A 115343-nucleotide genomic window follows, 5' to 3' on the forward strand; every position below is an offset into this window, starting at 1 on the left:
GAACGGCATACGCCTCGCTGAGGTTGAATTCGGAATTTTTCGGGTAGTCGTACTTGATGTAGCCCAGGTCCAGGCTGATGGCGTCCGTGGCCTGCCAGTAGTAACCGGCGTAGTACTCACGCTCCTGGCGGGTGTCGAAGCCGCCGCCGAAATCGACGTTGGAGGTCCAGGCGCCGATGTACAGGCCGCTGCTGTGCAGCAGCGTTGCTCCGCCCTGCACCGCCGGATCGCCCAGGGTCTGCGAGATCCCCCGGGTGCGGTAGTCGCTGACGACGCCCAGGGTCATCTCCAGGCTGAAATCATCGTTGAGGGCCAGGGCCTGGCTGGTCAGGGGGGCCAGTGCGAGTGCTGCGAGGGTCAATGCTGAAAGTGCGTTCATACAGTTCTCTTGTTGTTATGGCGTACGGGGAATTTCAGGCATGGCGATGCCAGGCCCCTCGCTCTACGAGGGGCTGGCAGTTTTTGCGGTGTTGGGTGTACGCAGGTCAGGATGCGGGGGCGTAGACCTGCTTGCCGGCGAAGAACGTGTTCAGGACTTTGGTTTCGAACAGGTCGTCATCGCTGACCTTGAACACGTCGCGGTCGAGGATGATCAGGTCGGCCTGCTTGCCCGGTGCCAGCGAACCGATCTGCTGCTCCAGGCGCAGGGTTTTCGCCGCGTTGATGGTGTAGGCATAGAACATGGTCTGGCGGTCGATGCTTTCCTTGGCATTGAGTACGCCCAACGGACCTTTGCGTGTACTGGCCTGGGCAATGGCGTTGAACGGATTGGCGCTCGACACCGGCCAGTCGCTACCACCGGCAATCGTCGCGCCGGCGTTATGCAGGGACCGCGCGGGATACTGGTAACCGTAGGCAAAGGCGCTGATGTAAGGCTTGACCAGTTCGACGGTGTAGGACTCACCGGTGGCCCACAGCAGTTGCATCGAAGCGATCACGCCCAGTTCCTTGAAGCGTGGAAACTCCTTGGGATTGACCAGTTGCAGGTGCGCGACGCTGTGGGGTACAGGCGTCGGGCTGAGCTTGCGCGCATACGCCACGCCATTGAGCGCTTCACGCACCGCCCGGTCGCCGACGGCGTGCATGTGCACGATCCAGCCGCGTTTTTCCGCCGCCACCACCAGCTCGCCAAAGTGCGCCGGGTCGGTCAGCAACTGACCATTTTTATGGCTGTTCTTGAACGGCACGATAACCGCTGCGGTTTGCCCCGGGAATTCAAGAATGCCGTCGACAAACACCTTGATGCCGGGGAACGTCAGGTTAGGCACGCCCTCGAACTGCTTCATCACCGTGGCGATCACTTCCAGGTCGGCAGGTTTGCTCTTCGGATTGGTGACCATCAACGCGGCGACGTGGGCGCTGAGTTCGCCGTTCTGCGCCAGCTCCTTGTACAGCGGCAGCACGCCGACACTTTCGGCGGTGGCATGGAAATCGAACAGCGAATCTTCGCCGCCGCCGTTCGCCGCAGCGTCCATCCAGGCAGTGACGCCGAATTGGTTGTTGATCTTCACCGCCTCGCGAGCGGCCTTGAGCATCGCCTCCGGAGTAGGCGCCGGAATCCCGTTGCGCACCACATCCCAACGGGATTCGGCGAAGTAGCCGTTCGGCGTGAAGTCCGCTTCATGGCCGACGAAGCTGCGTTCTTTCTCCGGCAGGCTCTTGACCAGCGCCGCGTCGATGTTCAGGCGCTTGAGCATCGCATTGTTAGCCCAACCGGTGTGGCCGTCGATGCCGCTGAAGACGATGGGCTGATCAGCCCAACGCCCCTGGTTGAACACCTTGCCCAGTTCACGGCTCTTCTCCCAGTAGGCCGAACTGACCCCGGCCACGCTGATCACATCACCGGAACGGGCACGTCCGGCCTTGTCCTCTTCGATCAACCACTGCTCCAGTTCCGGCAAGGGTTTGACCTCGTCCAGCAGGTTGGCCTTCATGCTGTCGAAAGCGCCCGAGACCGGGTGGCTGTGGGTGTCGATCATGCCCGGCATCAACACTTTGCCCGCCAGGTCGATGCGCTGGGTCTTGGCATCGGCCAGGGCATTGATTTCGGCATCGCTGCCCACTTTCAGAATCTTGCCGTCTTGCACCGCAACAGCCTGCACCAGTGCCTGGCCGGGTTCGGCGGTAAAGACCTTGCCGTTGAACAACACCAGGTCAGCGGCGGCCATGGCCTGCACCGACGACAAGGCCAGCGCGGCGGCCAACAGGTTTGGAATCAATCGCATTGGAACGCTCTCTAGTTTTTATGGGGCGGATCGGGAAGTGACCGCTTGGGAAACCACGTGTGGCGCAAGCCCCAGGAACGGCGCCTTGGCCCACACGACCTTGCCGCCGACCAGCGTCAGCAGCACGTCATTGCGGCCCAGTTCCTCCTCGGGCACCTGCATGAAGTTCTTGTCGAGCACGATCAGGTCAGCGAACTTGCCGACTTCAACCGAACCCAGCACCGCGTCCAGCTTCAGCTGTTCGGCGGAGTTGAGGGTGATGCTGCGCAGCGCCTCGGCTCGCGACAGCGCCGGATCGGTGTTGAGTCGCCCCGCATATTTGGGGCCATAGCTGTGCGGATTGGTCGGGTCGCCGGAACGGGTGACACCGACTTTCAGCGCCAGGAACTCATCGAGGGGATCGACCGGCCAATCGCTGCCAAACGCCACGCGACCACCGGCATGGGCGATGCTGCCCGAGGGCTCCATGCGCGCAAATCGCTCGGCGCCAAGGTGGTCACTGGTGCCGTCGACCGTGGACGGTGCCTGCTGTGTCCACTGGAACGACATGGTGGCCGTGACGTCCAGTGCCTTGAAGCGTGAATAGTCGGCAGGGTCGACCGACTCGGCGTGTGCGATGGCCGGGCGGAAATCAGTAACTGGCAGTTCCTTGCGCACGTAGGCCACGCTGTCCAGTGCATCGCGCACCGCGCGCTCGCCGGTGGCATGCAGGTGCGGATCGAAACCGGCCTTGACCGCTTGCAGCAACAACGGATTGAGCACTTGCGGCGGGAAGTACAGTTCGCCCAGGTTCTTGCCCGGCGTCCACTTCGGCGCCTTGTCGGTGCCGCTATTGTGCAGGTACGGGGTCAACATGGCGCCGGTGTCCGCCGGGGCATTGATGATGCCGTCCATGAACAGTTTGACGTGGCGCATGTTCACGCCCGGCGCGACATGCACTTCGCCCTGATCGTAGGTGCTGGCCAGGGCCTTGGCCTCGGCGATGGTTTTCACCGGGTCGGCGGCAGCGGCGGCCGGGTCCAGCTTGATCGCCAGCAAGGCCCGGGCGGTCAGCTCGCCGGACTTTTGCAGGCTGGTGAAGGCTTTGCCGTTTTCCGGGCCGGACAGCGCATCCATGAAACTGGTGATGCCTTGCTGGCGCATGGCGTCGAGGGCTGCGCGAACCTGATTGAGTTTTTCCGCGTCGGTTGCAGGCGGCACCACGGCGGCCAACGATTCGGCGGCGCCGTCTTCACAGATGCCGTTCGGGTTGCCGGCGCTGTCGCGTCGGTATTTGCCGTCTTCGGGGTCGGCGGTGTTCTTGTTGATGCCGGCCAGCTCCAGGCCGCGAGAGTTGGTCAGCACGGTGTGGAAGTCGGTGGAGCGCACCTGGATCGGACGCTTGGTCTTGAGCGCGTCCAGGGTCGATTTGTCGGCATCGCCGTCGAGCCCGGTCATGCCCATGCGGTCCCAGCTGCCGACTTCCAGCCAGACATCCGGGCCCTTGTCCTTGTCGGCATCGAGGCAGGCCTGGATGCTCGCCTGAAACTGCGCGCGGGTCATGGTCTGGTATTTCAGGTCGCACAAGGTCATGGCGCGACCGCCATCTCCCGGGTGCATGTGCGCATCGACGAAGCCCGGCATCAGCATGCGCCCGGCCAGGTCGATCAGTTGTGTCTGCTTGCCGATGTAAGCGTCGACCCCGGCATCGCTGCCGACATAGACGATCTTGCCGCCCGAAATGGCAATGGCCTGCTGCACCGAATTCTGGCCATCGACGGTGTAGACGTAGCCATTGCGCATGACCGTGTCGGCGGGTGTCGCCGCCAACGCCATGCCGGAAAATGCCGTCGTCGCCGCAACGGCGACAAAAAGCCTGGAAAGTCTCAAATGCCTCACCCCTGTTCTTATTGTTTTGAAGCGGCCCGAAGCGACTGCGCCGGCCCCTGATAGACAGGGCCTACCCTATAGGGCGCAGCGTTCGAATGGACCTCTGCAAATGAGGAGGGGTAAGGCAAATAATTGAAACGACTGGGATTAATCCCGGCGCACGGACTCCGCCAGCGCACCCGGTGAACGCAGCGCCGAGCCCAGTTCCACCTTGCTTTTCACACCCAGCTGCAAGTAGCAATTGCGCAAATAAGTGCGCACGGTCGCGGGGCTCAGGGCGAGCATTTTGGCGATTTCCTTGTAGGAGTGCCCGGCGGCGAACAGCATCGCTGCCGTGCGCTCCCGTGGCGCCAAACCGTCCCCACCCGACGGTGCTTCAAGGGACAGGATGACGTGTCCGGCGTTGGGGCTCAGGGTCAGGGCGCAGCGGCCCAGGCGGATCACGCAGGGCGCCTTCGCCAGTTGCGCGATCACCTCGCCCGGCAGCATTGAACCGCTCCAGCCGGGTAATTCCCGTTGAATGGCGGCGCACAACCTGGCGCCCACATACAACAGGCTGCCGTCCATGCGCGCGACGCCAAAATCACTCGCGCCGTTTTCGCTATCGAAGCGAATCATGTCCTGCACCTGGAACCGCCACAGCTGGAACAGGTGATCGCAGAACGCCGAAAACAGCTCGGCTTCATGCTCCTCGAATGCCTGTTCATGCTGGCCACGGTAGAGGCAGACGAAAAACATCAAGCCGCTTTCGGGCAGCTCATAGGTGATGCTCATCAAGTGGTAGAGATCGTAGCGCCGGGCGAAATCGTTGACGGCTTCGCACGGGTCGTTGAAACCGTTGTCGCGCACCACCTCACCGGGACGATTGAGCGTGGCGTGGGAGAACTGGTCGTTTGCCGCCACCGGATGCCATTCGGCGGCAAAGGATTCGGGGAGATTGATGCTGCCGTGCATCCAGCTCTGAGGGGGGACATCAGGGCCTGGCGTCGACATCTCCCCCCACCAGGCAGACGCGAAGGGCACCAGTTGAGCGAATGCCTGCAGGCCATCGGCGATGAATCGCGACGCCCCGCTCTCCCGCGCCAGCCGGCCAAGGTGCAATACGCAATGATTGAACGCCTTGAGCGTGACCATCGTCGCGTCACCGTCGACTTTATTTCCCTCCCCCATCATTGCGATCCCGTTCACTGCATGGCTTTTCGTTTCGACGATGCCATGGCCCGTGATGGGCGTCCAGCACGCAATGACATCAATGCTTACAAGGTGCTGTGCAGCCCGTACAGCTGCGGCCGGCGGTCCTTGTGCAGATCATTGCGCGCGCTGATGCGCTTGTTGCGCGCTTCGGTAAGGTTCAGCGTGGCCAGCAACATCTGCTCGCCGCCCTGCTCCGCGGGCCCGGCCAACGGGTAGCCGTCGGCGTCGACGATGACCGAACCCTGGACCCAGCCGACCCCGCGCTCATGGCCATAGCGATCACAGGCGGCGATGAACATGCGGTTGACCGAGGCATTGGCCTGCACCCGCAGCACTTCGGCCGGGCGCTCGGTCTGCGGCCGCGGACCGTCGGGCCAGTTGACCGGCGCACACAGCAGATCGGCCCCGGCCAGCGCCGGTAGACGCACCCACTCGGGGAATTCCAGGTCGTAGCAAATCAGCATGCCCAACCGTCCATGCAGCGTTTCGACCACCGGCGGTGGCGCATCGCCAGCCGTGAAGATGTCCTTCTCGGCATCCCACAGATGGGCCTTGCGATACACCGCGCGCAGGCCATTGGCGTCGATCATCGCCGCGCTGTTGGCCAGTTCGTCGCCGGGCAGGCGCTCGCAAAAACCGCCGACGATCACCAGGTTCAGCTCACGGGCCAGGGCCTGCCACAGTTGCAAGGTCGGGCCATCTGTTGTTTCCGCCAGCGACAGCGCCTCAAAGCGGTCGGCAAACAGATAGCCGCTCTGCACCAGCTCGGGCAGCACCACGACCTGGGCGCCCTGTAAGGCTGCCTGGCGAATCGCGCGTTCGGTGAGCGTGCGGTTATAGGCCAGGTCGCCGATTTTCGGTGCCAGTTGGCAGCAGGCGACCACGGTATTTTTTGCGCTGTTCAACGCCCTGCCTCCGCAGATGAATGGGTCATGGCGACAATGTCGCTCTCGCTGAGCGCATCGATCACCCGGCGTTCGGCGGCCAGATCAATCGAGCGGCTGAGCAGGTAGTAGGTCAGCCCCGAAACCACCAGGCCTACCAGCCAGGCGATGTCCACGCCTTCCAGCACTCGCGCTAGCGGGCCGACGAACACCTCTTTGCCGGCGGCGGCATCGTAGATGTAGAAGAACGGCACCATCGCGGCGAAGCCGATCAGGTACGAGACGATGCCGCGAAATTGCCAGGCGCCGTAGATGCCGTTTGGCGTGAAGAAATGCGGTATCGCATAACGGCCCTTGCGCACGAAGAAGTAGTCCACCAGGTTGACGGCGGTCCACGGCACGAGGAAGTACAGCAACAACACCAGGAAGGTGTTCAACAGCGCGATGCCGTCACCTTTGATCGACAGCACGCAGGTCAACAGAATCACGCTGATCACACTGATCGACAGCACGCGGGCGCGGGGTGTCGGGGTGATTTTCCTGATCGAGTCGACACCGGTCAGCAGCGTCAGCATGGCGCTGTAGGTGTTGAGGGCGATGATCGGCAGGAAGCCCGCCACCGAGACGATCACCAGCAGATTGCCCAGCCCCGGCACCATCGAGGAGCCGACCTGGTTCAACGCCACCAGTGCATCCGCTGCTTTGAGCTCCTGGGCCAGCCAGGCGCCGAGGCCGATCATCCAGCTGCCGGACAACGAGGCACCGATGAACACCGCCGCGATCAGTTTTGCCCGGCTGGTGTTTTTCGGCAGGTAGCGGGAATAGTCAGACACGTAGGGGGCATAGGAAATGTTGTAGCTGGCACCGATGGCGAACAGCGTGGCGAAGGCCACCCAGTTGAAGCCCAGGTCGGTCGCCGGCGTGACGCCTTCCTGGCCCGCGCCGAACATCAGGGCGATGGTCACCAGTGCATACAGCGGCAAGGTCGCCAGCAAGGCCCACTTGAAGGCCTTGTGCATCAGGTCGTGGCCGTAGATCGACAACAATGCGCCGATCAGCACCACAGCAACGGCGACGAGGGTCGGGTCAATGCCGAACACATGCTCCAGGCCATTCATGATCAGCGAGATGTTCACCACGTTGAAACCGACGAACACAAACATCGTCGCCATCAACGCCAGGATCACCCCGCGATAGCCGAACTGGGCGCGGGACTGGATCATCTGCGGCAGGCCCATTTCCGGGCCCTGGGAGCCGTGGAACGCCATGAAAATGGTGCCGAACATAATGCCCAGGGCACCGGCCAGCATGGTCCACAGTGCCGACAAGCCGAGGCTCGGGCCGACAAAACCTATGGAGATGGTGAAGAAGTGGAAATTGCCCAGGAACCAGAAAGGCCCCTGACTGCTGAGTTTGGCGTGACGTTCGTTTTCCGGGATGTAGTCGATGGAGTGGCCTTCGATGGCCAACCCGCCGCTCGCCTCGGTGGCGTGCGCAGACACTGGGGAACCTGACATACGATTGTTCCTATGCTGTTGTTTGTTGTTTTTGTGGGTACAGCGCTCGCTACGACGTCCAGTTCAGGTGAAACTCCAGAAAAAGCTGACGATGACGCTGGTTTCACGGCAATGTAGGGCGTGAGTCCGGGCAATAAAATATCGCAGGCACACTGTTCACATAGATCAGCATCTATGTAAGCGAGAATCGGGAGCCCCCCATGCTGGGAACTGTAACGGAGCTGGATCTGCGCCTGATCCGGGTATTTCTGACCGTCGTCGAAGCGGGCGGCATCTCGGCGGCGCAAACCGCCCTCAACACCACGCAACCCACGATCAGCGCGCAGCTGGCAACGCTCGAAGCCCGGGTTGGTTTCCGCTTGTGCGAACGCGGGCGCGGCGGGTTTTCGGTAACGCCCAAAGGCACTCAGTTCATCGACGCGGCCCGGCGCTTGCTGGCGGCGGCCGAAGGCTTTCGGGTCGAGGTGCAGCACATCAACCGCAAAGTCTCGGGCAGCATCAACATCGGCCTGCTGGGGCAAATCGATCCGGTGGCGAACAGGAAAATCGGCCAGGCCATTGCCCGTTTGCGGGCACGGCACGAGGGCTTGTACTTCCATTTCACCGAGCTGTCATCGTCGCTGCTGGAAGAAAAAATCATCAACGGCCATATCGACCTGGCCATCGGTTACTTCTGGCATCGCTTGCCCAGCATCGATTATTTCCCGCTGTTCCCGGAAACCCAGATTGCCTACTGCGCGCCCTCGCACCCGCTGTTCGGGCAAGTCGGCGCGCTGACCCGCGACGATGTCAGCGGGTTCGACTGGGTCTGGCCGAGCCATCCCCTGCCGGAAATGCCGGCCCCCACGTCCATCGAACGCCTGACCGTGCTCACCGACAGCATGGACGGCGCAGCCCTGCTGATCCTGTCCGGCCAGCACCTGGGGTTTCTGCCGCAGCACTACGCGACCCGCCATGAACAGCTGGGGCAGCTACACCCGCTGAACCCGGACCTGTTGCGCTATGAAGTCAGCTTTCACGCGGCGGTGCGGCATTCGGCGCGGCAGCGGGATCTGGTGAGCGCGTTTCTGAATGAGCTGATCGAGATTTTCGGAGCGGTGTAAGTCCTTTGGGAGCGAGTTTGCTCGCGATGGCGGTGGGTCAATCAATATCAATGCTGGCTGTAATGACGTCATCGCGAGCAAGCTCGCTCCCACAGGGGTTAGTGGGTGTACGCGAAATTCTGCCAGCGACCGAAATTACTGTGGGAGCGAGCTTGCTCGCGATAGCGGTGGGTCAATCAATATCAATGCTGGCTGTAATGACGTCATCGCGAGCAAGCTCGCTCCCACAGGGGTTAGTGGGTGTACACGAAATCTGCCAGCGACCGAAATTACTGTGGGAGCGAGCTTGCTCGCGATGGCGGTGGGTCAATCAATATCAATGCTGGCTGTAATGACGTCATCGCGAGCAAGCTCGCTCCCACAGGGGTTAGTGGGTGTACGCGAAATCTGCCAGCGACCGAAATTACTGTGGGAGCGAGCTTGCTCGCGATGGCGGTGGGTCAATCAATATCAATGCTGGCTGTAATGACGTCATCGCGAGCAAGCTCGCTCCCACAGGGGTTAGTGGGTGTACACGAAATCTGCCAGCGACCGAAATTACTGTGGGAGCGAGCTTGCTCGCGATAGCGGTGGGTCAATCAATATCAATGCTGGCTGTAATGACGTCATCGCGAGCAAGCTCGCTCCCACAGGGGTTAGTGGGTGTACGCGAAATTCTGCCAGCGACCGGAATTACTGTGGGAGCGAGCTTGCTCGCGATGGCGGTGGGTCAATCAATATCAATGCTGGCTGTAATGACGTCATCGCGAGCAAGCTCGCTCCCACAGGGGTTAGTGGGTGTACACGAAATCTGCCAGCGACCGAAATTACTGTGGGAGCGAGCTTGCTCGCGATGGCGGTGGGTCAATCAATATCAATGCTGGCTGTAATGACGTCATCGCGAGCAAGCTCGCTCCCACAGGGGTTAGTGGGTGTACGCGAAATCTGCCAGCGACCGAAATTACTGTGGGAGCGAGCTTGCTCGCGATGGCGGTGGGTCAATCAATATCAATGCTGGCTGTAATGACGTCATCGCGAGCAAGCTCGCTCCCACAGGGGTTAGTGGGTGTACACGAAATCTGCCAGCGACCGGAATTACTGTGGGAGCGAGCTTGCTCGCGATGGCGGTGGGTCAATCAATATCAATGCTGGCTGTAATGACGTCATCGCGAGCAAGCTCGCTCCCACAGGGGTTAGTGGGTGTACACGAAATCTGCCAGCGACCGAAATTACTGTGGGAGCGAGCTTGCTCGCGATGGCGGTGGGTCAATCAATATCAATGCTGGCTGTAATGACGTCATCGCGAGCAAGCTCGCTCCCACAGGGGTTAGTGGGTGTACACGAAATCTGCCAGCGACCGAAATTACTGTGGGAGCGAGCTTGCTCGCGATGGCGGTGGGTCAATCAATATCAATGCTGGCTGTAATGACGTCATCGCGAGCAAGCTCGCTCCCACAGGGGTTAGTGGGTGTACGCGAAATCTGCCAGCGACCGAAATTACTGTGGGAGCGAGCTTGCTCGCGATGGCGGTGGGTCAATCAATATCAATGCTGGCTGTAATGACGTCATCGCGAGCAAGCTCGCTCCCACAGGGGTTAGTGGGTGTACACGAAATCTGCCAGCGACCGAAATTACTGTGGGAGCGAGCTTGCTCGCGATGGCGGTGGGTCAATCAATATCAATGCTGGCTGTAATGACGTCATCGCGAGCAAGCTCGCTCCCACAGGGGTTAGTGGGTGTACGCGAAATCTGCCAGCGACCGAAATTACTGTGGGAGCGAGCTTGCTCGCGATGGCGGTGGGTCAATCAATATCAATGCTGGCTGTAATGACGTCATCGCGAGCAAGCTCGCTCCCACAGGGGTTAGTGGGTGTACGCAACATCTGCGAACAACCGGGATTACTGTGGGAGCGAGCTTGCTCGCGATAGCGGTAAGTCAGCCAGCATCAATGTTGAATGTGCTGGCATCATCGCGAGCAGGCTCGCTCCCACAGGGAAACAGGGTGGGTTCAGAAGTGGATGTCCTTGGCCGGGACCACATCGATCCGCGCCACGGAACCGGTGAGGTGCGCCAGGTCCTTGTTGTGCTCGGCGATGATGTCTTCGGCGGTCAGGTTGCCGTTGTCGACGGTGGAATGCGCGTCGCCCGCCAGCACCACGTCGTAACCCAGTTTCAGGGCCTGGCGCACGGTGGCGTTGACGCAATAGTCGGTCTGCAGGCCACAGATGACCAGGCGCTCGAAGTCCTCCTTCGGCAACAGTTTTTGCAGGTTGGTCTGGTAGAACGAATCCCCGGTGGTCTTGCGTACGCGGTGGTCCTTGGGCGTGGTTTCCAGCCCGTCGGCCAGTTGCCAGCCGGCAGCCTCATGCGCCAGCGGGCTGCCCGCTTCTTCGTGCTGGATCAGCACCACGGGCACGCCCGCCTTGCGCGCCCGGGCAGAAAGGTCGTTGATGGTGTTGATGACCCGTCCAATCTCGAAGCACTCGTATTCACCGGAACACAAAGCCTGTTGGACGTCGATGATTAACAACGCAGTGGTCATGATTTCCTTCCTTGAATTGTCGATGGATCAGGGGACGAACATAAGCCCGTCCCCCTCCGGACACAACCCTCAATAACCCAGCGACAACCCGGTGTTACGCCGTGGGTCGTTCGCCCCGTAGAAACGGTTCTTGCCTACCGGCTTGCCACCCAGGGACGGCGCGCCGACCAGGATCGCCGCCAAGTGGTTGGCATCCTGTGGACCGGCGAACTTGTGGCCCCAGCTCTCGAGGATTTTCACCGTGTCCGGGCTGGTGGTGAAGGCTTCCAGGTTGGTTTCCTCCGGTAGCCACTGCTGGTGGAAACGCGGCGCATCCACCGCTTCCTGGATGTTCATGCCGTAGTCGATCACGTTGAGCATGGTCAACAAGGTCGCGGTAATGATGCGGCTGCCACCCGGAGTGCCGACCACCATCACCACTTTGCCGTCCTTGGTGACGATGGTCGGGCTCATGGACGACAGCGGCGCCTTGCCGGGCGCGATGGCGTTGGCCTCGCCCTGCACCAGGCCGTACATGTTCGGTACGCCGATCTTCGAGGTGAAGTCGTCCATTTCATCGTTGAGGATGACTCCGGTCTTGCTCGCCATCACGCCGGCACCGAACCAGTCGTTGAGGGTGTAGGTCACCGACACCGCGTTGCCCCACTTGTCGACGATGGAGTAATGGGTGGTGTTGTTGCCTTCATGGGGCGCTACACCGGGCTTGAGTTCGCTGGATATCGCGGCTTTTTGTGGCTTGATCGCGTCGCGCAGCTTGGTCGCGTAGTTTTTATCCAGCAGGTGGGCAATCGGGTTCTTCACGAAGTCCGGGTCGCCCAGGTAGCTGTTGCGGTCCACATAGGCGTGGCGCATCGCCTCGATCTGATAGTGCATGCCCTGGGCCGAGTGGTAGCCCAGGTCCTTCATCGGATAGCCTTCGAGGATGTTCATGATCTCGCAGATCACCACGCCGCCGGAGCTCGGTGGCGGTGCGGAAACCACGTGGTAGCCACGGTAGTCACACTCGATGGGCGCCAGTTCACGGGTCTTGTATTTGTCGAGGTCGGCCTGGGTGATGATGCCCTTGTTGGCCTGGCTAGAGGTGACGATGGCGTCCGCCACCCAACCTTTATAGAAACCGTCGGCGCCTTTCTCGGAGATCTCCCGCAAGGTCTTGCTCAGGTCCTTTTGCACCAGTTTCTGGCCGACCTGCATCGGCTCGCCTTTGCTCAGGAAGATCGCGCCGGAATCCTTGATGTCCTTCTTGAACATGTCGGTGGCGTAGTCCAGCAGATCGACATCCCCCTGCTCCAGCACGAAACCGTCTTCGGCCAGCTTGATGGCCGGGGCGATGATTTCCTTGCGCGGCTTGGTGCCGTACTTGGACAGCGCCAGTTCCATGCCCGACACGGTGCCTGGCACGCCCACGGCCAGGTGGCCACGGGTACTCAGGTCGGGAACGACGTTGCCCTCCTTGTCCAGGTACATGTTGGCGGTAGCGGCCAGCGGCGCTTTTTCACGGAAGTCGAGGAAGGTCTTGCGCCCGTCCGCCAGTTGAATGGTCATGAAACCACCGCCGCCGAGGTTGCCTGCCGCGGGGTAAACCACCGCCAGCGCATAGCCGACCGCGACCGCCGCATCCACGGCGTTGCCGCCGTTCTTGAGCACATCCACGCCCACATGGCTGGCCAGGTGCTGGGCCGTGACCACCATGCCGTTTTCCCCGGTAGCCGGGGCCACCGAGGCGGCATGGGCGGTCAGGCAGCTGAGCGCCAACGAGGTCGCAATCAGCGATTTGGCAAAAGGTTCGTACTTCATGAGTCGGTCTCTTCTTGTCATTAAACAGGGGAACGTTTCAAAAGCCGTAGCCAAGTATGGTCGGGATTACGTATTGCGCCTCCCCGTCGAGGCAGTATCCTTAACACCTGTTCAGCAATTTTGCGCGAGCCCTGGCATGACCTATACCTGCACCACCGTGGATTCACCCGTGGGCCAGTTGAAGCTGGTCGCGAACGGTTCACGACTGGCGGCCATCCTCTGGGAAAACGACAAACCCGGGCGGGTGCGCCTGGGGCCGATGAGCGAAGCGCCGGACAACCCGATCCTGGTGCGCACGGCTGCGCAGTTGCGCGAGTATTTTTCCGGCAGTCGCGATCGCTTCGAACTGGAGCTGGATTTTGCCGGTACGCAATTCCAGAAGAAGGTCTGGGCGGCGCTGCTGACCATCCCGTTCGGCGAGACCCGCAGCTACAGCCAGATCGCCGAACAGATCGGCAACCCGGCGGCGGTCAGGGCAGTGGGTGCGGCGAATGGCAGGAACCCGATTTCGATCGTGGCGCCCTGTCATCGGGTGATAGGCGCGTCGGGCAAGCTCACCGGGTTTGCCGGCGGGCTTGAGGCGAAGGCGTTGTTGCTCACACTTGAAGGTGGGCAAAGGCCTGGCACCGCACGGTTCCCAGGCTTTTGATCTTGTAGGAGCTGCCGCAGGCTGCGATCTTTTGACTGTGCTTTTCAAAAGCAAGATCAAAAGATCGCAGCCTACGGCAGCTCCTACGGGAGATTGCGTTTAATTGAAGAGGTTTTTCATCGCCGCATACTGCAACAACATGATGGTCTTTGCATCGCAGATTTCGCCGCGGTAAAACGCTTCGAGCGCGTCGTCGAACGCCCACTCCAGCACTTCCAGTTCTTCGGTTTCCGACTCCAGGCCGCCACCGTCGCTGACTTTCGACTTCGCATCGTATTCGGCAATGAAGAAGTGCAGTTTTTCCGTCACCGACCCGGGGCTCATGTATGCCTCGAAGACCTTCTGCACATGGTGCACGAGGTAACCCGTCTCTTCCTCGGCCTCATCGCGGATGCGGTCTTCAGGCGCCGCGCCTTCCAGCAGGCCCGCCGCGACTTCGATCAACAGCCCATCGTGACCGTTGACGAACACCGGCAAGCGAAATTGCCGGGTCAGTACCACGGTTTTATTTTCGCGGTTGTACAGGAGAATCGCCGCGCCATTGCCTCGGTCGTAGACCTCGCGGACCTGGCGTTGCCATTCGCCGTTGTTGCGTTGGTAATCGAAGGTGATTTTCTTGAGCAGGTACCAGTCGTGGGACAACACCTGAGACTCCAGGATATTGACCCGCTCGGCCGTGTTCGACATGACAACGCGTCCTGTTATTTGTCTGAGGGTCCACATGTTAAGTGAAAACGCACAGCCTTTCCCCCTCAGTCAAGTTGCGCCTTGTACTCCTTCTCGTATTGTCCGGCCAACGACTCTTTCTGTTTGTCGTCGAGCAGTTTGCCAGCCATCTGGAAGAACTTCTGCTCTTCTTCCTCAAGGTGGTGATGCACCTTCTCCGAGAGTTTCTTCGCGGTCACGAGCCAAGCCGGACTGGACATCTCGGTGTCATCCAGCGCCTCCATCATTTCGTCCATTTCGTGATGTTCGGCGATGCCATGACGACTGAGGTCGACACCGTTGTCGAACTCCATCAACGGGATGTAGAAATACCGCTCTTCGGCCGTGGCGTGAGCTTGCAATTCAGACTTGAGTTGCTTGTAGGCCTCGACGCGTTCGGGGCTGTCGCCGCTGGTGTGGATCAGGGCTTTGGCGTAAGTACGTTGACGTTCATGGCTTTCGCGCAGGGCTTCGAAGATATTCACGGCGTGTCCTCATCGGTCGCACTCTGGAATGACGCGTACTAATGAGTGACATCTGCGCGCAGGCGACGGTTCAACCTGCTTTGTGCTGATGGAACATTGGCGGCGACCACGCTAGGCTGCGGTTTCACTGCCATAAGGATATAGCCATGAACCTGCGTATCGAATTGTCGCAAAACCCCACGGATGAACAACGCCAGGCCATCCTCAAACCCTTGCGCGCCTACAATGGCTCGAAGGCCGAAGGTAACGTGCCCGAGCACATCGCCTTGCTGGTGCGCGACGACAACGACGAGATCCTCGGTGGCCTGCATGGCCGATTGTTTTACCAGTGGCTGTACATCGACTTGCTGGTGGTGCCGGAACAGGCGCGGGGACAGGGCCTGGGTTCGAAACTGATGCAGATGGCCGAAGACCTGGCGCGGGAACGGCGTTGCGTCGGGCTGTGGCTCGACACCTTTGAATTCCAGGCGCCTGGGTTCTACAAGAAATGCGGCTACAGCGAGATCGGGCACATTGCCGATTACCCGCCAGGCCACAAGCACTTCTTCTTCCAGAAGCGCCTGAGCTACTGATCAAAACAAAAACCAATGTGGGAGCGGCGGCGCGGCGATCCGGCTTGCTCGCGAAAGCGGTGGGTCAGTCGACATCAATACTGACTGACCAGCCGCCTTCGCGAGCAAGCCCGCTCCCACAAGGGACTTGCGTTAGCCTTCAAATCACAGGCAAGTCGCCAACGCCGCCAACCGGCGCTTGGCCACGAAATCGTCTTTCTGTGCGTAGTAGTTCAACACCGTGCCCGAGGCATCGGTGGTCACATCGACAAAGGACTCCGCCGAACGGGTGTAAACGGTCGTGCCGCCCTTCTCCCCCGGTTGCAGATAGGCAGCGGCATCGACGCCGAACACGGCTTCGTCCTGCCAGGAAAACTGCACGCACTGGGCGACGTCTTTTCCCGGTTTTTCCGAGTTCAGGGTCTTGTACGGGGCCTTGGTGCGGGCCTCGTTCATTGCCGAGCCGGCGCATCCGGCCAGCAACGTCACGGCCAGCGCCACCATCAGAATTCGCATTGCATTCACTCATCGGGAAAAAGCGGACTTTATCACCCCGGCAGCCCGTATCGTTCTGCTTTACTGCATTTATACCGCGACAGCGCGCAACGATTCGCGCACCCTGTCGCGCCAATAACGCTCCATCGCACCCCTGACTGGAAACCTGATGACACCTAATGCCGAGTTCTACAAACCGAGCACTGAATATGCTGACAAGCTGATCAGCCAGATCGGTCAGACGCCTTCCTGGATTGCCAAGCGAATCGGCGTCACCGACAAGCGGATTCGCTACATCCTCGATGGCGAAAGAACCGTCAAAGGCGAAACCACGCCGATCCAGATGACCTACACCGAACAGTTTGCCCTCGAATGCCTGGCGGCAGCGGCCAAGGCTGGCAAGAAGCAATCCTCGTAATCCGTTCTCAAGGAGCGACCATGGCGGCAACCGAACTGCAGCATGAGCAAGCACTCAAGAGGTTTCTCGATGAGCGCCCCGAGTTGCGCGAAGAACTCGACCACCTCAACCCGCTGTTGGCTCAGGCCAAGGGTGAAACGGCGGCTCAGTATCGCGAGGAACGGCTGCACGAAGCGTTTGAAGCCGAAGCAGAACGCCAGCAGTTGTTCGCCTGGGAACTGACGTTGCAGTTAACCACCACCACACCCCAGGAGTACGAAGCGCAGCGCCTGGAAGTGCACCGGGAAGTAGCGGAAATGGCCGGCATGGACTGGCTGGAATATTGCGAGTTGAATGGGATAAAACCCTAAGCACTGTTCAAGGATACCGTCCCCGATGCTACCCAACACCGCCAGGACCCACGCCAGCCCCGGTCACTTGCACACGCAGAAATGGCGCGGACGCATAGGCCTGAGCCTGGTGGCCATGCTCTCGGTGCTCGCCGGCATGACCGACGCCATCGGCTTCATGGCCAGCGGCGACTTCGTCTCGTTCATGAGTGGCAATACCACCCGGATGGCGGTCGCCATCAGTGCTGGCGACCTTGGGTTGACCCTGCGCCTGATGATCCTCGTCGCCACCTTCATCGTCGGTAACGCGCTGGGCATTATCGTCAGCCGCCTAGGCAGACGCCGGGCCCTGCCCTTGTTGCTGTGCATTACCGCCCTGCTGTGCGCCGCCGCAGCCTGGCCTTATGACGAGCAACTGCCGGCCCTGCTGGCGGCGATCATCGCAATGGGCATGCTCAACGCCGCGGTGGAAGAAGTGAACGGCCTGCCGGTTGGCCTGACTTACGTCACCGGCGCCCTGTCGCGTTTCGGCCGCGGGCTGGGCCGCTGGATGCTCGGCGAGCGCCGTAACGGCTGGCGCGTGCAACTGATCCCCTGGACCGGCATGTTCGCCGGCGCGGTACTCGGTGCCGTGCTGGAACATCACCTGGGGCTCAAGGCGTTGTATGCCAGCGGCCTGCTGGCTGCCGGGCTCGCGGTGTTGTCGTTGAAGATCCCGCGGCGCTGGCAGTTGGGGTATATGCCGCGCTGAGCTTGGCGGTGCCTATGCGGCCCTCATCGCGAGCAAGCTCGCTCCCACAGGGGATCGGTGTCGAATACAAAATTGAAATCCACCACGAAACAATTGTGGGAGCGAGCTTGCTCGCGATGGGGCCAGAATAGACAACATCGATTTAGCTGCCCCGCCGATAAAGCTTTATCATGGCCGCAGTTTCGCTGATCGAGTGCACCATGAAGTTCGCCATCGCCGTATTTTCCGCCGCCCATGCGCCCTCCTCGCGCCGCGCCCTGTTGTTCGCCCAAGCCGCGCTGGCCGGCGGGCACGAGATTGTCCGGCTGTTTTTCTATCAGGACGGCGTCTACAACGCGTCCGCCAGCGTGGTCACGCCCCAGGATGAATTGGACTTGCCCAGGCAATGGCACGCCTTTGTCAGCGACCATCAACTCGATGGCGTGGTATGCATCGCCGCTGCCCTGCGTCGTGGCGTGTTGAACGAGGAAGAAGCCCGGCGCTATCAGCGCGAGGCGGTTGCCGTCGGCGCGCCGTGGGAATTGTCCGGCCTCGGCCAGTTGCATGACGCCGCGCAGGATGCCGACCGTCTGATCTGTTTCGGAGGCGCATGACATGGCCAAATCCATATTGATCATCAGCCGCCAGTCGCCCTGGTCCGGCCCGGGCGCGCGGGAAGCGCTGGATATCGTGCTGGCCGGGGGCGCCTTCGACCTGCCGATCGGCCTGCTGTTTCTCGATGACGGCGTGTTCCAGCTGGCCGTCAGCCAGGACGCCAAGGCCCTGCAACAGAAAGACCTGAGCGCCAACCTGCAAGCCCTGCCGATGTTCGGTGTCGAGGAATTGTTTGCCTGCGGCGACAGCATTACCCAGCGCGGCCTGGACCCGAGCGGCCTGTCACTGCAAGAAGCCCAGGTGTTGGCCGCCCACGAAATCACCGCCCTCATTGACCGTTACGACCAGGTGATCACCCTCTGATGTCGACTTTGCATGTGTTGTCTCATTCCCCGTTCGGCGACGAACGCCTGACCAGTTGCCTGCGCGTGATCGGCGCCAACGACGGGTTGCTGTTGTCCGGTGATGCCGCCTACGCGTTGCAGCCAGGCACCGCGCCGTTCACGGCGCTCAGCGCACGCGGCCTGAAGCTGTTCGTGCTGGCTGAAGATGCCCAGGCCCGTGCGCTTGCGGTTCCAGACTGGGCCAAAGCTATCGATTACCCGGCCTTCGTCGAACTGTCGATCCACTACGACAAGGTCAACAGTTGGCTATGAATGCATTGACGGTCGGCGCCCGCGCCATCGAACTGGACAAGGACGGTTTCCTGGTCGAACTGAGTGACTGGTCCGCCGACGTGGCCAGTGCCCTGGCGGCGGCCGAAGACATCGAGTTGACGCCCGAACACTGGGAAGTCCTCGAACTGCTGCGCAGTTTCTACGCCGAATTCCAGCTGTCACCGGCCACCCGCCCGTTGATCAAGTACACCGCCCTGAAACTCGGCCCGGAAAAAGGCAACAGCCTGCACCTGAACCGACTGTTCAAAGGCACTCCCGCCAAACTCGCCGCGAAACTGGCGGGCCTGCCCAAACCGACGAATTGCTTATGACCGACTACCCAGCACTGACACTCGAAACGCCCGCCGAGCACCCGTTCGCCCAGTTCGTGCGGATCCTTGGCAAAGGCAAGCGCGGCGCCCGTGACCTGACCCGGGTCGAGGCCCGCGAGGCCATGGGCCTGGTGCTCGATGAAAAAGTCGAGGAGACCCAGCTCGGCGCATTCCTGATGTTGTTGCGACACAAGGAAGAAAGCGCGCAAGAGATGGCGGGCTTCAGCGAAGCCTTGCGCGAACGCCTGAATCCTCCGGCGCTGGCGGTGGATCTGGACTGGCCGACCTATGCCGGCAAGAAGCGGCACCTGCCGTGGTATCTGCTGGCAGCCAAGTGCCTGGCGCAAAACGGCGTGCGGATTTTCATGCACGGCGGCGGCGCCCACACGGCCGGTCGCTTGTACAGCGAGCAACTGCTGGGCGAATTGAACATCCCGCTGTGCCGCAACTGGCAACAGGTGGGTTCGGCACTGGATAACGGCGGCCTGGCCTTCATGCCTTTGATGGACTGGGCGCCACAGCTGCAACGGATGATCGACCTGCGCAACACCCTGGGCCTACGCTCGCCGATCCACTCCCTGGCGCGGATTCTCAATCCGCTGGGCGCCCGCTGCGGCCTGCAGAGCATTTTCCACCCGGGTTACCAGGCCGTGCATCGCGATGCCAGTGGCCTGCTGGGTGACACTGCCATCGTCGTCAAAGGCGATGGCGGCGAGATCGAGATCAACCCGGACGCCGACAGTCACCTGTATGGCACCACCGGGGGCGAGAGCTGGGACGAGGAATGGCCGCAGTTGTCGGCGCAGCGTCACGTCAAGCCTGCCTCGCTTGATCCTGAACATTTGAAAGCGGTCTGGCGTGGCGATGTGGTCGACAGCTACCCGCAAATGGCCCTGATCTCGACCATGGCCTTGGCCCTGCGCGGCCTGGGACAGAGCCGCGAACAGGCCTTCGAAACCGCTGAAAAATACTGGGCGGCGCGGGACAAATCGATTTAATCGATCATTCGCGCCCGATCTTTGCGCTTTTTGTTCGAACTCATCGGAATAGACTCGACTCCATCGATTATGGGTTTCAGGAGTCTTGAACATGGGTTTATTAGTGGATGGCCGCTGGCAGGACAAGTGGTACGAAAGCAGCAAGGACGGTGCGTTCCAGCGTGAACAGGCGCAGCGTCGCAACTGGTTGACCGCAGACGGCAAGCCGGGACCGACCGGCGTCGGCGGTTTTGCGGCCGAGCCCGGGCGCTATCACCTGTACGTGTCCCTGGCCTGCCCGTGGGCTCATCGCACTTTAATCCTGCGCAAACTCAAAGGCCTGGAAAACCTGATCGACGTTTCGGTGGTCAGTTGGTTGATGCTGGAAAACGGCTGGACTTTCGACCAGACCCTCGGTTCGACCGGCGACAGGCTCGATCACTTCGACTTCATGCACCAGCGCTATACCGCCGACACCGCCGACTACACCGGCCGCGTCACCGTACCGGTACTGTGGGACAAACAGCACAAGCGCATCGTCAACAATGAATCATCGGAAATCATCCGCATGTTCAATGGCGCCTTCGACGATCTGACCGGTAACGACCTGGACTTCTACCCGGCGCCGCTGCGCGGCGAGATCGATGCGTTGAACGAGCGGATCTACCCGGCCGTCAATAATGGCGTGTACCGCGCCGGGTTTGCCACCTCGCAGCAGGCTTATGAACAAGCCTTCGATGAAGTGTTTGCCGAGCTCAATCATCTGGAACAGTTACTGAGTGCCAACCGCTACCTGGCTGGCGAGTACCTGACCGAAGCGGACATCCGCCTGTTCACCACGCTGATTCGCTTCGATGCGGTGTACTACGGGCACTTCAAGTGCAACCTGCGGCGGATCGCGGATTATCCGAACCTGTCGAACTGGCTGCGGGAGATTTATCAGTGGCCGGGAATCGCCGAGACGGTGGACTTCACCCACATCAAGAACCACTACTACGCCAGCCACCGCACCATCAACCCGACGGGTGTGGTGCCCAAAGGTCCGGCGCAGGACTTCACCGCGCCCCATGATCGGGAGCGGTTGAGCGGGAAAGGGGTTTGGAAAAAGCGTTAAAAAGCAAAAGATCGTCCGAACGCGGCCCGAACCTTCGGCAGCTCCTACAGGGTGTACACCTTACCTCTGTAGGAGCTGCCGAAGGCTGCGATCTTTTTGCAACAGCCAACGCAGTAATCAGACCTGCCCCTGAGCCCCTTCAAACCACGCCAGTTTCTCGCGCAGTTGCACCACTTCACCGACGATCACCAAGGTCGGCGCATGCACTTCATGCTCCGCCACCAGTCGTGGCAGGTCCGCCAGGGTGCCGGTAAACACTCGCTGGTTGACTGTGGTGCCCTGCTGGATCAGTGCCGCCGGGGTATCGGCGGCGCGACCATGCTTGATCAACTGCTCGCAGATGATCGGCAAGCCCACCAGGCCCATGTAGAACACCAGGGTCTGTGCCGGGGCCACCAGATCGGCCCATGGCAAATCGCTGGAGCCGTCCTTGAGGTGGCCGGTGATGAAGCGCACCGACTGCGCATAATCGCGGTGGGTCAGCGGAATCCCGGCATAGGCCGCGCAACCACTGGCCGCCGTGATACCCGGCACGACCTGGAACGGGATGCCATGGGCCGCCAGTTCTTCGATCTCCTCACCACCACGACCGAAGATGAACGGATCGCCGCCCTTCAACCGCACCACGCGCTTGCCTTGCTTGGCCAGGTCCACCAATTGCTGGTTGATCTGGTCCTGCGGCACCGCGTGATCGGCTCGGCGCTTGCCGACGTAGACCCGCTCGGCGTCGCGACGGCACAGTTCGAGAATCGCCGGTGCGACCAAACGGTCGTACAGCACTACGTCGGCTTGCTGCATCAGACGCAATGCCTTGAACGTCAGCAGATCGGGATCACCCGGACCGGCGCCCACCAGATAGACCTCACCGGTCGCCACTGGCGCTTCGCCATCGATTTTCGCCTGGAGCAAGCGCTCGGCTTCGCCGCCCTGCCCGGCCAATTGCCGGTCGGCAATAGGTCCCTGGAAAACATCTTCCCAGAACGCCCGACGCTGCTGCACATCCGGAAACAGGCCTTTGACCTGATGACGGAATCGCGCCGCAAGCCCGGCCAGGTGACCGTAGGTGGAAGGAATCCAGGTTTCGATCTTGGCGCGGATCAAACGCGCCAGCACCGGTGCATCGCCGCCGCTGGACACGGCAATGATCAACGGAGAACGGTCGACAATGGCCGGGAAGATCACGCTGCACAGGGCTGGCGCGTCTACCACGTTGACCGGCACGCAACGCCGATGGGCGTCGGCGGAGACTTGTGCGTTCAGCGTTTCGTCGTCGGTGGCGGCAATGATCAGCCCGCAACCGTCCAGATCCGCCTCGGCGTAGCCACGTAGCAGGCACTCGCCACCGCTGCCGGTAACCAGCTCGCGCAATTGCGCTTCGATTTCAGGTGCAACCACCCGCAGCAGCGCACCGGCATCGGCCAGCAGGCGGGACTTGCGCAAGGCAATCTCCCCGCCGCCGACGACCAACACACGACTGCCGCGCAGGTTATGGAACAGCGGCAGATAGTTCATTTAGCCGATGACCTCGAGGCCACCCATGTACGGCTTGAGGACTTCAGGCACGCGGATCGAACCGTCGGCCTGCTGATAGTTCTCGAGCACCGCCACCAGGGTACGGCCGACTGCCAGGCCGGAGCCGTTCAGGGTGTGTACCAGTTCAGGCTTGCCGGTTTCCGGGTTGCGGAAACGCGCCTGCATGCGGCGGGCCTGGAAGTCGCCACAGTTGGAGCACGACGAAATTTCGCGGTATTTGTCCTGGCTCGGGATCCACACTTCCAGGTCGTAAGTCTTGACCGCGCTGAAGCCCATGTCGCCGGTGCACAAGGCCAGGGTGCGGTAAGGCAGTTCCAGCAGTTGCAGGACCTTCTCGGCGTTGGCAGTCAGCCCTTCCAGCGCTGCCATCGACTGCGACGGCTCGACGATCTGCACCATCTCGACTTTATCGAACTGGTGCTGGCGGATCATGCCGCGGGTGTCGCGACCCGACGCGCCGGCTTCGCTACGGAAGCACGGGGTGTGGGCGACAAACTTGATCGGCAGCAGTTTCGAGTCGACGATTTCGCCGGCGACGATGTTGGTCAGCGACACTTCGGCGGTCGGGATCAGGTACAGGTCGGCTTCGCCTTCGCGCGCGATCTTGAACAGGTCTTCTTCGAACTTCGGCAACTGGCCGGTGCCTTGCAACGCCGGGGCCTGGACCAGATAAGGCGTGTAGGCCTCTTCGTAGCCGTGCTCGGTGACGTGCAGGTTGATCATGAATTGCGCCAGGGCGCGATGCAGACGGGCGATCGGGCCGCGCAGCAGGGCGAAACGGGCGCCGGACAGCTTGGCGGCGGTTTCGAAGTCCAGCCAGCCGAACTTCTCGCCCAGGGCGACGTGGTCCTGAACCGGGAAATCGAAGGCCGTCGGGGTACCCCAGCGACGCACTTCGACGTTGCCGTCTTCGTCTTCGCCGACCGGTACCGATTCGTGCGGCAGGTTGGGGATACCTAGCAGGATCGAGTCCAGATCGGTCTGGATCGCGTCCAGTTCGACTTTACCGGCGCTCAATTCGCCCGCCATGCGCTCGACGTCCGCCATCAGCGGCGCGATGTCTTCACCGCGCTGCTTGGCCTGACCGATGGATTTGGAGCGCGCATTACGTTCAGCCTGCAGTGCTTCGGTGCGGGTCTGGACGGTCTTGCGCTGTTCTTCCAGCGCTTCGATGCGCGCAACATCCAGGGTATAGCCACGGGATGCCAGGCGGTCCGCTACGTCCTGAAGGTTGCTACGTAACAGTTTGGAATCGAGCATGTCGGTTTCTCGTTTATCAAAGTTTGGTCAAGGACAGGCCGGCCCAGGTGGCAAGCAGCCCGCCGAATACGCTGAGCGCCGCATAGCCCAGGGCCAGCGGCACTTGCCCGCTTTCCAGCAGGCGCACCGTATCCAGTGAAAAGGATGAAAAAGTTGTCAGCCCCCCGAGGAAGCCAACGATCAACCCGGCACGCACCTCGATGGGCACCTCCGGGCGGATCAAAAACAGACCGTATAGAACGCCGATCAGCAAACAGCCCACGATATTAACGGCCAGCGTCGCTGTATAGAAGTGCCGCGGCCAATTCGCGTTGATCCAGTTGCCGGTGGCGAAGCGCAACAACGTGCCGGCCATCCCGCCGACGGAAACCGCAACGATCAAGGGAAGCACTATTTTCTCCGCTGCCTTGGGCTTAAACGGTCGAGTTTCGCCAGGTGATTGAGTTTTTCGCCGATCTTCAACTCCAGGCCACGGGGCACGGGCTGATAGAACGGGATTGGGTCGAGTTCTTCCGGGAAATAGTCTTCGCCAGCGGCATAGGCGTCCGGCTCATCATGGGCATAACGGTATTCATCGCCGTAGCCCAGTTGTTTCATAAGTTTGGTCGGCGCGTTACGCAGGTGCAGCGGCACTTCCAGAGAACCGTGCTCGGCGGCGGCGCGCAATGCGGTCTTGAAGCCCATGTAGACCGCATTGCTCTTTGGCGCACAAGCCAGGTAGGTGATGGCCTGGGCCACCGCCAGTTCGCCTTCGGGGCTGCCGAGGCGCTCCTGCACCTCCCAGGCCGCCAGGCACAGGCTCAGGGCGCGGGGGTCGGCATTGCCGATGTCTTCGCTGGCCATGCGCACCACGCGCCGGGCGAGGTAGAGGGGGTCGCAACCGCCGTCGATCATCCGTGCAAACCAATACAAGGCGCCGTCAGGGTTGGAGCCGCGCACCGATTTATGCAGCGCGGATATCTGGTCGTAGAACGCTTCGCCGCCCTTGTCGAACCGCCGGCGGGTATCGCCGAGCAGGCTTTGCAGGAGATCGGTGCCGATCTCGCTGTTGTCTTCCGCCAGGTCCGAGGCGTTTTCCAGCAGGTTGAGCAGGCGCCGGCCATCACCATCGGCGGCCGACAGCAGCATCTGGAAGCCTTCGTCGCTGAGGGTCAGGTTGCGCTTGCCCAGGCCACGCTCTTCGGTCAGCGCGCGCTGCACCAGTTTGCGCAGGGCCGCTTCGTCGAGGCTTTTGAGCACGTAGACCCGCGCCCGTGACAGCAAGGCGTTGTTGAGTTCGAAGGAGGGGTTTTCCGTGGTCGCGCCGATGAAAATCAGCGTGCCGTCCTCGACATAGGGCAGGAACGCATCCTGCTGGGATTTGTTGAAGCGATGCACCTCGTCGACGAACAGGATGGTGCGGCGCCCGTACTGCGCGGCCTGCTGCTTGGCGATTTCCACCGACTGGCGGATCTCCTTGACCCCGGCCAGCACCGCCGAGACCGTTTCGAAGTGCGCATCCGAGACTTCCGCGAGCAATCGCGCCAGGGTGGTTTTGCCCACGCCCGGCGGTCCCCAGAAAATCATCGAATGCAGGGCACCCTGCTCCAGCGCTTCGCGCAGGGGTTTGCCGCGAGCGAGCACGTGTTCCTGACCGACGTACTCGTCCAGATTGGCCGCACGCAGGCGGGCGGCCAAGGGCTGGGCGATGGGGGCGCTGCGAAACAGATCCATGGTTACCTAAAAAACCTCACTGCCTATCAGCCAAATCATTAAACACCGCAAGCCCCTGTGGGAGCGAGCTTGCTCCGGGCGGCGTTCCGACGATAGCGTCAGGTCAGTCGACATTGCTGTTGAATGTTATGCCGCCATCGCGAGCAAGCTCGCTCCCACAGGTTATCTGTCTTATTCCTGAATTACGTCAGCCCCTTTCGGGATATCGAACTTGAACTTGGACGCCGGGATCGGCTCGTTGGCCTTCACCCCGGTGAACAGGATATTGGTGCGCTGACCAACGCTGTCGATCAGTTGCATATCATTGACCAGGCCATTGCGGAACGACAGGCGCAGGCTGTCGAACAGGGTGTCCTTGGTTTTCGGCTTGAGAGTGAAGTCGATCACCCCACCGGCTTCCTTGGCGCTGATGTCGAAGCTCTGGCTGATCTTGGACACGTCACCGGACAACAGCAAGGCCGGGGTCTGGGTCAGGCGCTGGTCGAGGTTCTTGATGGTGGCCTGTTCCAGGTCCGGGTCCCACAGGGTGACTTTCTTGCCATCGGAGATCATGGTCTGTTCGGCTGGCGCATCGGTGTGCCAGTAGAACAGGCCAGGACGCTGCAGCGACATCTCGCCAGCAGTTTCCTGCAACTGGGTGCCGGTGCCATCGAGGGTCAGTTGCGAGAAACGTGCGGTCAGGGTCTGGGATTTTTCCAGCAGTTGGGTCAGGCGCGCCACGTCCTTGTCATCGGCGTTAGCCTGGAGCGTGGTCAAGGCCAGTACCGGCAGCAACAGCATGCGGATCAGACGCATGGGAGTCCTCATAACATTCGTGGGAGTGCGGGCGGCGCCAAAGGCACCACCCTTTTCATACTCGGGTCAGTCGCGCACCGGGCCCGGGGCCAGGACTTCACGCGAACCGTTGGTGTTCATGGACGTCACGACCCCGGCCATTTCCATGGCTTCGATCATGCGCGCGGCGCGGTTGTAGCCGATCTTCAGTTTGCGCTGAACCGCGGAAATGGAGGCGCGACGGCTTTCCAGCACGAACTGCACGGCTTCGTCGTACAGCGCATCGGCCTCGGGATCGTCACCGTCGCCGCCACCACTGCTGCCTTCAAAGCCGCTGCCCGCCTCTTCGACGCCATTGAGGATGTCGTCGTTGTATTCCGGCGCGCCCCGCAGCTTCCAGGCTTCCACCACGCGGTGAACCTCATCGTCGGACACGAAAGCACCGTGAACACGAATCGGCAGGCTGGTGCCCGGTGGCATGTAGAGCATGTCACCGTGGCCGAGCAGTTGTTCGGCGCCGCCCTGGTCGATGATGGTCCGCGAGTCGATCTTGCTCGATACCTGGAACGCCATGCGGGTCGGGATGTTGGCCTTGATCAGACCGGTGATCACATCCACCGACGGACGCTGGGTCGCCAGGATCAAGTGGATACCGGCCGCACGCGCCTTTTGCGCGATACGGGCAATCAGTTCTTCAACCTTCTTGCCGACGATCATCATCATGTCGGCAAATTCGTCGACCACCACCACGATGGTCGGCAGCTTGCTCAGCAGCGGCGCTTCGTCGTGGATGCTTTCGCGCTTGTACAGCGGATCGCTCAACGGCTCGCCGGCGTCCTGGGCTTCCTTGACCTTGGCGTTGAAGCCCGACAGGTTTCGCACCCCCATCTTGGCCATCAGCTTGTAGCGTCGCTCCATCTCGGCAACGCTCCAGCGCAGGGCGTTGGCGGCGTCCTTCATGTCGGTGACCACCGGGCACAGCAGGTGCGGAATGCCTTCGTAGATCGACAGCTCAAGCATTTTCGGGTCGATCATGATCAGCTTGGCGTCTTCCGGGCCGGACTTGAACAGGATCGACAGGATCATCGCGTTCACACCCACCGACTTACCGGAACCGGTGGTACCGGCCACCAGCAGGTGCGGCATCTTCGCCAGGTCAGTGATCACCGGCTTGCCGCCGATGTCGTGGCCCAGGGCCAGGGTGACCGGGGATTTGAAGTTGTCGTACTCGGGGGTCGACAACACCTCGGAGAAACGCACGATCTGCCGGTCTTCGTTGGGAATCTCGATACCGACCGTGGTCTTGCCCGGAATCACTTCCACCACGCGCACGCTGGTCACGGCCAGGGAGCGGGCAAGGTCTTTGGCCAGGTTTGAAATACGGCTGACCTTGACCCCGGCCGCCGGCTGGATCTCGTAACGGGTGATCACCGGGCCCGGGTGAATCGAATCCACCGTGACTTCGACGCCGAATTCCTTGAGCTTGATTTCCAGCAGGTGGCCAACCGCAGCCAGGGATTCAGGCGAGTAATTGAGCTGTTTCTTTTCCGCCGGGTCGAGAATCGAGATCGGCGGCAAGGTGCCTTCCACGGCGCTGTCGACGAACAGCGGCGCCTGCTTCTCTTTCTCGACGCGCTTGCTCGGCGCGGCGGGCTTTGGCGGCGCGGGCGCAATCACCGGCGGCACCTGCTTCTCACGCTCGGACATGTGCTTGCTCAGGGCTTGCTCACGTTCGATCAGGCGTTCCTTGACCTTGGCCTGCTCGCGCTTGTCGGTGACGGTCGGCGCGACCACTTCATCCATACGATCATCGACTTCACGCAACCGGGCAACCAGTTGTTTGCGCTCGGTACGGGCAGCCCACCAGCGATTGGCGGCGCCCTGGAACAGCTCGAACAGGTCGAGGGTGATTTTGCCGGTGATGTCCATCACCTTGAACCACGACAGATCGGTAAACACAGTCAGGCCGAACAGGAACAAGGCAATGAACAACAGCGTGCTGCCCTGGATATTCAGGGCGTTCCCGGCCAGTTCGCCGAGGCTTTCCCCCAGCGCGCCACCCGCACCGGCCGGCAGACCGGTCGCGGCATGAAAATGGATATGGGCCAGCGCGGCCCCCGACAGCACCAGGAACACCAGGCCGATCAGGCGCCAGGAGAACAGCCAACCGCTCCACTGCCACGGTTCGTGACGCTGGCGGAAGATCTGGTACGCCTTGACGGCCAGCAGCAACGGGAAGATGTAGGCGAAGTAACCCAGCACCATGAACAGGATATCGGCGCTGTAGGAGCCCGCTGGCCCGCCGAAGTTCTGCACATCGTCGATCTTGCTGTTATGACTCCAGCCCGGATCGTCCTTGCCGTAGGTCAACAAGGCCATCATCAAGAACAGGCACAAGGCACCGATGGCGATCAGCGCACCTTCCTTGAGTCGGTAGTGCAAGTGCTGGCGCCAGAGCGGTACGACGGCTGGTTTAGGTGCTGCGGTGGATTTCTTCAAAACGCTTCTTTTCCTGCGCCATGGGCGCGTCCATCTGGTGAATGTCTATAAAAACCGCGAAAAAACTGCCCAATCCAGGCAGGTAAAAAAGTTAACACGCGTTACCGGGACTACTTTTAACACTGCGCCCCGGTTTTTATAAACATGGCGCGCACTGAATATATGTAACACGCAGGGCATTGTACGGGTTTGTACGCACGACGCCATGCTTGAGACCCTTGGGTGTAGCATAGTCAAAAGCATATGACATGCTGTTCAATTTGAGCATGCATTCTCTTTTGTGACAAAGGCTTATGAGGTGTTTTTATGAGCGAAGCGAAGCATTCACGCCTGATCATCCTGGGCTCCGGCCCCGCCGGTTACAGCGCGGCCGTGTATGCCGCCCGCGCCAACCTCAAGCCCGTTGTCATTACCGGCATCCAGGCGGGTGGCCAGCTCACCACCACCGTCGAAGTGGATAACTGGCCAGGGGACGTTGAAGGCCTGACCGGGCCGGTGCTGATGGATCGCATGCAAAAACACGCCGAACGCTTTGCCACCGAGATCGTTTACGACCACATCCATACCGCCAAGTTGCAACAACGGCCGTTCGAGCTGATTGGCGATGGCGGAACCTACACCTGCGACGCACTGATCATTGCCACCGGCGCCAGCGCGCAATACCTGGGTCTGCCGTCGGAGGAAGCGTTTGCCGGCAAAGGAGTGTCGGCGTGCGCGACCTGTGATGGATTTTTCTATCGCAATCAGGTGGTTGCGGTGGTCGGCGGCGGCAATACGGCGGTCGAGGAAGCCTTGTACCTGTCGAACATCGCCAAGGAAGTGCACCTGATCCATCGGCGCGACAAGCTGCGCTCGGAGAAGATCCTCCAGGACAAACTCTTCGAAAAAGCCGCCAATGGCAATGTCCGCCTGCACTGGAACCAGAACCTGGACGAAGTGCTCGGCAATGCCAGCGGCGTGACCGGCGCCCGCCTGCGGGACAGCCACACCGGTGAAACCAAGGAGCTGACATTGGCCGGGGTGTTTATCGCCATCGGCCACAAACCCAACACCGACCTGTTCGCGGGCCAGCTGGAAATGCGCGACGGATATCTGCAGGTCAAGGGTGGCAGCGAAGGCGATGCCACCGCTACGGCGATTGCAGGGGTGTTTGCCGCCGGCGACGTGGCCGACCACGTTTATCGCCAGGCCGTTACATCTGCCGGGGCCGGTTGCATGGCGGCGCTGGACGCTGAAAAATACCTCGACGACATTCCAACCGTTTAAAGGCAAACTTTATGGCGGGCCAACACCCGCCACTGCCCTCCCCTTCTGCAAGCCTGGATGCCATGCTGACTTGGTTACAACGCAACACCTTGCATTTCCCACCGCTGGAAAAGGCCATGCGCGACCCCAACGGGCTTCTGGCTGCCGGTGGTGATCTGTCTGCCGATCGGCTGATCTCGGCTTATCGCCACGGCTGCTTCCCATGGTTTTCCGAAGGCCAGCCGATCCTCTGGTGGTCGCCGGACCCGCGTACCGTGCTGTTTCCCGACGAATTGCACATCTCGCGCAGTCTGAACAAACTGCTGCGCCAGCAACGCTATCAAGTGACCTTTGACCAGGACTTCGCTGCCGTCATCCGCGCCTGTGCAGCCCCCGGGAGTACGCTGACGGCACGTGGATTACCGAGGCCATGCAGGACGCCTACATCGAGCTGCACAGGCGTGGACACGCGCACTCGGTGGAAGTGTGGGACGGGGACGAACTCGTGGGCGGGCTCTACGGCCTGGCAATGGGCCAGCTGTTTTTCGGCGAATCCATGTTCAGCCTCGCCGACAACGCCTCGAAATTCGGCTTTGCCACACTGGTGCGGCATCTGAAAGACTCGGGTTTTGTACTGATCGATTGCCAGATGCCCACCGACCACCTGCACAGCCTGGGCGCACGCGCCATTCCTCGCCGTGAATTTGCCAGCTATCTGGCCAGGCACCTGGACCAAGCCAACACCGCCACCTGGGTTTGCTGAGCGACTTTCTCCCGTGTGGCTTACACTTATTCAAAAGCATTATCCCGAGGGTTGATCATGACCGAGTTGGCGCGTTTGAAGTTCTATGCCACTCAGCCGCACTCTTGCAGTTATCTGCCCGAGGAGCAGGCCACAACCCTGTTTCTCGACCCTAGTCAGCCCATGGATGTGCATGTCTATGCAGACCTGTCGGAAATGGGGTTTCGTCGCAGTGGCGATCATCTCTATCGGCCGCATTGCCAGAATTGCAATGCCTGCGTTCCGGCGCGCATTCCCGTGGGGCAGTTCACGCCCAACCGGCAACAGAAACGCATCTTCAAGCGCAACGTGGATTTGCAGGTGCGTCCGGCCAGGCCCGGCTTCAATGAAGAGTACTTCGACCTTTACCAGCGCTATATCGAACAGCGTCACGCCGATGGCGACATGTATCCGCCGAGTCGCGACCAGTTCTCGACATTCCTGGTGCGGGACCTGCCGTTTTCCCGATTTTACGAGTTCCGCCTGAACGGCCAGCTTCTGGCCGTCGCCGTCACCGATTTACTGCCGAACGGTCTTTCGGCGGTCTACACCTTCTACGAACCGGCCGAAGAGCGCCGCAGCCTTGGGCGCTATGCAATCCTCTGGCAAATCGCCGAGGCCAGGCGGCTGGGGCTGGATGCGGTCTACCTCGGCTACTGGATCAAAAACTGCAAAAAAATGAACTACAAGACTCAATATCGCCCTATTGAGTTGCTGATTAATCAGCGCTGGGTGGTTCTAAACTAGAGCCGGCCCTAAACCCCTTGGCTTAAACCCCACTTTTCGGGCACAATGCACGCCGCTTTTGCCTGGCGCAGTTGCACCGGGCCATTCATTGGACACCGAGGGCTTTACTGCATGTCGAAAGAAGACAGCTTCGAAATGGAAGGCACTGTCGTCGACACCCTGCCCAACACCATGTTTCGTGTGGAGTTGGAAAATGGGCACGTCGTAACCGCGCACATCTCCGGCAAGATGCGCAAGAACTACATCCGTATTCTTACCGGCGACAAAGTGCGCGTAGAGCTGACTCCCTATGACTTGAGCAAAGGGCGCATCACTTACCGCGCCCGTTAATCAAGTCAATACAAGACGCCCGGCTCATGCCGGGCGTTTTTGTTTGCCTGCGATTTAGCTGCCGCACGCTGCCCTTGTAGGAGCTGCCGAAGGCTGCGATCTTTTGATCTTAAAAACAAAATCAAAAGATCGCAGCCTTCGGCAGCTCCTACAGACAGCAAAAAGGCGCCAATTGGCGCCTTTTTGCTTTATTGCGGTTTAACGTCAGGCCATCTCGGCCGTGGTCTCGAACTCGAAGGTCAGCTCACCATCCTTGATGTCGATGTGTACCACACCGCCATGCTCGGCCAGTTCGCCAAAGAGAATCTCCTCCGCCAGCGGACGCTTGATCTTGTCCTGGATCAGGCGAGCCATTGGGCGAGCCCCCATCGCCGCGTCATAGCCACCTTCGGCCAGCCAGTTGCGGGCTGCATCGGTGACCTCCAGCAACACACGCTTGTCTTCCAGTTGCGCCTGAAGCTCGGTAAGGAACTTGTCCACCACGCTCTTGATGACCTCATGACTGAGGCGACCAAACTGGATGATGGTGTCCAGACGGTTGCGGAATTCCGGCGTGAAGCTCTTCTTGATCACTTCCATCGCATCGGACGAGTGATCCTGATAGGTGAAACCGATCGAAGCGCGGGCTGCGGTCTCGGCACCGGCGTTGGTCGTCATGATGACGATCACGTTGCGGAAATCCGCCTTGCGCCCGTTGTTATCGGTCAGCGTACCGTGGTCCATGACCTGCAGCAGCAGGTTGAAGACTTCCGGATGCGCCTTCTCGATCTCATCGAGCAACAGCACGCAGTGTGGCTGCTTGGTGATGGCTTCGGTCAGCAGACCGCCCTGATCGAACCCGACATAGCCTGGAGGCGCACCGATCAGACGCGATACGGTGTGGCGCTCCATGTACTCGGACATGTCGAAACGAATCAGCTCGACACCCAGGGCCTTGGCCAACTGACGCGCCGCTTCGGTTTTACCGACACCGGTAGGCCCTGCGAACAGGAACGAACCGACAGGCTTGTCAGGGGACTTGAGGCCGGCACGGGACAGCTTGATCGCGGTAGCCAGCGAGTCGATCGCGGCGTCCTGACCGAACACGGTCAACTTCAGGTCACGCTCGAGGTTACGCAGCAGTTCCTTGTCGGAGCTGGTGACGTGTTTTGGCGGAATCCGCGCGATTTTCGCGACGATATCCTCGACTTGCGGCACTTCGATGCGCTTCACACGCTTCTCGACCGGTTGCAGGCGCTGGTAGGCACCCGCCTCGTCGATGACGTCGATGGCCTTGTCCGGCATGTGACGGTCATTGATGTAGCGCGAAGCCAGTTCGGCAGCCGCGCGCAGGGCTTCATCACTGTATTCGATATTGTGATGGCTTTCGAAACGCCCTTTCAGGCCACGCAGAATGCCAATGGTGTCTTCCACCGAAGGCTCCGACACATCGACCTTCTGGAAGCGCCGGGCCAAGGCACGGTCCTTCTCGAAGATGCCGCGGAATTCCTGGAAGGTGGTCGAACCGATGCAACGGATATCACCGGACGACAGCAGCGGCTTGAGCAGGTTCGAGGCATCCATGACGCCACCGGACGCGGCACCCGCACCAATGATGGTGTGGATCTCGTCGATGAACAGGATCGCCTGCGGACGTTTTTTCAGTTCATTGAGCAACGCCTTGAAGCGCTTCTCGAAATCGCCACGGTACTTGGTACCGGCCAGCAAGGCACCCAGGTCGAGGGAGTAAACCACACTGTTGGCCAGCAGGTCCGGCACCTGGTTGTCGACAATGCGCTTGGCCAGGCCTTCGGCAATCGCGGTTTTACCCACGCCCGCCTCGCCCACCAGCAGCGGATTGTTCTTGCGGCGACGCGCCAGGATCTGCGCGACACGCTCGACTTCCAGCTCACGACCTACCAACGGATCGATGCGACCCTGGCGCGCGAGTTCGTTGAGGTTGCTGGCATAAGCATCCAGGGGATTGCCCGAGGAAGAAGACTCACCGCCCTCGTCGTCCTGCATATCTTGCTCACCTTCAGAGTGATCGCCATGCCCCGGCACCTTGGAAATGCCATGGGCAATGTAGTTGACGACATCTATACGGGCAACGCTCTGCTGTTTCAGCAGGAACACCGCCTGACTCTCTTGCTCACTGAAGATCGCGACCAGCACATTGGCACCAGTCACTTCGCGTTTGCCCGAGCTCTGTACGTGAAACACAGCACGTTGCAGTACACGCTGGAAGCCCAGGGTTGGCTGGGTTTCGCGATCCTCGTCATGCACGGGAATCAATGGCGTGGTGGAGTCGATGAACTCCTGCAGGTCATGCTTGAGTTTGTCGAGGTTTGCGCCGCACGCACGCAGAACGGTGGCGGCAGCCTCATTGTCCAATAGGGCCAGCAAGAGGTGTTCGACAGTCATGAACTCATGACGCTTCGAACGAGCTTCCTTGAAGGCAAGATTGAGGGTGACTTCGAGCTCGCGGTTTAACATAGCTTCACCTCATACCCAAGTGGTCGGCGATTAACCGTCCTTCTCGATTTCACAGAGTAGCGGATGCTGGCTTTCCCTGGCGTACTGGTTGACCTGCATGGCCTTGGTCTCGGCGATGTCGCGGGTAAACACTCCACATACTGCCCGTCCTTCTGTATGGACGGCCAGCATGACCTTGGTCGCCAGCTCGCGATTCAGGTTAAAAAACACCTCGAGCACTTCGACGACGAAATCCATCGGTGTGTAGTCATCATTGAACAAAACCACCTTGTACATCGGCGGCGCCTGTAGTGCAGGCTTTGCCTCCTGAACAGCAATGCCTGCGGAATCGTCGTCGTGTGCCCCCGGCTGATCTTTTTGAAGAACCGGGCGATCCTGATTGAATGTTAGTCGAATCTGGCTGATTGCATGCATGGAAAGAAAGGTTCGTCAGTTGTTCAAATACAGTGGTGGGGGCGGCTATCAGCGATTTCAACTCCGACTGCCGGGTCAGCTTGACTATCGGCAAAAGGGTGTTACAACCAATAGAGCCCACAGTGGGTAAAAAAGGTCCGCGGAGTCAATCTTATTTACAGATTCGACTGCGGATGTACTGGATGATACTCCAGTGATGGAGTCTGTTGCAGAGGGAGTTGGGTATGGCTGTCGGCAAGGTGAAGTGGTTCAACAATGCCAAGGGTTACGGATTCATCAACGAGGAAGGCAAGACAGAAGATCTGTTTGCCCACTACTCAGCCATTAAAATGGATGGTTATAAAACCCTGAAAGCCGGGCAAGCTGTCGTATTCGATATCATCCAGGGCCCCAAGGGCCTGCACGCGGTCAACATCGGGAACCCGGCGGACGCTTCAAAAGCGACGGCATCCACCCCGCAACAGACCGTTACAGTGTAAGCCCACACCGTCATTGCGACATAAAAAAACCGCCTGGTTCAATCTCTCGAATCAGGCGGTTTTTTGTGTGCCAGCGTTTTCTTACATGTGCGAGATCAGCGCATCGCCGAAGCCGGAAGACGACACCAACTTGGCACCTTCCATCAGGCGCTCGAAGTCATAGGTCACGGTCTTGGCGGAAATCGCGCCGTTGGTGCCCTTGATGATCAGGTCGGCCGCTTCGGTCCAGCCCATGTGGCGCAGCATCATTTCAGCGGACAGGATCAGCGAACCCGGGTTGACCTGGTCCTTGCCTGCGTACTTCGGCGCAGTACCGTGGGTGGCTTCGAACATGGCCACGGTGTCGGACAGGTTGGCACCCGGCGCGATACCGATACCGCCCACTTCCGCCGCCAGGGCGTCGGAGAGGTAGTCGCCGTTCAGGTTCAGGGTCGCGATCACATCGTACTCGGCCGGGCGCAACAGGATCTGCTGGAGCATGGCGTCGGCGATGGCATCCTTGACGATGACGTTCTTGCCGGTTTTCGGGTTCTTGAACTGCATCCACGGACCGCCGTCGAGCAGGGTCGCGCCGAACTCTTCAGCCGCCACTTCGTAGGCCCATTCCTTGAAGGCACCTTCGGTGAACTTCATGATGTTGCCTTTGTGCACGATGGTCAGCGAATCGCGATCATTATCGACCACATATTGCAGGGCCTTGCGTGCCAGACGCTTGGTGCCTTGCAGGGACACCGGCTTGACGCCGATACCGCAGTTCTCGTCGAAACGGATCTTGGTAACGCCCATTTCTTCTTTCAGGAACTTGATGACCTTGGTGGCTTCCGGCGTACCGGCCTTCCACTCGATGCCCGCGTAGATGTCTTCGGAGTTCTCGCGGAAAATGGTCATGTCGACATCGCCAGGCTTTTTCACCGGGCTAGGCACGCCTTCGAACCAGCGCACCGGGCGCAGGCAGACGTACAGGTCGAGTTGCTGGCGCAGGGCCACGTTCAGGGAACGGATGCCGCCACCGACCGGAGTGGTCAGCGGGCCCTTGATGGAAACCACGTAATCCTTGACCGCGTCCAGGGTTTCCTGAGGCAGCCAGGTGTCCTGATCGTAAACCTGAGTCGCTTTCTCCCCGGCGTACACCTCCATCCAGGAAATCTTGCGCTCGCCGCCGTAAGCCTTCTTAACGGCAGCATCGACAACCTTGATCATGACCGGGCTGATGTCGACGCCAATGCCGTCGCCTTCGATGAAGGGGATGATCGGGTTATTAGGAACATTGAGAGAATGGTCTGCATTGACGGTGATTTTGTCGCCGACGGCTGGAACCTGAATCTTCTTGTAACCCATGCTGAACTCCATTGATTGGATTGAACATCTGGCTTGGTTCGAGCGTAACCCAGTTGAATCGGCGCGCAAACCCTATGTTCCATCGATCTGGCGCAAAGCCTTGCAACTCGTGCGCTACAAGCCTGAAAGCAAAGGGAAAAGCGCCAAAACCAAGCACGACGTGTGACCTTACGCCCTGCTCGCCCCTGCTCGCCCCTGCGACCTTTAGACCAATGGACGACATTCGTTGCATATGAACCATCGGCAGATTGCCAGCTACCTATGTATAATGCCGCCCGCTGACCACAGGGTCACGACGGCTGAAGTGCTCTACGACGAGACTTTCCGCCCGGCAAGCCGGCCTGTTATCGCAGTCCGGCTACTTGACGCCCTACTGATGCACCCAACATCACAGCAACGAAACCTCGATATTCGGCTCATGGATGACTTTGAACGAACGCGCTTACCCGGCGCCCTCGAGTTTCTGCGCACGCTTTAGCAAAGAAGAGAGAGTTAATCCGAATATGCCCACCCGCTCGAAGATCATCTATACCTTCACCGACGAAGCTCCTGCCCTCGCCACCTATTCACTGTTGCCTATCGTAGAGGCGTTCACCGCCTCGGCTGATATCGCCGTTGAAACCCGCGATATCTCTCTTGCAGGGCGCATCCTGGCCAGCTTCCCCGAGCAACTGGGTGACAAAGCCGTAGCCGACCACCTCGCCGAACTGGGCGCCCTGGCCGTTACGCCTGAAGCCAACATCATCAAGCTACCGAACATCAGCGCTTCGGTTCCACAACTGCAAGCCGCGATCAAAGAGCTGCAAGCCCAGGGCTATGCACTTCCGGACTACCCCGAGACCGTCACCAGCGACGCCGACAAAGTAGCCAAGGCGCGTTACGACAAGATCAAGGGCAGCGCCGTGAACCCGGTCCTGCGTGAAGGCAACTCCGACCGCCGCGCTCCGTTGTCGGTCAAGAACTACGCACGCAAGCACCCGCACAAAATGGGCGCGTGGGCCAAGGACTCCAAGTCCCACATCGCGCACATGGGCACCGGCGATTTCTACGGCAGCGAAAAAGCCGCCCTGATCGACGCCGCTGACGCCGTGAAAATCGAACTGATCGCTCAAGACGGCACTGCTACCGTCCTGAAAGAAAAGACCAGCGTACAAGCCGGTGAGATCCTCGATTGCGCGGTACTGAGCAAAAACGCCCTGCGCAGCTTCATCGCGGCCGAAATCGAAGACGCCAAGGCACAAGGCGTGCTGCTGTCGGTTCACCTGAAAGCCACCATGATGAAGGTCTCCGACCCGATCATGTTCGGCCAGATCGTTGCCGAGTTCTATAAAGACGCACTGGCCAAGCACGCTGACGTGTTGGCACAGATCGGCTTCAACCTGAACAACGGCATCGGCGACCTGTACGCTCGCATCAAGGCCCTGCCTGCTGAACAGCAAGCGGCCATCGAAGCTGACATCCAGGCGGTCTACGCCGTTCGCCCTTCCCTGGCGATGGTCAACTCCGACAAAGGCATCACCAACCTGCACGTGCCGAGCGACGTGATCGTCGACGCCTCGATGCCTGCGATGATCCGTGACTCCGGCAAGATGTGGGGCACCGACGGCCAGTTGCACGACACCAAGGCCGTGATCCCGGATCGCTGCTACGCCACCATCTACCAGGCCGTGATCGAAGATTGCAAAGCCAACGGTGCGTTCGATCCGACCACCATGGGCAGTGTGCCGAACGTTGGCCTGATGGCGAAGAAAGCCGAAGAGTACGGCTCCCACGACAAGACTTTCCAGATCAAGGCTGACGGCGTTGTTCGCGTCACCGACGGCAAGGGCAACCTGCTGATGGAACAGGCTGTTGAAGCCGGCGACATCTTCCGCATGTGCCAGACCAAAGACGCGCCGATCCAGGACTGGGTCAAACTGGCCGTCAACCGTGCTCGCGCAAGCGCGACCCCGGCGATCTTCTGGCTGGACCCGATGCGCGCCCACGACGGCGTAGTGATCGAGAAGGTTCAGGCTTACCTGAAGGATCACGACACTGCCGGCCTGGACATCCAGATCATGGCGCCGGTCGACGCAATGAAGTACACCCTGCAGCGCACCCGCGCCGGCAAGGACACCATCTCGGTGACCGGCAACGTACTGCGCGACTACCTGACCGACCTGTTCCCGATCATGGAACTGGGCACCAGCGCCAAGATGCTGTCGATCGTGCCGCTGATGAACGGCGGTGGCCTGTTCGAAACCGGCGCTGGCGGTTCGGCTCCGAAGCACGTTCAGCAGCTGCTGGAAGAGAACTTCCTGCGCTGGGATTCGCTGGGTGAATTCCTGGCCCTGGCCGCGTCCCTGGAACACCTGGGCGTGACCTACAACAATCCAAAGGCGCTGGTCCTGGCCAAGACCCTGGACCAGGCCACCGGCCAGTTCCTGGACAACAACAAGTCGCCATCGCGCAAAGTCGGCAACATCGACAACCGCGGCAGCCACTTCTACCTGGCGCTGTACTGGGCCCAGGCCCTGGCTGCCCAGACCGAAGACGCTGCACTGCAAGCGCAGTTCGCGACCCTGGCCAAGACCCTGACCGAGAACGAGGCGACCATCGTTGCCGAACTCAACGCCGTCCAGGGCAAGCCAGTGGACATCGGCGGCTACTACCACGCCGACGCCGAGCTGATCAGCAAGGCCATGCGCCCAAGCGCTACCTTCAACGCGGCAGTTGCTGCGCTGGTTTAAGGTTGTAAGGGAACACCACAAACCCCGGCCCTGTGCCGGGGTTTGTGTTTCTGGCGAAGATCAAAAGATCGCAGCCTTCGGCAGCTCCTACACCGATCCTTGTAGGAGCTGCCGAAGGCTGCGATCTTGGCAATTTCGAATACACCGAAGACCTTACCGAGGAAAACCCATGGACTGGAAACCCCACATCACCGTCGCCACCATCGTCGAGGACAACGGCCGCTTCCTGATGGTCGAAGAACACAAGGCCGGTCGCAACGTGCTCAACCAGCCTGCAGGTCATCTGGACCCGAACGAGACCCTGATTGAAGCCGCCGTGCGCGAAACCCTCGAGGAAACCGGCTGGGACGTCGAGCCCACCGGCGTGCTGGGGATTTATCTGTATACCGCCCCGAGCAACGGCGTGACCTACCAGCGGGTCTGCTTTATCGCCAAACCACTGAAACACCACCCGGATTATCAACTGGACGACGGCATCGTCGGCGCCAAGTGGTTGACCCGCGAGGAATTAATCGAGCAACGCGACAACTGGCGCAGCGAGCTGATCATCCGTTGCATCGACGACTATCTGGCAGGCCAACACTTCGACCTCGAATTGATCCGACCTTCTCTTTAGCCATGCAGGCCCGAGCCTGATAGAATCGCGTCCTTTTTCAAGACACTCATTGAATCCCTATGCGTGATCCAGCCCCTTCTGACACACAAAAGAAGCGCGTCATTGTCGGCATGTCCGGCGGCGTGGACTCTTCCGTTTCCGCCCTCCTGCTGATCGAGCAAGGCTATGAGGTGGAAGGCCTGTTCATGAAGAACTGGGAAGAAGACGATGGAACGGAATATTGCACCGCCATGGATGACCTGGCGGACGCCCAGGCCGTGTGCGACAAGATTGGCATCAAGCTGCACACCGCCAACTTCGCCGCCGAGTACTGGGACAACGTGTTCGAGCATTTCCTGGCCGAATACAAGGCCGGACGCACGCCGAACCCGGACATCCTGTGCAACCGCGAAATCAAGTTCAAGGCGTTCCTCGACTACGCCATGGTGCTTGGCGCCGACCTGATCGCCACCGGCCACTACGTGCGTCGCCGCGACATCGATGGCCGCACCGAACTGCTCAAGGGCCTGGACCCGAACAAGGACCAGAGCTACTTCCTGCACGCCGTCGGCGGTGAACAGATCGCCAAGACCCTGTTCCCGGTCGGCGAACTGGAAAAACCACAAGTGCGCGCCATTGCCGAGAAATACGAGCTGGCGACCGCGAAGAAAAAGGACTCCACCGGGATCTGCTTTATCGGCGAACGCCGCTTCAGCGACTTCCTCAAGCAGTACCTGCCGGCGCAACCGGGCGAGATCAAAACCACCGAAGGTGAAATCATCGGCCGCCACCACGGCCTGATGTACCACACCATCGGTCAGCGTCAGGGCCTGGGTATTGGCGGCCTGAAAGACGCCAGCGATGAGCCGTGGTACGTGCTGATCAAGGACCTGGAACACAACGAGCTGATCGTTGGCCAGGGCAATGATCACCCGTGGCTGTTCTCCCGCGCCCTGCTCGCTTCCGATATCTACTGGGTCAACCCGGTCGACCTGAGCCAGCCACGCAAGCTGACCGCCAAGGTTCGTTATCGCCAGAGCGACCAGCCGTGCACCCTGGAAAAAACCGCCACCGGTTATCGCGCGACCTTCGATGATCCGCAGCGCGCGGTCACCCCAGGCCAGTCCGTGGTGTTCTACGACGGTGAAATCTGCCTCGGCGGCGGCGTGATTGAAGTAGCCGAGCCGTGGACGAGCAAGGGCCAGGCCCTATGAACCCGATTCAGGAGCAACTGACGGCACTGGGCGGCGTGTTTCTCGCCGCGGTGCTGGTGGACAGGATCGCCAAGACCGGCCAGACCAACGAAGCCGGCCTGACCTGCATGCTCGGCAGCCTGCTGATCCGCGACCCCAAGGACACCCTGGAAGTCTACGGCGGCGACGACATCAACCTGCGTGAAGGTTACCGCGCACTGATCGGCGCCCTCGAACGCGACCCAAGTGCCCTGCAGCGCGAGCCATTGCGTTATGCCCTGGCCATGCTCGGCCTTGAGCGCCAGCTGGCCAAGCGCAACGACATGCTCGACGTGATCGGCAAGCGCCTGCCGCAGATCCAGTCCCAGGTCGAACACTTCGGCCCGGCCCACGAAAACGTGGTCGCCGCCTGCGGCGCGCTGTATCAGGACACCCTGAGCACCCTGCGCCAACGCATCCAGGTGCACGGCGACATGCGCAACCTGCAACAACCGAGCAATGCCTCGAAAATTCGTGCCCTGCTGCTGGCAGGCATTCGTTCGGCGCGCCTTTGGCGGCAATTGGGCGGTCATCGCTGGCAGCTGGTGATCAGTCGCCGCAAATTGCTCAAAGAGCTTTACCCCTTGATGCGTAACGAATAACCCGCATCGACAGATACGAACTCAGCAATACGCGTAATACGCCGGTCAGTTGGCGACGGACCGGCGGATTTTTTCATGTATGATACGCGCCCCATTTCGTTGCCCGACTGTCCGAGAACACCCCATGCAGCTTTCTTCGCTCACTGCGGTTTCCCCTGTTGACGGCCGCTACGCCGGCAAAACCCAGGCCCTGCGCCCAATTTTCAGCGAGTACGGCCTGATCCGTGCCCGCGTCCTGGTTGAAGTGCGCTGGCTCCAGCGCCTGGCCGCTCACCCTGCCATCAGTGAAGTGCCGGCGTTCTCCGCCGAAGCCAACGCTGTGCTCAACACCCTGGCGGAAAACTTCTCTCTGGAGCACGCCGAGCGCGTCAAAGAGATCGAGCGCACCACCAACCACGACGTCAAGGCCATCGAATACCTGCTCAAAGAGCAAGCGGCCAAGCTGCCGGAACTGGCCAAGGTCAGCGAGTTCATCCACTTTGCCTGCACCAGCGAGGACATCAACAACCTGTCCCACGCCCTGATGCTGCGCGAAGGCCGCGATGACGTGATGCTGCCGCTGATGCGCCAGACCGCCAACGCCATCCGCGAACTGGCGATCCGCTTCGCCGACGTGCCGATGCTGTCGCGCACCCACGGTCAGCCGGCCTCGCCGACCACCCTGGGCAAAGAACTGGCGAACGTGGTTTACCGCCTGGAGCGCCAGATCGCTCAAGTCGCTGCCGTTCCGCTGCTGGGCAAGATCAACGGCGCCGTCGGCAACTACAACGCCCACCTGTCGGCCTACCCTGAGATCGACTGGGAAGCCAACGCCCGCGCCTTCATCGAAGACGAATTGGGCCTGGGCTTCAACCCGTACACCACGCAGATCGAACCGCACGACTACATTGCCGAGCTGTTCGACGCGATCGCCCGTTTCAACACCATCCTGATCGACTTCGACCGCGACATCTGGGGCTACATCTCCCTGGGTTATTTCAAACAGCGCACCATCGCTGGCGAAATCGGTTCGTCGACCATGCCACACAAGGTCAACCCGATCGACTTCGAAAACTCCGAAGGCAATCTGGGTATCGCCAACGCGCTGTTCCAGCACCTGGCGAGCAAGCTGCCGATCTCCCGCTGGCAGCGCGACCTGACCGACTCCACCGTACTGCGCAACCTCGGTGTCGGCTTCGCCCACAGCGTGATCGCGTACGAAGCCAGCCTCAAGGGCATCAGCAAGCTTGAGCTCAACGAGCAGAAGATTGCCGCTGACCTGGACGCCTGCTGGGAAGTATTGGCCGAGCCGATCCAGACCGTGATGCGTCGCTACAACATCGAAAACCCGTACGAAAAGCTGAAAGAACTGACCCGCGGCAAGGGCATCAGCCCAGAAGCGCTGCAGACTTTCATCGACGGCCTGGACATGCCAGCCGCCGCCAAGGCCGAGTTGAAATTGCTCACCCCGGCCAACTACATCGGCAACGCTGTAGAACAAGCCAAGCGCATCTGATCGACCGCTAGACCCTTTATAAGACGCCCGGCCGCGCCGGGCGTTTTTATTCCCGTCTGAAAAGTGCATTTTTTCAATAGGTTACACATGAATCCTGATATTCCTCTTCAACTTCTGGGCGGCATCACGGCACGGGAATTCCTGCGCGACTACTGGCAGAAAAAGCCGCTGCTGATCCGTCAGGCCATTCCTGATTTCGAAAGCCCGATCGACGCCGACGAACTGGCCGGCCTGGCGCTGGAAGAAGAAGTCGAATCGCGACTGATCATCGAGAATGGCGAGCGTCCGTGGGAACTGCGTCGCGGCCCGTTCGCCGAAGATGAATTCAGCAAGCTGCCTGAAACTGACTGGACCCTGCTGGTTCAAGCCGTGGATCAGTTCGTCCCGGAAGTCAGCGAACTGCTGGAAAATTTCCGCTTTCTGCCAAGCTGGCGCATCGACGACGTGATGATCAGCTACGCCGCACCGGGTGGCAGCGTCGGTCCGCACTTCGACAACTACGACGTGTTCCTGCTGCAAGGCCACGGCAAGCGCAACTGGAAGATCGGCCAGATGTGCAACACCGAGAGCCCGATGCTGGCCCACGCCGACCTGCGCATCCTCTCCGAATTCGAAGCCACCGATGAATGGGTGCTGGAACCGGGCGACATGCTCTACCTGCCACCGCGCCTGGCCCATTGCGGCGTTGCCGTTGATGAATGCATGACCTACTCGGTCGGCTTCCGCGCACCGAGCGCCGCTGAAGTGCTGACCCACTTCACCGACTTCCTCAGCCAGTTCCTGTCGGACGAAGAACGCTACACCGACGCCGACGCCTTGCCGACTGCCGACCCTCACCAGATCCAGCGTGACGCACTCGACCGCCTCAAAGGCTTGCTGGCCGAGCACATGAGCGACGAGCGCCTGCTGCTGACCTGGTTCGGCCAGTTCATGACCGAGCCACGCTACCCGGAACTGGTGGTGGGCCCGGAAGAGGTCGAAGAAGAAGACTTCATGTCCGCCCTGGAACAAGGCGCGATCCTGATTCGCAACCCGAGCGCACGCCTGGCGTGGTCTGAAGTCGATGACGACCTGCTGCTGTTCGCCAGCGGCCAGAGCCGTTACCTGCCGGGCAAACTGCGCGAACTGCTGAAGATGATCTGCGCCGCCGACGCGCTGCACGCCGACAACCTTGGCGACTGGCTAAGCGACGAAGACGGTCGTGGCCTGCTGTGCGAACTGGTCAAGCAAGGAAGCCTGGGGTTTGCCGATGAATAAGATTCACGTACGTGTCGCAGACTGGCAAAAGGACAACGCCGAGATCCGGCGCATTCGTGAGACGGTTTTCGTTGCCGAGCAATCCGTTCCGCCAGAACTGGAATGGGACGCCGATGACATTGATGCAGTGCATTTCCTCGCTTACGAAGGCGACTTTCCAATCGGCACCGCCCGCCTGCTGCCCGACGGCCACGTCGGCCGGGTGTCGGTACTCAAGGACTGGCGCGGCCTGAAAGTCGGTGATGCACTGATGCAAGCGGTCATCGCAGAGGCCGAAGAGCGCGGACTCAAGCAGCAGATGCTCAGCGCTCAGGTACAAGCCACGGCATTCTATGAGCGCCTGGGCTTTCACCTGGTCAGTGAGGAGTTCCTTGAAGCCGGGATTCCGCATGTGGACATGGTCCGCCATTCGGCCTGAGAGGTGCCCCTTTCGCGAGCAAGCCCGCTCCCACAAGGTTCACGCTAAACCTGTGGGAGCGGGCTTGCTCCGGGCGGCGTTCCGACGAAGAGGCCAGAAAGCACGCCACAAAACGCCCCGACATCGCACGATGCCGGGGCGTTTTGCTGTCTACGATTCAACTAGCGCCACGCCAGGCCGACAAACTGGCAATATCAAGCTTCAGAACGCGGAGATAACGGACATGTCCCTACGCACCCTGCTCACCACCTTGCTGCTCGGTTGCAGTTTTTCGGTGATGGCAGCCACAGAAATTGTGCCCCTCAAGTACCACACCAGCGCCGACCTGCTGCCGGTGGCGCAGGACTTCATCGGCAAGGACGGACAGGTCAGCGCCTACGGCAATCAACTCATCGTCAACGCCGATCAGCGCAAGATCGACGAACTTAAAGCCCTTCTTTCGCAACTCGACACCGCACCCAAGCGCCTGCTGATCACCGTCGACACCAGCGACAACAACTTCCAGGGTGACCAGGGTCATTCGGTGAACGGCGCCAAGCCAAGCCAGGCCCACATCATCAACTACAGCACCGACAGCCGCGACGGCGGCATCCAGCAAGTGCAGGCCAGCGAAGGCGCACCGGCGCTGATCCAGGTCGGCCAGAGCGTGCCGCTGACCAGTTCGCAGACCGACTCCTACGGCGACCTGCGCAGCCAGACCGAATACCGCAACGTCACCCAGGGCTTCTACGTCACGGCAAACGTCACCGGCGACATCGTTCACCTGTCGATCAGCACCAACCGTGACCGCATGAGCCAGGAACGTCCTGATGTAGTGAACGTACAAAGCACCGACACAACCGTCACCGGCCACCTCGGTGAATGGATCCTGCTGGCCGGGGTCAACGGCCAGACCCAGGCCGACAAACAGGGCCAGACCCGCAGCTACTCGACCCAGAGCCGCAACGACATGACATTGCGGGTGAAAGTCGACACCCTGGACTAAAGCACCAAAAACTGACTGACGAGTCGTATTAGACCAAAGATGTAGTGCCTGAAAAAAAGCACTACAAAACGTTTGACGAGCCAAAAAAGCAAAGGCATGATGGCCTCGCTCCCGCTAATCAGAGGCCCTGGCAAGGGCCTTCGAGGCGATGTTCGCACCTACCCCGCGAACCGCTTCGTGTCTGTACCGCCCACAAGGTGTGTTTGACGAGGTTGTCGACTGGAACGAAGTTGTCCCGAGGGACGGAAGCGTAATAGGTAACCCGGCACCACACTGATGTTCGCACCAAGGCCCACGACGCCCGAATGCGCCCGCAGTCCGCCTTTACCTGCTCACTTCCCCTCGAGCCGATCGTTCATCCCGTCGCCCTCCCCGCCGAACCCGACTTGACCGCTTAAGCTTCTGGTCAGCGAGCGCAGGAATTTTCCACCGCAGAACAACTTTTCATAAAGACGCGACGAGGTTTATCTCCCATGGCACTGACACGCGAACAGCAAATTGCAGCCCTCGAAAAAGACTGGGCTGAAAACCCGCGCTGGAAAGGCGTGACACGCACTTACTCCGCTGCTGACGTCGTCCGCCTGCGTGGCTCGGTTCAACCTGAGCACACCTTTGCAAAAATGGGCGCCGAGAAGCTGTGGAACCTGGTGACCCAGGGTGCCAAGCCAGCCTTCCGTCCTGAGAAAGATTTCGTCAACTGCATGGGCGCCCTGACCGGCGGCCAGGCTGTACAACAAGTCAAGGCCGGCATCCAGGCGATCTACCTGTCTGGCTGGCAAGTGGCTGCGGACAACAACTCCGCCGAATCGATGTACCCGGACCAGTCGCTGTACCCGGTGGACTCGGTTCCAACCGTGGTCAAGCGCATCAACAACTCGTTCCGTCGTGCCGACCAGATCCAGTGGAAAGCCGGCAAGAACCCGGGCGACGACGGCTACATCGACTACTTCGCGCCAATCGTTGCTGACGCCGAAGCCGGTTTCGGCGGCGTACTGAACGCTTACGAGCTGATGAAGAGCATGATCGAAGCAGGCGCCGCCGGCGTTCACTTCGAAGACCAACTGGCTTCCGTGAAAAAATGCGGCCACATGGGCGGCAAGGTACTGGTTCCTACCCAGGAAGCCGTACAGAAGCTGACCGCTGCCCGCCTGGCTGCTGACGTTGCCGGTACTCCGACCATCATCCTGGCCCGTACCGACGCTAACGCAGCTGACCTGCTGACTTCGGACTGCGACCCGTACGACCAGCCATTCGTGACTGGCGAACGTACCCAGGAAGGCTTCTACAAAGTGCGCGCCGGTCTGGACCAGGCCATCGCTCGCGGCCTGGCCTACGCTCCGTACGCCGACCTGATCTGGTGCGAAACCGCCAAGCCGGACCTGGACGAAGCTCGTCGCTTCGCCGAAGCGATCAAGAAGGAATACCCGGACCAACTGCTGTCGTACAACTGCTCGCCTTCCTTCAACTGGAAGAAAAACCTGGACGACGCGACCATCGCCAAGTTCCAGCGCGAACTGTCCGCCATGGGTTACAAGCACCAGTTCATCACCCTGGCCGGCATTCACAACATGTGGCACAGCATGTTCAACCTGGCGCACGACTACGCCCGCAACGACATGACTGCCTACGTGAAGCTGCAAGAGCAGGAATTCGCTGACGCTTCGAAGGGCTACACCTTCGTGGCTCACCAGCAGGAAGTGGGCACCGGCTACTTCGACGACATGACCACCGTGATCCAGGGTGGCTCGTCCTCGGTAACCGCACTGACCGGTTCGACCGAAGAAGAACAGTTCCACTGATCTGCTTCGCCTGAGTCAACGGCCGTTGCGGACTGATTAGAAACCGCAACGCCGCCCATCTGACGCCCCGACTGGTTCGGGGCGTTTTTTTGTGCGCGTTTTCCCAAACACCGCCACCCCCTGTAGGAGCTGACGAGTGAAACGAGGCTGCGATCTTTCAAAGGCAAGATCAAAAGATCGCAGCCTCGTTTCACTCGTCAGCTCCTACAGTAACGCGCATATAAGGCAACTTTCTGCGCACTTGCGGAATAAACAGTTTAAAAACCACCACAAACAATATTGATTATCATTTAGCATCAACTATGTTCGTTACATTCCCTACAAAACATAATTGACGAAATGCCGGCTAATGCCCACGGGCCAAGGGCCACAGGGCTTTTGAGGCTCGCTATGTCCTTATTCCTATAATAAATTTCGCTATAGGAATTTTACTTGCCGGGTGTTTAGCCATAAAATCAGCGGGATTGATTGCTGCGACATATCGTCACTGCTTTTGTTTCTTTTCAAGCTCAGAGACCTTTGCTCTCTGTTAAGGATTACCAGCATGCCCGAAGCGACAGGACTCATGGCCCATAACTGGGGCTTTGCCATTTTCCTTCTAGGCGTCGTCGGCCTCTGTGCCTTCATGCTGGGCGTCTCCAGCCTCCTCGGGTCAAAAGCCTGGGGCCGCAGCAAAAACGAACCGTTCGAGTCCGGCATGCTACCTACAGGTGGCGCCCGCTTGCGGCTCTCAGCCAAATTCTATCTGGTCGCGATGTTGTTCGTGATCTTCGATATTGAAGCCCTCTTTCTCTTTGCATGGTCTGTGTCCGTCCGCGAAAGCGGCTGGACCGGATTCGTCGAAGCTCTCGTTTTCATAGCAATTCTGTTGGCAGGTCTTGTCTACCTATTCCGAGTGGGCGCCCTTGACTGGGCTCCGGAAGCTCGGCGCAAGCGGCAAGCGAAGCTGAAACAATGAGGCTTTGGCAATGCAATACAATCTCACCAGGATCGACCCCGATGCTCCTAACGAGCAGTATCCGATTGGCCAGCGGGAAACCGTTTCCGATCCGTTAGAAGATCAAGTCCACAAAAACATTTTCATGGGCAAGCTCGAAGACGTGCTTAACGGCACGATCAACTGGGGGCGCAAGAACTCCCTGTGGCCGTATAACTTCGGTCTTTCGTGCTGCTACGTGGAAATGACCACCGCCTTCACGGCGCCCCACGACATCGCGCGCTTTGGCGCCGAGGTTATCCGGGCATCGCCGCGCCAGGCGGATTTCATGGTTATCGCCGGTACCTGCTTCATCAAGATGGCGCCGATCATTCAGCGTCTCTACGAGCAAATGCTCGAACCTAAATGGGTCATTTCCATGGGTTCGTGCGCCAACTCCGGTGGCATGTACGACATCTACTCCGTCGTTCAAGGGGTGGACAAGTTCCTGCCCGTGGACGTCTACGTGCCTGGCTGCCCGCCCCGCCCTGAGGCTTTCCTGCAAGGCTTGATGCTGTTGCAGGAGTCGATTGGCCAGGAGCGTCGTCCACTTTCCTGGGTCGTTGGTGATCAAGGCGTGTATCGCGCCGAGATGCCTTCCGAAAAGGAAAAGCGCCGCGAACAGCGTATTCAGGTAACCAACCTGCGCAGCCCCGACGAAGTCTGATCCAGACCTGCTTCTTTAATAGAACAAGAACCTGGCTTCATTCTTTACGTTGACCGAAAGCGATAAAATAACCATGACTACAGGCAGTGCTCTGTACATCCCGCCTTACAAGGCAGACGACCAGGATGTGGTCGTCGAACTGAACAACCGTTTTGGCCCGGAGGCGTTCACCGCCCAGCCGACCCGCACCGGCATGCCGGTGCTTTGGGTTGCCCGCGCCAAACTCGTCGAAGTCCTGGGCTTCCTGCGTAACCTGCCCAAGCCATACGTCATGCTCTATGACCTGCACGGCGTGGACGAGCGTCTGCGCACCAAGCGTCAAGGGCTGCCGAACGGCGCCGACTTCTCCGTGTTCTATCACTTGATGTCGATCGAACGTAATAGTGACGTAATGATCAAGGTCGCCTTGTCCGAGAGCGACCTCAGCTTGCCGACCGTCACCAGCATCTGGCCGAACGCCAACTGGTACGAGCGTGAAGTCTGGGACATGTTCGGCATCGACTTCAAAGGTCACCCTCACCTGTCGCGCATCATGATGCCGCCGACCTGGGAAGGTCACCCGCTGCGCAAGGACTTCCCGGCCCGTGCCACCGAGTTCGACCCGTTCACCCTGAACCTGGCCAAGCAGCAACTCGAGGAAGAGTCCGCGCGCTTCAAGCCGGAAGACTGGGGCATGAAGCGTTCCGGCCCGAACGAGGACTACATGTTCCTCAACCTCGGCCCGAACCACCCGTCCGCGCACGGTGCGTTCCGTATCATCCTGCAGCTGGACGGTGAAGAAATCGTCGACTGCGTACCGGACGTCGGTTACCACCATCGTGGTGCCGAGAAGATGGCCGAGCGTCAGTCCTGGCACAGCTTCATCCCGTACACCGACCGTATCGACTACCTCGGCGGCGTGATGAACAACCTGCCGTACGTGCTCTCGGTCGAGAAGCTGGCCGGCATCAAGGTGCCGGAGAAGGTCGACGTCATCCGCATCATGATGGCCGAGTTCTTCCGGATCACCAGCCACCTGCTGTTCCTGGGTACCTACATCCAGGACGTCGGCGCCATGACCCCGGTGTTCTTCACCTTCACCGACCGCCAGAAGGCGTACACGGTGATCGAGGCCATTACCGGTTTCCGCCTGCACCCGGCCTGGTACCGCATCGGTGGCGTCGCCCACGACCTGCCGCGGGGCTGGGAAAAACTGGTTAAAGACTTCGTCGAGTGGATGCCCAAGCGTCTGGACGAATATCAGAAAGCCGCACTGGACAACAGCATCCTGCGTGGCCGGACCATCGGCGTTGCCGCCTACAACACCAAAGAGGCCCTGGAATGGGGCGTCACCGGTGCCGGCCTGCGTTCGACCGGCTGCGATTTCGACCTGCGTAAAGCGCGTCCGTACTCGGGCTACGAGAACTTCGAATTCGAAGTGCCGCTGGCCGCCAATGGCGATGCCTACGACCGCTGCATCGTGCGTGTCGAGGAGATGCGCCAGAGCATCAAGATCATCGACCAGTGCCTGCGCAACATGCCGGAAGGCCCGTACAAGGCGGATCACCCGCTGACCACGCCGCCACCGAAAGAGCGCACCCTGCAGCACATCGAAACCTTGATCACGCACTTCCTGCAAGTATCGTGGGGCCCGGTCATGCCGGCCAACGAATCCTTCCAGATGATCGAAGCGACCAAGGGCATCAACAGTTATTACCTGACGAGCGATGGCGGCACCATGAGCTACCGCACCCGGATTCGTACCCCAAGCTTCCCGCACCTGCAGCAGATCCCTTCGGTGATCAAAGGCAGCATGGTCGCGGACTTGATTGCGTACCTGGGTAGTATCGATTTCGTTATGGCCGACGTGGACCGCTAAGCATGAACAGCACGCTTATCCAGACAGACCGTTTCACCTTGAGTGAAACCGAGCGCTCGGCCATCGAGCACGAGCTGCATCACTACGAAGACCCGCGCGCGGCGTCGATCGAAGCCCTGAAGATCGTCCAGAAGGAACGTGGCTGGGTGCCGGACGGCGCCTTGTACGCCATCGGCGAGATCCTCGGCATCCCGGCCAGCGACGTTGAAGGCGTGGCTACTTTCTATAGCCAGATCTTCCGTCAGCCGGTTGGCCGTCACATCATTCGCGTCTGCGACAGCATGGTCTGCTACATCGGCGGCCACGAGTCCGTGGTCAGCGAAATCCAGAGCAAGCTGGGCATCGGCCTGGGTCAGACCACCGCCGACGGTCGTTTCACCCTGCTGCCGGTCTGCTGCCTCGGCAACTGCGACAAGGCGCCGGCGTTGATGATCGACGACGACACTTTCGGTGATGTGCAGCCAGCAGGCGTTGCCAATTTGCTCGAGGGCTACGTATGACCCTGACTTCTTTCGGTCCGGCCAACCTCATCAAGCGTTCGGCCGAGACTCACCCGCTGACCTGGCGCCTGCGTGACGACGGCGAAGCCGTATGGCTCGACGAGTACCAGGCCAAGAACGGTTACGCCGCTGCGCGCAAGGCCTTCGCCGACATGGCCCAGGACGACATCGTCCAGACCGTGAAAGACTCCGGCCTCAAGGGTCGCGGCGGTGCTGGCTTCCCCACTGGTGTTAAGTGGGGCCTGATGCCAAAGGACGAATCCATCAACATCCGCTACCTGCTGTGCAACGCGGATGAAATGGAGCCCAACACCTGGAAAGACCGCATGCTGATGGAGCAACTGCCCCATCTGCTGATCGAAGGCATGCTGATCAGTGCCCGCGCGCTGAAAACCTACCGTGGCTACATCTTCCTGCGTGGCGAGTACACCACCGCCGCCAAGCACCTCAACCGTGCCGTGGAAGAAGCCAAGGCAGCCGGCCTGCTGGGCAAGAACATCCTGGGCTCGGGTTTTGATTTCGAGCTGTTCGTCCACACCGGCGCCGGGCGTTACATCTGCGGTGAAGAAACCGCGCTGATCAACTCCCTCGAAGGCCGCCGCGCCAACCCGCGCTCCAAGCCGCCCTTCCCTGCCGCCGTTGGCGTATGGGGCAAGCCGACTTGCGTGAACAACGTCGAGACCCTGTGCAACGTGCCGGCGATCATCGCTGACGGCGTGGACTGGTACAAATCGTTGGCCCGCGAAGGCAGCGAAGACATGGGCACCAAGCTCATGGGCTTCTCCGGCAAGGTCAAGAACCCTGGCCTGTGGGAACTGCCGTTCGGCGTTACCGGTCGCGAGCTATTCGAAGACTACGCCGGCGGCATGCGCGACGGTTACAAGCTCAAGTGCTGGCAGCCTGGCGGCGCCGGTACCGGCTTCCTGTTGCCGGAACACCTGGACGCACAAATGTATGCCGGCGGCATCGCCAAAGTGGGCACCCGCATGGGTACCGGCCTGGCCATGGCGGTGGACGACAGCGTCAACATGGTGTCCCTGCTGCGCAACATGGAGCAGTTCTTCGCCCGCGAGTCCTGTGGCTTCTGCACCCCGTGCCGCGATGGCTTGCCATGGAGCGTCAAGCTCCTGATGGCCATCGAGAGCGGTGAAGGCCAGCCAGGCGACATCGAGACCCTGCTGGGTCTGGTCGGCTTCCTCGGCCCAGGCAAGACCTTCTGTGCTCACGCACCGGGCGCCGTGGAGCCGTTGGGCAGCGCAATCAAATACTTCCGTCCAGAGTTCGAAGCCGGTATCGCGCCTGTCAGCGCCGCCGTCCCGCCCCTGGCAAGGCCGATCGTAGTCGGCGCGTAAACGCTTAAAAAAGCGAAGGGTCCGTGCCCTTCGCTTTTCGTGTGATGACGCCTTTAACGGCTGTGTTGATTCACGCGGATAACAAGATTCCATTAGCCACGCCCGCTGACACCGGGCCAACGAAGAACTTTGAACCATGGCCACTATCCACGTAGACGGCAAAGCGCTCGAAGTCGATGGGGCAGACAACCTGTTACAGGCATGTCTGTCTCTGGGCCTCGATATTCCGTATTTCTGCTGGCACCCTGCCCTCGGCAGCGTTGGCGCTTGTCGCCAGTGCGCGGTCAAGCAGTACACCGACGAGAACGACACCCGTGGTCGTATCGTCATGTCCTGCATGACCCCTGCCACCGACAACACCTGGATCTCCATCGAAGATGAAGAATCCAAGGCCTTCCGCGCCAGTGTTGTTGAATGGTTGATGACCAACCACCCCCACGACTGCCCGGTCTGTGAGGAAGGCGGTCACTGCCACCTGCAAGACATGACGGTAATGACCGGCCACAACGAGCGCCGTTACCGCTTCACCAAGCGTACCCACCAGAACCAGCAACTGGGCCCGTTCATTTCCCACGAGATGAACCGCTGCATCGCTTGCTACCGCTGCGTGCGCTTCTATAAAGACTACGCTGGCGGCACCGACCTCGGTGTGTTTGGCGCCCACGACAACGTGTACTTCGGACGTGTAGAAGACGGCACCCTGGAAAGCGAGTTCTCCGGCAACCTCACCGAGGTCTGCCCGACCGGTGTGTTCACCGACAAGACTCACTCCGAGCGCTACAACCGCAAGTGGGACATGCAGTTCTCGCCGAGCATCTGCCATGGCTGCTCCAGCGGTTGCAACATCTCCCCGGGCGAACGTTACGGCGAACTGCGTCGTATCGAAAACCGTTTCAACGGTTCGGTGAACCAGTACTTCCTGTGCGACCGTGGCCGTTTCGGCTATGGCTACGTCAACCGCGAAGACCGCCCACGCCAGCCGCTGCTGGCCAACGGCACCAAGCTGAGCCTCGACGAAGCGCTGGATAAAGCCGCCGACCTGCTGCGCGGTCGCAACATCGTCGGTATCGGTTCGCCACGTGCCAGCCTCGAAAGCAACTACGCGTTGCGCGAACTGGTCGGCGCCGAGCACTTCTACTCGGGTATCGAAGCTGCCGAGCTGGAGCGCATCCGCCTGGTCCTGCAAGTGCTCAAAGACAGCCCGCTGCCAGTGCCGAACATGCGCGACATCGAAGACCACGACGCCGTGTTCGTCCTCGGTGAAGACCTGACCCAGACGGCTGCGCGCATGGCCCTGTCCCTGCGTCAATCGGTCAAGGGCAAGGCCGAAGACATGGCCGACGCCATGCGCGTCCAGCCTTGGCTCGACGCCGCCGTGAAGAACATCGGTCAGCACGCGCTGAACCCGCTGTTCATCGCCAGCCTGGCTGAAACCAAGCTCGACGACATCGCCGAAGAGTGCGTCCACGCCGCTCCAGACGACCTGGCCCGCATCGGTTTCGCCGTGGCTCACGCCCTCGACGCCAGCGCTCCGGCCGTTGAAGGCCTGGACGCTGAAGCCCTCGAACTGGCCAAGCGCATCGCCGACGCCCTGCTCGCAGCCAAGCGTCCGCTGATCATCGCCGGCACTTCCCTGGGCTCCAAAGCCCTGATCGAAGCCGCCGCGAACATCGCCAAAGCCTTGAAGCTGCGCGAGAAGAACGGTTCCATCAGCCTGATCGTGCCAGAGGCCAACAGCCTCGGCCTGGCCATGCTCGGTGGCGAATCGGTTGACGCCGCGCTGCAAGCGGTGATCGATGGTAAAGCCGACGCCATCGTCGTGCTGGAAAACGATCTGTACACCCGTACCGACAAGGCCAAGGTCGATGCTGCCCTGACCGCCGCCAAAGTGCTGATCGTGGCCGACCATCAGAAGACTGCCACCAGCGATCGCGCGCACCTGGTTCTGCCAGCCGCCAGCTTCGCTGAAGGCGACGGTACCCTGGTCAGCCAGGAAGGCCGCGCCCAGCGCTTCTTCCAGGTCTTCGATCCGAAGTACATGGACGCGAGCATCCTGGTTCACGAAGGCTGGCGCTGGCTGCATGCCCTGCGCGCAACCCTGTTGAACCAGCCGATCGACTGGACCCAACTGGACCACGCCACCGCCGCCGTCGCTTCCAGCACCTCGATCCTGAACCGCATCGTCGATGCCGCGCCGTCCGCCGCGTTCCGCATCAAGGGCATGAAACTGGCCCGTGAACCGTTGCGTTACTCCGGTCGTACCGCCATGCGTGCCGACATCAACGTGCACGAACCGCGTACTCCGCAAGACAACGACACCGCGTTCAACTTCTCGATGGAAGGTTACTCGGGCTCGGTCGAACCGCGTCAGCAAGTGCCATTCGCCTGGTCTCCGGGCTGGAACTCGCCGCAAGCCTGGAACAAGTTCCAGGACGAAGTCGGTGGTCACATCCGCGCTGGCGACCCGGGCACCCGCCTGATCGAAAGCACCGGTGACTCGCTGAACTGGTTCGCCAGCGCTCCGCGTGCGTTCAACCCAGCTCCTGGTACCTGGCAGGCCGTGCCGTTCTTCCATCTGTTCGGCAGCGAAGAGAACTCTTCGAAAGCCGCTCCGGTTCAGGAACGCATTCCGGCTGCTTATGTTGCACTGGCCAAGTCCGAAGCCGACCGCCTGGGCGTCAACGACGGTGCCATGCTGAGCCTGAACGTGGCTGGCCAGACCCTGCGTCTGCCGCTGCGTATCAACGAAGAGCTGGGCGCTGGCCTGGTGGCACTGCCTGCGGGCATCGCCGGCATTCCGCCAGCAATTTTCGGTAAATCCGTTGACGGTCTGCAGGAGGCAGCTCAATGACCTTGTTCACTCCTGAAGTGATCGATGTGATCATCGCGGTCCTCAAGGCCGTGGTGATTCTGCTCGCCGTGGTGGTTTGCGGCGCACTGCTGAGCTGGGTCGAGCGTCGTTTGCTCGCCCTCTGGCAGGACCGTTACGGTCCGAACCGCGTCGGTCCGTTCGGCGCGTTCCAGATCGCCGCCGACATGATCAAGATGTTCTTCAAGGAAGACTGGACGCCTCCATTCGCCGACAAGATGATCTTCACCCTGGCACCAGTCGTGGCCATGAGCGCCCTGCTGATTGCCTTCGCGATCATCCCGATCACCCCGACCTGGGGCGTGGCGGACATCAACATCGGCATCCTGTTCTTCTTCGCCATGGCTGGCCTGTCGGTCTACGCGGTACTGTTCGCCGGCTGGTCGAGCAACAACAAGTTCGCCCTGCTGGGCAGCTTGCGTGCCTCGGCGCAGACCGTGTCGTACGAAGTGTTCATGGGCCTGTCGCTGATGGGCATCGTGATCCAGGTCGGCTCGTTCAACATGCGCGACATCGTTGAATATCAAGCGCAGAACCTGTGGTTCATCATTCCACAGATCTTCGGTTTCCTGACCTTCTTCATCGCTGGCGTGGCCGTGACTCACCGTCACCCGTTCGACCAGCCGGAAGCGGAACAGGAACTGGCTGACGGTTACCACATTGAATACGCCGGCATGAAATGGGGCATGTTCTTCGTCGGCGAGTACATCGGCATCGTGCTGATCTCGGCGCTGCTGGTGACCTTGTTCTTCGGTGGCTGGCACGGTCCGTTCGGCATCCTGCCGCAGATCCCGTTCATCTGGTTCGCACTGAAAACCGCGTTCTTCATCATGATCTTCATTCTGTTGCGCGCCTCGATTCCGCGCCCACGGTATGACCAAGTGATGGATTTCAGCTGGAAGTTCTGCTTGCCGCTGACCCTCGTCAACATGCTGGTGACCGCTGCGATCGTGTTGCTCAACACGCCCGCCGTCGCGGCTCAGTGAGGATAGAGAATCATGAAGTACATATTTGACATCGTGCATGGCTTCTACACCCAGCTTCGCAGCCTGGTGATGATTTTCGGCCACGCCTTCCGCAAGCGCGACACGCTGCAGTACCCGGAAGAACCGGTCTACCTGCCGCCGCGCTACCGTGGACGTATCGTCCTGACCCGCGACCCCGACGGTGAAGAGCGATGTGTAGCCTGCAACCTGTGCGCCGTGGCGTGCCCGGTCGGTTGCATCTCGCTGCAGAAAGCTGAAACCGAAGACGGTCGCTGGTACCCGGACTTCTTCCGCATCAACTTCTCGCGCTGCATTTTCTGCGGCCTCTGCGAGGAAGCCTGCCCGACCACCGCGATCCAGCTGACACCGGATTTCGAAATGGCCGAGTTCAAACGTCAGGACCTGGTTTACGAGAAAGAAGATCTGCTGATCTCCGGCCCCGGCAAAAACCCTGATTACAACTTCTATCGTGTTGCAGGTATGGCGATTGCCGGGAAGCCGAAAGGCTCCGCGCAGAATGAAGCCCAGCCGATCAACGTGAAGAGCTTGCTGCCTTAAGGAAGAAAGATGGAATTCGCTTTCTATTTCGCATCGGGTATCGCTGTGGTGTCCACGCTTCGCGTGATCACCAACACCAACCCTGTGCATGCCCTGCTCTACCTGATCATTTCGCTGATCGCCGTGGCCATGACGTTCTTCGCCCTCGGCGCACCGTTTGCCGGTGTCCTGGAAGTGATCGCCTACGCTGGCGCCATCATGGTGCTGTTCGTGTTCGTGGTGATGATGCTGAACCTGGGCCCGGCCTCGGTTCAGCAAGAGCGCGTCTGGCTCAAGCCCGGTATCTGGGGCGGCCCGGTCCTCCTCGCCGCGCTGCTGCTGGTGGAACTGCTGTACGTGCTGTTCTCCCACCAGACCGGTGAAGCCATCGGCCACACCACCGTAGACGCCAAGGCCGTAGGCATCAGTCTGTTCGGTCCTTACCTGCTGGTGGTCGAACTCGCCTCGATGCTGCTGCTCGCCGCAGCTGTCACGGCGTTCCACTTGGGCCGCAACGAAGCCAAGGAGCAATGACGATGCCTGCTATCCCCATGGAGCATGGTCTGGCGGTCGCCGGCATCCTGTTCTGCCTCGGTCTGGTCGGCCTGATGGTCCGCCGCAACATCCTTTTCGTGCTGATGAGCCTGGAGGTCATGATGAATGCCTCCGCGCTGGCGTTCATCGTTGCCGGTAGCCGCTGGGCGCAGCCGGATGGACAGATCATGTTCATCCTGGTGATCAGCCTCGCAGCCGCCGAGGCCAGTATTGGCCTGGCGATCCTGCTGCAACTGTATCGCCGCTTCCACACGCTCGATATCGACGCTGCCAGTGAGATGCGCGGATGAACCTACTCTTTCTGACTTTCGTATTCCCTCTCATTGGTTTCCTGCTGCTGTCGTTCTCACGCGGCCGCATTTCGGAAAACCTGGCCGCGCTGATCGGCGTGGGCTCCATCGGTCTGTCTGCGATCGTTACCGCCTACGTGATCTGGCAATTCAACGTCGCCCCGCCGGAAGGCGGCCACTACACCCAGGTGTTGTGGCAGTGGATGGCGGTGGAAGGCTTCACGCCGAACTTCGCCCTGTATCTGGACGGCCTGTCGCTGACCATGCTCGGTGTGGTCGTCGGCGTCGGCTTCCTGATCCACCTGTTCGCGTCCTGGTACATGCGCGGTGAAGACGGCTACTCGCGCTTCTTCGCCTACACCAACCTGTTTATCGCCAGCATGCTGTTCCTGGTGCTGGGCGATAACCTGTTGTTCCTGTACTTCGGCTGGGAAGGCGTGGGCCTGTGCTCGTACCTGTTGATCGGTTTCTACTACAGCAACCGCAACAACGGTAACGCCGCACTCAAGGCCTTCATCGTGACCCGTATCGGTGATGTGTTCATGGCCATCGGCCTGTTCATTCTGTTTGCCCAACTGGGCACGCTGAACGTTCAGGAACTGCTGGTGCTGGCTCCACAGAAATTCCAGTCCGGCGACTTCTGGATGGTCATGGCCACCCTGATGCTGCTCGGTGGCGCTGTCGGTAAATCCGCGCAGTTGCCGCTGCAAACCTGGCTGGCGGACGCGATGGCCGGCCCGACTCCGGTTTCGGCACTGATCCACGCTGCAACCATGGTGACCGCGGGCGTCTACCTGATCGCCCGTACCCACGGCTTGTTCACCCTGGCGCCGGAAATCCTGCACCTGGTGGGCATCGTTGGCGGTGTGACTCTGGTTCTCGCAGGTTTCGCAGCCCTGGTCCAGACCGACATCAAGCGTATCCTCGCCTATTCGACCATGAGCCAGATCGGCTACATGTTCCTGGCCCTGGGCGTTGGTGCCTGGGACGGCGCGATCTTCCACCTGATGACCCACGCCTTCTTCAAGGCCCTGCTGTTCCTTGCGTCCGGTGCGGTGATCGTTGCCTGCCACCACGAGCAGAACATCTTCAAGATGGGTGGTCTGTGGAAGAAACTGCCACTGGCCTACGCCAGCTTCATCGTCGGCGGCGCGGCCCTGGCGGCCTTGCCACTGGTAACCGCAGGCTTCTACTCCAAGGACGAAATCCTCTGGGAAGCCTTCGCCAGCGGCAACAACGGTCTGCTCTACGCCGGTCTGGTCGGTGCGTTCATGACTTCGCTGTACACCTTCCGCCTGATCTTCATCGCGTTCCACGGTGAAGTGAAGACCGAAGCCCACGCCGGTCATGGCATTGCGCACTGGCTGCCACTGTCGGTGCTGATCGTATTGTCGACCTTCATCGGCGCGATGATCGTTCCACCGCTGCACGGCGTGCTGCCGCAAAGCGTCGGCCATGCCGGCGGCGAAGCCAAGCACAGCCTGGAAATCGCCTCGGGCGCCATCGCCCTGGCCGGTATCCTGCTGGCCGCGCTGCTGTTCCTCGGCAAGCGTCGCTTCGTCACCGCCGTCGCCAACAGCGGCATCGGCCGTTTCCTCTCGGCCTGGTGGTTCGCTGCCTGGGGCTTCGACTGGATCTACGACAAACTGTTCGTCAAGCCGTACCTGGCGATCAGCCACATCCTGCGCAAAGACCCGCTCGACCAGACCATCGGTCTGATCCCGCGCATGGCCAAAGGCGGTCACACCGCCCTGAGCCGTACCGAGACCGGTCAACTGCGTTGGTACGCCGCCTCGATGGCTGCTGGTGCCGTGCTGGTAATCGGCGCCGTCGTGCTGGTAGCGGTCTGATATGAACCTTGCGAATTTGCGAAAGGAAACGAACCCGTCATGATTCTGCCTTGGCTAATCCTGATCCCCTTCATCGGCGGCCTGCTGTGCTGGATGGGTGAGCGCTTCGGCGCCACCCTCCCCCGCTGGATTGCGCTGATCACCATGTCCCTGTTGCTCTCCCTCGGCCTCTGGCTGTGGGCCAACGGTGATTATTCATTTGCACCAAAGCCTGGCGCCGATCCGACTTGGGCGCTTGAGTTCAAGCAAGTCTGGATCCAGCGCTTCGGCATCAACGTGCACCTGGCCCTCGACGGCCTGTCGCTGTTGATGATCATGCTGACCGGTCTGCTGGGTGTGCTCTCGGTACTCTGCTCGTGGAAAGAAATCCAGCGTCACGTGGGCTTCTTCCACCTGAACCTGATGTGGATCCTGGGCGGTGTCGTCGGCGTGTTCCTCGCCCTCGACCTGTTCATGTTCTTCTTCTTCTGGGAAATGATGCTGGTGCCGATGTACTTCCTCATCGCGCTCTGGGGTCACAGTTCTTCGGACGGCAAGAAAACCCGGATCTACGCGGCGACCAAGTTCTTCATCTTCACTCAGGCTTCCGGCCTGATCATGCTGGTGGCGATCCTGGGCCTGGTACTGGTCAACTTCAACGACACCGGCGTGATTACCTTCAACTACGCCGACCTGTTGAAGACCAAGATGTCGATGACCACCGAGTACATCCTGATGCTCGGCTTCTTCATCGCCTTCGCGGTCAAGCTGCCGGTCGTGCCGTTCCACTCCTGGTTGCCTGATGCTCACGCCCAGGCGCCGACCGCAGGTTCCGTCGACCTCGCCGGTATCTTGCTGAAGACCGCTGCCTACGGCCTGCTGCGCTTCGCCCTGCCGCTGTTCCCGAATGCTTCGGCCGAGTTCGCGCCGTTTGCGATGGCCCTGGGCCTGATCGGGATCTTCTACGGTGCGTTCCTGGCGTTCGCGCAAACCGACATCAAGCGTCTGATTGCCTTCTCGTCCGTTTCCCACATGGGCTTCGTACTGATCGGCATCTACTCCGGCAGCCAACTGGCGCTGCAGGGCGCGGTGATGCAGATGCTGGCTCACGGTCTGTCGGCCGCGGCACTCTTTATCCTCTCCGGTCAGCTGTACGAGCGCACCCACACCCGCGACATGCGTGAAATGGGTGGCCTGTGGTCGAAGATCGCTTACCTGCCGGCCCTCAGCCTGTTCTTTGCAGCGGCATCCCTGGGCTTGCCGGGTACCGGTAACTTCGTCGGAGAGTTCCTGATCCTGATCGGCACCTTCCCGATCGCCCCATGGGTGACCATCATCGCGACGTCCGGCCTGGTGTTCGGTTCGGTCTACTCGCTGATCATGATCCACCGTGCGTACTTCGGCCCGGCCAAATCGGACGCGGTGCTGCATGGCATGGACGGTCGCGAAATGATCATGGTGGTCGGTCTGGCCGCACTGCTGATCTACATCGGCGTGTACCCACAACCGTTCCTCGATACCTCTGCCGCGACGATGCATGGCGTGCAGCAGTGGCTCGGCACCGCCTTCACTCAACTCGCTTCGGCCCGGTAAGAGCGCTATGGAATTCACGACCCAACACTTTATCGCGCTAGCGCCGCTGTTGATCACCAGCGCCACGATCATCGTGGTGATGCTGGCGATCGCCTGGCGCCGCAACCACTCGCAGACCTTCCTGATTTCCGTGGCGGGTTTGAACCTGGCACTGTTGTCGATCCTGCCTGCCTTGAAAGTCGCGCCCCTGGCCGTGACGCCCTTGCTGCAGATCGACAGCTTCGCCTGTCTGTACATGGCGCTGATCCTGGTCGCCACCCTCGCCTGTGTCACCCTCGCCCACGCCTACCTCGGCGATGGCGGCACGGGTTACCCGGGCAACCGTGAAGAACTGTACCTGCTGATCCTGATGGCCGCCGCCGGTGGCCTGGTTCTGGTCAGCGCGCAGCACCTGGCCGGGTTGTTCATCGGTCTGGAACTGCTGTCGGTGCCGGTCTACGGTCTGGTGGCTTATGCCTTCTTCAACAAGCGCTCGCTGGAAGCCGGCATCAAGTACATGGTGCTGTCGGCGGCCGGTTCCGCGTTCCTGTTGTTCGGCATGGCCCTGCTCTACGCTGACTCCGGCTCCCTGAGCTTCGTCGGCATCGGTCAGGCACTGGCGGCTACCGGCCTGCCAAGCTCGCTGGCACAACTGGGCCTGGGCATGATGCTGATCGGCCTGGCGTTCAAGCTGTCGCTGGTGCCGTTCCACCTCTGGACTCCGGACGTTTACGAGGGTGCTCCGGCGCCGGTCGCAGCGTTCCTGGCGACCGCTTCCAAAGTGGCTGTGTTCGCCGTGATGGTGCGTCTGTTCCAGATCTCGCCAGCGGCGAGCAGCGGTGTCCTGAGCGACGTGCTGACCATCATTGCCATCGCGTCGATCCTGTTCGGTAACCTGCTGGCACTGACCCAGAGCAACCTCAAGCGTCTGCTGGGTTACTCGTCCATCGCCCACTTCGGTTACCTGCTGATCGCCCTGGTGGCGAGCAAGGGCCTGGCCGTGGAAGCCATCGGCGTGTACCTGGTCACCTACGTGATCACCAGCCTCGGTGCTTTCGGTGTGATCACCCTGATGTCCTCGCCGTACAAAGGCCGTGACGCGGACGCCCTGTACGAATACCGCGGCCTGTTCTGGCGCCGTCCGTACCTGACCGCTGTCCTGACCGTGATGATGCTGTCCCTGGCCGGTATCCCGCTGACCGCGGGCTTCATCGGCAAGTTCTACATCATCGCCACCGGTGTCGAGTCCCATCAGTGGTGGCTGGTCGGCTCGCTGGTACTGGGCAGCGCCATTGGCGTCTTCTACTACCTGCGCGTGATGGTCACCCTGTACCTGATCGAACCGAACCTGCGTCGCGTCGATGCGCAACTGCACTGGGAACAGAAGGCAGGTGGCGTGATGCTGCTGGCTATCGCCCTGGTCGCGTTCTTCCTCGGCGTCTACCCACAACCGCTGCTGAACCTGGTTCAGCAATCGGGCCTGGTGGGTTGATCGCTTAAGCGACACTCGGTAGAAAACACAAACGGCACCTTCGGGTGCCGTTTGCATTGGCGCCTGTAAAATAGTTCAGAGCCTCCCCTGCCGTCGGATGTGTGAGAGTTTTTCGATCGCTATAGGAAAACTCACCATACGCACCAGCCGAAAACCGGCCAGTTTCTCCCAGCGTCATTTTTGATCCACCTCTTTCTGAAAGATCCGACACACAACGACTACAAAACCTGGAAAGCGGCGCCCGGATATACCGGGAATCCGAATATATAAGTATCCACTTTCGTTTATCCGCCCCCACGCAAGCCCCTGCCTCTCTGCATTCAACTCTTGAAATGCGGCGACATCTATTGGAAAACAAATAACAAACCAAAATTGATGTGTACATATTTCATCGGCGCCGACAGCCAAGAACTGCAACATCTGCACACTTTTGACCCAAATACCCCTTTGATTATAGATTCGACTCGTGCTGAAAAAAGCACACTCCATTTCTAATCAAAGGAAACTTCCCAATGGGTTATATGGTCAGCGGCTGGAATGCCAACAAAATCACGGATATCGAGCAACAGGAAACACCTACGCCTGAGCAGATCGAAGCATTGCAATTGACCGAAGCTGAATTGGCGGAACTTGTAGAACAAGACGTCGAGTAACAATACGAACGGGGGACAGGTTCCCCCGTTCTCACGAGGAAAAACAATGGACAGGACAAGGATTGCCGAACGGGAACTGTCAGCGGACGAGGCACAAAAGCGCATTCTCGCCGAACTGCGCTTTTTGGGGCTCGAACCCAGCATCCGCACACTAGGACGTAAAGTTGTCTCGGTGTTGGCCAGTCTCGGTAGCAACACGCATGAACCAATCTGTGGCGCCGGCAAAGGCTATCCGGACCAGGCTCGGATCGGCGCACTCTATGAAGCCCTCGAGCACTATTGGACGGAAGATCTGAGCGCTAAAGACATTCACTTTGCAACTGCGCAATACTTTACAGAAACAAAGCTTTTTAACGATGACTCAGTACTGCAGCTTGTTTGCGACCAAAAAGACACCTGGATCGCTTGCCGAACTTATAAATGCCCCTTGCAAGACACTCACTTTCACTACCCGATAGCACTGACTCTGCCAGGTTATCCAGAGCGGGCATTTGAACAGGACAATGCCAACTATTGTGCCCTGCGCCGATATTCAAGTAACAGTGGTACGGCGATCGGAGCGAGTTACAACGAAGCATTACTCCATGCCACCAACGAATGCATTGAACGGGATGCCGTTTCTTTATTTTTGCTGAACCACTTTTACTATGAAAATCATCCACCTCTGCGACGGGTTGCACGCCTGCGTCAAAGCGATATCCTCGGCCGTTTGTGGACCGATGCCGAAAGGGAGATTGGCGCAGAAATCGTGTTGCTGGAAATCAGCAATGAATTCCAGGCACGAACATTCCTGGCTTTCCCAGCAACGCCAGACACCCACATCAGCCTGTACGGTACGGGTTGTTCCCTTGACCCACGGCATGGTGCCTGGCGTGCGCTGACCGAACTGGTACAACTGCATCACGCCGTGTCGCAGTCGCAGTCGCAATATCGGCAACACCTGATCAATGCACAGCGACATTTACAGCGCTTTCCCCGTCTGTTGCGCTGCTCGCAGTTCCATACCCCGTCGCTACTGTCTCCCCAACATAGCGTGGTGCTGCCCGACGCGTGGGATGAACGACCATTGACCGAGCAAATCGACCAGTTGCTGCAAGACCTGCAACGTCACGGACGGACATTAGGTGTAACTACTCTTCATCAAACAGCTTTGGGCACCACACTGGTCAACGTAGTCATTCCCGGTCTGGAGCGCTTTTTCATTGTTTCCAGCGGCAATGTTGTTATCCCCCAGTCCCGGGGTCGACGCCTGGAAAAAAACCGGCAGGCGACATGCGCATGAATACTCCAACGGTGGTTACTCCCGACCGAGAGGTGGCATTGGCTCAAGGCCTGGCCAGGCACGTCATCCAATCCGGTACCATGGGTTGCTACGTCGAGCCTGCGGGCGCCAGCCTGAATCATCTATTTTTTCTACGAGTGAAAGGTCGTGACTGGGTTGGCCGAAAGACCCTGCAACGTGACGCACACCAGCGGTTGCACCTGAGCAGTGTGCTCACCCCTTTCATGTTGCTTGGGCCTCTCGTCCAGTGGCAGTGGAGTAACGAAGGTGTATCAATTTACTTTCGAACAGCGACCCTGGCTGAAAAAACCAAGGCCTTCGACACCGCACTGGCGCTATCTGATAGCGAGGTTAACTTCCCGTTTCCGTTATGTGACGACTCGAATCAGGAAGCGGTCTGTCCTGACGAGTTCTGGCAGTGCAACGAGGTCCTCGCCACACAACTGAACGCAGACGAAGCGCATTTTCGCGACCATTGCGTCCAACTGCTCAAGACAATGCCAATGAAGGGGCAAGTAATTTACGACCCGGCCTGCTCCACCGGCGAGTTCATATCCCATCTGGCCCGGGAACTCACCGACTATCGCTTTCTGGCATCCGATCGCTCGGCCTCGATGATTGCGTATGCAAAAAACCGCCACGTGACATCGCCAGTCGAATTTCGCCTGCTCGACTCCAGCGACGCCGCCATTTGCGGCATTCAATGCGACGTCCTTATCCTTCGATTTCTTAATGCCGAAGTTCTGACCCGCAGCGACGCTCACACCGCTTTCCGCTCCCTGGTGCACTGCGTAAAGCCCGGCGGCAACCTCCTGATCTTCGGTCATACCCCTGTTCTGATTCCTGTACCCTGGCTGGCCCAGCAGTACCACCTGCATTTGTTGTCCAGCGTGGCGGCACGCTCCGGCCAGACAGAACTGTTCCAGTTCTATCGTTTGCTGGTCCCGACTTCATGACCGGCACTCTCCAAACAAACGGATACTACCCAACCGGCGACGGCCATCAACTGTATTGGGAGCGTCACGGAACACCGGGAGCCGAACCGGTATTTTTCCTCCACGGCGGCCCAGGCGGTCGCTGCCGGCATGAACACCTTGAGTTTTTCGACCTGGAGTGCTTCGACGTCGTTCTCTTCGATCAACGCGGGTGTGGACGCTCCCTCCCCCATGGCGAGCTCCGCGATAACACCTGCGGACTGTCAGTAGAAGACATCGATGGGTTACGTCAGCATCTGGACTTCGAAAAAATCAGTCTGCTGGGGGTTTCCTGGGGCAGCTGGCTGGCAATTCAGTACCAGCAGCGCTATCGCGACACCCTGCTGAAAACCACACTGGTCTCGGTTTTCGTGCCTTTCGCCGATAATGTCAGTGCCTACGAACAAATGCTTAACCACGGACTGTCGACACTCACTGGCTGCCATGCAAGCCATTCCCTACGCGACATCTTCCGGATACTCTGCGAGGGCTGTCCGCTACAGCAGCGCCACGCGGCCATTCAATGGTTACAAGCCCTTTTGCAACAGACAGGACAATCCATTGGCCGGAACACCCTTGAGGATTTCGTCGACGACGAAGCCATTCGCGCCATACGCCTGGAGCTGCATTACCACATGCAGCAATACTGCTTCACACCAGCCAACGAAGAGTTGACCCTGGATAGAAACACTTTGCTGATGCAGGGAGTCAGGGACGCCTTCGGCATGGCCAGTGTGCGCTGGCTACGACAGCGTTTGAATCTTGATTGCCGACTGCTGTATGCCGGGCACAACGCGTTCGCCCCCCCCATGCTCAAGGCTGTGCGATATGCGCTCAAGCGTGTTGCCCGAGACTGAATCAGCGGTAGCCGAACAGTCTGCCCGGAGGACTCGATCTCTTGAGCTTTGTCTGGATCAAGAGATACCACCAAAAGACGGCACCTTCGGGTGCCGTTTTTGCGTTTGGGGGATTTTGCCTTGCCTTACTGAGTCCGCCTGCCCACATGACGAAATTGTAATTCCCCCATCACCTTGGCGTTATCCGCAGCTTGCAACGATGTCACTCGGCGACCATGCCGGCGGGCCTTCTCCGTCGAACAATAAAACCCACGCCGACGCACGTTCCCGTTCTGCCGAACCCCAGGAGTGATAAATGGTTAACAATTTAAAAATGTCGATGGCCGCTTTAGCGGTGGCGGTCGTCTCCGGACCGTCCATGGTGTTTGCGCAAGATAAGGCCGAGGGCTTTATCGAGGGCAGCAGCCTGACGGTGCTCAACCGCAACTTCTACTTCAATCGTGATTACCGCAAAGGCCAGTCCAGCCCCACCGGCAATGGATACTCCGAAACCTGGGCGCACGCGATCATCAGCAAATTCGAATCCGGGTACACCCAAGGCACCGTCGGGGTGGGCGTCGATGCATTTGCGATGATCGGCGTGAAACTCGATACCGGCGACGGTCGCAACGGTGGCCGAAGCTCCTTCGACATGCTGCCAGTCAATAGTGACGGCGAGGCGCAGGGCGAATACACCAAGATCGGTGGCGCCGCCAAAGTGCGCGCCTTCGACACGGAGATAAAAGTCGGCGATGTGTTCCCGTCCACCCCGGTCGTCGCAGCGGGAGATTCCAGGCTGTTGCCCGAAAGCTTCCAGGGCATCACCGCGACCAACAGCAGCATCGACGGGTTGACGGTACAGGGTGGACGCCTGCACGCGATGAGCCAGCCGGTTTCCAGCGACATGAACGAGAATTTCGAGACCTTCTATGGCGGCCCGGTCAATTCACCCTGGATCGCCTACTTTGGCGGCGACTATGAACTGAACAAAAACCTCAGCTTCAGCCTGTACTCCAGCCGCCTCAAGGATGTCTGGAATCAGTACTACGCAGGTACCGCATGGACTTACCCGCTGACGGACGACCTGTCGCTGTTTGGTGGTCTGAACTATTACAAGGCGGTAGACGAAGGGAAACAACTACTCGGCGAGTTCGACAACAATATCTGGAGCGGTCGGGTGGGTGTAAAACTGGGAGCGCACTCCATTGCGCTGTCGCACCAGCAAAACAACGGCAACGACGACTTCGATTATCTGCGTCAGTCCGATTCGATCTTCCTCGACAACTCCATCCAGTACAGCGATTTCAACGCGCCCAAGGAGCGCTCCTGGATGGCGCGCTACGACCTCGACATGACCACCTACGGCGTTCCGGGCCTGTCGTTCATGACCCGTTACGCCCGTGGCAGCGAAGCCGACTATTCCAACGCCAACTCGGTGTACATGCGCCGCGATGCCGATGGCAACCCTTTGACCGATCAGAAACGTTGGGAGCGCGACATCGAAGTCAAATACGTGGTGCAGACCGGCTCGCTGAAAGATCTGTCGCTGCGCCTGCGCCAGGCCACTACCCGCGCCACAGCGTTCGAATCGGACCTGGATGAAGTCCGGCTGATTGTCGAGTATCCGTTGGCCGTTCTCTAACCTGGCACTGCCCCTATTCACCTTTAGAAGCTCCTTGCTCCTTTGGTAAAAGGTGAATCTTTTGGCGTCCTTCGGGACGCCTTTTTTTGGTTCTTCACGCAATTCCGGGGAACACCGATACCTGTAGGAGACGGCTTGCTGGCGATGGCGGCCTCCTGGCTGGAGTATTTTATTGGTGGTGTACATATCCATTTCTGCGGTAACGGCCTCCTATGGTTCCGCTTTTACAGCGGGTTACCTGGAAAAGCGCCAAGTAACCAAACGCTTTTGCCCACTGCGCAGAACCTGCGCTCGGCCTCTCGAGGGGCGTGCACCGCAACAGCACCGCGAGGCGAGCTAACGCTCGACCTCGTTGTATGGTGGTGTACGCGTTCCCCTGTAGGAGCTGCCGAAGGCTGCGATCTTTTGATCTTGCTTTTGCGATCGGGAAATGGTCTGCCGGCCAAGGCCTGACGCGGTGTTGCACGGCCCGCCCGGTTCATCGAACGGGCCGGCAACCCTTAGCGGTCGAGCAGTTTCATGACTTCTTCCGGAAACGCAGGCCTGCGGTGGCATTGGCCGCAAAGATCGCTTCCAGCGTGTGCAGTTCTTCGCCACTCAGCGTCACCTCCAGTGCGGCCACGTTTTCTTCCAGGTATTTACGTTGCTTGGTGCCCGGAATCGGAATCAGGCAGTCACCCTGGGCCAGCACCCACGCCAGCGCCAGTTGGCCCGCCGTCACGCCTTTTTCTGCCGCCAGCGCTTGTACCTGTTGCACCAGCAGCAGGTTTTTCGCGAAGTTTTCGCCCTGGAAGCGCGGGCTGAAACGACGATAATCGTCGGCCGCGAAATCATCCGGGCTTTTTTCCTGAAATAAACAATGTGCACCTGCATCGAACAGGATGTCATCCACCCTGTTTACGACACTCCCCCGCCTCCAGATACCTGAGTGTCTTGAGTTGCCCCCGGGAATCTTCAAAAGTCATCGCAGCCGGAACCACGGTACACCCCTTCGCAGGTCGCACAACGCTCACGACTTTCACCACATCCAGGGTCATGCCGTATCGATAGTCTTCCACCACCGGCGCCGGTTTGCCCAGGTTGGCCGCGTACTGCTCCATGGCTTGAGCGTTTGCACTGAACATTTTCTCGAATGTCCTGTCCCCGCCACCTTCCGCCAGCACATTCATCGACATCGTCGTCACCCCGAGAAACGCAATCAACTGACTTGCTTTCATAGCCATCTCCTTCAAAAAATCCATAAAAAAGCCCGCCATCGACCTGCGATGACGGGCTTGCTCAAGTGCGACACGCTTACAGGTCGTTAGCCCTGTCGCCCTTTTCCTCATTCACTACGACGGGATCACGTGACTGCTCTTTGGCAACAAACAGCTCCATCGAACGGCCATTGGCGGCCATCATTCTTTCGAAGGTTCTGTCGCCACCACCTTCCGCCATCACCAGAGAAGACATCATCAATGCCGCCGCGAACGCACCCAGTTGTACCCGTTTCATGTTTGATTCCTCGTTTGATTAACTGATGGGATCAAGGTAACAATCCGAACCTTTCGTGACGGTGGCGCCGAAATTACATATCCGTCATGTGCGAGCTGTTCTTCGGATCGGGATACAAAAAACCGTGGGAGCTCGCTCCCACAGGGGATATCTATTCAACGGGTGTCACTTCCTCTTCACGTCGATGCGCCAGCTGATACAGCGCAGGCAATATCAGCAGCGTCAGGATGGTCGAAGACAAAATCCCGCCAATCACCACCGTCGCCAGTGGCCGCTGTACTTCCGCCCCGGTGCCAGTCGCCAGCGCCATCGGAATGAAGCCCAGGGACGCCACCAGCGCCGTCATCAACACCGGCCGCAGTCGTGTCAGCGCGCCTTCGTTGATCGCGTCAAAGAGTGAGCGCCCCTCCTCGCGCAGGTTGCGGATAAACGCGATCATCACCAGACCGTTGAGTACCGCCACCCCGGACAGCGCGATGAACCCGACGCCCGCCGAGATCGACAGCGGAATGTCCCGAAGCCACAGCGCTATGACGCCGCCGGTCAACGCGAAAGGAATCCCGGTGAACACCAGCAAGCCGTCCTTGAGGTTGTTGAACATCATGAACAACAGACCAAACACCAGCAGCAATGCCACCGGTATCACGATCCGCAAACGCTTGGCCGCCGACTGCAACTGCTCGAATTGCCCGCCCCAACTGGTCCAGTAACCGGCCGGGGTCTGCACATTCCGTTCGATCACCTCACCTGCTTCCTGGACGAACGAACCGATATCCCGCCCGCGCACGTTGGCGCTGACTATCACCAGCCGTTTACCGTTTTCGCGGCTGACCTGATTCGGCCCCAACACCAGATCGAGACTGGCGACGTCCTTGAGCGCGATGAAACCGATCTGGTTGGCAGCAGCGTTGAGCGGTGCCGGCACTGGAATCAGCAGCGTCGAAAGACCGTCGATGTCCTTGCGCATGGCATCGGACAAACGCACCACCATGTCGAAACGCCGGTCACCTTCGTACAACGTGCCCGCCTGTCGCCCACCGACCGCCACCGCGATGGTGTCTTGCACATCGCCGGCGTTGAGCCCGTAACGCGCGGCCTTGTCACGGTCGATGTTGATGGTCAGCACTGGCAACCCGGTCGTTTGCTCGACCTTCACCTCCGATGCCCCCTCTACCTTCTGCATGGCCGCGGCAATCTTCGTCGCCGTAGCATTGAGCACCGCCATGTCATCCCCGAATACCTTCACCGCCACGTCGCTGCGCACGCCGGAGATCAGTTCGTTGAAGCGCAACTGGATCGGTTGCGACAGCTCATAGTTACTGCCCGGCAGCGTCGCGGCAGCTTGTTGCAGTTCGGCCATCAGGGTTTCGCGGGACTTGCCCGGGTCCGGCCACTGGTCTTTTGGCTTGAGCATCACGTAGCTGTCGGAGATGTTTGGCGGCATCGGATCGGAGGCAATTTCGGCGGTGCCGGTGCGGGCGAACACCCGCTCGACTTCCGGCACTTTTGCAAGGATCAGGGTTTCCAGACGCTGCTGCATGTCCACCGATTGCGTAAGGCTCGTGCCAGGCACGCGCAAGGCTTGCAGGGCAAAATCGCCTTCGCTGAGGCTCGGTACAAACTCGCTGCCCATGCGGCTGGTCAGCACGCCGCTGAGTACAATCACGCCCAGTGCCGCACCCACCGCCACGGCGCGATGGGACATCACCCAGGCCAGTGTCGGCGCATAAACCTGCCGCGCGCCGCGCATGACCGCGCCCTCTTCTTCCTTGACCTTGCCGGTGACAAACAGCGCGATCGCGGCCGGGACAAAGGTCACCGACAACAGCATGGCGCCGAGCAACGCGATGACCACGGTGAACGCCATCGGATGGAACATTTTCCCTTCGACGCCGCTCAAGGCGAAGATCGGCAGGTACACGACCATGATGATCAACTGCCCGAAAATCAGCGGTCGACGCGCCTCCCTGGCCGCCGCGAACACTTCATGGAAACGCTCGGATCGCGTCAGCAAACGCCCGTGATGTTGCTGTGCATGGGCCAGTCGGCGCAGGGTGTTTTCGACGATCACCACCGCGCCGTCGACGATGATGCCGAAGTCCAGGGCGCCGAGGCTCATCAGGTTGGCGCTGACTTTGTTGCTGAACATCCCGGTGAAGGTGAACAGCATCGACAGCGGAATCACCATCGCGGTAATCAGCGCCGCACGGATGTTGCCCAGGAACAGGAACAGAATCGCGATCACCAGAATCGCGCCTTCGACCAGGTTTTTCTTCACCGTGGCGATGGCTTTGTCGACCAAATGCGTGCGGTCGTACACCGGGACGGCAATCACGCCTTCGGGCAAGGAGCGGTTGATCTGCTCCAGCTTGCTGGCGACGGCTTGCGACACGGTACGGCTGTTTTCGCCGATCAACATGAACACCGTGCCGAGCACCACCTCGCGACCGTTTTCGGTGGCAGCACCGGTGCGCAGTTCACGGCCAATGTCCACGGTCGCGACATTGCGGACCCGGATCGGCGTGCCATCGACATTGGCCATGACGATGTTGGCAATGTCCTCGGTGCTCGCGACTTGCCCCGGCGCGCGAATCAGCAACTGCTCGCCGCTGCGCTCGATGTAACCGGCGCCGACATTGGCATTGTTGCGTTCCAGCGCCTTGACCAGATCAGCCAGGGTCAACTTGTACGCCGCCAGCCGTTTCGGGTCGGGCGCGATCTGGTATTCCTTGGCGAAACCGCCAATGGTGTTGATCTCGGCCACACCGGGGACGTTGCGCAACTGCGGCTTGATAATCCAGTCCTGAATGACGCGCAGATCTGTCGGTGTGTAGGGCGTGCCATCGTCCTTGAGTGCCCCATCCTGCGCCTCCACCGTCCACAGAAAAATCTCGCCGAGGCCGGTGGAAATCGGCCCCATCACCGCTTCCGCACCTTCGGGCAACTGCTCCCCGGCAATCTGCAAACGCTCGTTGACCAGTTGGCGGGCGAAGAACAGATCAGTACCGTCCTTGAAAATCACCGTGACCTGCGACAGCCCCGAACGCGATAGCGAACGGGTCTGCTCCAACGCCGGTAAACCGGCCATGGCGGTTTCAATCGGGAAGGTGATGCGCTGCTCGGTTTCCAGCGGCGAGAACCCGGCGGCGCCGGTATTGATTTGCACCTGGACGTTGGTGATGTCGGGCACTGCGTCGATCGGCAATTTTTGATAGCTGGCGATACCGACGCCGGCCATGAGCAGAACGGCGAGCAGCACGATGATGCGCTGCTCGATGGCAAACTGGATCAGGCGTTCGAACATGAGAACTTTCTCGTCGAGGGGCGGATCGGTGGGCTTTACTGGAAGGCGCTAGTGAGCGTGCTCGGCCGAGGCTTTGCCCATTTCCGATTTGAGAACAAAGCTGCCGGCAGCCGCGACTTGCACGCCCTGCCCCAACCCTTGGGTGACTTCCACCAAACCTGCCGCGCGGCTTCCCAGCTCCACCGTTTGCGCCTTGAAGCCATCGTCGGTCCGCACGAACACCGTGGGTTTGTCCTCGATGGTCTGGATGGCGGTTTCCGGTACGGCGACTTTCGCCTGTCGGCTGTCGGTGACGACCAGTGCAGTGACAAACAGGCCCGGACGCCAGGAGCCTTGCGGGTTTTCCAACGTGACGCGAACGGTGGCGGTGCGGGTCTGTTCGCCGAGCAGACTGCCGACGTAGGCCACGGTGCCGGCAACCTCGGCGTTCAATTCCGGAGCGCTGACGGTAACGGATTTGCCCACTTGCACCTTGTCCAGTTCCTTGGGCGAAACGCCGAAAGTCACCCAGACTCGCGACAGATCCGAAAGCGTAAAAGCCGCGGTGGTTTCATCGACCACCTCCCCGGGTGTCAGGTGTTTTTCCACCACGACACCGTCGAACGGCGCGCGCAATTCGTAGCGATTACCGCCGGTGGCAACCACGCTGCCGCTGAGTACACTGATTTTTTGCCGGGCGTTAGTCAGGGCAATTTCAGCTTCTTCCAACGCTTGGCGCGCCTGAAGCAGATCCTGCTCGGCAGAGATTTTGTCCTGCCACAGTTTCTTCTCGCGCTCGTAGGTGGTGCGAGCCAACGCCAGGCGCCGTTGCGCGGCGGCCTGTTCGCTGCGCTGATCGGAGACCTGCTGACTGGTGATCACAGCCAACAGCTGACCCTTCTTCACGGATTGCCCGAGATTGACCAATACCGACTCGACAACACCAGGAACGCGCGGCACCACGTGAGCCGTGCGATCCTCGTCGAAGCGCACTTCGCCGGGGAACGGCAAGCCGAGGCTGATGTTCTGCGCCCGCGCCTGCACCAGTTGAATGCCGGCTGCGGCGATCTGTTCGGCGCTCAACGCCAGATGTCCCTCTTCGCCTTCAGCAAGTCCACCGTCGGCGGCTGCGCCCTCTTCGGCGTGATCGGCGTGTTCCGCCGCTTCATCGGCGTGGACGTCGATGGCTGAATTGCCCGGCCACATCGAGCCGATTCCGACGCCCAGCGCCATAGTCGCCAGCGCGACAACGATCAGTTTTTTATCCATGCAAACTCCTCTGCGCCGTGTCGTCGCGCAGTAATCAAAAAAATGAAATTCAAGGGCTGGCGGCAAGGTCGCCGAAGATACGTTCGATGCGTACCCGGGCGTCTGTCGCTTCGCTGACCGCCTGGATGTATTGGCTGCGGGCGCTGATCAGCGTGCGCTGGGCGTCGAGCACGTCGAGAAAGCCGAACTTGCCCATTTCGAATCCACGGGTGGCGCTGTCGACCGCACTTTGTGCGGCGGGCAGAATTGTCTGGTTGAACGCTTTGAGTTCGCCATTGGCGGTCTGCCATTGCTCGAGGGTGGTCCGGATTTCCGTGCGCAGGCGCAGCTCCGTGGCGTTACGCAGATCCCGCGCCTGATCGCTGCGACGCGCGGCCGCCAGCACGTTGCCCTGGTTGCGGTTGAACAGCGGAATCGGCATCGAAAGCCCGACCACGTTGACTCGCTCGCGGTCCGTTTCGCTGTACTGGCTGCCGATGCTCACCGTCAGATCGGGGATGCGTTGCGACTTCTCCAGCGCCAGCGATGCTTCGCGCTGATCGATCTGCAACTTGGCCAGGCGCATTTCAGGGGTTTCATTCAGGCGCTCGATTAATCGGGTCGGCGGTGGCGCGCCGGGCATGCTTTGCGTCATGGCTTGCACGACGGTCGATGTCGGCAACGGTGCGCCCATGACCTGCGCCAATTGCTGATACGCATTGGCCTGATCGCGTTCCGCGCGGCTCAGTTCCAGGCGCACTTCGGAGAGTTGCACTTGCGCCCGAGTGCCCTCGACCGGCGATGATTTACCGGCCTCGATCCGCCCTTGGGCCACGCGCAAACCGTGCTCGGCGAGTTGCAGCGATTGACGGGACAACTGCAAGCGTTGCTGCGCCGTTTGAGCGCTGTTGAACGCTTGAATCACATCGGCGCGCAGGGCATTGCGCTTGCGCTCCAACTCGATTCCGGCGGCGTCCTGCGCGCGGCTGGCAACATCGATTCGTGCGCCGCGTTTGCCGCCCAGTTCGATCGGCTGGCTGAGCATCACTGTGGTCGTGCGTGAATCGCGGCGAGTGTCTTCCGCCTCCCATGACACCTCGGGGTTGGGGATAAGCCCGGCCTGCTTGCGGTCGCCTTCGGAGATACCGATTTCCCATTGCGCTGCCGCGAGCTCGGGGTTGCCGGCAAATGCTGTTTGCAGGGCTTGCTCAAGGGTCAGTGTCGATGCTTGCGCAAGATCCGCGCCCGCCAGCAGTAAAAAGCAGCTGGCGGTCACCGCCCTTGCCATTCTTTTCAGGCGTGATCGCGCCGTCAGTTCTCTTAAACCGGGCAATGGAAGACTTCCTTTTTAAATCAAGAATTCCATCACGGTAGAGTTTTTAACTTATCGACAAGGTGACTGAGAGATTACAAATCCGTTATCCACGGTTTATGGAAGTTGTTTTGCTCTAGGATGCGAAGTGTTCACCTTGATATAGAAACACATGGAAACAAATACAAGGGCATTATCCAAAAAACAGTACTTGTCTCCGTTCACCTCTCATGAATCGGGTGAGTATTTTGGCCTCGCGCGCTGCGTCAGGGTGTCGCAGAGGGCCGATTTCAGGGCTCGAGACTCAGTCAACAATTGACTCTGTAGCCACTACAACCTTTACCTTGCGCCCCCACAACCAGTGAAACCCTCACTAGGAAATCTGAAACTCACAACACCGCCTGTCAATAACCCGTCTGGAAGCCCTATCAAAAACAACAACTTTTCTCGACCGACTTAGTTACTTAACCATTAAATACAAGTGGTGATTAATCATGCGAATCCTTGTCGTCGAGGACGAGCTTAAAGCTGCCGAATACTTGCATCAGGGCCTGACGGAAAGTGGTTATGTCGTTGACCACGCAGCCACCGGTGCCGATGGATTGCATCTGGCGCAACAACAGGCATATGACCTGGTGATCCTGGACGTGAATCTGCCGAAACTGGATGGCTGGGACGTGCTGGAGCAACTGCGCCGCACGCACTCCACCCGGGTGATGATGCTCACCGCTCGCGGTCGTCTGGCCGACAGGGTTCGTGGTCTCGACCTGGGTGCCGATGACTACCTGGTCAAGCCCTTCGAGTTTCCCGAACTGCTCGCACGGGTACGCACACTGATGCGCCGCAGCGAAAACATCCCGGTACCGCAGGTTCTGAAAGTCGCCGATCTGGAACTTGATCCGGGTCGCCACCGCGCCTTTCGTGGCGAGCAACGCATCGACCTGACCACCAAGGAGTTCGCCCTGCTGCATCTGCTGATGCGTCAGTCCGGCGAAGTGCTGACCCGCACGCAGATCATTTCACTGGTGTGGGACATGAATTTCGACTGCGACACCAACGTGGTGGAAGTGTCGATACGGCGTCTGCGGGCGAAAATCGACGATCCGTTCGACAGCAAGCTGATCCACACCATGCGTGGTGTCGGTTACGTCCTGGAGGCTCGGGAATGAAGCCGGCAAGCCTGTCGCTACGGCTGGGGCTGACCATGAGTATTCTTGGAGCACTGTTGGTGATGTTCCTCGCTGTACTGGCCTACTTCGCCCTGACCCATGAGCTCAATACGCTGTCCCGGGACAGTCTGGCCAGCAAGATGGAGCAGATTGAACACAGCCTGTCGCTGTACACCGACCCCGGTGAAATCAGTTCGAAGCCGCATATTCTGCTCGATCAGGTCATGGGACACGACAACCTGACGCTGACCATTTACGACCGAAGCAACCAGCGTTCCCCGCTGCTGAAGTCCGGCACCGGCATGGTCGATCCGCGCCCTGAACTCAAAGCGTTGCGAGCGACTGTCGACCAGTTGACCTACAGCGACAGCACCGACGCTGAAGGCGCGAAATATCTCACCCTCTCAAAGCTGATTCGCCTCAAGAATGGCACCAGTGTCCCGGTGTTGCTGTCGATGGACAATGCCCACGATCAGGCATTGCTCAGTGCCTATCTGCGCTCGACGCTGATGGCGTTGCCTTTGCTGCTGATCTTCATTGGCTTGAGTGCCTGGGCGGCGGTGCAACGAGGCCTGGCTCCAATGCGCGAGTTTCGCAAAGTGGCGGCGATGGTTTCGACCCAGGATCTTGATCATCGACTGTCGGTGGTGAATATGCCGCAGGAGTTGAGCGAACTGGCGCAAGGCATCAACTTCATGCTGCATCGCCTCGACAACGGTGTGCAGCAGCTATCGCAGTTCTCCGATGACCTGGCCCATGAACTGCGCACGCCGATCAACAATTTGATGGGCAAGGCGCAGGTGACACTGTCCCGTGAGCGTACGAGCGAGGAATACAAAGATGTATTGGTGTCGTGCATTGAAGAGCTGGAGCGTGTCGCACGGATCGTCCGCGACATGCTGTTTCTGGCGCAGGTCAGTCATCCCGCGGCGCTCGCTCCTTTCGAGTTGATCGAGTTGGAGGATGAAGCGCTGAAAGTCGCCGATCTGTTTTCCCTGTCGGCGCAGGAAAAGCGCATCAATCTGAGTGTGGTCGGCAGCGCTCGGGTGCTGGGCGACCGGCTGATGATTCAACGGGCGATTTCCAATCTGCTGTCTAACGCGCTGCGCCACTGTCCCGCCGGGGAAACCGTCTCGCTGCTGATTGAACAAGGGACATCAAACGTTTCGCTGCTGGTCAGCAACCCCGGCGCGGGCATCGAAGCGCACCATTTGCCGTACCTGTTCGAGCGTTTTTACCGGGTCGACAGCAGCCGCTCCCGCGCGCAGGGCAGTACCGGACTGGGGCTGGCGATTGTGCGCTCGATCATGAGCCTGCATCAGGGCGTGGCACAGGTGCAGAGTTTGCCGGGAACGATGACGGTGTTTCGACTGGGCTTTCCAAAAGTCGACGAATAGTTGCTCATCGGGGAGTGAGGTGCCCGCGATGACGGAGGAACAGGCAGCAACAAAAACGGCACCTTCCGGTGCCGTTCGCCTTTTACAGTCCAATCACTTTACTTACGCGCCGCCTCCCACGATTTCAGCAGCTCGCTGTAGCTCACGGTCTCGCCTTTAGGCTTCTCGTTCGCCAGTTTCGGTTTCGGTGCGCCCGGCTGGTCGAACCAGTATTGCGCGTCGCGCTCGGGGTTCATTTTCGGGGCGCAGGTGGCTTGTGCCTTCGAGCGTTCCAGACGGGTCATGATTGCATCCTGATCCTTGGCCAGGCCGTCCAGCGCTTCTTGCGGGGTTTTCTCGCCGCTGGCGGCTTCGGCGATATGGCTCCACCACAACTGCGCCAGGCGAGGATAATCAGGCACGTTGGTCCCGGTCGGGGTCCATTGCACGCGGGCCGGGCTGCGGTAGAACTCCACCAGGCCACCGAGTTTCGGCGCCAGGTCGGTCATGGCTTGCGAGTTGATGTCCGATTCGCGGATCGGCGTCAGGCCGACGATGGTTTTCTTCAGCGACACAGTTTTCGAGGTCACGAACTGCGCATACAGCCACGCAGCCAGTTTCTGTTTCTCAGGCGTCGACTTCATGAACGTCCACGAACCCACGTCCTGATACCCCAGCTTCATCCCCTCCTCCCAGTACGGTCCGCGTGGAGACGGCGCCATGCGCCATTTCGGTGTGCCGTCGGCGTTCATCACTGCGAGACCCGGCTTGGTCATGTCGGCGGTAAACGCGGTGTACCAGAAGATCTGCTGGGCGATGTTGCCTTGGGACGGCACGGGACCTGATTCGGAAAAGGTCATGCCCGCCGCTTCCGGTGGCGCGTATTTCTTCATCCAGTCCACGTACTTGGTGGTGGCGAACACGGCCGCCGGACCGTTGGTGTCGCCGCCACGGGTCACGCTGGAGCCCACAGGGTGGCAATCCTCGACGCGGATACCCCACTCGTCCACCGGCAAACCGTTCGGCAAGCCCTTGTCACCGCCACCGGCCATGGAGAACCAGGCATCGGTGAAGCGCCAGCCCAGGGACGGGTCTTTCTTGCCATAGTCCATGTGCCCATAAACGCGCTTGCCGTCGATTTCCTTGACGTCTTCGCTGAAGAATTTGGCGATGTCTTCATAGGCCGACCAGTTCACCGGTACGCCGAGTTCGTAGCCGTACTTTTCCTTGAACTTGGCCTTCAGGTCCGCGCGTTCGAACCAGTCGGCGCGGAACCAGTACAGGTTGGCGAACTGCTGATCGGGCAACTGGTAGATCTTGCCGTCCGGCGCAGTGGTGAAGGAGATGCCGATGAAGTCCTTGATATCGAGGGTCGGCGAGGTGAAATTCTTGCCCTCGTTGGCCATGAGGTCGGTGATCGATTCGGTCTTGCCGTAGCGGAAGTGCGTACCGATCAGGTCCGAGTCGTTGACCCAGCCGTCATAGATGTTCTTGTCCGACTGCATCTGGGTCTGCAGCTTTTCCACCACGTCGCCTTCCTGCAGCAGGTCGTGGGTCAGCTTGATCCCGGTGATCTCGGTGAAGGCCTTGGCCAGCACCTTGGACTCGTACTCGTGGGTAGCGATGGTTTCCGACACCACCTTGATGCTCATCCCGCGAAACGGCTCGGCCGCCTTGATGAACCACTGCAGCTCTTCGAGTTGCTGATCGGCCGTGAGTGTGGATGGCTTGAATTCAGCGCCGATCCATTTCTTCGCGGCGTCTTCATAGGCATCGGCCCAGGCAGACGCGCTCAAACCGCTGAGTGCCAGCATGGCTGCCAATGAAATGCTATGTCGCAGCTTATTGTTTTTGTCGAACATAGAGACCTCCTGTTTAAGTTTCGGAGCAACATTGCCGAGCGATTCGACTAGCCCCAACGCATCACAGCCAACAGCCACACCAGGGACATCGCGAAGGCGACCCAGATGCTCCAGTCGGTGACGCCGATTACCAGCAAATGCAGGTAGGCGCTGCCGAGAAGACCGATGAACAACCGATCGCCACGGGTGGTGGCAATCGGTAGAAAACCTCGCCGAAGCACACTCGGCGAACGCAATTCCCAGGTGGTCATGCCCACCAGGATCAAGCCGATGACACCAAAAAATGCCGCCGTGGGGACGGTCCAACTCATCCATTCCATCATCAGTTCCTCATACCCGGCCCAAGGCAAAGCCCTTGGCCACGTGGTTGCGAACAAACCAGATCACCAGCATGCCCGGCAGGATGGTCAACACCCCCGCCGCCGCCAGCACGCCCCAGTCAATGCCGGATGCCGAGACGGTACGGGTCATCACCGCTGCGATCGGTTTGGCGTTCACCGAAGTGAGGGTTCGCGCCAGCAGCAGTTCGACCCAGGAAAACATGAAGCAGAAGAACGCCGTGACGCCGATGCCGGAGCCGATCAGCGGGATGAAAATCTTCACGAAGAACTTGGGAAAGCTGTAGCCATCGATGTAGGCGGTTTCGTCGATTTCCTTGGGCACGCCGGACATGAAGCCTTCGAGAATCCACACCGCCAGCGGCACGTTGAACAGGCAGTGGGCCAGGGCCACGGCGATATGGGTGTCGAACAGCCCGATCGAGGAATACAGCTGGAAGAACGGCAAAAGAAACACCGCCGGTGGCGCCATGCGGTTGGTCAGCAGCCAGAAGAACAGGTGCTTGTCGCCGAGGAAGCGATAACGCGAGAACGCATAGGCCGCCGGCAAGGCCACGGTCAGGGAAATGATCGTGTTCAGGCTCACGTAGTACGCCGAGTTGATGTAGCCGGTGTACCAGCTCGGATCGGTGAAGATCACCTTGTAGTTCGCCAGTGTGAAGTCCTGTGGGAAAAGTGTCAGGCCGCCGAGGATTTCGCCGTTGCTCTTGAACGACATGTTCAACAGCCAGTAGATCGGCACCAGCAGGAACAGGATGTAGAGCAGCAGTGGGATCAGCTTTCTCTTGCTCATGGCGGGCCTCAGCGGTTGGCGTCGGAGTGAGTCATGGCGGTGTAGAACAGCCAGGACACCAACAGGATGATCAGGAAGTACACCAGCGAGAATGCGGCGGCCGGACCGAGGTCGAACTGCCCGATCGCCATTTGCGTCAGGGTCTGGCTCAAGAAGGTCGTGGAATTGCCCGGACCGCCACCCGTGAGCACGAACGGCTCGGTGTAGATCATGAAGCTGTCCATGAAGCGCAGCATCACGGCGATCAGCAGCACACTCTTGAGCTTGGGCAGCTGGATATGCCGGAACACCGCCCAGGCCGAAGCCCGGTCGATCCGTGCCGCCTGGTAATACACATCCGGAATCGCCCGCAGTCCGGAGAAGCACAGCAGCGCCACCAGCGAGGTCCAGTGCCAGACGTCCATCACCAGCACGGTGACCCAGGCGTCCATGGTGTTCGCCGCATAGTTGTAGCTGATACCCATGGCCTTGAGACTCGCCCCCAGCAGACCGATATCGGCCCGGCCGAAGATCTGCCAGATGGTGCCGACCACGTTCCACGGGATCAGCAACGGAATCGCCAGGATGATCAGCACCACTGACGACCAGCGCCCCTTTGTCGGCATGGTCAGGGCAATCGCAATCCCCAGGGGGATTTCGATCAACAACACGCAGGCCGAGTAGATGAACTGGCGCAGCAACGAGTCGTGCAGGCGCGGATCAAGCAGCACCTGCTTGTACCAGTCGGCGCCGACGAAGTAGCGGCTGGACTGATCGAAAATGTCCTGCACCGAGTAGTTGACCACGGTCATCATCGGGATCACCGCACTGAACGCCACCAGCAGGAACACGGGCAGCACCAGCCACCAGGCCTTGTTGTTGTGCACCTTGTTCATGGCTGCGCCTCTTGGTTGGCATTGGCTTCGAGCAGGAATTCATCGGCGTAGACCATCAGCCATTGCGCCGGAAAGCTGATGTAGGCCGTGCCTTGCGGCACAGGTTTGTCTTCGGCCAGGCGCACTTTCAGCGGCGCGCCATCGAGATCGAGGGTCATGATCTTGTAGGTGCCCAAGTCTTCGACGTGCACGACCTGTGCCCGCAGCGCGTCATCAAAGGCTTCGTCCCACACATGGACGAACTCCGGACGAATGCCGACCTTCAGGGTTTTCCACCCGGACTCGGCAATACGTTGCTGCATCGCTTCCGACAGCGGCAGGTGCGTGGAGGCAAAACCGACACCGCCCGGTTGCGGCTGCACCTCGATCAGGTTCATCCCGGGGCTGCCGATGAAGTAGCCGACAAAGGTGTGGCTCGGGCGCTCGAACAATTCCCTTGGCGTGCCGAACTGCACGATCTGGCCGCCGTACATCACCGCAATCTTGTCGGCGAAGGTCGAGGCCTCCAGCTGATCGTGGGTGACGTAGACCATGGTGATGTTGAACTGCTCGTGGATCTGCTTGAGCTTGCGCCGCAGTTTCCACTTCAGGTGCGGGTCGATCACTGTCAGCGGCTCGTCGAAGAGGATCGCCGACACGTCGTCACGCACCAGCCCGCGGCCCATGGAGACTTTCTGTTTTTCGTCGGCGGTGAGGTTGCGGGCCTTTTTGCTCAGCAGGTTCTGCAGGTCGAGGACTTCGGCGATTTCCTGCACCTTGCTATGAACCCCGGCCTCGGCCATGCCCTGATTACGCAGCGGGAAGGCCAGGTTGTCGAACACCGTCATGGTGTCGTAGACCACCGGGAACTGGAAAACCTGGGCGATGTTGCGCTTTTCCGGGGTCAGGTTGTTGACCGCTTTGCCGTCAAACAGCACATGGCCCTGGGACGGGCTGAGCAGCCCGGAAATGATGTTGAGCAAGGTTGATTTACCGCAGCCCGACGGACCGAGCAAGGCATAGGCGCCGCCCTGCTCCCAGATGTGGTCCATCTCGCGGATCGCGTAGTCCTCCGGTCCCGCCGGGGTCTTGGTGTAGCTGTGGGCGAGGTTCTGCAAACGGATTTCGGCCATCAGGCAACCCTCGTGACACGCCGGCCCGGCGCCTGGACCAGCCGCCCCTGCGTATCGAACACAAACAGTTTATGGGTCGGGATGTAGATGCGGATCGGCGCATCGACGTCGTATTCGTGGACACCCGGCAAGTGCAGCACCAGCAGGAAGTGTTCGTTGCGCACATGCAGGAAGGTTTCCGAGCCGCTGATTTCCGCGACTTCGACGGTCACCGCCAATTCGAGGTCGTCGTCGTTGCTCGGCACCAGCGAGATATGGCTGGGGCGCACGCCGAAACGGAACTCGCCCTCACCCACCGGGCGCAGATCGACGTTCAGCGGGAAGTGCACGAAGTTGGCGAAACTCACTTCGTTGCCGGCAATGCGTCCCGGCATCAGGTTGATCGGCGGCTCGGAGAACAGCTCCGCCGCCAGCACCGTTTGCGGCTGGTGGTAGACCGAGGCGGACTGGCCGCTCTGGATCACCCGGCCTTCGTGAAGAATGGTGGTGGTGCCGCCCAGGGCCAGGGCTTCATTGGGCTCGGTGGTGGCGTAGATCGCGATGGTATGGCGCGCCTTGAACAGCTCGCGCATTTCCTGGCGCAGCTCTTCGCGCAACTTGTAGTCGAGGTTCACCAGCGGCTCGTCGAACAGGATCAGTTCGGCGTCCTTGACCAGCGCCCGGGCCATGGCCGTGCGTTGTTGCTGACCGCCGGAAAGCTCCAGCGGATAGCGCTTGAGAAACTTCTCGATGCGCAGCATCTTCGCGGTTTCCAGCACCTTGTTCTGGATCAGCTCGCTGGATACACCGGCCTGACGCAGCGGCGAGGCGATGTTGTCGAACACCGTCATGGTCGGGTAGTTGATGAACTGCTGATAGACCATCGACACATTGCGCAAGCGCACGGGGCGTTGGGTGACGTCGACGCCGTTCATCAGGATGCGACCGCTGTCGGGCTTGTCCAGGCCGGCCATCAGGCGCATCAGGCTGGTCTTGCCGGACAAGGTGCGTCCCAGCAAAACGTTGAAGGAACCGGGTTCAAAACTCAGGTTGGCATCGTCGATCCAGGTCTGGCCCTCGACGGTGCGGCTGACGTGCTCCAGGGTGAGTGACATGGCTCGGCCTTTTTATTATTGGAGTCAAGCGACCGGAGCTCTAAAGCGACATCCGTGCCAAAAAACTCAAGCTATTGATTGCGCTTGAAATTCCCGAAGATGACGGCAAAACCGCGTTCGATGCTGAACACAAATGAACAATCACAAATGAACAATTGAACAGTTCACCGATTGACAATGAACAATAGTGAACAACACTCTATGGACTGTTCACGACCCCTGTAGGAGCTGCCGCAGGCTGCGATCTTTTGATTTTGTTTTTTAAGATCAAAAGATCGCAGCCTGCGGCAGCTCCTACAGGGGATCGCATGCACCATAAAAACAATAAAAATGCTGATTCAGAGGCTGACTGTCATGGCCGTACCTGCCACCGCGCTATCCCACGACGCCATCATCCAGGACTCCTGGTCCCGCTGCCGCGCGTTCGGCCTCGATCACCAGAGCACCCCGGCGTTCGACCAGTTGCCGGCTGAAGGCATCGCGCAGTTGCTGGAGAGCCAGCACTCACTGGTGCAAACCACCCATCAGGAAGTGCTGCCCTACTACGAGAACATCCTGAGCAATTCCAATTGCCTGATCATGCTCGCCGACCATCAGGGCCAGGTGCTGACGTCCTGGGGCACCCAGCGCTTTATCGAACCGAAACTGGCCCGGGGTTTCAGCGCCGGCGCCAGCTGGATGGAGCGCTGCACCGGCACCAACGCCATCGGTACCGCCCTGGCCTGCGAACAAGCGGTGCACATCGAACATGACGAACATTTCCTCAAGGCCAACCGCTTCATGACCGGTTCCGCCGCGCCGATTTTCGATGCCGAGCGCAAGGTGATCGCGGTGCTGGACGTTTCCAGCGACAGCTACCTGCCGCCCTCCCACACCCTGGGCATGGTCAAGATGATGAGCCAGACCGTGGAAAACCGGCTGATCCTCAACCTGTTCCATGGCCAGCATTTCCAGCTGACGTTCAACACCGGGCTAAACAACCTCGACAGCCAATGGGCGGGCTTGCTGATATTCGATGAGACCGGACAGGTGCTGTCGGCCAACCGCCGGGCCGACAATCTGCTGGGCATCAGCCTGTCGCGGGTCAGTGTCGAAAGCCTGTTCAAGGTCTCGCTGCTGGAATTGCTGAACCAGCCCGACGGCCTGCCCTTCGCCCTGCAAACCTCGGGACGCAATCGCTTCCAGTGCCTGTTGAAGCGGCCGAAACAGGCATCGATTCAACCCCGAGTATTCGCGGAGCCGGTTGTAGCCGCACCCGCTTCCATCAGCCTCAACACCCTGCATTTCGGCGACAGTCGCGTGGAAAAAGCCGTGCGTCAGGCCGAGCGCTTGCTGGAAAAAGACATTCCCTTGCTGATCCACGGTGAAACCGGGGTCGGCAAGGAAGTGTTCGTCAAAGCCCTGCATCAGGCCAGCTCGCGCAGCAAACAAGCGTTCATTGCCGTCAACTGTGCAGCGATTCCCGCCGAACTGGTGGAGTCCGAGTTGTTCGGTTATGAGAAAGGCGCATTCACCGGCGCCAACCAGAAAGGCAGCATCGGGCTGATTCGAAAGGCTGACAAGGGCACGCTGTTCCTTGATGAAATCGGTGACATGCCACTGCCAACGCAAGCGCGCCTGTTGCGGGTGTTGCAGGAGCGTTGCGTGCAGCCGGTGGGCAGCAGCGAGTTGTTCCCTGTGGACTTGCGCATCATTTCCGCGACCAATCGCTCGTTGCGCGAACAGGTACAACTGGGGCGGTTTCGTGAAGACCTGTATTACCGCATCGGTGGCCTGACCCTGGAACTGCCACCATTAAGAGAACGCAGCGACAAAGAAGCGCTTTTTAAACGCCTGTGGGAACAGCATCGCGAACCCAGCCAATGGGCTGGACTGAGCCGCGAGGTATTGGAGTTGTTCGACCGCCACCCGTGGCCGGGGAACTTGCGCCAGGTCGGCAGCGTGATGCAGGTGGCGCTGGCGATGGCCGAGGAACAGCCGATAAGGCCGGAGCATTTGCCGGATGATTTTTTTGTCGATCTGGAGATGGAGCCGGTCGATACGCCGGAACCGTTGGCCGTGGATCTGAATGATGCCGAGGATTTGAATCGGCAGTTGCAGGCGGCGGGGGGGAATATTTCGTATCTGGCCCGGCGGTTGGGGGTTAGTCGCAATACCCTTTACAAGCGGTTGCGCCAGTTGGAAGGTTGAAAGCGAAGATCAAAAGATCGCAGCCTTCGGCAGCTCCTACATTGGTACGATGCACTCCCTGTAGGAGCTGCCGAAGGCTGCGATCTCTTGACTTTAAAAAAACAAAAACCCGCACAAGGCGGGTTTTGTTTTACAGCGGATCAAGCAATCAGTCAGCCAGACGCCAGGTCGTGCCGCCCTTGCCGTCTTCCAGCACCACGCCCATGGCGGTGAGCTGGTCGCGGATGCGGTCGGATTCGGCCCAGTCTTTACCGGCACGCGCCGCCAGGCGCGCAGCAATCAGCGCCTCGACTTCAGCTGCGTCCACGCGCCCTTCGGCGCCGGCTTGCAGGAAGTCATCGGCTTCCAGCTGCAACACACCCAGCACACTGGCCAGTTCTTTCAAACGGGCTGCCAGACCGGCCGCTGCGTTGAGATCGCTCTCACGCAGGCGGTTGATCTCGCGGACCATCTCGAACAGCACCGCACAGGCTTCCGGCGTGCCGAAGTCGTCGTTCATCACCTGGGTGAAGCGCTCGACGAACGCTTCGCCGCCAGCCGGCGCCACGCTCGGCAGGCCCTTCAACGCATGGTAGAAACGCTCCAGGGCGCCCTTGGCGTCCTTGAGGTTGTCTTCCGAATAGTTGATCGCGCTGCGGTAGTGGCTCGACACCAGCAGATAACGCACGACTTCCGGGTGGTACTTGTCGAGCACGTCGCGAATGGTGAAGAAGTTGTTCAAGGACTTGGACATCTTCTCGCCATTGATGCGAATCATGCCGCAATGCATCCACGCGTTGGCGTAGGTCTTGCCGGTGGCCGCTTCGCTCTGGGCGATTTCGTTTTCGTGGTGCGGGAACTCAAGGTCGCTGCCGCCACCATGAATGTCGAAAGTCTCGCCCAGGCAGCAGGTGGACATCACCGAGCACTCGATGTGCCAGCCCGGACGCCCGGCGCCCCATGGCGATTCCCAGCTCGGCTCGCCCGGCTTGGTGGCTTTCCACAGCACGAAGTCCAGCGGGTCCTGCTTGGACTCGTCGACTTCGATCCGTGCGCCAATGCGCAAGTCTTCGATCTTCTTGCGCGACAGCTTGCCGTAACCCATGAACTTGGCGACGCGGTAGTACACGTCGCCATTGCCCGGGGCGTAGGCATAACCCTTGTCGATCAGGGTCTGGATCATGCTCAGCATGCCCGGAATGTGATCCGTGGCACGTGGTTCCATGTCCGGCTTGAGGATGTTGAGGCGCGCCTCGTCCTCATGCATCGCGGTGATCATGCGTTCGGTCAGCGCGTCGAACGGCTCGCCGTTCTCCTTCGCACGATTGATGATCTTGTCTTCAATGTCGGTGATGTTGCGCACATAAGTCAGGTTGTAACCGCTGAACCGCAACCAGCGGGTCACCAGGTCGAACGCGACCATGCTGCGGCCATGACCAATGTGGCAGTAGTCGTACACGGTCATGCCGCACACGTACATGCGCACATTGTTGCCATCGAGCGGCTTGAAGACTTCTTTGCTCTTGGTGAGCGTGTTGTAGATCGTTAGCACGTTAGTTCCTTGACGCTAAATCACTGGCCCCACGAATCACGCAGGGTCACGGTACGGTTGAATACCGGCTGACCTGGTTTCGAGTCCTTCAAATCAGCAACGAAGTAACCTTCGCGCTCGAACTGGAAACGGTCTTCCGGCTGTGCATTGCCCAACGAGGGTTCAGCACGACAACCGGTGAGTACCTGCAGCGAATCAGGGTTGATGTTGTCCAGGAAACTGGCGCTGTCTTCGGCCTTCTCTGGGTTGGCCGAACGGAACAGACGATCGTACAGACGCACTTCGCACTCGACGCTGGCCGCGGCCGGTACCCAGTGAACCACGCCTTTGACCTTGCGACCTTCCGGGTTCTTGCCCAGGGTGTCCGGATCGTACGAGCAGCGTAGTTCGACGATGTTGCCATCGGCGTCCTTGATCGCTTCGTCGGCACGGATCACGTAGCTGCCGCGCAGGCGCACTTCACCGGCCGGTTCCAGGCGCTTGTAGCCCTTCGGCGGCTCTTCCATGAAGTCTTCACGGTCGATGTAGATTTCGCGAGCGAACGGCAGGACGCGCACGCCCATGTCTTCTTTCGGGTGGCACGGCAGTTCGAGGTTCTCGACCTGGCCTTCCGGGTAGTTGGTGATCACGACTTTCAACGGACGCAGCACGCACATGGCGCGCGGGGCGCTGTGGTCGAGGTCGTCACGGATGCTGAATTCGAGCATGCCGAAGTCCACCACGCCGTCGGAACGGTTGGTGCCGATCATTTCGCAGAAGTTGCGGATCGATTTCGGCGTGTAGCCACGGCGGCGGAAACCCGACAGCGTGGACATGCGCGGGTCGTCCCAACCGTTGACGTGCTTTTCATCGACCAACTGCTTGAGCTTGCGCTTGCTGGTGATGGTGTAGTTCAGGTTCAGGCGGCTGAACTCGTACTGGCGCGGGTTGGCCGGCACCGGCAGATGCTCGAGGAACCACTCGTACAGCGGACGGTGGCTTTCGAACTCCAGGGTGCAGATCGAGTGAGTGATGCCTTCGATGGCGTCCGACTGACCGTGGGTGAAGTCGTAGTTCGGGTAGATGCACCACTTGTCACCGGTCTGGTGGTGGTGCGCGTGACGGATGCGATACATGATCGGGTCACGCAGGTTCATGTTCGGCGAGGCCATGTCGATCTTGGCCCGCAGCACCCGCGCACCGTCCTTGAACTCGCCGGCTTTCATGCGGGCGAACAGGTCCAGGTTCTCTTCGACGCTGCGCTCGCGGAACGGGCTGTTCTTGCCCGGCTCGGTCAGGCTGCCACGGTATTCCTTGGCTTGCTCAGGGGTCAGGTCGTCGACGTAGGCATTGCCGGATTTGATCAGCTCCACCGCCCAGTCATGCAACTGGTCGAAATACTGCGAGGCGTAGCGCACTTCGCCGGACCATTCGAAGCCCAGCCATTTGACGTCGCTTTCGATCGCGTCGATGTATTCCTGGTCTTCCTTGGCCGGGTTGGTGTCGTCGAAACGCAGGTGCGTGACGCCGCCGAACTCCTGGGCCAGGCCGAAGTTCACGCAGATCGACTTGGCGTGGCCGATGTGCAGGTAGCCGTTGGGTTCAGGCGGGAAACGGGTGACGATCTGCGTGTGCTTGCCCGAGTCCAGGTCTGCCTGGATGATCGGCCGCAGGAAGTTGACCGGCACGGCAGGGCCGGTCTTGGCATTCGAGGTAGGGTCGACAGTGGGCTTGCTCATAGGATCCTTGAACGTACAAGTGCGTGGCCGTAATGAAGGCCGGACAAAACAAAGCCGCTATCATAGCCGATGCCGTCAAGTACCTGACAGAGCGCACTCTGTAAACCGTCGCATTTAATAGGCCGTAAATGAAAAAACAGCCTCGAAATTCGCGCCTGTCACGCTAAACTGCGCACCTTGGCCGAGACAGGCTGAACCGGTTGCGGGATGGAACCTCCCAAAACCACGAATTCATAAAGTATGCTTCTCCCTAAAAGAGTGTTGATCATGACCCAAGTCAAACTGACTACCAACCACGGCGACATCGTCCTCGAACTGAACGCCGAGAAGGCCCCGATCACCGTGGCCAACTTCGTCGAGTACGTTAAAGCCGGTCACTACGAAAACACCGTTTTCCACCGTGTCATCGGTAACTTCATGATCCAGGGCGGCGGTTTCGAGCCAGGCATGAAAGAAAAGAAAGACAAGCGCCCAAGCATCCAGAACGAAGCTGACAACGGTCTTTCCAACGACAAGTACACCGTCGCCATGGCCCGCACCATGGAGCCGCATTCGGCTTCCGCACAGTTCTTCATCAACGTGGCCGACAACAGCTTCCTGAACCACAGCGGCAAGAACGTTCAGGGCTGGGGCTACGCGGTATTCGGTAAAGTGACCGCAGGCACCGACGTTGTCGACAAGATCAAAGGCGTGGCCACCACTTCCAAGTCCGGCCACCAGGACGTACCAGCAGACGACGTGATCATCGAGAAAGCCGAGATCATTGAGTGATATTGCTGATTTCAGATTTACATCTGGAAGAGGAGCGCCCGGACATTACCCGGGCGTTTCTGGATTTGCTCGCCGGACGCGCCCGCTCGGCGAGTGCGTTGTACATTCTGGGCGACTTCTTCGAGGTGTGGATTGGCGACGACGCCATGACACCCTTCCAGCGCTCCATCTGCCAGGCCCTGCGCGAGTTAAGCGACAGCGGCACGGCCATTTTCCTGATGCACGGCAATCGCGACTTCATGCTCGGCAAGGCCTTCTGCAAAGCAGCCGGCTGCACCTTGCTGAAAGATCCGAGTGTCGTGCAGTTCAACGGCGAGCCGGTGCTGCTGATGCACGGCGACAGCCTCTGCACCCGCGACGAAGCCTATATGAAGCTGCGTCGCTACCTGCGCAACCCGATTACCCTGTTCATCCTGCGGCATCTGCCGCTGCGCACCCGGCACAAGCTGGCGCGCAAGCTGCGCAGTGAAAGCCGCGCGCAAACGCGGATGAAGGCCAACGACATTGTCGATGTCACGCCCGAAGAGATTCCGCGGATCATGCAGGAATACGGCGTGAAGACCTTGATCCACGGGCACACCCACCGTCCCGCGATTCACAAGTTGCAGCTTGGCGAGCAAGCGGCCAGGCGCATTGTGCTGGGGGATTGGGATCGTCAAGGGTGGGCGTTGCAGGTGGATGAGCAAGGGTTTGCGCTGGCGCCGTTTGATTTCGCAGCGCCTTAAAGATCAAAAGATCGCAGCCTTCGGCAGCTCCTACAGAGTGTACACATGCCTCTGTAGGAGCTGCCGAAGGCTGCGATCTTGGCTAGTCAGTGCCCTGCCGAAGCAGGCCCCGCCTTGGCAGTAAACGGCGGCTTGGCTAGCCACACAATCAGTATCAAACCCATGAACATCCAGCCCAACAGGGTGAAGTAGTCCACCGTGGACATGATGTACGCCTGACTGATCACAGTCTGCTCCAGCTGCGTGTAGGCCTTGGCCCCTGCCCCGCCCAGGTTGGTCAATGCTTCGCGAGTCGCCGGATCGAACGGGGTGATGCTTTCGGTCAGGTAGGCGTGATGCTGATCAGCCCGTCGAATCCAGATCCAGGTCGTCAGCGACGCCGCAAAACTGCCGCCCAAGGTCCGCAAAAACGTCGCCAGGCCGGAGCCGTCGGCAATCTGGCTCGGCGGCAGGTCCGAGAGCAGGATGGTCAGGGTCGGCATGAAGAACAGCGCCACGCCGATCCCCATGAACAACTGCACCAGTGCGATGTGCTGGAAGTCCACTTCATTGGTGAAGCCGGCGCGCATGAAACAGCTCAGGCCGATGGCCAGGAACGCCCCGCCCGCCAGCAGGCGCATGTCGAATTTCGGTGCGTATTTGCCGACAAACGGCGCCAGCAGCACCGGCAGGATCCCCAGCGGCGCCACCGCAAAACCGGCCCAGGTTGCGGTGTAGCCCAGCCGCGTTTGCAGCCACTGCGGCAGAATCAGGTTGATCCCGAAAAACCCGGCATAGCCCAGGATCAGTACGATGGTGCCGTAGCGGAAGTTGCGATGGGCAAACAGGCGCAGGTTGACCACCGGGTGTTCGTCGGTCATTTCCCAGATCACGAAAAACGCCAGGGCCACCACCGAAATCACCGAGCCGATCACGATGAAGCTGGATTCGAACCAATCGGCATCGTTGCCCTTGTCGAGCACGATCTGCAGCGCCCCGACGCCAATGATCAGTGCGATCAGACCGACGTAATCCATCGGCTGGCGGCTGGTGACCACCGGGCGCTTTTTCATCTGCTGGGTCACTACCCATGCCGCGAACAGGCCGATCGGCACGTTGATGAAGAAAATCCATGGCCAGCTGTAGCTGTCGGTGATCCAGCCGCCGAGGATCGGCCCGGCAATCGGCGCGACCACCGTGACCATCGCCAGCAGCGCCAGCGCCAGCCCCCGCTTCGCCGGGGGGTAAACCGCAATCAGCAGGGTCTGGGTCATCGGGTACAGCGGCCCGGCCACTACCCCTTGCAGTACCCGGAAGCCCACCAGTTCCGGCATCGAGGTGGAAATCCCGCACAGGAACGAAGCCAGCACGAACAGCAGTGTCGACCAGACAAACAGCTTCACCTCGCCGAAACGCCGACTGAGCCAACCGGTCAGCGGCAAGGCGATGGCGTTGCTCACGGCGAACGAGGTGATGACCCAGGTGCCCTGCTCCGAGCTCACGCCCAGGTTGCCGGAAATCGTCGGTAGCGCCACGTTGGCAATGGTGGTGTCGAGCACTTGCATGAAGGTCGCCAGCGACAGGCCGATGGTGCTGAGCAACAGGCTGGGCGGTGTGAAAGACGCGTTATTGCTCATCGCGAATCCTTTGGAGCTGATCTGGCGCTGTGCCTGTTACAGACGCAGCTAACCCTGTGGGAGCGGGGTTGCCCGCGAAGAGGTCGGCACACTCGACATGGATGTCGCCTGACGCTCCGCCTTCGCGAGCAAGCCCGCTCCCACAGGGTCGATGTAATGGCATATCAGCGTTGCGCGGTCTTGCTGACCGCTGCGCTGTTGTCGTGGATCAGCTGGGTGATCATCGCATCGGCCTCGGCCAACTGACGGTCGTAGACATTGGTGCTGAACGAAGCCTTTTGCGGCGGCTGTTGCGCCAGCACTGGCCCGCTCTGGTCGTGCAGGTCCACATCGACCATGGTCGACAGACCGACCCGCAACGGGTGTTTGGCCAGCTCCTCAGCGTTGACGTGGACCCGCACCGGCACGCGCTGCACGATCTTGATCCAGTTGCCGGTGGCGTTCTGCGCCGGCAGCAGGGCAAAGGCGCTGCCGGTCCCGGCGCCGAGGCTGTCGATGGTGCCGCTGTATTTCACGCTACTGCCGTACAGGTCAGTCTCGATCTCCACTGGCTGGCCGATGCGCATGTCGCGCAGCTGGGTTTCCTTGAAGTTGGCGTCGATCCACAGCTGATCCAGGGGAATCACCGCCATCAGCGCGGTACCCGGTTGTACACGCTGACCAAGCTGTACAGAACGCTTGGCCACGTAACCGGTGACCGGTGCAATCAGGACGCTGCGCGAGTTGTTCAGATAGGCCTGACGCAGTTGCGCGGCGGCGGCCATCACGTCCGGGTGCGATGAAACCACGGTGTCATCGACCAGCGCACTGGTGGTCTTGAGCTTCTGTTCGGCATTGGCCAGGGCGTTTTTCGCCGAGGTCAGGTCATCGCGGGCGTGGGACAGCTCTTCCTGGGAAATTGCCCCGCCGGCGGCGAGATTCTTGCGCCGGCTGAAGTTGTCCTGGGCCTTTTGCACTTCGGCTTTCTGGGCGTTGACCTGGGCCTTCATGCCATCCACATCACTGTACAAGCCACGCACTTGGCGCACGGTACGCGCCAGGTTGGCCTGGGCATTTTGCAGACCGATTTCGGCGTCGTTCGGGTCGAAGTTCACTAGCACCTGGCCTTCATGGACCAGATCGCCGTCATCGGCGCCGATGCTGACCACGGTGCCAGTGACCAGCGGGGTGATTTCCACCACGTTGCCGTTCACATAGGCGTCGTCGGTGCTTTCGCTCCAGCGCCCGTAGAACTCGTGGTAGGCCCAGACGCCCGCGCCACCGAGCACGACGGCGGCGGCCAGGACCAGCAGCATGAACTTGCGCTTTCCCGAATTGGGGTTGCCCTGGGTGTTTTCAGGAGGTTGGGTCGTATCGGCAGTGGCCATGACAAGTTCCTTGAATTAGTGGGTCAACGTGGCTGGCGTGGCGCTGGCCGAGGCGATGGCCTCAGGCTGGAAACCGCCGCCCAGCGCCTGCATCAGTTGGATCGACAGGTCAATCTGCTCGGCATTCAGGTTGGCCAGCTGGCGCTGGGCCTGGAGCAATTGCTGCTCGATGCTGAGCACGTCCAGGTAGTTGCCGATGCCGGAACCGTAACGCTGGACCACGGTGTTGTAGGAATCCTGGGCTATGTCGGTGGCGTGCCGCTGGGCAGCGATCTGCCGGCCGATATCACGCAACTGGTTGATGCTGTCACTGACATCCCCCAGCGCCTTGACCAGGCTTTTGTTGTACTGCGCCACGGCGAGGTCGTAATCGGCGTCGCGCGAATCGAGGTCGGCACGCAGACGGCCACCGTCGAAGATCGGCACCGAGATCGTCGGTGCAATGTTGAAGAAACGACTGGCCGAACCAAACATCGCATCGCCCAGCAAGGATTCGGCACCGGCAGCGGCGCTGAGGTTCAGGTTGGGATAGAACCGGGTCTTGCCGGCGTCGATGCTTTTGCTCGCCGCTTCGACGCGCCAGCGCGCGGCCACCAGGTCCGGGCGGCGCCCGAGCAACTCGGCCGGCAGCACCGAAGGTAGCGCTACCGCACCCGGCTGAAGAATGTTCGGGCGGGCAATTTCATTGCCGCGGTCCGGGCCTTTGCCGAGCAGAACGGCCAGGGCGATTTTCGCGCTGTTCAAGCGCTTTTCGGCGTCGATCAGGTTGGCCTGGGAAGTGGCTTCCAGGCTTTCGGTCTGCTGGAACTGGTACTGGCTGTCGATCCCGGCAGTCAGGCGTCGCTGGCTCAGGTCGAGCATTTGCCGGGTGCGCTTGAGGTCTTCGCTGGACAGGTCATAGACGATGTGTGCCTGGCCAAGATCGCTATAGGCCCGGGCGACATCGGCGGCCAGGGTCAGTTGCGCAGCCTGCTGGTCGACTTCGGCGGCGCGGGCCTGGCCGAGGGCCGCTTCCCAGGCATCGCGCTGACCGCCCCACAGGTCGAAGTTGTAGTTGAAGCTGGTGCTGATGTTGCGCACGGTGGCGTACGCGTCACCCTGCCCGAGCGGATCCTGGTCCCGGGCCAGGCGTGAGCGACTGACACCGGCGCTGGCATCCAGGGTCGGCATCCGCTCGGCGTCGGCGGCGGAAGCGGCAGCGCTGGCCTGATGGGCACGGGCGTCGGCGATCTGCATGTCCGGGCTGTCGCGCAAGGCCTCGCGGATCAGGCCGTCGAGTTGCGGGTCGCCGAGGCTTTTCCACCAGTCGCTTTTCGGCCAGGCCGCGGGTGACAACGTCACACCGCTGAGGGACTGCCCGGCCTTGAGGGTCTTCGCGTCAAGGCTGACACCTTCGGTTTTCAGGCCGCTGTAACTGGCGCAACCGGCGACGCTCATGGCCAACAGCACCAGGCTCAGGCCGGTACGCAAGGGGTTACTGCTCATTTGTCACCTACCCGCAGCAGGGTGATCGCGTCACCGGCTGCCACCAGAATTTTCTTCAGGATCAGCTCCAGGGTTTTCAGTTCGTCCGGAGTGATGGCGCCGGCCAGTTCATTCATGGCTTCGGCGCCGATGTTCGGCAGGCGGTCGGCCAGCTTCTGCCCTTCTTCGGTCAGTACCAACTGCACCTGACGACGATCCGCCTCGGAGCGTTGCCGGGCAAGGAAACCTTTCTGTTCCAGACGATCGAGCATGCGCGTCATCGAGCCGCTGTCCAGGGACAGGTGACGGCACAACTCGCCCGGCGAATCGACGCCGAACTGGGCGATGATGATCAACACTTTGAACTGCGCGGCGGTGATGCCGTGGGGTTCCATGTGGGTGTCGATGATCCGGTCCTTGAGCAGCGCGGCGCGTCCGAGCAACAAACCGAGATGGCAATTCTGGAAATCGTCTGGAGAGAAATGTTTCATCTGACCACCAATTAGCTGCCTAGGCAGTGAATGTATGTCGAGATATTACTGCCTAAGCAGCGAATGTCAACGCAATAGTTAGGAAGCTTTGTATTTAGTTGACTAAAGGCATCGGATATAAGCAAAAAGATCGCAGCCTTCGGCAGCTCCTACAGGTGTACACAAAACCCTATAGGAGCTGCCGAAGGCTGCGATCTTTTGATTTTGAAGGGACTAGAAATCCCGCTTGTAGAAGATATCCAGCGAACTGGCCACGCCACCCGCGGCTTCGAGGTAGACCTTCTTGCTCAGCTTGTAGCGCAAGGCAATGGTGTTGGCCGGTTCGAACACGCCGACACCGTAGCGCAGGCTGAGCTTTTCGGAAATATTGCCACTGGCCACCACGCTGGTGGCGTCGCCACTGCCCTGGGTGTCGAGCTGGAAGTCCTGGATGCCCAGGTTCTTGGCGATGCCGCTGGTCACCCCGGAGCTGCCCATCAAGCCCAACCCGAGAGCCGCCTGGGCGAGCATGTTGTTGTCTTCGCCATTGCTGCTCAGCGGACGCCCGAGCACCAGATAGGACAGGGCCTGCTCCTGACTCATGGCCGGCTCGGAGAAGATCTGCGTGGTCGGCTGTTCGGCGCTGCCACTCAAACGAATGCCGGCGATGATGTCGTCGGTCTTGCGAATGGCCTCGATGTCCAGGTACGGCTGATCGATGGGCCCGGCAAACAGCAAGCGCGCCCGGCGCACCGAAAGCCGCTGGCCGTAGGCGCGATATCGGCCGTCGTTAAGCCACAGTTCGCCGCGGGTGTCCATGTTGTCGCCGATGTGCACATGCCCCTGGACATTTGCGGTCAGGCCAAATCCTGCAAAGCTCAGCTTGTCCTCGCCGACCAGCACTTCGATGTCCATCTTCATTGCCAGCGGTGCTTTGCCCTCCTCGGTCTGCTGACCGATGATCACCGTGTCATCGGAAACCTTGACCGTCGACGGCGGCAACTCGCGAATGGTGATGTCGCCCCCGGGCACCAGCACTTTGCCGGCGATGGCCAGTTCGTCGCCCTTCATCGAGATCTTCAGGTCCGGTGCCACTTCCAGCTTGGCGTAAGGCTCGACGGTGACCGGCAGTTGCGCCCCCTTGAGCGCCAGGTCCACCACCAGCGCCTGGCCCCAGGCGATGTTGCCATTCAGGCTGCCCTGCCCGGCCTTGCCGCTGTTCCAGCCACCGTTCAATTGCACGCTTTCACCGGCGATGAGCGCTTGAACGTGCAGGTTTTTCAGCTCCATCGGCAATTCAGGCCCGGAGATCTGACCGTCGCTGAGTTGCAGACTGCCATTGACCTGCGGCGCCAGCAGCCCACCGGAAATCGTGCCGCTGCCATTCAAGCGCCCGGTCAGTTTCTCGACCATCGGCACGAACGGTCGCGCCACCGACAGGTCCAGCCCGCTCAAACGGAACGAGCCGCTCAACGGCTTGTTCTTTGGCAGCGGATTGAGCTGCGCTTGCACCATCAGTTCGCCGAGTTTGCCGCCGACGAAGTTGAGCTCGCTGTCGATGCGCTTGGGCGTGAGTTTGCTGGTGAGTTTCAGGGTCTGGTACGGGAAGTCCAGCCACTGGTCCTTGTCCTTGATGCGCAATGTGCCGCCGCCGGCATCGACGCTGACCTGGCCGTTCGGGCCACTGGCCGGCAGGTCCAGTTGCAGGTCGGCATTGAGCCGGCCCTGCCAGGCGAAATCCTTCGGCAACCACTGCGCGAGACTGTCGATCGGGAATTGCTTGAGGTGATAACGCAACTTTGGCTCGGGCATCAGGCGCGAGTCTTCACCGCACAGGCTGGCCTGGCCGGATGCCCAGCAATGGGCTCCAAAGCTGATCTTGCCGTCCGCCAGGCGTTCGAGTTTCGCCGGCCCTTGCAGCTTCCAGTCCTGGCCACCGGCCTGGATATCACCACTGGCCAGGCGCCCGCGCCAGTTGCCTTTGTCCAGCGCACCGTCCAGCCCCAGCGCCAGTTTCAGCTTCGGCCCTTGCAGGTCGAGGCTCAGCTTCTGGTTCTTGATGTCGCCCTGGCCGCTGGCGGTCAGGGTTCCCAGTGCAGTGTCGCCGGCCTGGATGCCGCTGCCCTTGAGGCCGATTTTCGCCCGTTGCGCACTGTCCAGCGTGGCGTCCAGGTTAAGGCTTTGCAGGCGATTGTCCTGGAAAACCAGTTGCGAGCCTTGCAGGTCAAGCTTGCCTTGGGGCGCCTTGAGCGTGCCGGCGACATCCACGCGGCCATTGAGCTGGCCGCGCAGTTGCGGCCAGAGCTGGGCCAGGCGCGGTAGCTTGAGATCGATCTGGCCGGCGAGTTTCTGTTGCAGGCTGCCTTTGCCGCTGATGCTGTTGTCGCCGAGGCGAACTTGCAGGGTATTGAGGTTCCATTGCTCGCCACGGCCGTCGGCCTTGGCCTGGATCACCGCTGGCTGACCGCGCAGCTTGCCCTTGAGATCCAGGTCGGCATTGAGGCTGAGCGTTTCGTTTTTCAGCTCGCCCGTGCTGCGCAACGGCCCGGCCAGTGTGCCTGGCAGCTCCGCAACCCAGTACGCAGGGTTGATCGCCGACAGATCCAGCGCGGTGTCCCAGGCAATGCCATCGGCGAATTGCAGGTTCAGGTGCCCCTCAGCCTTGCCCTGCCCGGCCTGGAGTTGAATCTGTTGCAGGTAGATTTTCGTCAGGTCGCCCGCGAACGGGCTGGCCAGGGTGAAGGCGCCGGCCGGACCGTCCGCCGCGGCGACGAAATGCCCGAGGTACTTGCCGTCGGTGTAAGAGACTTCGCCGGTGAACGTGCGAAGCGCAACTTGCGGTTCGTCGATAAGCGGATAGAGCCTGTGCCACGGGAAATCCAGCCAGTCGATCTTCGCCTCGGCGCTCAGGCCCTTGCTCCAATCCACAAGCCCTGTGAGCTTGAGGCTTTGCTTGTCGTTGGCGGTCAGGTCCAGCGCGGCAATCTGCGCGCCCTTGGCGTCAACCTTGCCTTGCAGCGCCAGGGCGACTGGCCCTTGTTCGGCGGGCAGCGTGGCTTTGCCGAGCAGCGCGTAGCCGTTCTTCAGGTCACCAGCGCCGGTGAGTTCCAGCTGATTGAGTTGCAGGGTATCCGGCAGATCGGCACTGGGCTTGAAGCCATCGGCGGTGATCCGCACCTTGGCCGGCAGGTTTTCCACCAGTGGTTGCAGTTCGCCGGTCAGTTGCCCGTTGAGGTAACCGCTGCTGTCGGCTTTCAGGTTCAGGGTCTTGAGCAGGTCGCCATCGACTTTCAGCGCCAGCGCCAGGGGTTCTGGCGTCGACAACAGCGTCAGTTTGCCGGAGGCGCTGAGGGGCCAGTTGCCGGAGGGTTGCAGCAGTCCGGACAGGTTCAGGCTCAGGTCATCGCGCTGTATCGACACCGCGTCGATCTTCAAGCCGGCCGCCGTCCAGTGCGCCGCCAGTTGCAAACCCTTGAGTTCTTCGCTGCCGTTGAACAACAGGCTGCCGACCTTGATTTCCCCCAGTTCGAGGGCCAACGGTAACTTGAGTTCCGGGAGCGTTATCGGGCCGCTGTCTGGCTCTTCGGCACCCGGCGGGAACGTCAGGCTGACCTGATCGGCCTGCAACTGCTCGATGCACAGGGTCATTCGCGTCAGGCACAACGGCGACCAGGCGAAAATCACTTTGCTCAGCTCAACCTGGTTGCTGTCCTGCTGCCACAGCACCCGATCGGCACTCCACTGCCCGCCCAACCGGCCCTGGAAGTTGTCCAGGGTCAAGCCCGGCACGAAGCCCAACGCCCAGCGGCTGCCCGTCGCCGTGCCCAGCACCGTGGCCAGCGTCAGGACAACCACTGCCACCAGCGCAGCCATTGTCAGCAGTGTTGCTTTCAAACCACGCTTCACAGCTCAGGCCCCATGGAAAAGTGCAGTCGAATGCCGCCATCGTCGTCCAGCGCGTGGGCCAGGTCGAGGCGGATCGGCCCCACCGGCGATACCCAGCGCACGCCGATACCGACCCCGGTCTTGAGGTTCGGCAGTTCGAGTGTGTTGAAGGCATTGCCCTGATCGACAAAGGTCGCGACCCGCCATTTTTCGGCGACGGAATACTGATATTCGGCACTGGCGGCGACCATGTAGCGACCACCGATGCGGTCGCCGTCGGAGTTTTCCGGGGACAGGCTCTGATAATCGTAGCCACGCACGCTCTGGTCACCACCGGCGAAGAAGCGCAACGATGGCGGTACCGATTTGAAGCCGTTGGTGGCACTGCCGCCGACCTGCACCCGCCCGAGGAAGCGGTGTTTATCGAACACCGTGGTCAAGCCTTTGACCAATGCCGTGCCGTAGAGCAGGTTGCTGTCGGAACCCAAACCTTCCTTGGCCACTTTGGATTCGAATTGCAGGCGATAGCCGTTGTGCGGGTCGATGCGGTTGTCGCTTTTGAGGTACGAATAGCTCACACCGGGCATCAGCAAGGTACTGAGTCCCGAGTCGTCGCCCAGTTGGTAATCCTCGCGCTGCCACTTCAGCGATACCACCCGTTGCCAGCCGCTGGGCAACTTGCTGTGCCACTCGGGACCGAGGGTCAGCAGCTTGCTGTGGCTTTCCTTATCGGCGATGTCTTCATTCTGGTAGCCACCGGCAAAACGCAGTTTGTCGGTCAGGGGCGGGTCCAGCGGAATGTCGTAGAACAGCCCGACGTTTTGCCGAGGTGCCGAGACTTCGGTTTCCCAGCCATAACTGTGCCCTTGCGCGTTGACCCAGTGCCGGGTCCAGTTGGCCTTGGCCCGTGGACCGACGTCGGTGGAAAAGCCAAGGCCCAGGCCCATGGTCCGCGGTTTGCGGGTTTCGAGCTTGACGTCCACCGGGATTGCTTCGTCCCTGGACGCCGTGGGTGCCGCGTCCACGCGAACGCCTTCGAAGTAGCCGCTCGATTGCAGGTTCTGATTGAGTTCGGCGATCAGTTCCGAGTCATACGGCGTGCCGGTCTTGAACGGCACCATGCGTTGCAGCAGGTCGTCATCGAACGGTGTATCGCCCTCGAAACTGACCTTGCCCAGGGTATAGCGCGGACCGCTTTCATAGATCAGTTCGATATCGGCGACGCCGGCACGGGGGTCGACCGACAGTTTTGAACGGGTGAACCGGCCGCTGAAAAAACCATAGCGCGAAGCCTGATTCTGGATCAGACGCTTGGCGTCCTCGTAATGCCCATGGTTGAGCACGGCACCGGGCTTGAGCGTGTCGCCCTTGGGGATTCGAAAGGCCTTGAGGGAAGCTGCCGGACCGTCGACACGCACCGTGACGTTGCGCAAGTGCACCGGCTCGCCGGGGTCGACCGTAAGCACCAGGCGCGGCTTTTCGCCGCCCTTCACTTCGCTGTCGATGTGCGGCTGGTAATAACCCAAGGCCTGGGCGGCCTTGCGCGCCTGCTCTTCGGCGCCACGGCTGAAGCGCAGCAACGCTTCTTCATCGCGATCGCCGAGGTTGCCGATATAGCCTTCGATATTGGCCTTCAGCTCATCATTGGACGGTTTGATCCGCACATCCAATTCACTTTGTGCCAGCGCTGCGCAGCTGGTCATCAGCATCAGCACACCACTGGTAATTCTTCCTGGAAACTTCATAGGCGCGGATGCTATCACGAGCTTGAGAGCGTGATAGAGCCTGACTTACCCGGAAAGTTCGCCGATCAAGCGGTTGCAGTATGTAACACCTGGGGATTGGGGTGAAAAAACACGTGCTCGCGAATCGGTCCTACGGCAACTTCACCAATCTCCTGATAGCCCTGGCGCTTATAGAACTCCAGGTAGCGAGGGTTCCCGGTATCGAGGATCACGCCCTGTGAGTTTTCATCCACGGCGCACCAGTTGTGCACGGCTTGCAACAGTTGTTCGCCGAAGTGTTTGCCCTGGAACTGTGGATGAACCCCCAGCAACGGCAGGACGTGCACCGATTCGTTCGGCACGCAGGCCTCCACGGCAGCGTGATATTCGAGGTAGCGACGGGTGCAGCGAAATCCCGTGCTGAGCACCATGCGCAGGCGCCAGGCCCAACTTTCGGTGACGCCGAGACGACGTTGCGGCGGTGCGATCAGGGCGATGCCGATCAGGCGGTCGTTGACCAGCAGGCCGATGGCCGGCAGGTCCTGGAGAAAGTGCTGGCTCACCAGTTCGCGCACGGTGGCGCGAACCCGCTGTTCATAGCCGGGGCGCTCGGCTTCGAACAGATAGCCGAAGGTCGGCTCGTGTCGATAAGCCTGGTACAGCAGCGAACGCGCTTCGCGGGCGTAACCGCTGTCGAGCATGTGAATATCGGCGATGGCGGTCGAGGTTTCGGGCATGACGGTTGATCTCCCCAGCACAGCTCGGGCGGCTGCGCTCTTGTTGTTACGAGCCTGTCGGTGCTGACACAGTTCCTTACAGATCCGAAATGAGTGTAGGCAATGTAATCGCCTTCGTCGGAACGCCGCCCGGAGCAAGCCCGCTCCCACAGGTGATGAGCCGGCCTTGCTTTTGTGGGAGCGGGCTTGCTCGCGAAAGGGCCATCACTGCCCATACACAACTGACAGGCACAGCCGAATCCCCTCACCCCACACTGGCCCGATTCCCACATGTCAGCTAGCATCGCCCTTTTGCCAGGACTGCCGACCATGAAGATCGTTTCCTTCAACATCAACGGGCTGCGTGCCCGTCCCCATCAGCTGGCGGCGCTGATCGAAAAGCACCAGCCCGATGTGATCGGCTTGCAGGAAACCAAGGTCCACGACGAACAGTTCCCGCTGGCCGAGGTGCAGGCCCTGGGTTATCACGTGTATTTCCACGGGCAAAAAGGCCATTACGGCGTCGCCCTGCTCTCGCGCCAGGAGCCCCTGGCCCTGCATAAAGGTTTTGCCACCGATGAAGAAGACGCCCAGCGGCGCTTCATCTGGGGCACCTTCGCCGACGCCAACGGTGTGCCGGTGACCATCATGAACGGTTATTTCCCACAGGGCGAAAGCCGCGACCACCCGACCAAGTTCCCGGCCAAGGAGCGCTTCTACGGCGACTTGCAGCAATTGCTGGAAAGCCAGTTCAAGAACGACCAGCCGCTGGTGGTGATGGGCGATGTGAACATTTCCCCGGAAGACTGCGACATCGGCATCGGTCCGGACAATATGAAGCGCTGGCTGAAAACCGGCAAATGCAGCTTCCTGCCGGAAGAGCGCGAGTGGATGGCCCGCCTGAAGAACTGGGGCCTGGTGGACAGTTTCCGTCACCTGAACCCGGACGTGAGCGACACCTTCAGCTGGTTCGACTATCGCAGCCGTGGCTTCGAAGACGAGCCCAAGCGCGGCCTGCGCATCGACCTGATCCTCGCCTCCCACGGCTTGCTGCCACGGGTGAAGGCCGCCGGTGTGGACTACGAACTGCGTGGCATGGAAAAACCTTCGGACCATGCGCCGATCTGGCTTGAATTGAGCTAAAAAACACAAGATCGCAGCCTGCGGCAGCTCCTACATATGCCCGTAGGAGCTGCCGCAGGCTGCGATCTTTTGACTGTCATCTTTCGGAAACCTTACTGACTTAATCTCCCGACACCTCCTTTGGTTATGTAAGGTGCCGGCATGATGCTGCGCGTGTTGTTCTTGATGATGCTGTGCACAGGCTTGTCGCAAGCGGCCTCGGCCGGCGACTTGCCGACACCCGAACACGGCACGGTGCTGCGGATTCAGGGTTCCAACACCATCGGCGCGGCATTGGGACCGGCGCTGGTCGAGGGCCTGCTCAGTGAACAGGGCCTGCGCAAGATCCATCGGGAAACCCCGAACGCCGCCAACGAACTGCGCATCGTTGGCGAAACCGTTCAGGGCCGTCGGATCGTGGTGGAAGTGGCGGCCCACGGTTCAAGTACCGGTTTCACCGCACTAAAAACAGCCAGCGCCGATCTGGCCGCCTCGTCGCGCCCGATCAAGGACAGCGAACTGGCCAGCCTGCAATCCCTCGGCGACCTGAAAAGCCCGAGCGCCGAACAGGTCATCGCCATCGATGGCCTGGCGATCATCCTTCACCCGGACAATCCGCTGAACCAACTCGACACCGTGCAACTGGCGCGCATTTTCAGTGGCGAGGTGAAGTCCTGGGAAGACATCGGCGGTCGCGGCGGGCCGATTCATCTGTACGCGCGGGATGATCAGTCCGGGACCTACGACACCTTCAAGGAACTGGTCCTTAGCGGCCGTGGGAAAACCCTCGGCAGCGCGGCGAAACGCTTCGAGTCCAGCGAGCAACTGTCCGATGCGGTCAGCGCAGACCCGCAAGGCATCGGTTTTATCGGCTTGCCCTACGTGCGCCAAGCCAAGGCCGTGGCCATTATCGACGGTCAATCACAAGCCATGCCGCCGCTCAACAGCCTGATTGCCACCGAAGATTATCCGCTGTCCCGTCGGTTGTTCTTTTACCTGCCACCGACGGAAAAAAATCCCTGGGCCCAAGCGCTGGTGGCCTATGCCCAAAGCAGCAAAGGGCAAGCGATTGTCGCCGCCAACGGCTTTATTGCCCAGACCGTCCAGGCCATGGCCGTTACCCCCAATGCGTTGATGCCCGAGGGATACCAGTCCCTCAGTCGTCATGCCCAACGGTTGTCGGTGAATTTTCGCTTCGAAGAAGGCAGTGCCAGCCTGGACAACAAAGCGCGGCAAGACCTGACGCGAGTGCTCGACTATATAAAGCAGCAAGACAAAATGTCCGGGCAAGTGACACTGGTGGGTTTTGGCGATGCCAAGAGCGACCCGACGCGCGCCGATCTGCTCTCGAAGCTGCGGGCCATGGCGGTACGACGGGAGTTGGTGAAGAGCGGCGTGGTGTTTCGCGAAATTCGCGGATTCGGTGCCGAAATGCCGGTGGCGGCCAATAGCGCCGATGAGGGAAGGATCAAGAATCGGCGGGTTGAGGTTTGGGTGTATTGAAAAGATCGCAGCCTTCGGCAGCTCCTACAGATGTACGCATATCCTGTAGGAGTTGCCGAAGGCTGCGAACTTTTAGCTTTTCTTAATTCCCGCTGCGCATCATCTCCTTCGGCACATATTTGCCGATTTCGAACTTGCCGATCGCCGCACGGTGCACTTCGTCCGGGCCGTCGGCCAGGCGCAGGGTGCGCTGCATCGCGTACATGTAGGCCAGCGGGAAATCGTTTGAAACCCCTGCCCCGCCATGGATCTGGATCGCCCGGTCGATCACCCGCAGCGCCACGTTCGGCGCGACGACCTTGATCTGCGCGATCTCGCTTTTCGCCACTTTGTTGCCGACAGTGTCCATCATATACGCCGCTTTCAACGTCAGCAGACGTGCCATGTCGATTTCCATCCGCGAGTCGGCGATCTTGTCGATGTTGCCGCCCAAACGTGCCAGAGGCTTGCCGAACGCAGTACGGCTCACCGAGCGCTTGCACATCAGTTCCAGTGCGCGCTCGGCCATGCCGATCGAACGCATGCAGTGGTGAATCCGGCCAGGGCCAAGGCGACCTTGTGCGATTTCGAAGCCGCGTCCTTCGCCCAACAGGACGTTTTCGTACGGCACCCGCACGTTTTCGAAATGTACTTCAGCGTGACCATGAGGCGCATCGTCGTATCCGAACACCGGCAGCGGACGCACGATCTTCACGCCTGGCGCATCCACCGGCACCAGAATCATCGAGTGCTGGGCATGGCGCGGTGCGTCGGGATTGCTCAGGCCCATGAAGATCAGGATCTTGCAGCGCGGGTCGCAAGCACCTGACGTCCACCATTTTTTGCCGTTGATCACCCACTCGTCGCCATCGCGCACGGCACGGGCGGCCATGTTAGTGGCGTCGGAGGACGCTACGTCCGGTTCGGTCATGGCGAACGCCGAGCGGATCTCGCCGCGCAGCAAGGGTTCGAGCCAGCGCTGTTTCTGCTCTTCGTTGGCGTAACGCACCAGCACTTCCATGTTGCCGGTGTCGGGTGCCGAGCAGTTGAACGGCTCTGGCCCGAGCAGCGAACGGCCCATGATTTCCGCCAATGGCGCGTATTCGAGGTTGGTCAGGCCGGCACCAAGCTCGGACTCAGGCAGAAACAAATTCCACAGGCCCTCGGCCTTGGCCTTGAGTTTGAGTTCTTCCATGATCGCGGTCGGCTGCCAGCGATCGCCCTCGGCGACCTGGCGCTCGAACACGGCTTCGGCGGGATAGACGTAGGTGTCCATGAACGCTGTTACGCGCTCACGCAGTTCCTGAACCTTGGGCGAATAAGCGAAATCCATGAGCGAGATACCTTCTTGGGGGAGGTTGTTTAGGTCATGTATCGATGCTAGAACAGCGTTGATAATTTACCTAGCCTATTCTCGGCGTGTATAAACATTCATCACCGATATATGATCGACTGATCGTCACGGTCAGTCCGCCCACACAATAAGAGAGCCGCGTAATGAATCTGAGCAAGGTCGATCTCAACCTTTTCATCGTCTTCGACGCGATCTACACCGAAGCCAACCTGACCCGTGCCGGGCAGATTGTGGGCATTACCCAGCCAGCGGTGTCGAACGCTCTGGCCCGGTTGCGCGAGACCTTCAACGACCCGTTGTTCGTGCGCACCGCCCAGGGCATGGTGCCCACACCCATGGCGCAGAACATCATCGGCCCGGTGCGCAACGCGCTCTCGCTGCTGCGCGTGTCGGTGCAGGAAAGCCGTATTTTCAACCCGCAGCAAGCGGTCAAGACCTATCGCATCAGCATGACCGACCTCACCGAAGCGGTGATCCTGCCGCCGCTGTTCCAGCGCCTGCGCCGCCTGGCGCCAGCGGTGATCATCGAAAGTTTCCTGTCCAAACGCCGGGAAACCACCAAGGAGCTGGCGGCCGGTCGCCTCGACTTTGCGGTGGATGCGCCGCTCAACACCGACCCGCAGGTGCGTCACGTCAAGTTGATGGAGGACCGCTACGTGTGTGCCATGCGCAAGGGGCATCCGCTGGCGGGCAAGGAGAAACTCACGCTGGATGATTACCTGGGCCTGACCCACATCCATATTTCCAGCCGCCGCAGCGGCCTCGGCTATGTCGACCTGGCGCTGGGCAAGATGGGCATCCAGCGCAAGATCGCCCTGCGCTCCCAGCATTACCTGATGGCATCACAGGTGATGCAGCAGACCGATATGGTCATGACCGTGCCGGAACGCTTTGCCCGCCGTAACGATCTGCACGCCTTTAATCTGCCGGTCAACGACGTGCCGCCGGTGGAAACCCACCTCTACTGGCACGAAAGCACCGACCAGGACCCGGCAAACCGCTGGATGCGCGAGCAGATGATCGAGTTGTGCCAGCAGGTGACGGCGCAGGAGAAAAAGCTCGACACTAAAACGGTGTAAAGCCGTTCAAAAGATCGCAGCCTGCGGCAGCTCCTACATGGATATGCATTTTCCTGTAGGAGCTGCCGCAGGCTGCGATCCTTTTTCGCCCCTTGACGTAAACGTCAACCTGACATTAGCTTAGCGCCATGACCTTTTGCGAGCGCGCCCATGAGCAGCCAGACCTACAGCATTTCCGACCTCGCCCGCGAGCTCGACATCACCACCCGCGCCATTCGCTTTTATGAAGAGCAAGGCCTGCTCAGCCCCGAGCGCCGTGGCCAGGAACGCATTTACTCGCCCCGCGACAAGGTCAGCCTGAAGCTGATCCTGCGGGGCAAGCGCATCGGTTTCTCGCTGGCGGAATGCCGCGAACTGATCGAACTCTACGACCCGTCCAGCGGTAACACCAAGCAACTGCACAGCATGCTGGCGAAAATCAGCGAGCGCAGGGAGCAGCTTGAACAGCAAATGCTCGACATCGAACAGATGAAACTCGAGCTTGATACCGCTGAAGAACGCTGCGTGCAGGCGTTGGAGCAGACGCTCAAAAGCCAGGAATCGGTTCAGTAACCCGACACAATTCCCTGTGGGAGCGGGCTTGCTCGCGAAAACGGTTTGTCATTCAACACTGATGTCGACTGACCCGGCGCCTTCGCGAGCAAGCCCGCTCCCACATTAGATTCCCACTCACCATGACTACAGGTGAATCTCTTATGTCCCTCCCCACCCACGTACGCATTGTCGAAGTCGGCCCACGCGACGGCCTGCAAAATGAAGCCCAACCCATCAGTGTTACCGACAAGGTGCAACTGGTCGATGCGCTGACCGCAGCCGGGCTCGGCTATATAGAAGTCGGCAGTTTCGTTTCGCCCAAGTGGGTGCCGCAGATGGCCGGCTCCGCCGAGGTCTTCGCGCAGATCCAGCGCAAACCGGGCGTGGTCTACGGTGCGCTCGCCCCCAACCTGCGCGGCTTCGAAGATGCCCTCGCCGCCGGGGTCAAGGAAGTCGCAGTGTTCGCGGCGGCGTCCGAGGCGTTTTCCCGGCGCAACATCAATTGCTCGATCAGCGAAAGCCTGGAGCGTTTCGGGCCGATCATGGACGCCGCCAGACAACATGGCGTAACCGTGCGCGGGTATGTGTCCTGTGTGCTGGGCTGCCCCTATGAAGGTAGCGTCGCCCCGGAGCAGGTCGCCGTGGTCGCCCGCGAGTTGTATGCCATGGGCTGCTATGAGGTCTCGCTGGGGGACACCATCGGCACCGGCACCGCTGGCGCAACCCGCAGGATGTTTGAAGTGGTATCGAAAGATGTGCCCCGGGAGAAACTCGCAGGGCACTTCCACGACACCTACGGCCAGGCTGTGGCCAACATCTATGCCAGCCTGCTGGAAGGCATCTCGGTGTTCGACAGTTCCATCGCCGGTCTCGGCGGTTGCCCCTACGCCAGGGGCGCCAGCGGTAACGTCGCCACCGAAGACGTGGTTTACCTGCTCAACGGCCTGGGCATCGACAGCGGAATCGACCTCGACGCCTTGATGCTCGCCGGTCAGCAGATTTGCACGGTCCTGGGTCGCCCTACCGGTTCCCGCGTGGCCAAGGCTCGCAGCGCACAGTGAGTACGCTGTGTGTGTCCGGGTGTTACCGCTGTGTCCGAAACGTGGGCGCAAGCGAGTAACACGGAAACAAATTGTAGGGTTTTGCCTGAGGCGAAAAACCCTACAATTTTCCAAGCCATTGATTTTAAAGGCTTTTAAAAAGCTGGCATGCCTCCTGCTATATCTATCGCATAACAAGAATAAAAAAATTGCGGCAAACCTAATAAAAACAAGACGTAACGACTCTGACATAACAAAAACAACACGGCAGAGACGCAGCTAACAGATTTTTTTGGAGAAGATGTGCTTTTCAGGGTGCTTTTCGGAGTTACCCGCAACCGGACAGAGAATAATAAAACTACCTTCAGGTAGCTCCCGTACTGGTTGGATCGCTCAGCGAGAAAGTAGATCAGCGCTCAAAAAAATACGTTTGCTCTTGATCCCGAATGGGGATCGCCAAAAACAGCGGTAAAGGGCAACGGTTGCCAAAAACAAAAACAGACCGACCCTCAATAATAAAAAAAGAGCACGCGCAACGAAAATTAAAGGGGAGCTTCGGCTCCCCTTTGTGCTGTCTGGCATTTGAGATCTCCAAGAGAATCACAACCTTGTAGGAGCTGGCGCAGCCTGCGATCTTTTGATCTTGACCTTCGCCAACCCTAAAAGATCGCAGCCTTCGGCAGCTCCTACCGTATCGCTTTGAGCTCCTCGATACTGATCTCGCGCATCCTGAATTTCTGGATCTTGCCGGTCACCGTCATCGGAAATTCCTCGACGAACTTGAAGTAGCGCGGCGTCTTGAAGTGCGCAATGCGCTCCTTGCACCAGGCTTGCAGCTCTTGCTCGGTGGCGCTGTGGCCGGGGTGGAACTTGATCCAGGCGACGATCTCTTCGCCGTAGCGCGAGCAAGGAATGCCAATCACCTGCACGTCGGCAACGGCCGGGTGAGTGAAGAAAAACTCTTCCAGCTCCCGTGGGTAGATGTTCTCACCGCCACGGATGATCATGTCTTTGTTGCGCCCGGCAATGCACACGTAACCCTCGTCGTTCATGCTTGCCAGGTCACCGGTGTGCATCCACCCTGCCTGATCGATGGCGTCTGCCGTGCCTTCGGGGTTGTTCCAGTAACCGAGCATCACGCTGTAACCGCGGGTGCACAGCTCGCCGATGGTGCCACGTGGCACCAGGTTGCCCGCTTCGTCGATGATCTTGCTTTCCAGTTGCGGCTGGGTGCGGCCGACGGTGGTCACGCGCAGTTCCAGATCGTCTGAAGGACCGGTCTGCAGCGACACCGGACTGGTTTCCGTCATGCCGTAGGCAATCTGCACTTCGCTCATGTGCATTTCGCTGATGACCCGGCGCATCACCTCGATAGGACAGGTCGCACCCGCCATGATCCCGGTGCGCAGGCTCGACAGGTCGAACTGGGCACGTTGCGGTTGGTCAAGCATGGCGATGAACATGGTCGGTACGCCGTACAGCGCGGTGGCTTTTTCTTCGGCCACGGCGCCGAGGGTCAGCAACGGATCGAACGCGTCGTTCGGGTAAATCATCGTACTGCCATGGGTGATGCAGCCGAGGTTACCCATGACCATGCCGAAGCAGTGATACAGCGGCACCGGGATCACCAGGCGATCCGCGGCGGTCAGGCCCAGGCTTTCGCCGACCATGTAACCGTTGTTGAGAATGTTGTAGTGACTGAGGGTCGCGCCCTTGGGAAAACCGGTGGTGCCGGAGGTGTACTGGATATTGACCGGCTGATCGAAATGCAGGCTGTCCTGGCGTTCATGCAGTTGCTCGACCGTCACGCTGCCCGCCAGATCGGCCAGTTGCGACCATGGCAGGAACCCCGACGGCGGCTGTGCATCCAGGCTGATGACGCCACGCAACTCCGGCAACCGCCCGCTCTGTAACTTGCCGATGGATTGCTCCGCCAACTCCGGCACCAGGCCTTGCAGCATCGAGTGATAGTCCGAGGACTTGAAGGCCCCGGCACATACCAGCCATTGGCAGCCGGACTGCTTCAACACGTATTCGAGTTCGGAACTGCGATACGCCGGGTTGATGTTGACCAGGATCACGCCGATTTTCGCGGTGGCAACCTGGCTGATGCACCACTGTGCACAGTTCGGCGCCCAGATGCCGAGGCGGTCCCCGGCTTGCAGCCCCAGCGCCAGCAATGCTCTGGCGTGCAGGTCCGCGGCCTCGGCCAATTGCCGCCAGGTGTAACGCAGCTGCTGATGGCGCACCACCAGCGCCTCCCCGTCCGGGTACTGCGCAACCGTGTTGTCGAATGCCTGGCCGATGGTCATCGCCAGCAAGGCTTTGTCCTGGGAACCACGGGTGTAACTGCGTTGCGGGCTTGCACTGGGTTGATCCATGACGACCCCTATTGTCTTTATTTATGGGCTACCGGCGGTCCCACAGGGTAGGTCCGCGTTCTATCTTGAACTGGCTCTACTCTCGCTCAAGTTGACGTTAACGTAAAGGGTGATTGACAGCCATTCGTCACAGGCTTACGTTAACGTAAAGGTGAGAACCAAATCACGGCCCTCCCCGCCCTACAAAAAAAGCCAAAAGGTGACCCATGAGCTATCCATCCCTGAACTTTGCCCTCGGTGAAACCATCGACATGCTGCGCGATCAGGTTCAGTCCTTCGTCGCCAAAGAGATCGCCCCGCGCGCCGCTCAGATCGACATCGACAACCTGTTCCCCGCCGACCTGTGGCGCAAATTCGGCGACATGGGCCTGCTGGGCATTACCGTGCCGGAAGAGTACGGCGGTGCCGGCCTGGGTTACCTGGCCCACGTGGTGGCGATGGAAGAAATCAGCCGTGGCTCGGCCTCGGTGGCCCTGTCCTATGGCGCGCACTCCAACCTGTGCGTCAACCAGATCAACCGCAACGGCAACCACGAACAGAAAGCCAAATACCTGCCCAAGCTGATCAGCGGCGAGCACATCGGCGCCCTGGCCATGAGCGAGCCAAATGCCGGTTCCGACGTGGTGTCGATGAAACTGCGCGCCGACAAACGCGGCGACAAGTACGTGCTCAACGGCAGCAAGACCTGGATCACCAACGGTCCGGACGCCAACACCTACGTGATCTACGCCAAGACCGACCTGGAAAAGGGCCCCCACGGCATCACCGCCTTCATCGTCGAACGCGACTGGAAAGGCTTCAGCCGCAGCAACAAGTTCGACAAGCTCGGCATGCGCGGTTCGAACACCTGCGAGCTGTTCTTCGATGACGTCGAAGTGCCGGAAGAAAACATCCTCGGCGTGCTCAACGGCGGCGTGAAGGTGCTGATGAGCGGCCTCGATTACGAGCGCGTTGTACTGTCCGGCGGCCCGACCGGGATCATGCAGGCCTGCATGGATCTGATCGTGCCGTACATCCACGACCGCAAGCAGTTCGGCCAAAGCATCGGCGAATTCCAGCTGATCCAGGGCAAGGTCGCCGACATGTACACCCAGCTCAACGCCAGCCGCGCCTACCTGTACGCCGTGGCCCAGGCCTGCGAGCGCGGCGAAACCACCCGCAAGGACGCCGCCGGCGTGATCCTCTACAGCGCCGAACGCGCCACGCAAATGGCCCTCGACGCGATCCAGATTCTCGGTGGCAACGGCTACATCAATGAATTCCCGGCCGGTCGCCTGTTGCGTGACGCCAAGCTGTACGAAATCGGCGCGGGCACCAGTGAGATCCGTCGCATGCTGATCGGTCGCGAACTGTTCAACGAAACCCGCTAAACGGAGCTGTCCATGGCTATCCTGCATACCCAGCTCAACCCTCGTTCAGCGGAGTTCGCCACCAACAGCGCGGCGATGCTCAAGCAGGTCGACGCGTTGCACACCCTGCTCGCCCAAGTGGCGCAAGGTGGCGGCCCGAAGGCTCAGGAACGCCACACCTCGCGGGGCAAACTGCTGCCCCGCGAGCGCATCAACCGCCTGCTCGATCCGGGTTCGCCGTTTCTGGAGATCAGCCAACTGGCGGCGTACGAGGTGTATGGCGAAGACGTCCCCGCCGCTGGCGTGATTGCCGGGATCGGCCGTGTGGAAGGCGTCGAATGCATGATCGTCGCCAACGACGCCACGGTCAAAGGTGGCTCGTATTACCCGTTGACGGTGAAAAAACACCTGCGCGCCCAGACCATCGCCCAACAGAACCGCCTGCCGTGCATCTACCTGGTGGACTCTGGCGGCGCCAACCTGCCGCGCCAGGATGAAGTGTTCCCGGACCGCGAGCACTTCGGGCGGATCTTCTTCAACCAGGCCAACATGAGCGCCATGGGCATTCCGCAGATTGCCGTGGTCATGGGCTCCTGCACTGCTGGCGGCGCCTATGTCCCGGCGATGGCCGACGAAGCGATCATGGTCCGCGAGCAAGCGACGATCTTCCTCGCCGGTCCGCCGCTGGTGAAAGCCGCGACCGGTGAAGTGGTCAGTGCCGAAGACCTCGGCGGGGCCGATGTGCACTGCAAGATTTCCGGGGTGGCCGACCATTATGCCGAGAGCGATGAACACGCCCTGGCCCTGGCCCGCCGCAGCGTCGCCAACCTCAACTGGCGCAAGCAAGGTGAGGTTCAGCAACGCACACCCATCGCCCCGCTCTACAGCAGCGACGAGTTGTACGGCGTGGTCCCGGCCGATGCCAAGCAACCGTTCGACGTGCGCGAAGTGATTGCGCGGCTGGTGGATGGTTCGGTGTTCGACGAATTCAAGGCGCTGTTCGGGACAACCCTGGTCTGCGGTTTTGCCTACCTGCACGGTTACCCGATCGCGATCCTCGCCAACAACGGCATCCTGTTCGCTGAAGCGGCGCAGAAAGGCGCGCACTTCATCGAACTGGCTTGCCAGCGCGGCATCCCGCTGCTGTTCCTGCAGAACATCACTGGCTTCATGGTCGGCCAGAAGTACGAGGCCGGCGGCATCGCCAAGCACGGCGCGAAACTGGTGACCGCTGTGGCCTGCGCCAAGGTGCCGAAGTTCACCGTGATCATCGGCGGCAGTTTCGGCGCCGGTAACTACGGCATGTGCGGCCGCGCCTACGATCCGCGCTTCTTGTGGATGTGGCCGAATGCGCGCATCGGCGTGATGGGTGCCGAACAGGCGGCCGGCGTGCTGGTGCAGGTCAAACGCGAGCAGGCCGAACGCAGCGGCCAGGGTTTCAGCGCCGAGCAGGAAGCCGAGATCAAGCAACCGATCCTCGACCAGTACGAAGAACAGGGTCACCCCTACTATTCCAGCGCACGCCTGTGGGACGACGGTGTCATCGACCCGGCCCAGACCCGCGACGTACTGGCCCTGGCCTTGTCCGCGTCGTTGAACGCGCCAATCGAACCGAGCCGCTTCGGCGTGTTCCGGATGTGATTTTCTGTGGGAGCGGGCTTGCTCGCGAAGGATTCGCCGCGGTTCATCTGATGCACCGCGTTATCGTTCTTCGCGAGCAAGCCCGCTCCCACAAGGACCGTGGAGACGGACGAATATGAGCGACTTCAACACCCTCGAACTGCTGACCGACCCCCGTGGTTTTGCCACGCTGTGGCTCAGCCGCGAAGAAAAGAACAACGCCTTCAACGCCGAAATGATCCGCGAACTGATCCTCGCCCTCGACAAAGTCGCGAGCGATGCCAGCCTGCGGTTCCTGATCGTGCGCGGTCGCGGCAAGCATTTCAGCGCCGGCGCTGACCTGGCCTGGATGCAGCAATCGGCCGAGCTCGATTACGCCACCAACCTCGATGACGCCCGGGAACTGGCGGAGTTGATGTACAACCTGGCCAAACTGAAAATTCCGACCCTGGCGGTGGTACAAGGCGCAGCCTTTGGTGGCGCGCTGGGCCTGATCAGTTGCTGCGACATGG

At 60.2% G+C, this 115343-nt stretch carries 99 protein-coding genes and 2 pseudogenes (2 of these 101 cut by a window edge); 58 read left to right on the forward strand and 43 right to left on the reverse strand.

Going from position 1 to position 115343, the window contains the following annotated elements; all coding sequences use genetic code 11:
* The 6 genes from AB4O40_RS06975 to AB4O40_RS07000 all read right to left on the reverse strand — a co-directional run.
* Window positions 1-379, reverse strand: the 5' portion of a protein-coding gene (locus tag AB4O40_RS06975) for a TorF family putative porin (protein ID WP_056723764.1). The gene continues 362 nt to the left of window position 1, outside the view; 379 of the gene's 741 nt are visible here — the first part of the coding sequence; it begins with the start codon at window positions 377-379; its stop codon lies beyond the left edge, outside the window.
* A gap of 106 nt (window positions 380-485) precedes the next feature.
* The gene (locus AB4O40_RS06980; protein ID WP_056723766.1) at window positions 486-2225 is read right to left on the reverse strand and encodes an amidohydrolase; all 1740 of its coding nucleotides are present in this window, start codon (window positions 2223-2225) and stop codon (window positions 486-488) included.
* Window positions 2226-2243: 18 nt separating this feature from the next.
* Entirely contained in the window at window positions 2244-4040 is a 1797-nt protein-coding gene (locus AB4O40_RS06985; RefSeq protein WP_460058155.1) for an amidohydrolase, read from the reverse strand.
* A 201-nt stretch (window positions 4041-4241) separates the two neighbouring features.
* Entirely contained in the window at window positions 4242-5264 is a 1023-nt protein-coding gene (locus AB4O40_RS06990; RefSeq protein WP_056723771.1) for a helix-turn-helix transcriptional regulator, read from the reverse strand.
* 86 nt (window positions 5265-5350) lie between these two features.
* The gene (locus tag AB4O40_RS06995; protein ID WP_223541434.1) at window positions 5351-6193 is read right to left on the reverse strand and encodes a nitrilase family protein; all 843 of its coding nucleotides are present in this window, start codon (window positions 6191-6193) and stop codon (window positions 5351-5353) included.
* The gene (locus tag AB4O40_RS07000) at window positions 6190-7689 is read right to left on the reverse strand and encodes a purine-cytosine permease family protein (RefSeq protein WP_056723774.1); all 1500 of its coding nucleotides are present in this window, start codon (window positions 7687-7689) and stop codon (window positions 6190-6192) included. Before AB4O40_RS07000 ends, AB4O40_RS06995 begins: the two co-directional genes overlap by 4 nt.
* Before the next feature lie 200 nt (window positions 7690-7889).
* On the opposite strand from AB4O40_RS07000, the gene AB4O40_RS07005 reads away from it, so the two are divergent.
* Window positions 7890-8792: a LysR family transcriptional regulator gene (locus AB4O40_RS07005; protein ID WP_056723776.1), complete on the forward strand. Its 903-nt coding sequence runs from the start codon at window positions 7890-7892 to the stop codon at window positions 8790-8792.
* 1988 nt (window positions 8793-10780) lie between these two features.
* Here AB4O40_RS07005 and AB4O40_RS07010 read toward each other — a convergent pair.
* Window positions 10781-11314, reverse strand: a complete 534-nt coding sequence (locus AB4O40_RS07010) for a cysteine hydrolase family protein (RefSeq protein WP_056723777.1) — start codon at window positions 11312-11314, stop codon at window positions 10781-10783.
* Window positions 11315-11383: 69 nt separating this feature from the next.
* Window positions 11384-13111, reverse strand: coding sequence for a gamma-glutamyltransferase (ggt, locus tag AB4O40_RS07015; RefSeq protein WP_056723779.1), 1728 nt, complete (start codon window positions 13109-13111; stop codon window positions 11384-11386).
* Between the two features lie 136 nt (window positions 13112-13247).
* Here ggt and AB4O40_RS07020 point away from each other — a divergent pair, with 136 nt between their 5' ends.
* On the forward strand, window positions 13248-13760 hold the full coding sequence (locus AB4O40_RS07020) for a methylated-DNA--[protein]-cysteine S-methyltransferase (protein ID WP_460055272.1): 513 nt from the start codon (window positions 13248-13250) through the stop codon (window positions 13758-13760).
* A gap of 99 nt (window positions 13761-13859) precedes the next feature.
* Here AB4O40_RS07020 and AB4O40_RS07025 read toward each other — a convergent pair whose 3' ends face one another.
* Both AB4O40_RS07025 and AB4O40_RS07030 read right to left on the reverse strand, forming a co-directional pair.
* Window positions 13860-14447, reverse strand: a complete 588-nt coding sequence (locus tag AB4O40_RS07025; protein ID WP_223541435.1) for an NUDIX domain-containing protein — start codon at window positions 14445-14447, stop codon at window positions 13860-13862.
* A 65-nt stretch (window positions 14448-14512) separates the two neighbouring features.
* Window positions 14513-14950 carry a hemerythrin domain-containing protein gene (locus AB4O40_RS07030; protein WP_056723785.1) on the reverse strand — a complete coding sequence of 146 codons (438 nt, stop codon included), beginning with the start codon at window positions 14948-14950 and terminating at the stop codon, window positions 14513-14515.
* Window positions 14951-15096: 146 nt separating this feature from the next.
* Here AB4O40_RS07030 and AB4O40_RS07035 point away from each other — a divergent pair, with 146 nt between their 5' ends.
* Window positions 15097-15522 (forward strand): GNAT family N-acetyltransferase, encoded by a 426-nt coding sequence (locus tag AB4O40_RS07035; protein WP_223541437.1) that lies wholly within the window; start codon window positions 15097-15099, stop codon window positions 15520-15522.
* Window positions 15523-15666: 144 nt separating this feature from the next.
* On the opposite strand, the gene AB4O40_RS07040 is transcribed toward AB4O40_RS07035, so the two are convergent.
* Window positions 15667-16017: a hypothetical protein gene (locus tag AB4O40_RS07040; RefSeq protein WP_223541438.1), complete on the reverse strand. Its 351-nt coding sequence runs from the start codon at window positions 16015-16017 to the stop codon at window positions 15667-15669.
* A gap of 148 nt (window positions 16018-16165) precedes the next feature.
* Here AB4O40_RS07040 and AB4O40_RS07045 point away from each other — a divergent pair, with 148 nt between their 5' ends.
* From AB4O40_RS07045 to AB4O40_RS07085, 9 genes are all read left to right on the forward strand, one after another.
* Entirely contained in the window at window positions 16166-16414 is a 249-nt protein-coding gene (locus AB4O40_RS07045) for a hypothetical protein (protein WP_008049352.1), read from the forward strand.
* A gap of 20 nt (window positions 16415-16434) precedes the next feature.
* Entirely contained in the window at window positions 16435-16764 is a 330-nt protein-coding gene (locus AB4O40_RS07050) for a DUF6388 family protein (protein ID WP_223541439.1), read from the forward strand.
* A gap of 25 nt (window positions 16765-16789) precedes the next feature.
* Complete coding sequence (locus AB4O40_RS07055) at window positions 16790-17494, forward strand: YoaK family protein (protein ID WP_056723793.1); 705 nt, start codon at window positions 16790-16792, stop codon at window positions 17492-17494.
* Window positions 17495-17694: 200 nt separating this feature from the next.
* The gene (gene tusD, locus AB4O40_RS07060; protein WP_223541447.1) at window positions 17695-18087 is read left to right on the forward strand and encodes a sulfurtransferase complex subunit TusD; all 393 of its coding nucleotides are present in this window, start codon (window positions 17695-17697) and stop codon (window positions 18085-18087) included.
* Window position 18088: 1 nt separating this feature from the next.
* On the forward strand, window positions 18089-18451 hold the full coding sequence (gene tusC, locus AB4O40_RS07065) for a sulfurtransferase complex subunit TusC (RefSeq protein ID WP_056723795.1): 363 nt from the start codon (window positions 18089-18091) through the stop codon (window positions 18449-18451).
* Window positions 18451-18744, forward strand: coding sequence for a sulfurtransferase complex subunit TusB (tusB, locus tag AB4O40_RS07070; RefSeq protein WP_056723797.1), 294 nt, complete (start codon window positions 18451-18453; stop codon window positions 18742-18744). The genes tusC and tusB overlap by 1 nt, the downstream gene beginning before the upstream one ends.
* Entirely contained in the window at window positions 18741-19076 is a 336-nt protein-coding gene (locus AB4O40_RS07075; RefSeq protein ID WP_046037873.1) for a TusE/DsrC/DsvC family sulfur relay protein, read from the forward strand. The genes tusB and AB4O40_RS07075 overlap by 4 nt, the downstream gene beginning before the upstream one ends.
* The gene (locus tag AB4O40_RS07080) at window positions 19073-20074 is read left to right on the forward strand and encodes a glycosyl transferase family protein (protein WP_460055264.1); all 1002 of its coding nucleotides are present in this window, start codon (window positions 19073-19075) and stop codon (window positions 20072-20074) included. Before AB4O40_RS07075 ends, AB4O40_RS07080 begins: the two co-directional genes overlap by 4 nt.
* Before the next feature lie 91 nt (window positions 20075-20165).
* The gene (locus AB4O40_RS07085) at window positions 20166-21167 is read left to right on the forward strand and encodes a glutathione S-transferase family protein (RefSeq protein ID WP_460055261.1); all 1002 of its coding nucleotides are present in this window, start codon (window positions 20166-20168) and stop codon (window positions 21165-21167) included.
* Window positions 21168-21284: 117 nt separating this feature from the next.
* Here the strand turns inward: AB4O40_RS07085 and cysG are convergent, their stop codons facing one another.
* The 6 genes from cysG to AB4O40_RS07115 all read right to left on the reverse strand — a co-directional run bounded on the left by cysG (window position 21285) and on the right by AB4O40_RS07115 (window position 28946).
* Window positions 21285-22679, reverse strand: a complete 1395-nt coding sequence (cysG, locus tag AB4O40_RS07090; RefSeq protein WP_056723802.1) for a siroheme synthase CysG — start codon at window positions 22677-22679, stop codon at window positions 21285-21287.
* A complete protein-coding gene (serS, locus tag AB4O40_RS07095) occupies window positions 22680-23960 on the reverse strand; it encodes a serine--tRNA ligase (protein WP_056723804.1) in 1281 nt (426 codons plus the stop codon). It abuts the gene before it with no gap.
* Between the two features lie 16 nt (window positions 23961-23976).
* Entirely contained in the window at window positions 23977-24351 is a 375-nt protein-coding gene (crcB, locus tag AB4O40_RS07100) for a fluoride efflux transporter CrcB (protein WP_056723806.1), read from the reverse strand.
* The gene (locus tag AB4O40_RS07105) at window positions 24351-25673 is read right to left on the reverse strand and encodes a replication-associated recombination protein A (RefSeq protein WP_056723808.1); all 1323 of its coding nucleotides are present in this window, start codon (window positions 25671-25673) and stop codon (window positions 24351-24353) included. The genes crcB and AB4O40_RS07105 overlap by 1 nt, the downstream gene beginning before the upstream one ends.
* Before the next feature lie 171 nt (window positions 25674-25844).
* Window positions 25845-26468: an outer membrane lipoprotein chaperone LolA gene (gene lolA, locus AB4O40_RS07110; RefSeq protein WP_008049385.1), complete on the reverse strand. Its 624-nt coding sequence runs from the start codon at window positions 26466-26468 to the stop codon at window positions 25845-25847.
* 66 nt (window positions 26469-26534) lie between these two features.
* Complete coding sequence (locus AB4O40_RS07115; protein WP_460154688.1) at window positions 26535-28946, reverse strand: DNA translocase FtsK; 2412 nt, start codon at window positions 28944-28946, stop codon at window positions 26535-26537.
* A 306-nt stretch (window positions 28947-29252) separates the two neighbouring features.
* On the opposite strand from AB4O40_RS07115, the gene trxB reads away from it, so the two are divergent.
* The 4 genes and pseudogenes from trxB (at window position 29253) to infA (ending at window position 32049) form a co-directional block, all read left to right on the forward strand.
* Complete coding sequence (gene trxB, locus AB4O40_RS07120) at window positions 29253-30212, forward strand: thioredoxin-disulfide reductase (RefSeq protein ID WP_056723812.1); 960 nt, start codon at window positions 29253-29255, stop codon at window positions 30210-30212.
* 62 nt (window positions 30213-30274) lie between these two features.
* Window positions 30275-30954, forward strand: a pseudogene (gene aat / locus AB4O40_RS07125) (leucyl/phenylalanyl-tRNA--protein transferase).
* A gap of 57 nt (window positions 30955-31011) precedes the next feature.
* The gene (locus tag AB4O40_RS07130) at window positions 31012-31719 is read left to right on the forward strand and encodes an arginyltransferase (protein ID WP_056723815.1); all 708 of its coding nucleotides are present in this window, start codon (window positions 31012-31014) and stop codon (window positions 31717-31719) included.
* A 111-nt stretch (window positions 31720-31830) separates the two neighbouring features.
* Window positions 31831-32049: a translation initiation factor IF-1 gene (gene infA / locus AB4O40_RS07135; RefSeq protein ID WP_002553999.1), complete on the forward strand. Its 219-nt coding sequence runs from the start codon at window positions 31831-31833 to the stop codon at window positions 32047-32049.
* Between the two features lie 204 nt (window positions 32050-32253).
* Here infA and clpA read toward each other — a convergent pair whose 3' ends face one another.
* Both clpA and clpS read right to left on the reverse strand, forming a co-directional pair.
* A complete protein-coding gene (clpA, locus tag AB4O40_RS07140; RefSeq protein ID WP_056723817.1) occupies window positions 32254-34524 on the reverse strand; it encodes an ATP-dependent Clp protease ATP-binding subunit ClpA in 2271 nt (756 codons plus the stop codon).
* Window positions 34525-34554: 30 nt separating this feature from the next.
* A complete protein-coding gene (clpS, locus tag AB4O40_RS07145) occupies window positions 34555-34938 on the reverse strand; it encodes an ATP-dependent Clp protease adapter ClpS (protein ID WP_056723819.1) in 384 nt (127 codons plus the stop codon).
* A gap of 224 nt (window positions 34939-35162) precedes the next feature.
* Here clpS and cspD point away from each other — a divergent pair, with 224 nt between their 5' ends.
* Window positions 35163-35417 carry a cold shock domain-containing protein CspD gene (cspD, locus tag AB4O40_RS07150; RefSeq protein ID WP_460055252.1) on the forward strand — a complete coding sequence of 85 codons (255 nt, stop codon included), beginning with the start codon at window positions 35163-35165 and terminating at the stop codon, window positions 35415-35417.
* Window positions 35418-35498: 81 nt separating this feature from the next.
* Here the strand turns inward: cspD and icd are convergent, their stop codons facing one another.
* Window positions 35499-36755: an NADP-dependent isocitrate dehydrogenase gene (gene icd / locus AB4O40_RS07155; protein ID WP_007972065.1), complete on the reverse strand. Its 1257-nt coding sequence runs from the start codon at window positions 36753-36755 to the stop codon at window positions 35499-35501.
* Between icd and AB4O40_RS07160 the strand changes: the two genes are divergently transcribed.
* The 28 genes from AB4O40_RS07160 to AB4O40_RS07295 all read left to right on the forward strand — a co-directional run bounded on the left by AB4O40_RS07160 (window position 36754) and on the right by AB4O40_RS07295 (window position 68737).
* Entirely contained in the window at window positions 36754-36921 is a 168-nt protein-coding gene (locus AB4O40_RS07160; RefSeq protein ID WP_177336465.1) for a hypothetical protein, read from the forward strand. The two genes, icd and AB4O40_RS07160, sit on opposite strands and share 2 nt — an antisense overlap.
* Before the next feature lie 337 nt (window positions 36922-37258).
* Window positions 37259-39484, forward strand: coding sequence for an NADP-dependent isocitrate dehydrogenase (locus AB4O40_RS07165; protein WP_223541441.1), 2226 nt, complete (start codon window positions 37259-37261; stop codon window positions 39482-39484).
* Window positions 39485-39653: 169 nt separating this feature from the next.
* Window positions 39654-40100 (forward strand): NUDIX hydrolase, encoded by a 447-nt coding sequence (locus AB4O40_RS07170; protein ID WP_056723827.1) that lies wholly within the window; start codon window positions 39654-39656, stop codon window positions 40098-40100.
* 59 nt (window positions 40101-40159) lie between these two features.
* Window positions 40160-41293: a tRNA 2-thiouridine(34) synthase MnmA gene (gene mnmA / locus AB4O40_RS07175; protein ID WP_056723828.1), complete on the forward strand. Its 1134-nt coding sequence runs from the start codon at window positions 40160-40162 to the stop codon at window positions 41291-41293.
* Window positions 41290-41913: a high frequency lysogenization protein HflD gene (gene hflD / locus AB4O40_RS07180; RefSeq protein WP_008053455.1), complete on the forward strand. Its 624-nt coding sequence runs from the start codon at window positions 41290-41292 to the stop codon at window positions 41911-41913. The genes mnmA and hflD overlap by 4 nt, the downstream gene beginning before the upstream one ends.
* A gap of 124 nt (window positions 41914-42037) precedes the next feature.
* Complete coding sequence (gene purB / locus AB4O40_RS07185) at window positions 42038-43408, forward strand: adenylosuccinate lyase (RefSeq protein ID WP_007972090.1); 1371 nt, start codon at window positions 42038-42040, stop codon at window positions 43406-43408.
* 87 nt (window positions 43409-43495) lie between these two features.
* On the forward strand, window positions 43496-44665 hold the full coding sequence (locus AB4O40_RS07190; protein WP_056723830.1) for a ribosomal protein uL16 3-hydroxylase: 1170 nt from the start codon (window positions 43496-43498) through the stop codon (window positions 44663-44665).
* Complete coding sequence (locus AB4O40_RS07195) at window positions 44658-45083, forward strand: GNAT family N-acetyltransferase (protein ID WP_056723832.1); 426 nt, start codon at window positions 44658-44660, stop codon at window positions 45081-45083. The genes AB4O40_RS07190 and AB4O40_RS07195 overlap by 8 nt, the downstream gene beginning before the upstream one ends.
* 223 nt (window positions 45084-45306) lie before the next feature.
* On the forward strand, window positions 45307-46068 hold the full coding sequence (locus AB4O40_RS07200; protein ID WP_460055244.1) for a secretin N-terminal domain-containing protein: 762 nt from the start codon (window positions 45307-45309) through the stop codon (window positions 46066-46068).
* A 473-nt stretch (window positions 46069-46541) separates the two neighbouring features.
* Window positions 46542-47867, forward strand: coding sequence for an isocitrate lyase (gene aceA, locus AB4O40_RS07205; protein WP_034146910.1), 1326 nt, complete (start codon window positions 46542-46544; stop codon window positions 47865-47867).
* Window positions 47868-48411: 544 nt separating this feature from the next.
* The gene (locus AB4O40_RS07210) at window positions 48412-48825 is read left to right on the forward strand and encodes an NADH-quinone oxidoreductase subunit A (RefSeq protein WP_003223812.1); all 414 of its coding nucleotides are present in this window, start codon (window positions 48412-48414) and stop codon (window positions 48823-48825) included.
* Between the two features lie 10 nt (window positions 48826-48835).
* The gene (locus AB4O40_RS07215; protein WP_007970441.1) at window positions 48836-49510 is read left to right on the forward strand and encodes a NuoB/complex I 20 kDa subunit family protein; all 675 of its coding nucleotides are present in this window, start codon (window positions 48836-48838) and stop codon (window positions 49508-49510) included.
* A gap of 73 nt (window positions 49511-49583) precedes the next feature.
* Complete coding sequence (nuoC, locus tag AB4O40_RS07220) at window positions 49584-51368, forward strand: NADH-quinone oxidoreductase subunit C/D (protein ID WP_460055239.1); 1785 nt, start codon at window positions 49584-49586, stop codon at window positions 51366-51368.
* A gap of 2 nt (window positions 51369-51370) precedes the next feature.
* On the forward strand, window positions 51371-51868 hold the full coding sequence (nuoE, locus tag AB4O40_RS07225) for an NADH-quinone oxidoreductase subunit NuoE (protein ID WP_046037843.1): 498 nt from the start codon (window positions 51371-51373) through the stop codon (window positions 51866-51868).
* Window positions 51865-53220 (forward strand): NADH-quinone oxidoreductase subunit NuoF, encoded by a 1356-nt coding sequence (nuoF, locus tag AB4O40_RS07230; RefSeq protein WP_460055236.1) that lies wholly within the window; start codon window positions 51865-51867, stop codon window positions 53218-53220. Before nuoE ends, nuoF begins: the two co-directional genes overlap by 4 nt.
* Window positions 53221-53356: 136 nt before the next feature.
* Window positions 53357-56071 carry an NADH-quinone oxidoreductase subunit NuoG gene (nuoG, locus tag AB4O40_RS07235; RefSeq protein WP_056723839.1) on the forward strand — a complete coding sequence of 905 codons (2715 nt, stop codon included), beginning with the start codon at window positions 53357-53359 and terminating at the stop codon, window positions 56069-56071.
* A complete protein-coding gene (gene nuoH, locus AB4O40_RS07240; RefSeq protein WP_056723843.1) occupies window positions 56068-57075 on the forward strand; it encodes an NADH-quinone oxidoreductase subunit NuoH in 1008 nt (335 codons plus the stop codon). The genes nuoG and nuoH overlap by 4 nt, the downstream gene beginning before the upstream one ends.
* A 12-nt stretch (window positions 57076-57087) precedes the next feature.
* A complete protein-coding gene (gene nuoI, locus AB4O40_RS07245; RefSeq protein WP_015094374.1) occupies window positions 57088-57633 on the forward strand; it encodes an NADH-quinone oxidoreductase subunit NuoI in 546 nt (181 codons plus the stop codon).
* A 9-nt stretch (window positions 57634-57642) separates the two neighbouring features.
* Window positions 57643-58146 (forward strand): NADH-quinone oxidoreductase subunit J, encoded by a 504-nt coding sequence (gene nuoJ, locus AB4O40_RS07250; protein ID WP_053161453.1) that lies wholly within the window; start codon window positions 57643-57645, stop codon window positions 58144-58146.
* Window positions 58147-58148: 2 nt separating this feature from the next.
* On the forward strand, window positions 58149-58457 hold the full coding sequence (nuoK, locus tag AB4O40_RS07255) for an NADH-quinone oxidoreductase subunit NuoK (protein ID WP_007946416.1): 309 nt from the start codon (window positions 58149-58151) through the stop codon (window positions 58455-58457).
* Window positions 58454-60307, forward strand: a complete 1854-nt coding sequence (gene nuoL, locus AB4O40_RS07260) for an NADH-quinone oxidoreductase subunit L (RefSeq protein ID WP_056723844.1) — start codon at window positions 58454-58456, stop codon at window positions 60305-60307. Before nuoK ends, nuoL begins: the two co-directional genes overlap by 4 nt.
* A gap of 39 nt (window positions 60308-60346) precedes the next feature.
* Window positions 60347-61879, forward strand: a complete 1533-nt coding sequence (nuoM, locus tag AB4O40_RS07265; protein WP_056723846.1) for an NADH-quinone oxidoreductase subunit M — start codon at window positions 60347-60349, stop codon at window positions 61877-61879.
* A gap of 7 nt (window positions 61880-61886) precedes the next feature.
* A complete protein-coding gene (gene nuoN / locus AB4O40_RS07270; RefSeq protein ID WP_056723848.1) occupies window positions 61887-63350 on the forward strand; it encodes an NADH-quinone oxidoreductase subunit NuoN in 1464 nt (487 codons plus the stop codon).
* A 512-nt stretch (window positions 63351-63862) separates the two neighbouring features.
* Window positions 63863-64003, forward strand: a complete 141-nt coding sequence (locus AB4O40_RS07275; RefSeq protein WP_177336466.1) for a hypothetical protein — start codon at window positions 63863-63865, stop codon at window positions 64001-64003.
* A gap of 46 nt (window positions 64004-64049) precedes the next feature.
* A complete protein-coding gene (locus AB4O40_RS07280) occupies window positions 64050-65285 on the forward strand; it encodes a YcaO-like family protein (RefSeq protein ID WP_414912936.1) in 1236 nt (411 codons plus the stop codon).
* The gene (locus AB4O40_RS07285) at window positions 65282-66241 is read left to right on the forward strand and encodes a class I SAM-dependent methyltransferase (RefSeq protein ID WP_056723854.1); all 960 of its coding nucleotides are present in this window, start codon (window positions 65282-65284) and stop codon (window positions 66239-66241) included. Before AB4O40_RS07280 ends, AB4O40_RS07285 begins: the two co-directional genes overlap by 4 nt.
* Entirely contained in the window at window positions 66238-67116 is an 879-nt protein-coding gene (locus AB4O40_RS07290) for an alpha/beta fold hydrolase (RefSeq protein WP_056723856.1), read from the forward strand. The genes AB4O40_RS07285 and AB4O40_RS07290 overlap by 4 nt, the downstream gene beginning before the upstream one ends.
* A 295-nt stretch (window positions 67117-67411) precedes the next feature.
* A complete protein-coding gene (locus tag AB4O40_RS07295; protein WP_056723858.1) occupies window positions 67412-68737 on the forward strand; it encodes an OprD family porin in 1326 nt (441 codons plus the stop codon).
* Between the two features lie 500 nt (window positions 68738-69237).
* Here the strand turns inward: AB4O40_RS07295 and AB4O40_RS07300 are convergent.
* The 6 genes and pseudogenes from AB4O40_RS07300 to AB4O40_RS07325 form a co-directional block, all read right to left on the reverse strand.
* Window positions 69238-69581 (reverse strand): annotated as a pseudogene (locus AB4O40_RS07300) (aldo/keto reductase); the annotation flags it as partial.
* A gap of 40 nt (window positions 69582-69621) precedes the next feature.
* The gene (locus tag AB4O40_RS07305) at window positions 69622-69954 is read right to left on the reverse strand and encodes a DUF2790 domain-containing protein (RefSeq protein WP_409078844.1); all 333 of its coding nucleotides are present in this window, start codon (window positions 69952-69954) and stop codon (window positions 69622-69624) included.
* A 76-nt stretch (window positions 69955-70030) separates the two neighbouring features.
* Window positions 70031-70231 (reverse strand): co-regulatory protein PtrA N-terminal domain-containing protein, encoded by a 201-nt coding sequence (locus AB4O40_RS07310; protein ID WP_056724124.1) that lies wholly within the window; start codon window positions 70229-70231, stop codon window positions 70031-70033.
* Between the two features lie 151 nt (window positions 70232-70382).
* Window positions 70383-73535, reverse strand: coding sequence for an efflux RND transporter permease subunit (locus AB4O40_RS07315; protein WP_460160139.1), 3153 nt, complete (start codon window positions 73533-73535; stop codon window positions 70383-70385).
* Between the two features lie 48 nt (window positions 73536-73583).
* The gene (locus tag AB4O40_RS07320) at window positions 73584-74783 is read right to left on the reverse strand and encodes an efflux RND transporter periplasmic adaptor subunit (RefSeq protein ID WP_223542413.1); all 1200 of its coding nucleotides are present in this window, start codon (window positions 74781-74783) and stop codon (window positions 73584-73586) included.
* Window positions 74784-74832: 49 nt separating this feature from the next.
* On the reverse strand, window positions 74833-76095 hold the full coding sequence (locus tag AB4O40_RS07325; protein ID WP_223542414.1) for a TolC family protein: 1263 nt from the start codon (window positions 76093-76095) through the stop codon (window positions 74833-74835).
* A gap of 473 nt (window positions 76096-76568) precedes the next feature.
* On the opposite strand from AB4O40_RS07325, the gene AB4O40_RS07330 reads away from it, so the two are divergent.
* Window positions 76569-77243, forward strand: a complete 675-nt coding sequence (locus AB4O40_RS07330) for a heavy metal response regulator transcription factor (protein WP_056724115.1) — start codon at window positions 76569-76571, stop codon at window positions 77241-77243.
* A complete protein-coding gene (locus tag AB4O40_RS07335) occupies window positions 77240-78640 on the forward strand; it encodes a heavy metal sensor histidine kinase (RefSeq protein WP_056724113.1) in 1401 nt (466 codons plus the stop codon). Before AB4O40_RS07330 ends, AB4O40_RS07335 begins: the two co-directional genes overlap by 4 nt.
* Window positions 78641-78738: 98 nt before the next feature.
* Here the strand turns inward: AB4O40_RS07335 and AB4O40_RS07340 are convergent, their stop codons facing one another.
* The 6 genes from AB4O40_RS07340 to AB4O40_RS07365 are packed head-to-tail and all read right to left on the reverse strand — an operon-like array spanning window position 78739 to window position 84693.
* Complete coding sequence (locus AB4O40_RS07340) at window positions 78739-80481, reverse strand: ABC transporter substrate-binding protein (RefSeq protein ID WP_223542416.1); 1743 nt, start codon at window positions 80479-80481, stop codon at window positions 78739-78741.
* Between the two features lie 47 nt (window positions 80482-80528).
* Entirely contained in the window at window positions 80529-80801 is a 273-nt protein-coding gene (locus tag AB4O40_RS07345) for a DUF2160 domain-containing protein (RefSeq protein ID WP_032829366.1), read from the reverse strand.
* A 10-nt stretch (window positions 80802-80811) separates the two neighbouring features.
* Window positions 80812-81612 (reverse strand): carbohydrate ABC transporter permease, encoded by an 801-nt coding sequence (locus tag AB4O40_RS07350; RefSeq protein WP_056724109.1) that lies wholly within the window; start codon window positions 81610-81612, stop codon window positions 80812-80814.
* Between the two features lie 8 nt (window positions 81613-81620).
* Complete coding sequence (locus AB4O40_RS07355; protein WP_056724107.1) at window positions 81621-82487, reverse strand: carbohydrate ABC transporter permease; 867 nt, start codon at window positions 82485-82487, stop codon at window positions 81621-81623.
* Window positions 82484-83599, reverse strand: coding sequence for an ABC transporter ATP-binding protein (locus tag AB4O40_RS07360; protein WP_460055220.1), 1116 nt, complete (start codon window positions 83597-83599; stop codon window positions 82484-82486). The genes AB4O40_RS07355 and AB4O40_RS07360 overlap by 4 nt, the downstream gene beginning before the upstream one ends.
* Window positions 83599-84693, reverse strand: a complete 1095-nt coding sequence (locus tag AB4O40_RS07365; RefSeq protein WP_056724104.1) for an ABC transporter ATP-binding protein — start codon at window positions 84691-84693, stop codon at window positions 83599-83601. The genes AB4O40_RS07360 and AB4O40_RS07365 overlap by 1 nt, the downstream gene beginning before the upstream one ends.
* Window positions 84694-85047: 354 nt before the next feature.
* Here AB4O40_RS07365 and AB4O40_RS07370 point away from each other — a divergent pair, with 354 nt between their 5' ends.
* Entirely contained in the window at window positions 85048-86883 is a 1836-nt protein-coding gene (locus AB4O40_RS07370; RefSeq protein ID WP_460055217.1) for a sigma-54-dependent Fis family transcriptional regulator, read from the forward strand.
* Window positions 86884-87031: 148 nt separating this feature from the next.
* Here the strand turns inward: AB4O40_RS07370 and cysS are convergent, their stop codons facing one another.
* Window positions 87032-88414 carry a cysteine--tRNA ligase gene (gene cysS, locus AB4O40_RS07375; RefSeq protein ID WP_223542119.1) on the reverse strand — a complete coding sequence of 461 codons (1383 nt, stop codon included), beginning with the start codon at window positions 88412-88414 and terminating at the stop codon, window positions 87032-87034.
* 20 nt (window positions 88415-88434) lie between these two features.
* Entirely contained in the window at window positions 88435-90132 is a 1698-nt protein-coding gene (locus tag AB4O40_RS07380) for a glutamine--tRNA ligase/YqeY domain fusion protein (RefSeq protein ID WP_056724095.1), read from the reverse strand.
* Between the two features lie 267 nt (window positions 90133-90399).
* Between AB4O40_RS07380 and AB4O40_RS07385 the strand changes: the two genes are divergently transcribed.
* Together AB4O40_RS07385 and lpxH are read left to right on the forward strand one after the other, a co-directional pair.
* Window positions 90400-90903, forward strand: a complete 504-nt coding sequence (locus tag AB4O40_RS07385) for a peptidylprolyl isomerase (RefSeq protein ID WP_034146890.1) — start codon at window positions 90400-90402, stop codon at window positions 90901-90903.
* Entirely contained in the window at window positions 90900-91628 is a 729-nt protein-coding gene (gene lpxH / locus AB4O40_RS07390) for a UDP-2,3-diacylglucosamine diphosphatase (RefSeq protein WP_056724094.1), read from the forward strand. Before AB4O40_RS07385 ends, lpxH begins: the two co-directional genes overlap by 4 nt.
* Before the next feature lie 86 nt (window positions 91629-91714).
* Here the strand turns inward: lpxH and AB4O40_RS07395 are convergent, their stop codons facing one another.
* From AB4O40_RS07395 to AB4O40_RS07425, 7 genes are all read right to left on the reverse strand, one after another.
* Window positions 91715-93244 carry a DHA2 family efflux MFS transporter permease subunit gene (locus AB4O40_RS07395; RefSeq protein WP_460055212.1) on the reverse strand — a complete coding sequence of 510 codons (1530 nt, stop codon included), beginning with the start codon at window positions 93242-93244 and terminating at the stop codon, window positions 91715-91717.
* 164 nt (window positions 93245-93408) lie between these two features.
* Window positions 93409-94611: an HlyD family secretion protein gene (locus AB4O40_RS07400; RefSeq protein ID WP_223542117.1), complete on the reverse strand. Its 1203-nt coding sequence runs from the start codon at window positions 94609-94611 to the stop codon at window positions 93409-93411.
* Window positions 94612-94626: 15 nt separating this feature from the next.
* Complete coding sequence (locus tag AB4O40_RS07405; protein ID WP_056724086.1) at window positions 94627-96096, reverse strand: efflux transporter outer membrane subunit; 1470 nt, start codon at window positions 96094-96096, stop codon at window positions 94627-94629.
* Window positions 96093-96566: a MarR family winged helix-turn-helix transcriptional regulator gene (locus AB4O40_RS07410; protein ID WP_223542115.1), complete on the reverse strand. Its 474-nt coding sequence runs from the start codon at window positions 96564-96566 to the stop codon at window positions 96093-96095. The genes AB4O40_RS07405 and AB4O40_RS07410 overlap by 4 nt, the downstream gene beginning before the upstream one ends.
* A gap of 213 nt (window positions 96567-96779) precedes the next feature.
* Window positions 96780-100451: a translocation/assembly module TamB domain-containing protein gene (locus tag AB4O40_RS07415; RefSeq protein WP_460160140.1), complete on the reverse strand. Its 3672-nt coding sequence runs from the start codon at window positions 100449-100451 to the stop codon at window positions 96780-96782.
* Entirely contained in the window at window positions 100448-102175 is a 1728-nt protein-coding gene (locus tag AB4O40_RS07420; RefSeq protein ID WP_223542113.1) for an autotransporter assembly complex protein TamA, read from the reverse strand. The genes AB4O40_RS07415 and AB4O40_RS07420 overlap by 4 nt, the downstream gene beginning before the upstream one ends.
* A 65-nt stretch (window positions 102176-102240) precedes the next feature.
* Entirely contained in the window at window positions 102241-102891 is a 651-nt protein-coding gene (locus AB4O40_RS07425; protein ID WP_056724079.1) for a GNAT family N-acetyltransferase, read from the reverse strand.
* Between the two features lie 309 nt (window positions 102892-103200).
* On the opposite strand from AB4O40_RS07425, the gene xthA reads away from it, so the two are divergent.
* Window positions 103201-104013 carry an exodeoxyribonuclease III gene (gene xthA, locus AB4O40_RS07430; protein WP_056724077.1) on the forward strand — a complete coding sequence of 271 codons (813 nt, stop codon included), beginning with the start codon at window positions 103201-103203 and terminating at the stop codon, window positions 104011-104013.
* A gap of 141 nt (window positions 104014-104154) precedes the next feature.
* Window positions 104155-105495, forward strand: a complete 1341-nt coding sequence (locus AB4O40_RS07435) for a substrate-binding domain-containing protein (protein WP_460055204.1) — start codon at window positions 104155-104157, stop codon at window positions 105493-105495.
* 82 nt (window positions 105496-105577) lie between these two features.
* Here the strand turns inward: AB4O40_RS07435 and AB4O40_RS07440 are convergent, their stop codons facing one another.
* Window positions 105578-106807 carry an acyl-CoA dehydrogenase gene (locus AB4O40_RS07440; protein ID WP_223542111.1) on the reverse strand — a complete coding sequence of 410 codons (1230 nt, stop codon included), beginning with the start codon at window positions 106805-106807 and terminating at the stop codon, window positions 105578-105580.
* Between the two features lie 164 nt (window positions 106808-106971).
* On the opposite strand from AB4O40_RS07440, the gene AB4O40_RS07445 reads away from it, so the two are divergent.
* From AB4O40_RS07445 to AB4O40_RS07455, 3 genes are all read left to right on the forward strand, one after another.
* Complete coding sequence (locus AB4O40_RS07445) at window positions 106972-107907, forward strand: LysR family transcriptional regulator (protein WP_223542110.1); 936 nt, start codon at window positions 106972-106974, stop codon at window positions 107905-107907.
* 150 nt (window positions 107908-108057) lie between these two features.
* Window positions 108058-108459 carry a MerR family transcriptional regulator gene (locus tag AB4O40_RS07450; RefSeq protein ID WP_046037804.1) on the forward strand — a complete coding sequence of 134 codons (402 nt, stop codon included), beginning with the start codon at window positions 108058-108060 and terminating at the stop codon, window positions 108457-108459.
* 143 nt (window positions 108460-108602) lie between these two features.
* Window positions 108603-109502, forward strand: a complete 900-nt coding sequence (locus AB4O40_RS07455; RefSeq protein ID WP_223542109.1) for a hydroxymethylglutaryl-CoA lyase — start codon at window positions 108603-108605, stop codon at window positions 109500-109502.
* A 665-nt stretch (window positions 109503-110167) separates the two neighbouring features.
* On the opposite strand, the gene AB4O40_RS07460 is transcribed toward AB4O40_RS07455, so the two are convergent.
* The gene (locus tag AB4O40_RS07460) at window positions 110168-111862 is read right to left on the reverse strand and encodes an AMP-binding protein (protein ID WP_223542108.1); all 1695 of its coding nucleotides are present in this window, start codon (window positions 111860-111862) and stop codon (window positions 110168-110170) included.
* Window positions 111863-112068: 206 nt separating this feature from the next.
* Here AB4O40_RS07460 and AB4O40_RS07465 point away from each other — a divergent pair, with 206 nt between their 5' ends.
* The 3 genes from AB4O40_RS07465 to AB4O40_RS07475 all read left to right on the forward strand — a co-directional run.
* The gene (locus tag AB4O40_RS07465; RefSeq protein ID WP_056724068.1) at window positions 112069-113232 is read left to right on the forward strand and encodes an isovaleryl-CoA dehydrogenase; all 1164 of its coding nucleotides are present in this window, start codon (window positions 112069-112071) and stop codon (window positions 113230-113232) included.
* A 12-nt stretch (window positions 113233-113244) separates the two neighbouring features.
* Entirely contained in the window at window positions 113245-114852 is a 1608-nt protein-coding gene (locus AB4O40_RS07470) for a carboxyl transferase domain-containing protein (protein WP_223542107.1), read from the forward strand.
* A gap of 115 nt (window positions 114853-114967) precedes the next feature.
* Window positions 114968-115343 carry the 5' end (the start) of a gamma-carboxygeranoyl-CoA hydratase gene (locus AB4O40_RS07475; protein ID WP_056724063.1) on the forward strand. The gene runs 437 nt beyond the window's last position, so the window shows 376 of its 813 coding nt (coding positions 1-376); the start codon lies at window positions 114968-114970; the stop codon falls past the right edge of the window.

The sequence above is a fragment of the Pseudomonas sp. S2_F07 genome (assembly GCF_054668325.1).

Excerpts from the sequence above, each read along its gene's own strand:
- AB4O40_RS07210 (WP_003223812.1), top strand. The coding sequence starts at position 48,412 with ATGCCCGAAGCGACAGGACTCATGGCCCATAACTGGGGCTTTGCCATT.
- AB4O40_RS07470 (WP_223542107.1), top strand. The coding sequence starts at position 113,245 with ATGGCTATCCTGCATACCCAGCTCAACCCTCGTTCAGCGGAGTTCGCC.
- AB4O40_RS07215 (WP_007970441.1), top strand. The coding sequence starts at position 48,836 with ATGCAATACAATCTCACCAGGATCGACCCCGATGCTCCTAACGAGCAG.
- AB4O40_RS07380 (WP_056724095.1), bottom strand. The coding sequence starts at position 90,132 with ATGAGCAAGCCCACTGTCGACCCTACCTCGAATGCCAAGACCGGCCCT.
- xthA (WP_056724077.1), top strand. The coding sequence starts at position 103,201 with ATGAAGATCGTTTCCTTCAACATCAACGGGCTGCGTGCCCGTCCCCAT.
- mnmA (WP_056723828.1), top strand. The coding sequence starts at position 40,160 with ATGCGTGATCCAGCCCCTTCTGACACACAAAAGAAGCGCGTCATTGTC.
- purB (WP_007972090.1), top strand. The coding sequence starts at position 42,038 with ATGCAGCTTTCTTCGCTCACTGCGGTTTCCCCTGTTGACGGCCGCTAC.
- AB4O40_RS07455 (WP_223542109.1), top strand. The coding sequence starts at position 108,603 with ATGTCCCTCCCCACCCACGTACGCATTGTCGAAGTCGGCCCACGCGAC.
- nuoF (WP_460055236.1), top strand. The coding sequence starts at position 51,865 with ATGACCCTGACTTCTTTCGGTCCGGCCAACCTCATCAAGCGTTCGGCC.
- AB4O40_RS06985 (WP_460058155.1), bottom strand. The coding sequence starts at position 4,040 with ATGGCGTTGGCGGCGACACCCGCCGACACGGTCATGCGCAATGGCTAC.
- icd (WP_007972065.1), bottom strand. The coding sequence starts at position 36,755 with ATGGGTTACAAGAAGATTCAGGTTCCAGCCGTCGGCGACAAAATCACC.
- nuoK (WP_007946416.1), top strand. The coding sequence starts at position 58,149 with ATGCCTGCTATCCCCATGGAGCATGGTCTGGCGGTCGCCGGCATCCTG.
- nuoM (WP_056723846.1), top strand. The coding sequence starts at position 60,347 with ATGATTCTGCCTTGGCTAATCCTGATCCCCTTCATCGGCGGCCTGCTG.
- AB4O40_RS07130 (WP_056723815.1), top strand. The coding sequence starts at position 31,012 with ATGACCGAGTTGGCGCGTTTGAAGTTCTATGCCACTCAGCCGCACTCT.
- AB4O40_RS07370 (WP_460055217.1), top strand. The coding sequence starts at position 85,048 with ATGGCCGTACCTGCCACCGCGCTATCCCACGACGCCATCATCCAGGAC.
- cysG (WP_056723802.1), bottom strand. The coding sequence starts at position 22,679 with ATGAACTATCTGCCGCTGTTCCATAACCTGCGCGGCAGTCGTGTGTTG.
- nuoG (WP_056723839.1), top strand. The coding sequence starts at position 53,357 with ATGGCCACTATCCACGTAGACGGCAAAGCGCTCGAAGTCGATGGGGCA.
- AB4O40_RS07200 (WP_460055244.1), top strand. The coding sequence starts at position 45,307 with ATGTCCCTACGCACCCTGCTCACCACCTTGCTGCTCGGTTGCAGTTTT.
- AB4O40_RS07105 (WP_056723808.1), bottom strand. The coding sequence starts at position 25,673 with ATGGATCTGTTTCGCAGCGCCCCCATCGCCCAGCCCTTGGCCGCCCGC.
- AB4O40_RS07330 (WP_056724115.1), top strand. The coding sequence starts at position 76,569 with ATGCGAATCCTTGTCGTCGAGGACGAGCTTAAAGCTGCCGAATACTTG.
- AB4O40_RS07335 (WP_056724113.1), top strand. The coding sequence starts at position 77,240 with ATGAAGCCGGCAAGCCTGTCGCTACGGCTGGGGCTGACCATGAGTATT.
- AB4O40_RS06980 (WP_056723766.1), bottom strand. The coding sequence starts at position 2,225 with ATGCGATTGATTCCAAACCTGTTGGCCGCCGCGCTGGCCTTGTCGTCG.
- clpA (WP_056723817.1), bottom strand. The coding sequence starts at position 34,524 with ATGTTAAACCGCGAGCTCGAAGTCACCCTCAATCTTGCCTTCAAGGAA.
- AB4O40_RS07190 (WP_056723830.1), top strand. The coding sequence starts at position 43,496 with ATGAATCCTGATATTCCTCTTCAACTTCTGGGCGGCATCACGGCACGG.
- AB4O40_RS07280 (WP_414912936.1), top strand. The coding sequence starts at position 64,050 with ATGGACAGGACAAGGATTGCCGAACGGGAACTGTCAGCGGACGAGGCA.
- AB4O40_RS07465 (WP_056724068.1), top strand. The coding sequence starts at position 112,069 with ATGAGCTATCCATCCCTGAACTTTGCCCTCGGTGAAACCATCGACATG.
- aceA (WP_034146910.1), top strand. The coding sequence starts at position 46,542 with ATGGCACTGACACGCGAACAGCAAATTGCAGCCCTCGAAAAAGACTGG.
- hflD (WP_008053455.1), top strand. The coding sequence starts at position 41,290 with ATGAACCCGATTCAGGAGCAACTGACGGCACTGGGCGGCGTGTTTCTC.
- lolA (WP_008049385.1), bottom strand. The coding sequence starts at position 26,468 with ATGCGTCTGATCCGCATGCTGTTGCTGCCGGTACTGGCCTTGACCACG.
- trxB (WP_056723812.1), top strand. The coding sequence starts at position 29,253 with ATGAGCGAAGCGAAGCATTCACGCCTGATCATCCTGGGCTCCGGCCCC.
- AB4O40_RS07055 (WP_056723793.1), top strand. The coding sequence starts at position 16,790 with ATGCTACCCAACACCGCCAGGACCCACGCCAGCCCCGGTCACTTGCAC.
- AB4O40_RS07395 (WP_460055212.1), bottom strand. The coding sequence starts at position 93,244 with ATGAGCAATAACGCGTCTTTCACACCGCCCAGCCTGTTGCTCAGCACC.
- AB4O40_RS07275 (WP_177336466.1), top strand. The coding sequence starts at position 63,863 with ATGGGTTATATGGTCAGCGGCTGGAATGCCAACAAAATCACGGATATC.
- nuoL (WP_056723844.1), top strand. The coding sequence starts at position 58,454 with ATGAACCTACTCTTTCTGACTTTCGTATTCCCTCTCATTGGTTTCCTG.
- nuoJ (WP_053161453.1), top strand. The coding sequence starts at position 57,643 with ATGGAATTCGCTTTCTATTTCGCATCGGGTATCGCTGTGGTGTCCACG.
- AB4O40_RS07075 (WP_046037873.1), top strand. The coding sequence starts at position 18,741 with ATGAATGCATTGACGGTCGGCGCCCGCGCCATCGAACTGGACAAGGAC.
- AB4O40_RS07385 (WP_034146890.1), top strand. The coding sequence starts at position 90,400 with ATGACCCAAGTCAAACTGACTACCAACCACGGCGACATCGTCCTCGAA.
- cspD (WP_460055252.1), top strand. The coding sequence starts at position 35,163 with ATGGCTGTCGGCAAGGTGAAGTGGTTCAACAATGCCAAGGGTTACGGA.
- serS (WP_056723804.1), bottom strand. The coding sequence starts at position 23,960 with ATGCTCGATTCCAAACTGTTACGTAGCAACCTTCAGGACGTAGCGGAC.
- AB4O40_RS07160 (WP_177336465.1), top strand. The coding sequence starts at position 36,754 with ATGCTGAACTCCATTGATTGGATTGAACATCTGGCTTGGTTCGAGCGT.
- AB4O40_RS07320 (WP_223542413.1), bottom strand. The coding sequence starts at position 74,783 with ATGGATAAAAAACTGATCGTTGTCGCGCTGGCGACTATGGCGCTGGGC.
- AB4O40_RS07295 (WP_056723858.1), top strand. The coding sequence starts at position 67,412 with ATGGTTAACAATTTAAAAATGTCGATGGCCGCTTTAGCGGTGGCGGTC.
- AB4O40_RS07010 (WP_056723777.1), bottom strand. The coding sequence starts at position 11,314 with ATGACCACTGCGTTGTTAATCATCGACGTCCAACAGGCTTTGTGTTCC.
- nuoN (WP_056723848.1), top strand. The coding sequence starts at position 61,887 with ATGGAATTCACGACCCAACACTTTATCGCGCTAGCGCCGCTGTTGATC.
- AB4O40_RS07310 (WP_056724124.1), bottom strand. The coding sequence starts at position 70,231 with ATGAAACGGGTACAACTGGGTGCGTTCGCGGCGGCATTGATGATGTCT.
- AB4O40_RS07080 (WP_460055264.1), top strand. The coding sequence starts at position 19,073 with ATGACCGACTACCCAGCACTGACACTCGAAACGCCCGCCGAGCACCCG.
- AB4O40_RS07045 (WP_008049352.1), top strand. The coding sequence starts at position 16,166 with ATGACACCTAATGCCGAGTTCTACAAACCGAGCACTGAATATGCTGAC.
- AB4O40_RS07005 (WP_056723776.1), top strand. The coding sequence starts at position 7,890 with ATGCTGGGAACTGTAACGGAGCTGGATCTGCGCCTGATCCGGGTATTT.
- nuoI (WP_015094374.1), top strand. The coding sequence starts at position 57,088 with ATGAAGTACATATTTGACATCGTGCATGGCTTCTACACCCAGCTTCGC.
- AB4O40_RS07400 (WP_223542117.1), bottom strand. The coding sequence starts at position 94,611 with ATGGCCACTGCCGATACGACCCAACCTCCTGAAAACACCCAGGGCAAC.
- AB4O40_RS07305 (WP_409078844.1), bottom strand. The coding sequence starts at position 69,954 with ATGAAAGCAAGTCAGTTGATTGCGTTTCTCGGGGTGACGACGATGTCG.
- AB4O40_RS07420 (WP_223542113.1), bottom strand. The coding sequence starts at position 102,175 with ATGAAGTTTCCAGGAAGAATTACCAGTGGTGTGCTGATGCTGATGACC.
- AB4O40_RS07025 (WP_223541435.1), bottom strand. The coding sequence starts at position 14,447 with ATGTCGAACACGGCCGAGCGGGTCAATATCCTGGAGTCTCAGGTGTTG.
- AB4O40_RS07345 (WP_032829366.1), bottom strand. The coding sequence starts at position 80,801 with ATGGAATGGATGAGTTGGACCGTCCCCACGGCGGCATTTTTTGGTGTC.
- AB4O40_RS07035 (WP_223541437.1), top strand. The coding sequence starts at position 15,097 with ATGAACCTGCGTATCGAATTGTCGCAAAACCCCACGGATGAACAACGC.
- tusB (WP_056723797.1), top strand. The coding sequence starts at position 18,451 with ATGTCGACTTTGCATGTGTTGTCTCATTCCCCGTTCGGCGACGAACGC.
- AB4O40_RS07445 (WP_223542110.1), top strand. The coding sequence starts at position 106,972 with ATGAATCTGAGCAAGGTCGATCTCAACCTTTTCATCGTCTTCGACGCG.
- AB4O40_RS07410 (WP_223542115.1), bottom strand. The coding sequence starts at position 96,566 with ATGAAACATTTCTCTCCAGACGATTTCCAGAATTGCCATCTCGGTTTG.
- tusC (WP_056723795.1), top strand. The coding sequence starts at position 18,089 with ATGGCCAAATCCATATTGATCATCAGCCGCCAGTCGCCCTGGTCCGGC.
- AB4O40_RS07165 (WP_223541441.1), top strand. The coding sequence starts at position 37,259 with ATGCCCACCCGCTCGAAGATCATCTATACCTTCACCGACGAAGCTCCT.
- AB4O40_RS07315 (WP_460160139.1), bottom strand. The coding sequence starts at position 73,535 with ATGTTCGAACGCCTGATCCAGTTTGCCATCGAGCAGCGCATCATCGTG.
- AB4O40_RS07195 (WP_056723832.1), top strand. The coding sequence starts at position 44,658 with ATGAATAAGATTCACGTACGTGTCGCAGACTGGCAAAAGGACAACGCC.
- nuoE (WP_046037843.1), top strand. The coding sequence starts at position 51,371 with ATGAACAGCACGCTTATCCAGACAGACCGTTTCACCTTGAGTGAAACC.
- AB4O40_RS07170 (WP_056723827.1), top strand. The coding sequence starts at position 39,654 with ATGGACTGGAAACCCCACATCACCGTCGCCACCATCGTCGAGGACAAC.
- ggt (WP_056723779.1), bottom strand. The coding sequence starts at position 13,111 with ATGAAGTACGAACCTTTTGCCAAATCGCTGATTGCGACCTCGTTGGCG.
- AB4O40_RS07050 (WP_223541439.1), top strand. The coding sequence starts at position 16,435 with ATGGCGGCAACCGAACTGCAGCATGAGCAAGCACTCAAGAGGTTTCTC.
- AB4O40_RS07085 (WP_460055261.1), top strand. The coding sequence starts at position 20,166 with ATGGGTTTATTAGTGGATGGCCGCTGGCAGGACAAGTGGTACGAAAGC.
- AB4O40_RS07360 (WP_460055220.1), bottom strand. The coding sequence starts at position 83,599 with ATGGCCGAAATCCGTTTGCAGAACCTCGCCCACAGCTACACCAAGACC.
- AB4O40_RS06990 (WP_056723771.1), bottom strand. The coding sequence starts at position 5,264 with ATGGGGGAGGGAAATAAAGTCGACGGTGACGCGACGATGGTCACGCTC.
- AB4O40_RS07340 (WP_223542416.1), bottom strand. The coding sequence starts at position 80,481 with ATGTTCGACAAAAACAATAAGCTGCGACATAGCATTTCATTGGCAGCC.
- AB4O40_RS07040 (WP_223541438.1), bottom strand. The coding sequence starts at position 16,017 with ATGCGAATTCTGATGGTGGCGCTGGCCGTGACGTTGCTGGCCGGATGC.
- AB4O40_RS07460 (WP_223542108.1), bottom strand. The coding sequence starts at position 111,862 with ATGGATCAACCCAGTGCAAGCCCGCAACGCAGTTACACCCGTGGTTCC.
- AB4O40_RS07290 (WP_056723856.1), top strand. The coding sequence starts at position 66,238 with ATGACCGGCACTCTCCAAACAAACGGATACTACCCAACCGGCGACGGC.
- infA (WP_002553999.1), top strand. The coding sequence starts at position 31,831 with ATGTCGAAAGAAGACAGCTTCGAAATGGAAGGCACTGTCGTCGACACC.
- AB4O40_RS07425 (WP_056724079.1), bottom strand. The coding sequence starts at position 102,891 with ATGCCCGAAACCTCGACCGCCATCGCCGATATTCACATGCTCGACAGC.
- AB4O40_RS07450 (WP_046037804.1), top strand. The coding sequence starts at position 108,058 with ATGAGCAGCCAGACCTACAGCATTTCCGACCTCGCCCGCGAGCTCGAC.
- AB4O40_RS07285 (WP_056723854.1), top strand. The coding sequence starts at position 65,282 with ATGAATACTCCAACGGTGGTTACTCCCGACCGAGAGGTGGCATTGGCT.
- nuoC (WP_460055239.1), top strand. The coding sequence starts at position 49,584 with ATGACTACAGGCAGTGCTCTGTACATCCCGCCTTACAAGGCAGACGAC.
- clpS (WP_056723819.1), bottom strand. The coding sequence starts at position 34,938 with ATGCATGCAATCAGCCAGATTCGACTAACATTCAATCAGGATCGCCCG.
- AB4O40_RS07020 (WP_460055272.1), top strand. The coding sequence starts at position 13,248 with ATGACCTATACCTGCACCACCGTGGATTCACCCGTGGGCCAGTTGAAG.
- AB4O40_RS07440 (WP_223542111.1), bottom strand. The coding sequence starts at position 106,807 with ATGGATTTCGCTTATTCGCCCAAGGTTCAGGAACTGCGTGAGCGCGTA.
- AB4O40_RS07000 (WP_056723774.1), bottom strand. The coding sequence starts at position 7,689 with ATGTCAGGTTCCCCAGTGTCTGCGCACGCCACCGAGGCGAGCGGCGGG.
- AB4O40_RS07405 (WP_056724086.1), bottom strand. The coding sequence starts at position 96,096 with ATGAGCAGTAACCCCTTGCGTACCGGCCTGAGCCTGGTGCTGTTGGCC.
- nuoH (WP_056723843.1), top strand. The coding sequence starts at position 56,068 with ATGACCTTGTTCACTCCTGAAGTGATCGATGTGATCATCGCGGTCCTC.
- AB4O40_RS07355 (WP_056724107.1), bottom strand. The coding sequence starts at position 82,487 with ATGAACAAGGTGCACAACAACAAGGCCTGGTGGCTGGTGCTGCCCGTG.
- AB4O40_RS07350 (WP_056724109.1), bottom strand. The coding sequence starts at position 81,612 with ATGAGCAAGAGAAAGCTGATCCCACTGCTGCTCTACATCCTGTTCCTG.
- AB4O40_RS07365 (WP_056724104.1), bottom strand. The coding sequence starts at position 84,693 with ATGTCACTCACCCTGGAGCACGTCAGCCGCACCGTCGAGGGCCAGACC.
- tusD (WP_223541447.1), top strand. The coding sequence starts at position 17,695 with ATGAAGTTCGCCATCGCCGTATTTTCCGCCGCCCATGCGCCCTCCTCG.
- AB4O40_RS07435 (WP_460055204.1), top strand. The coding sequence starts at position 104,155 with ATGATGCTGCGCGTGTTGTTCTTGATGATGCTGTGCACAGGCTTGTCG.